Consider the following 103002-nt stretch of genomic DNA (forward strand, 5'->3'; position numbering starts at 1 on the left):
GCTTTCGCCTCCAGGTAAGTCAGGCGACCCAGAAACATTCCTCCAAGTTCCTCCCGAGTGAGTCGGGGATACAGCGAAGCGCCTCACGGCGCACACAGGCCGTAGACCGTCTCCCACGGGCCGTACCGCTCGGGCACGTCCCGCCAGGGAGCACCGGCGCGGGTGCGCCAGCGTATGCCGTCTATCAACTGCCGCTTGGCGTGCACCGGTGGTCGGCCAGGCTTCTTGCCGACCGGGAGCAAGGGCTCCAGCTTCGCCCACTGCGCATTCGTCAGATCATGCCGCCCCATGAAGTGGATCTTGACACATCAAGATCCACTTCTGAAACGCACCCTAGCCGGGCGGCCGCGACGCGCCCTTCAAGGAGATCGTCCGGACCATGGACCAGTGGAAAGTCAGTGCTCTGCCGGTCCTGGAGGGCGAAGGGCGCGTCATCGGTGTCGTTTCCGAGGCCGACCTGCTGCCCAAGGAGGAGTTCCACGAGAGGGCCATGAGCCTGTACGAGCAGCGACAGCGCCTGGCCGACGTTGCCAAGGCGGGAGCAGTGACCGCGGAGGAGCTCATGAGCAGCCCTGCCGTCACGGTCCACCCCGGCACCACCCTGGCCCAGGCCGCGCGGATCATGGCCGTGAAACATGTCAAGCGGCTCCCCGTGGTCGATGACGAGGACATGTTGCAGGGCATCGTCAGCCGCGCCGATCTGCTGAAGGTCTTTCTGCGCCCGGACGAGGAGATCGAGGAGGAAGTCCGCCGCACCGTAATCGCCTACCTCTTCCCAGCGTTCAGTCACTCGATCCACGTGAAGGTGCATGACGGGGTCGTCACCCTCCGCGGACAGATCCGTGACACCCAGCTCATCTCGGTTGCCGCGCGCCTTGTCCGCGCCGTGGAGGGCGTCGTGGACGTCGAGTCTCATCTCACCGGCGAGTCCTCCGCACCGACCGGACCAGCAGCCGTGCAGGAGCAGTAGCAGTATCGGGACGACGGACTCGTCGCCGACGAGCGGGATGGCGGACCTGCCAGGCCAGGACGAAGAAGGCGCGGCGCTCACCGGCGCCTTGGCCGGGTCACGGCTGGATGTCGAGCACTTCTTTCACCGGACGGCGGGGTGTGCTGGGTCCTTCGGGGCCGTATCCGAGGCGCAGCACGATCTGCGTGTAGCCCCTTCCCGACACCGGATCTCTCAGCGGCCAGCGCAGGTCGGCCCACTCCAGGGCCTGGGTGGCGAAGGAGCTGGACAAGCCCTCAAGAGTGGCCAGCAGCAAGACGCGTTCCATGGCCTGGCCGGCACGCAGCCAGTCCTCCGGGCGGTCGTCCGTCGTGCTGAGAAGGGCCAGTTGAGGGTGCTGCTCGAATTCGGCGGACCCACGGCCGGCCACCGGCCTGGTCCCGGCGAAGTCGCGCATGGGGGCCTTGCCACCGCGTTTGCGCGGCCCGAAGGCGTAGTCCGGGATCCCATCGGGAGCCGTGTTCACGGATGAGGCGTCGATCCGGGTCCATTGCGCCACGTCCTCGCCGCTGCCGCGGTCCGTGACGTTGCGCCGCTCGGCTTCCTCAACCAGGTCCAGCACCTCCTGCTGGTGCCATGGACCGGGGAAGGACAGCATGGCCACCTCGCGGTCGGCGGCATCGATCAGAGCCATTCGTACGGCCTCGGGAATCTCCGTCTCCTCGAACGGGAAGCGGCTGCTGTGTCGCCGGTGGATTGCCGGATACAGCGTGGCGAGGTCGCTCTCGCCGCTCTCGGTGTCGGTCAGCTGCACGGTCGCGAGCAGCGCAGGGTCGGCGGGGTCGGGAAGCAACCGGATGGCTGGGTACCAGCCATCGTGAACGATCGCGACCCGAAGGTTCAGCAGGGCGGCGCCGCAGCCGAGGTGGAGGGCGCGGGCGTCGGGGTCGGAGTGCGGCATGACGCGATCGAAATCAGCGCGCTCGTGGAAGGTGCGGCTGCCCTGGAAGTAGCGGAAGCGCCACGGCTGCGCATTGTGCATCGACGGGGCCGCGGCAGCGTCGTAGACCAGGGCCGTCACACGCTCTTCGGACGGTGCTTGCGGGATCACCGGAGCCTCCCTTCGCGAGTCGGCGGCCGAACCGGGCGGGAACGCCCTTCGGCTGCCGCAGCCCTTGTCGCGGAAGGCGTGCCGCAAGAGGCGGCGCTCCTTCGCTGCTCACTCATCGGCCGGAGTGATGCGGCGGCCGGTGAGGCGCTGGGGCTGGATCAACACCCACATCTCGCGTTCGCCGCCCGCCCATGGCCTGGTGTGGGCCTGATCGCCCAGCCGTCGCACCGCGTCGGGCTCCATAACAGCGCGCGCCGGGCCGACGACGAGAACGCTCCAGCCCTGGCTCGCGGCCTCGTCCAGATGGTCGATCTCGAAGGCGACGTCCGTACCGACGGCCGCAGCGGGCACGGAGTCCGGCGTGGTGCGGAAGGCGATCGCGTCGTCGATGACTTCGTAGTTCACCGGGACGACCGCCGGGCCGTCGGGGGTCGTCACTGCGATGCGGCCCACACCGTGGGTGGAGAGCAGGGCGCGGCATTCGTCCGTGCTGAGGTCCCGCAGCTGAGGGTGGAGGAGAGCCTGGCCTTGGCCGGGAGGCAGATCGATGCCGCCCCCGCGCAGGGCTTCGACGCTGGTTCCCAGCGCGTCGGCCAATCGGATGAGAGTCCCCAGGGTCGGGTCGGCCGCGCGCTCTTCGAGGTACGCCAGGTACTCCGGCGCCATTCGGGCGCGGATTGCCATCGCAGCCCGGGTGAGCCCCTGCCGCTTGCGCTCTGCGGCCACGCGTCGGCCGATGTCGCCCGGGTTGGGTGCCCTCTCGGATACGGCATCCGCTCTGTCCGTGCCCGGCCCGGAAGGAGTGTGGTTCGTCGCGGGCTCGTGCTCCACATGGCGTATGTGCGCATCGGGCCCGGGGAAGACCAGCGTCACCTCGTCCGTGTCCGACCAGCGCACGTCGTAGGGGGGTGTTCCATCCGTATGGTGGAGTCCGACTATCTCGCCGTCACGCCTGGTAGCGCCGGTCGTCGGGCTTTCGATGACCAGTTGATCGCCGAGGTGAGCTCGCATGATCGCCACCGTTTCCTCAGAATGCTGCTGTACCCAACGTGCCACGCACGGCGTGCCGCCGCACGGGCCGACAAGCCCTGACCCCGGGGCCGACCAGACCGGTCTCGGGACCAACGGCCCCTGGGCCTCGGCTACGCACGTGTGGGCCACTGGTTCCCGACACGCTCGACACGTGACCACGACTGGCTGTCACGGGCCTCGAAGGGAAGGGCGACATGCACCACCGCACGGTCGCAGAGCTCATGACCCGACAGGTCGTCCGGGCGCGGCGTGACCTGCCGTTCAAGGAGATCGTCAAGCTGTTGGCGGACAACGACGTCACCGCCGTACCCGTGGTGGACGAACTGGACCGGCCCATGGGTGTCGTGTCCGAGGCCGACTTGCTGCGCAAGTCCGCGGACCAGGCGGACCCGTCCGGCCGGACACCGATTCCTCATCTGGAGGCGTGGGAGCGGGCCAAGGCCGAAGGCACCAGCGCCGAGGAACTGATGTCGGCTCCCGCCGTGTGCGCACATCCGGAGTGGACCGTGGTCGAGGCGGCCCGCTTCATGGAGGTCCACGGCGTCAAACGGCTGCCCGTAGTGGATGAGACCGACAAGCTGCAAGGCATCGTCAGCCGCGGCGACCTGCTGCGGATCTTCCTGCGCCGGGACGACGCCATCCGCGAGGAGATCACCCGGGATGTGCTGCAGCAGACGCTGGGCCTTGCTCCCTCGGAGGTGACGGTCGAAGTACGCGAGGGGCAGGTCACCCTCGGCGGGTCCGTCGAGTACAAGAGCCTGATCCCCATCATCGAACGGTTGTGCCGGAGCGTCGACGGCGTGGTCTCTGTCACGGAGCACATCGCGTACCGGAATGACGAGACCAGGACTTCCGCAACAGGCACATGAACTTCCAGAGCCGGCAAGGCCCAGCTCCGCGCTGATGCGCTCGGTGTCCGAGTTCGGCGGCGGGCTGGTGCGGTAGTCGAACTGCCCGATGTGGCGGGTCTGCCATCGGACGACGCCGGTGCGTCCTCCTTGATCTCGCCGTGGACGACCTCGGAGTCGGTGGCCTCTATGGTGATCTGGTCCATGCTCACGCCGGACAGCTCCCGTCCCGCCAGGTACGCGCCTAACTTCTGGGGTTGCTCCTGTGCCGTATGGCGGGAGTCGGCGTCTCCTCCTCGATACGACGCCGAACACGGTCGGCGAGTGCGCTCAATCGCTCGGAGACCGTCGCCGAAGGCGCGACCGGGGCTCGGATCAGCCGGGCCTTCGGCGGCAGTTCGGCCAGGTCGGTCGCGAATCTCTCCCGGCACTCGCCGAGCGTCGTCCTCGCGCTCGTGCGCCGCCCGTTCCGCATCACCGTCTCCAACAACGGCCTGGCCCCGTCAGGTGGTTGCTCGTCCGCGAGGCCGATGACGTCGGCGTAGTCGGCGCGACGGAACACCTGCTTCGGGCCGGGTGCCGTCACTTTCGCCGTAGAGAGCTTCATCACCGGGCGGCCGTCGTACTCCACCATCTTGTACGCCGAGTCCAGATACGGGGCGTCGGCCGAGACCCCGACGCGGGTACCGACGGCGTACACGTCGATCGGCGCACCGGAGCGGACCAGTTCGTCCACCGCGTACTCATCAAGACTGCCGCTGGCGACGATCCGTACGTCCGGCAGTCCGGCGGCATCGAGGATGGCGCGCGCCCGTATCGCCAGGGCTCCCAGGTCGCCGCTGTCCAGCCGGATCGCCGAGCCGGGCCCGCGGTCCAGGTCCCGCAGTACGCGCGCCGCGATGTGGACACCTTCCTCGGTGTCGTAGGTGTCCACCAGCAACGTCACCGGACCGGGGTGGGACCGGGCGAAGGCACGGAACGCCTCCTCCTCCGTCGGAAACGCCTCGACGAACGAGTGGGCCATCGTGCCGATCGCAGGAACGCCTTCGGCCGTGGCCGCCGCCACGTTGCTGGTCCCTGCGAAGCCCACCATGGCGCCCAGCCGGGCGGCCTGGAATCCTGCCTGCGGACCATGGGTGCGCCGCAGAGAGAAGTCCACGACCGGGTGCCCGGCCGCGGCGAGCACGCACCGCGCGGCCTTCGAAGCGATCATCGTCTGATGGCTGAGCTGGTTGAGCACATACGTTTCGACCAACTGCGCCTGCGGAAGCGGAGCGGTCACCTCCAGCAGAGGCTCTCCCGCGAGCACGATCCGCCCCTCCGGCACCGCCCGTACCTGGCCGGTGAACTCCAGGCCGAGCAGCGGCTCCAGATCCCGCCGCGGCCGGTGCAGCACAGCGGCGAAGGCATCGATGTCCTCGGAGCCGACACGGAGGCCGGAGAGGAAATCCAGTGCTGACTCCAATCCCGCGGCGACCAGAAAGCCGCGGTCACGAGGCAGGTTGCGGACGAATAGGCTGAACGTCGCCGGGGCTGTCATCCCCTCCCGCAGATACGACATCGCCATCGTCACCTCGTACAGATCGGTGGTCGTCGCATCGGACATCACCTCACCTCCTCGGTGCCAGAACGGCCCTCCGGCCTGTCACTGATGGAAGCGTGCGGACCAGCCGGGCTCCACCAGACCCCACTCGGCGTCCCACTGCGCGTACCTTCTACGGTCCAGCACCAGACGCATCCCCACCCTCGCGGCGTAGACCCCCGTGCCCACAGCAACCGCCGTCATGGCACCCACCAGCCAACCAGTGGCCGTCGCGTTGTCCACGGTCATCGGCGGAGTCCTCAGCGTTCCCGCACGGTCCACCCACACCTGTACGGCCGCGCCCCGGGGCGTGCCCGCCTCCACCCGCGCGAGCCCGGACCTCTCCTTGCCATCCGTCCCGATCCAGCGGACCCGTGCCCGCTGCGCGGCGTCCCGCGCTCCATCTCCCTCGGCGGGCCCAACCACCCGAGCGGTGATCTCCTGCCGTTCTGCCGACTGGACCTGCACGATGCGCATCGAGGACTCGTAGGCCGCCAGCCCCGCACTCACCGAGGCCGCCGGCAGTCCGAGAGCGAGCACGAGCATCAGGAAGCGGAAGAACCAGGATTCGAAGCTGTCGGACGCACGCCTCAGGGGGTTTGCACCCTTGGACGAATGTTCCTGGTCCGAGGGGTGAGGACTTGATGCGTAGGGCGAACCCTGTGCACTCATGGCCTGTCCTCCAACTGTCGCTGGTCAGTTGCCCCACCACCGTCGAACGGCCGCGGTCCCCCGTCACTGGGCCGAAGGTCCCAGGTGGGCGGCCACCCGGACCTCACGGGCTGACGCTCCGTTCCCCGGGCGGTGAGCTTCATATCTGTGGAACGACCACGACCGGACACGGTGCGTGATGCAGTACTGCGTGGTTGACCAGGCCAAGCTGCAACCCCAGGTGCCCACGCCGCCTGCGTGCTCCGACGACGAGCAGGTCTGCGCCCGACGCGGCTTCCAGGAGCGCCTGGCGGGCCGGTCCCTCGACCACCCGTCGGCTCACTGACGTATTCCGGTACCGCTCTGAGGGGCCGCTCAGCGCGTCGTCGAGCACCTGCTTCGGCGGGCGCCGGTGGGTTTCGAGGGCGTACGCGGACGGGGGCGGCTCGGAGAGCGTCCCGTATGCGGCACTCCAGGCGTGCACCGCCACCAGCCGACAGCGCCGCACGTGGGCTTCGCGAAACGCGAACTGCACTGCCGTGCCACTTCCCTGCCCGTCCTCGACGCCGACGACGACGCTCCCGAACCGAGCGTTCCGGTACTCGGCCCCACCGCGCACGACGACGACCGGGCAGTCGGCGCGCGCCGCCACGGCCAGGCTGACCGACCCCAGGAGCAGTCCGGCGAGATCTCCGAGCCCTCTGGATCCGAGGACCAGGGCGAAGGCATTGCGCCCCTTGCTGAGCAGCGCGGACGCCGCGTCTTCTTGCAGCACCTCGCTCGACAGCCGCACCGTGGGAGCACTCTTCCCGGCTCGCTCCGAGGCAGCGGCGATCAGGTCGGGCACCTCGTGGCCCGGCGCGAACGCGTGCACGAGGTGGAGCGGCACGTTGTGGCGGACTGCCTCGTCGGCAGCCCAGTCCACCGCCTGCAGACTCGCCTCGGACCCGTCGATGCCGACCACCAGGGGAATCGCCACTGCCTTCACCTCCTCCCCCGCACCTCTCCGAGCCCTGCCACAGCGGGGTCCGCATGCGCAGCCGGATGCTTTGGGGTACTCCTCGAATCAGAAGGAGCCGTGCTTGGCGTGACCGCGCAGTCCGGGCAGGCGGACTCGTTCACCGTCATTCCAGCTTCTTACGAGACGGAGGCAGTCGCCATGGAGCCAGTGATCACCGTGGGTCTCGATGGCTCGCCGGAGAGCCTTGCCGCTGCCCATTGGGCCGCCGAGGAGGCCGAGCGGCGCAAGCTCACGCTGCGCCTGCTGCATGCGTGGCCCATGCTGGCTCCGGAACCGACCCGCGTCCCTGCGGAAGTGGATCAGAACTACTGGGCGAAGCGGCCCGCAGGCCGCGGCGTTCTTCCTCGCCCAGTACAGCGAATACTCGGGCGACCCCGCACCACCCTCTCTGTGGCACCACTATGTCGCCTACCGCGCCTTCCTCCGCGCCAAGGTCTCCCTCATTCAGGCACGCCAGGGCGCACCCGGCGCGGAGGGCGCGGCACGCCGACTGGTGACGGCGGCACTGCGCCACCTGCGCACATCCGCTGTCGGTCTGACGCTCGTCGGCGGCCTCCCGGGCAGCGGGAAGTCCACGCTCTCCGGCGCACTGGCCGACCGGTTGGGCGTCACGCTGCTCAGCAGCGACCGCCTCCGCAAGGAGCTGGCGGGCATACCGGCGGAGGAGTCCGCGGCTGCCGGCTACGGCGAGGGCCTGTACTCACGCGAGTGGACTGCCAAGACCTACGCGGCCCTCCTCGACCGCGCGTCCGCCCTCCTGTCCTCCGGGGAGTCCGTCGTCCTGGACGCCACCTGGTCCGATGCGGGACAGCGCGAAGCCGCCCTGCGCATGGCCGAACACACCAGCTCCGACCTGGTCGCCCTGCACTGTCAGGTACCGGGCGACGTGTCGGCGTCCCGCCTGAGCACCCGCGCACCCGGACCGTCCGACGCCGATCTTGACGTGGCCACCGCCATGGCGGCGGCAGAACCGCCGTGGACAGAAGCCGTCACGATCGACACCAGCGGCCCGCTGGAGTCCGCGGTTGTCCAGGCGCTGGCCGCCGTACGCCCGTGGGGCACCGGTCAGGCCCCGGTCTTCCGCCGCCCCTACATGGACCTGGGCTGACGGAGCGCAACAGGCCCGGTTTCCCCCAGCCTTCCGAGCGACGGTGGAGATGAGGTGGCAGGGAGTGAGTACCATGCGAGCACTCGTCTACACGGCCCAGAGCAGACCTCCTGGGACACGGTCACGGATCCCGTGATCGAGGAGGCAGCCGACGCGATCGTGCGCGTCGACGCGACCACCGTCTGCCGCAGCGATCTGCGCGTCCTGCGCGGAGACCTCCCCGAGGTGAAAGCGGGGACGGTCCTCGGCCACGAGGCCGTCGGCGAGGTGCGTGGCCAGCATCTACCGCGCACTCGGTCACACTCCTGGCGGTGGCCAGCCGGCCCTCCCCGCCAGGCCCAACGTCACTGGTCGCCGGAGCGGCGCGGTGCTGTCATGGGTAGGGAAGGACGAGCCAGCAGGGCCGCGGAGGCCGGCGCGCCGTGCGTCGTCCGCCCGGGCGGTCCGACCGCGGACGCCCCGTCGCACAGCGGAGGAGGCCGATGCCATGCTGCACCGCCGCACGGTCGGTGACGTGATGACCGAGGAGGTCGTCACCCTCCGCCCCACCACACCGATCCAGGAGGTCACCGCCCTGCTGGACGCGAACGACATCGTCGCGGCCCCGGTCGTCGACGACGACGGCGCCCCCATCGGCGTCGTGTCCGCGTCCGACGTGCTGCGACACGAGGCCGGCATGCCCGATCCGCGGGGGCAGGACGGGGACGACGAGCGCGCCTGGGGCAAGGCCCGGGCCCGGACCGCGGGCACGCTCATGAGCAGCCCCGTCTTCACCGCCCGCGCCGACTGGACCATCCCCCGGGCCGCGCGGGAACTCCGCAGGCGGCACGTCAAGCAGCTGCCGGTGGTCGGCGACGACGGGCTCCTCACCGGCATCGTCAGCCGCAGCGACCTGCTCGACGCCTTCATCCGCTCCGACGTCGAGATCCGCGACGAGGTCGAGCATGACGTCCTGGGACGCATCCTCGGCCTGGACGAGGGCACCGTCGCGGTCGAGGTCCGGGACGGGGTCATCACCCTGCGGGGTCACGTCCCGGAGCCGCGTCTCGTCCCGGTGGTCGTGGCCCTCTGCCAGGGCGTCGACGGCGTCGTCGCCGTGGACGCCCACTTCGCAGCCCCCCGCGCGGGCTAGCGCCCCGACACCATGCAGCGGGCACCGAGTCAGGGTGTTCCGGCCGCCCAACGACATGGAGGCGTTTTCCAGACTTCCGAGGTGTTGCCCGTTGGGGACCCTCTTCGTCGAAGCCCGGCGGCCGTCCGCTACGTGATCCGCCTGCGGGCGGCCTGGGCTCGAGAAGCACGCTCCAACCGGGCGCAGGTAGTCACTTGCTCGCATCTGCGCGCCGGGTCGTCAGCGCCGCCCGGCCCGCTTCGAGGCGCGCGACCGGGACGCGGAAGGGAGAGCAGGAGACGTAGTCGAGTCCGGCGTCATGGAAGAAGTGCACCGACGTGGGGTCTCCGCCGTGCTCCCCGCAGACGCCGATCTTGAGGTCCGGACGGGTCGCGCGGCCCTCGGCGACCGCAATCTGCACCAATCGCCCGACGCCTTCGCGGTCGAGGGTCTCGAACGGGGACGTGGCGAAGATGCCCTTGTCGAGATAGGCCGGGAAGAACGCCGCCTCGACGTCGTCGCGGGAGAAGCCCCAGGTGGTCTGCGTCAAGCCGTTCGTACCGAAGGAGAAGAACTGGGCTTCCCGCGCGATCCGGCCTGCGGTGAGGGCCGCCCTGGGCAGTTCGATCATGGTCCCGACCGGGCATTCGACGGTGATTCCGGTCTCCCGTGCGACCGTGGCCAGGACCTCGTCCACCTCTTCCCGCACGAGGTGCAGTTCCTCCGCCGCGTCGACGAGCGGGACCATGATCTCGGCCCGTGGGTCGCCGCCAGCCTGCTTGCGCGCGACCACGGCTTCGGCGATGGCACGCACCTGCATGGCCACGAGCCCGGGGACCACCAGGCCCAGCCGTACCCCGCGCAGGCCGAGCATGGGGTTCTCCTCGTGCATGCGATTGACGGCGGCCGGCAGAGCGGTGTCGTGGGTGTCCGGAGTTCTGCCGAGGGCTTCGTCCCGGGCGAGGCGCACGGCCAGCTCCGTACGGTCGGGAAGGAACTCGTGCAGGGGCGGGTCGAGCAGCCGGATGGTCACGGGCAGGCCGTCCATGGCTTCGAGGATGCCGGTGAAGTCGTCGCGTTGGAGAGGCAGAAGAGCGGCGAGCGCCTTGTCGCGCTCAGCATCCGTGTGAGCGAGGATCATGGCCTCCACCAATGGACGCCGGTCGCCGAGGAACATGTGCTCGGTACGGCACAGGCCGATTCCCTGCGCGCCGAACCGGCGGGCACGCGCCGCGTCCTGCGGGGTGTCGGCATTCGCCCGCACCTCCAGACGCCGGACGTTGTCGGCCTGTCGCATGAGCCGGTGCACCTCGCGCACGCCCTCCTGCGCCCTGTCATCGTCGGGCAGTTGTCCGCCGGCGTCGAAGTAGCGCATGACCGTGGAGTCGACCAGCGGAACGGCGCCGAGGCGGACCACCCCTTCGGAGCCGTCCACGGAGATCACGGTGCCTTCGGACACGGTCACGTCGCTGGCCGTGAAGAGGCGCGCCCTGGTGTTGACGTGAATACTCTCGGCTCCGCAGACGCATACCTTTCCCATGCCCCGTGCGACGACCGCTGCGTGGCTGGTCTTGCCTCCCCGGCTGGTGAGCACCGCCTGTGCGGCGACCATGCCGGGCAGGTCGTCGGAGGCCGTCTCCTGGCGTACGAGGACGACCTTTTCACCGGCGGCGGCCCTGCGGACCGCTTCCGCCGAGTCGAAGACGACCGCTCCCACGGCCGCGCCCGGCGACGCGGGGATGCCCCGTGCGATCACGCCGCTCGTACCGGCGGCGTCGAAGCGGGGGAACATCAGACGTGCGAGCGCATCGCCGTCGACGCGGGCCAGCGCCTCCTGCGGGGAGATGAGCCCTTCATCTGCCAGCTGGGAGCCAATGGTGAAGGCGGCCTGGGCGGTGCGCTTGCCGACGCGGGTCTGCAGCATCCACAGCGTGCCTCGCTCGATGGTGAACTCGATGTCGCAGAGGTCGCGGTAGTGCGCTTCCAACTGGCCCATGATGTCGCGCAGTTTGTGGAACGACCGCGGGTCGAGGGTGGCCAGTTCCTGGAGTGGCACCGTGTTGCGGATGCCCGCGACGACGTCCTCGCCCTGGGCATTGGGCAGATAGTCGCCGTAGATGCCGGGACGGCCCGTGGCCGGGTCGCGGGTGAAGGCGACGCCGCTTCCCGAGTCGGCGCCAAAATTGCCGAAGACCATGGTCTGGACGGTGACGGCCGTGCCGAGGTCGTCCGCGATGTGTTCGCGGCGCCGGTAGAGCCGGGCGCGCTCTCCGTTCCAGGAGGTGAAGACCGCGAGGATCGCTTGCCGCAGTTGCTCGGCCGGGTCCTGCGGGAACTCCTGGCCGGTCTGTTCGAGGATGAGGTCCTTGAAGGATTCGACGATCCGGATGAGGTCACAGGTGTCCAACTGTGTGTCGTCCGCCGCGTGGTGCTGATCCTCGATACGCCCGATCAGGCCTTCGAAGAGCGCGCTGTCCACACCCATCACCGTGCTGCCGAACATCTGCACAAGGCGCCGGTAGGAATCCCAGGCGAATCGGTCCCCCTCGGGCGTCTTGGCCAGTCCGAGGACCGAATAGTCGTTCAGGCCGATGTCGAGGATGGTCTCCATCATGCCCGGCATCGAGAACTTCGCCCCCGACCGCACTGAGAGCAGGAGCGGGTCGTACACCTGGCCAAGCTGCTTGCCAGCGGCTCGTTCCAGCGCCGAAAGGTGTTCACCGACCTGGCGGTCCGGGTCCGCCGGCGGCTTCCCCGTGGCCCGGAAGACACGGCAGGCCTCGGTGGTGACGGTGAAGCCGGGCGGGACCGGCAGGCCCATGCCGGCCATTTCCGCGAGGTTCGCGCCCTTGCCTCCGAGCAGATCGGCCATGTCCCGGCCGCCCTCGGCGAAGTCGTACACATAGGTGGTCATGACAGGTTGCCCGTTTCTCTTCCGTGTCTACCGTGTGCCGTCCGGGACGGCATCCCGGGGCTGCGGTTCGTCAGTCGTGCGGTACGACCGCGACGGGGGCCAGGGAGTGGTGCAGAACCCCACTGGTGACGGCACCGATGTGGGTGCCGATCCGTGCGCGGCGAGTCCGACGTCCGACCCCGACCAGCCGGGCGCCGCGGGATACCTCGACCAGATCCTGCGCCGGCCGTCCCTGCGTGCACTGCCGGACGACGGGTACGGCGGGGTACTTCTCCGGGCCGAAGAACTGCTGCGCGCCGGTCGCCGCCTGGCCCTGATCGCCGCCCACCACGACAACGACCGCGTCCGCGTCGTCTACCTCTTCGTTGCAGGGCCGCCTGATACCTGCACCGAACTACACGTACACTTGAATGCCGACGCACCCGAGGTGCCCACCCTGGCCCATCTGTCTTTCCCCGCAGGCCGCTTCGAGCGCGAAATGCGGGACCTGTTCGGCATCGTCCCCCTCGGCCACCCCCTGCCCCGCCGCCTGGTCCGCCACTTCCACTGGCCGCGCGGCTGGTACCCGATGCTCCCCGACGCCGGCCCACCGCCCCCGTTCGGCGAGCAGGAAGGCCCCTACCCCTTCCTGGAGGTCGAGGGCGACGGCGTCTACGAGATCCCGGTCCGGCCGGTGCACGTCGGTCTGATCGAACCGGGCCACTTCCGCTTCTCCGTCGTCGGCGAGACCATCCTCAAACTCAAAGCACGCCTCTGGTTCGTCCACAAGGGCATCGAGAAACTCTTCCAGGGCCGCTCGATCGCCGCCGGGCTGCCGCTCGCCGAGCGGATCAGCGGCGACACCACCGTCGGCCACGCCCTCGCCTACTGCCTCGCCGTCGAAGAAGCCACTGGCATGACCGTCCCGCCAGAGGCGCAGCGCGCCCGCGCCCTCCTGCTGGAACTGGAACGCCTCCACAACCACATCGCCGACATCGGCATGCTCTGCAACGGCGTCGACCATGGCATCCTCAACGCCCCCGCCCAACGCGTACGCGAACAACTCCTGCGCCTCAACGCCGAGATCACCGGACACCGGCTGCTACGCGGCGGCGTCGTCCCCGGCGGCGCAGCCCTGCACGCCCTGCCCGCCCCTCGGCGCCTGAAAGTGACCGGCAACGACATCCGCGAGATCGCCCACCTCGCACTCGGCCACTCCACCGTCCGCGACCGGTTCACCGGCACCGCCGTCCTCACCCCGAGCGCCGCACGCGACATCGGCTGCCTCGGCTACGTCGCCCGCGCCAGCGGCCTCACCGGAACCGACGCCCGCATCGGCCACCCCTTCACGGCATACGGCACACTGCTGGACATCCCCGTTCACGGCACGGGCGACGTACTCGCCCGCTTCCTCGTCCGCGCACAGGAGATCGACGTCTCCCTCACCCAGATCGACCACCTCGCCCAGGGCCTCACCCCGGGCGCCATCCTCGCGCACTCACCCGCCCCGGGTGCGGGCACTGGCACCGGAGTCGGCATCGTCGAAGGCTGGCGCGGCACCATCACCACCCGCATCGAACTCGCCGGACGGCACCCTGGCCAGGGTCAAGCCCGTCGACCCGTCCTTCTTCAACTGGCCCGCCCTGCCCGTCGCGCTCGCCGACACGATCGTCCCGGACTTCCCGCTCACCAATAAAAGCTTCAACCTCTCCTACGCCGGCAACGACCTATGACGCCGCCGGGCGCTCCAGGCGGAAGCCGGTGACGATCTCCGCCCGGATACGAACCACGTGCCCCATCTCCATGTCCACCCACGGGATGAGCATGTTCTGGTAGCGGGCGATGTCAGTCTGGTCCGACACACGGGTCGCGACGCCGGTAACGATCACGCTCCAGCCCGTGCGGGTGGCGGGGTCGAGCTCGTCGGCCTCGTACGCCACGACCTCGGACTCGATGGCGCTGCCAAGCAGCATGGACCCTTCATGCGTGCGGATCACGACGTCGCCGTCGTCCACGACATGATTGACCGGCCGGATGGCCGGCAGCGCCTCATCCCACCGACACACTGGCCAGCAGCTCGAGGGCGCCTTCCCGGCTCAGCTTCACCATGCGGGCACCAGGACCCGGATCGGACGTCACAGCCGGCCTCCGTCCCTGTGCATGCGCCCCGCACCCTCAGGCCGGAGCAGATCGACCTCGTCGATCCGGTACTGCAGGGTCTTCGGGGGCGTAGGCGTCTGCGTCTCACTCACCCGCCCCACAGTAGTGAGCGGAGGCGCATGCTCCGGATCAGGGGGTCGCCGTCGAGACGACATACACCTTGGGCGAGGACGGATCGGTCAGATCGGCCGTGATGTGCTGGGTCGGTCTGGGCTCCTTCTGCCGGTGCGTGGTGCCCGACCAGTAGGACTCGGGTCCGAAGTCCCATCCGACGGTGGAGGCGTCGCGCTCGTTGATGGTGACCTCGCCGGTGATCAGTGCGGAGCGGCTGGTGCCGGCCTTGGTCAGGAAGAGGTCCAGGCCCGCGGCGGTGGTCCGGAAGGTCACGTAGAGCCGGCTGGACTTCCAGTTGGAGGTCTCGTAGTAGGCGACCTCGGTGGACTTCGCCGGGATGGGCACCTCGAAGACGCGGCGCTTCATCTTGGACGGCCAGTTCTCGCGCAGTCCCGTGGCCGACGACTCCCGCTCCTTGTCCCGGCCGCTGTCGCGGCTCTGCTCCGCGGAGATCACCAGATAGCCGGCCGGGATGCCGATGAGCAGCACGATGACGATCGCGGTCAGCCAGCGGCGGCGGATCATGTGGCGCCGGTCCTCCGGCGGACGCGCGGTCTCGTCCGGGCGGACGGTCCCGGTGGTGCGGGTCGTCCCGTCCGGGCGGGTGGTCTGTCGGGGCAGGGTCATGAGGAGGGGTCCTGGGGGGTGGTGCGGGTGTTACCGGTGTCGCCGCTGTCGCCTTGGCTGCCGGTCTCGCCTTGGCCGCCGATGCGGCCGTTACTGCTGATGCTGCCGATGCCTCCGAGGCCGCCCGGGTTGCGGAGGGCCTGGGCGTACCGCTCGTATCTCTCGTGCCGCTCGACGCGGCGCCGGTTGGCGCGCCGGAAGCGCCGGGCGACCAGCCGCGCGAGGTCGGCGGCACCGACCATACCGGCCTCGGGACCGAGCTCGGCCTTGGCGATACGGGCCTCCGGCCGGTAGCCGCGCCCGGTCAGATGGCGGCGGAAGGCGTCCCGGGCAGGCCCGATCAGCAGATCGTCGGCGGCACTGACGCCGCCGCCGATGACGAAGCAGGAGGGGTCGAGGGCGGCGGCGAGGTTGGCGATGCCCACGCCCAGCCACTGGCCGATGTCCTCGAGCAGCTCGACGCACATCGCGTCGCCCTCGCGGGCCAGCTCGGTGATCAGCGGGCCGGTGATGTCCGGGACGTTGCCCTTGACCCGCTCGATGATGTTGTACGCGACCGGGGAGTCGGCCGCCGCCAGCTCGCGCGCCTCACGGACGAGGGCGTTGCCGGAGCTGTACTGCTCCCAGCAGCCGCGGTTGCCGCAGGGGCAGCGGTGCCCGCCGGGCACGACCTGCATATGGCCGAACTCGCCGGCGACGCCGTACTTGCCGCGCTTGACCTGCCCGCCCTCGAGGATCGCGCCGCCGATGCCCGTACCGAGCGTGATCATGACCAGATGGTCCTCGCCGCGGCCGGCGCCGAAGCGCCATTCGGCCCACGCGGCGGTGTTCGCGTCGTTGTCGACCATGACGGGGACGGCCAGGCGGTTCTGCAGCGCGTCGCGCAGCGGTTCGTTGCGCCAGGCGAGGTGGGGCGCGAAGAGCACCTTGGAACGGTCCGCGTCGACCCAGCCGGCCGCGCCGATGCCGACGGCGTGCACATCGTGCCGGTCGGAGAGGTCGAGGACCAGCTCGACGATGGTGTCCTCGACGACCTTGGGGCTCTTGGACTTGTCGGGGGTCTCGGTGCGGACCTTCTCCAGGATGACCCCGTCGGCGTCGACGACGCCGGCCATCACCTTCGTACCGCCGATGTCGATGCCGACGGTCGGGACACGGGGTGCGGTGAGGTGGGAGCGCCGCTCCCGCGTGCCGACGGTCCGCAGGGCGGTCGCGCGGGCGGAGCCTCGTTGTGCGAAGTCACGGTACGTGCTCACGGCGTCCCTGCGAGTGATGGTCGGCGGTCCGCTCTCGGCGGAGGCGGACGGCGCCCGCCGTGCCCGATTGTGCCATCCGGGCATCCCGGTGGGCCTGCGCGACGTCGGGGGGCGCGCACCGGACGCCCCTGCCCGCGCTCACACAGGGCCGTCGACGGCCCCGCCCCCGATGCCCTGGCGGTCGGGGGTCAGCGCGATCGCCAGCAGGACGGGGTCGGTGAACGAGCGCGCCACCGACTCGTCCAGGAGCTTCAGCTCCGCCCGTACGGCGGGCAGGTGCGGTTCGGGCAGCGCGGTGAGCAGGCCTTGCAGCAGGGCCCGGAGCCGCCGGCAGATCTGGGTGGAGGTCGCACCGTACTGGCGGATCTCGGTCACACCGAGCTGGAGGAAGTCCTCCCAGGCCCGGCCCGGGACCACCAGCCGGGTCCGGCCGTGGCTGTCGTGGAGGGTGTAGCTGCGGCTCAGCTCCGCCTTGCCGACGGTGTGCAGGAACGCCTCGATGTGGTTGAGGAGCTGAACGGCGGTCGTGGGGTCGTTCACGGCCGGTGAGAGAGCTCTGATCGCGATGTCGACGAGGATGCGCAGGGCGAAGGCGGGGTCCTGCTCGATGGTCCGCTCGACGCCCAGCGCGACGAGCCCGGTCAGCGCCCGGGCGTCGGGGGGCGACGCACCGTGGACCTCGAGCAGCGTGGCGCCGGGCGGTACGGAGTCGCCCACCCGGTGAGCGAGCACGACCACGCAGTCGTGACGCTCGGCGACGGCCCCCAGCCGCGCCGCGTTGATGCCCTGGATCGTGCCGCCCTGCTCGGTGGGGATCCGGCGCACGGGTCCGCCCGTCAGAGGTGCCGTCTGCTCCCCGGCGCGGATCGTCCCGCTCTCGGCCAGCATCCTCCCCCGGTCGATCAGCCGCCGTCCCGCCCCTGACACCAGGGCCGCAATGGCCACGGGTCTGAGGTTGTGGATGAATCGGTTGAGATAGATCAGCAGGAGCAGCAGACTCGCGGCGACGCCCGCTCCCGCCAGGGTGACACCGAGATCGGGCACGAAGTCCGTCTCGATGCGGCGCAGCAGCGAGAAGGCGAAGGCGAACGTTCCGGCGAAGGTGGCGAGCACGGCCTTCTGCAGCCGGTCCCGGTACCAGAGCCGCATGTACCGCGGTGACAGCGTTCCCGTGGCCTGCTGCACGACGAGGACCCCGATGGTCACGACGAAGCCGAGGAGCGCGACCATCGCGCCGACGATCGAACTGAGAACGCTGCTCGCGGTCGACGCCGAGTACTGCCAGTCCTTCGGCACCTCCACTCTGGCGTCGAGCCACACCGTGGCGTCCGCGAGGAGCACGCCGAGAACGATGCCGAGCAGCGGGACGATCCACAGGCTCGCCATGGCGTACTGCCGCAGCCGGAAGACCGTCGCCCAGGACATCATCGCTCGCGCCCCCGGGGTGTCAGCTGATGTTCTCTCTCCTCGATCCACGGTAGGGCCGCCACCCGATATGCACGAATCAACCCGAGAGTTCCGAAAGGCCCGAAATGCCATGACTGTCTAAGCTGATGGGGCGGCACGGGACTGCCTGGCCAGGGCGAAAGGGGTTCGCGATGAACGATTACCCGCTCGACTACCCCCTCATCGAGGACCACGGTCTCATCGGTGACCTGCAGACCGCAGCACTCGTGACCACGCACGGCACCATCGACTGGTTCTGCTGTCCGCGGTTCGATTCGCCGAGCATTTTCGGTGCGCTGCTGGACCGCACCGAGGGCGGGTACTTCAGAGTCGCACCGGCGGACAAGTCGTACACCAGCAAGCAGTTGTACCTTCCCGATACCGCGGTCCTCGTCACCCGCTTCATGACCGAGGCCGGAGCCGGGGAGGTCGTCGACTTCATGCCGGTGACGGGCAGGACGGCGACGACACGCCATCGCCTGGTCCGACTGCTGCGATGCGTCCGCGGCAGCATCACCTTCGAGGTCGACATCGTTCCGCGGTTCGACTACGGCCGCGCCCCGCACGAGCTGCATGTCACCGAGAGGGGGGCGGTGTTCGTCGCGGACGGCATGGAGCTGACCCTCCACGCCGTCCGCGAGCCCGAGGACGTGCGGCTCGTCACCGACGTCACCAGCGACCGTGACGTGCACGCCAGGCTGACCCTGCAGGCCGGTCAGGAGCGGGGAATCGTCATCGAGTCCTCCGCCGACGGCCCGCCGCGGGAGATCGGGCACGGCGAGTTCCAGCAGCTCTTCGACGACACGGTCGGGTACTGGCGCGGCTGGCTCAGCCAGTCCCGCTACTCCGGCCGCTGGCGGGAGGCGGTGGAGCGCTCGGCCATCACGCTGAAGCTGATGACGTACGCGCCGAGCGGCGCGCTCGTGGCGGCGCCGACCACCGGGCTGCCCGAGCAGCTGGGCGGCGAGCGGAACTGGGACTACCGGTTCACCTGGATCCGTGATGCCTCCTTCTCCGTCTACGCCTTGCTGGGGCTCGGGTTCACCGAGGAGGCGACCGCGTTCATGGTCTGGCTGCACGACCGGGTCCAGGAGACGGCGGGCAACTCCGGCGACACCGGGCCGCTCAACATCATGTACCGCGTCGACGGTTCCTCCGACCTCGTCGAGGAGACCCTGGGCCACTGGGAGGGCTATCAGGGTTCCAGCCCCGTACGCATCGGCAACGGCGCGGCCGACCAGCTCCAGCTCGACATCTACGGCGAGGCGATGGACAGCATCTTCTTCGCCCACGAACGCGGTCTTCAGGTGGGGTACCACGGGTGGAAGTCACTGCACACGATCGTCGACTGGCTCTGTGACAACTGGGACCAGGCCGAGGAGGGCCTGTGGGAGACCCGCGGCGGACGCCAGAACTTCACCTACGGCCGGGTGATGTCCTGGGTCGCCTTCGACCGGGCGCTGCGACTGGCCGCCGCGAGCGGCCGCCCGGCCGCGCTCGCACGCTGGAGCGGTGAGCGGGACAAGATCTACCAACAGGTCTACGAACGCGGCTGGGACGCCGGGCGGCGGGCGTTCGTGCAGCACTACGGCAGCGAGGTGCTCGACTCGTCGCTGCTGCGGATGTCCACCGTGGGCTTCATCACCCCGAGCGATCCGATGTGGACCTCGACCCTGAACGCGATGGACCGGGAGCTGGTGTCGGACAGCCTGGTCTACCGCTACAACCCGGAGGCCTCGCCCGACGGACTGCGAGGCTCCGAAGGCACTTTCTCCCTGTGCACGTTCATCTACGTCGACGCGCTCGCGCGGGCGGGCAGACTGGACCAGTCGCGACTCGTGCTGGAGAAGATGCTGACGTACGCCAATCATCTGGGGCTCTACTCCGAGGAGATCGACCTCACCGGACGCCAGCTCGGCAACTTCCCGCAGGCCTTCACCCATCTCGCCTTCATCGATACGGCCCTCACCCTGGACGCGGCCCTGAACCGGGCACGCGGAAAGACCTCGCCGGTTCCGCCGACCGACGCGGCGTGAGCTCCCGTCGGTTCACGGCTCACGTGTCGCGGCCTCCCCGGGGCCGAGGAGGACGGCCCTGTCACCCGTACCCGGGACGGGCGCCTCGGCCTCGGTGACGGGATCGAGGCGGCCGTCGGCCCGTACGACGAACAGCAGGTCGTGCCCCGGCGGCGGCGCGTCGCCCGGCGCCCCGAGCACGAAGCGCGCGCCCTGCTCGTAGCGGGCGGCCAGGGTGTGCCGGACCAGGTCCCGCCCGAAGAGGATGTCCCGGCCGGTGCGGGTGGCGACGGCACCGGGACTGTCCTCCGGGGGACCGACCCGGTACACCGGGCCGTCGACGCTGTCCCGCACCACGACCGAGATCAGAGCGTTGAAGTCGTCGTCGTCGGTGAGCAGCAGGAGCGCGGTGACGCCCTCGAGCCGCGCCCCGGGGTCGGTGGCCGTCGCCAGTAGTTCGCCCGGGGCCGGCTCGATGCCGGCCTCCCTGATCCGCTCGCGCTGTTCGTCGGACCCCGCCCACATCAGCACGTCGAGCCCGGCGGCCCGCAGACACCGCCCGAGGTCGATGACCCAGGGTTCACCGCCCACCAGAAGCGGCCTGGTGCGTGCCGACCGCATGACCCCGAGCCGCCCGGCGACCGGCCCCGCGGTCAGCCCGTACAGCAGGACCGTTCCGACGATGACCAGGAACGTGATCGGAAGGATCTCGGACGCGCCGGCCAGCCCCTCGTCGGCCAGGGTGGCGGAGAAGGTCGAGGCGGTGGCGGCGGCGACGATGCCGCGCGGGGCCATCCAGCCGATGAACGCCCGCTCCCCTCCGGACAGTCCCGCCCTGTGGGTGGAGAGCCAGGCGATGAGCGGCCGTACCGCCAGTACGAGCAGGGCGATGAGCCCGACGGCGGGCAGAAGCACCGGAGTCACGGACGACGGAGGGACGCCGGCCGAGATGGAGACGAACAGCAGACCGATGATCAGCTGGACCAGGGCCTCGAAGAAGGGCCGCCGGGCGGGTAGTTCGAGGCCCGGGAGGTTGGCGACCGCCATTCCGGCGACGATGGCGGCGATGAGACCCGTGTCGTCGCGCAGGGCGTCGCAGACGGCCGACACCGCTACGATCGTGGCCAGTTGGGCCAGTGTGCCCAGCGTCTCGCCGAGCCCGAGGACGCGCAGGGCGAACCACAGGAGCGCGGCCCCCACCACGCCGCCCGCAAGGCCGATGACCACGCTGAGCATGAACGCGCCGACCCGGAATCCGTGCCCGACCTGGAAGCCGCCGACCATGATCGAGTGGAAGACGAGCGCCCCGAGGATGCCGCCCACCGGGTCGATCAGCGATCCCTCCCAGACCAGGACCCGCCGCACCCGCGCGGAGGGCCGGACGTGGTCGAGCAGCGGACCCACGACCGTCGGTCCCGATACGACGAGGATCACGCCGAGCATCATGGCCGCGGCGAGCGGGACGCCGAACAGCGCGGGACCGGCGGCCATGACCGCCCCCGAGGTGATCAGCGCCCCCAGCAGCAGCAGTCGGAGCACCACCGATCGGGTACCGCCCCTGAGATGACGCAGATCGAGGTCGAGGCCCGCGTCGTAGAGGATCATCGCCACGGAGAGCGTGACCACGGAGGAGAAGTGCTCCGGGATCAGCATGTCCGGATGGACGACATCGGTCAGGGCGCCCGCGGTGAAGCCGGCCGGCAGGAGCACGATCAGGGCGGGGATGCGCAGCCGGCTCGCCAGGATCTGCGAGCCGACGGCGAGCAGCACGGTGAGGGCGATCCCCAGGAGGAACTCGTCGGTGCTCAGCACGGTCCGTCCCGTCAGTCTCCGTCGGCCCGGCGGCCCGTACCGCTCTGCAGGTCGGAGTCGGTCAGCGCCTCCAGTTCGCCGTGGGTGTCCAGCCAGTAGAGGAAGAACACGGCCGGGAAGACGAGGATCACCGCGACGAGGGTGACGAAGGCCAGCCACTTCAGCGTCGTGGGATCGCCCGCCGCTTCCTGCACGGTCAGGGACTTCGGAATCAGGTAAGGGCGCTGGGCGAACCCCCAGGCGAAGACGGCCGCGGCGACCATGCCGACCGCGGTGTAACGCGACCACCGCCCGCTTGCCCGCAGCAGCAGCCATCCCGTGCCGAGGGCGCACACGGCGGCCACCATCGCGAAGGCGAGGCCCGCACCGTGGGTGAGTCCGTGCCAGACATGGGGCGCGTCGCCACGGGTGACGGCGAACGCGGCCACACCGAGCAGGACCACGACGACGAGGGTGCCGAGCGCACGGCGGCGGAAGTAGCCGACGAGGTCGGGTGTGTCGAAGCGTTCGGCGTCGGCGGAGAGGAACACGGCGCCGAGGAACGCGGTCGCGGCGACGGTCAGCAGCCCGAAGAAGATGGACGTCGGGTTGGACCAGGCGTCCGCCGATGCCTCGGTGCCGGGTGCCACCCTGCCGGATGCGATGCCCCCGACGGCGGCGCCGAGGAAGAACGGGGTGAGCAGTGAGGCGATGGCGAACACCGCACCGTAGACCCGCCGTCGGGCCAGCCGCCGGGTGGGCTTGCGCAGCGCGAAACCCGCGCCGCGCAGGACCATGCCGACGGCGGCGAGCGCCAGCGGCAGCCACATCGCCGAGAAGACCGTCTGGAACATCACGGGGAAACCGGTCCACATGACGACGAAGATGAAGATCAGCCAGACGTTGTTGACCTCCCAGACCGGCGCCATGGCGTGGTCGATCAGCCACCGGGGCCGCTTCCCGCGCTCCGCGCCCCCGGCGAACAGGTCCCAGAAGCCGGCTCCGTAGTCCGTGCCACCGGCGCAGGCGTAGGCGGCGACCGCGAGCAGCAGGACGAAGGCGATGAGGCCCGCAAGGGTCATGACCGGCCGTCCTCACCCGGTGCGGGACCCGTGCCCTCGGCGGCGAGGGCACCGCCGTCCGGGGGCTTGGAGCGCGGACCGTACGGGGTGTCGGTCTCCGGCTCCTCCACCAGGTGGCCCTTGGCGCGCTCGGCGTCGGCGAGACGCCAGCGGGTCCGCATCTTGAGCAGCACGGTCAGGAACGCCCCGAAGAGGAGGACATACACGACGATCACCAGACCGAACATGATCCAGAGACTGGTGGACCGGGTGGCCGTCACCGCTTCGGCGACCCGCATGTTCTGGTAGACGATCCAGGGCTGCCGCCCCACCTCGGTCGTGATCCAGCCGCATTCGACGGCGACGACCGAGGCGACACCGGCGCATGCCGCACCGCGGTAGAACCAGCGGTTGGCGGGCATCCGGTGCCCCCTCAGCCGGTACCAGCCGTACCAGAGGGCGAGCAGCACCAGCAGCGAGCCGATCACGGCCATCAGGTCGAAGGCCCAGTGGACGATGGTGGCCTGGGTGGCGTTGGGCCGGTCGGACGCGGGGACGGAGGTCAGCCCGATCACCTTGGTCTTGGGGCTGAACCCGGCGAGGATGGAGTCGAGTTGGGGGATCTTGATGCCACCGGAAATGGTTCCGTCCGGGTGGAGCCGGCCGAACAGGTACTCCGGTACATGGGTGTCGGTCTCCCAGACGATCTCCATCGCGGCGAACTTCACGGGCTGCTTGTGGAAGACGGAGCGGGCGATCGAGTCGCCGAGCACGAACTGGATCGGGCTGACCACCGCCGCGAGCGTGAAGGGGACGGTGAACCCGAGCCGGTGGTAGTGGTCCCTGCGGCCCCTGAGCCAGCCGACCGCGTAGACGCCCGCGACGACGTACCCGGCCGTCACCAGCATGGCCCCGACGAAGTGCCAGTACTCCGGCCCGAACATCGGGGTGAAGATCGCTTTCCAGACGTCGACGTCGACGGGCTTGCCGTTGGAGTCGAGCGTGAAGCCCTGAGGGGTGTTCATCCACGAGTTGGCCGCGAGGATGCCGAACGCCCCGAGCAGCGCGGTCGCCGGCAGCGGCAGCCCGAGGAGGAAGTGGGTCCTCGGCTTCAACCGGCGCCAGCCGTAGAGATAGATGGCGATCAGGACCGATTCGAGGAAGAACGCCCAGCCCTCGATGCCGAATCCGATGCCGAAGACGTCGCCCCACGTACCCATGAGGCCCGGCCAGAGCAGCCCGAACTCGAAGGTGAGAACCGTGCCGGTCACGATGCCGACGGCGAACTGGACCGCCATGACCGCCGACCAGCGGCGGGCGAGCAGCAGCGCGACGGGGTCGTTCGCGCGCAGCCCCCGGTAATGCATGATCAGGGTGATCAGCGGAAGCGCCACCCCCATCGGCACCAGGATGATGTGGGAGGCCAGGGTGAAGGCCATGAGCTCCCTGGCCGGGAGCAGTTGGGCGGGTGCGTCCGACGCCAGCAGGTGGGCGTCCGCGAGGAGCTGGACGGAATGATGCATGCGTGCCTTCGGTGGTCGGGCCGTGCGGAACAGGCGCGCGTCATCCGCCCGTGGCGAATCCGGGGAAGAGGGTCATGCCACCGTCCACGAAGAGGGTGACGCCGACCACGTAGTCCATGAGGTCCGATGCGAGGGCGACGGCGGCCTGGGCGATGTCCTCCGGCTCGCCGACCCGGTCGTACGGAATGAGCCGCAGCAGGTCGCGCTCGGCCTCGGGCGTCGACCAGGCGCTCGTGTTGATCGGCGTCTTGATGGCGCCGGGGCCGATCGCGTTCACCCGGATCTTCTTCGGCGCCAGTTCCTGGGCCAGCGTCTCCATCATCATCTGTACGCCGCCCTTGGAGGAGGCGTAGTTGACGTGGCCCGCCCACGGGATGAGCTGGTGGACCGAGCTCATGCAGATGATCTTCCCCGCGGAGCGTGACACCTCGGGGACGACGCCGCGCCGCAGGAACTCCTTGGTGGCCTCCCGGGCGCACAGGAACTGGCCGGTGAGGTTGACGTCGATGACCTTCTGCCACTGGGCGAGCGTCATCTCGGTGAGCGGCGCGTCGCGCTGGAGGCCCGCGTTGGCCACCATGATGTCGATGGTCCCGAACTCCTGGACCATGCGGTCGACCATGGCGACGACCTGGTCCTCCTGGGAGACGTCGGCCTCGTAGGCGGCGGCATTGACTCCGAGGGACCGGATCTCCTCGACCACCTCGTCAGCGGCCTCCTGGCCGGCCACATAGTTCACGACCACATCGGCACCCGCCCGGCCCAGGCCGATCGCCGTCGCCCTGCCGATGCCGGAGTTCGCGCCGGTGACCAGCGCCTTCTGTCCCTTCAGCAGCGACGGGATCGGGTACGGCGCCGCACCGGCCTGGGTGTTCACAATGCCTCCTTGGTACGTGCCTCGGGTCCGTGCCCCGGATCCTGCGGGCCGTAGCGGTGAAACCGCGCGGGACCCGCGGGCCACCGAACCATCAGGAGGCCCCTGAGAGCGGCATTGCACGCTGCGCATTGGGCCGTTGGACGGTCGTTCTTCCCCCGGTCGGGTCAGCTGCTCAGCCCCTCAGCCCAGCCGCTCCACGATGTGGTCCCCGACGCGCAGGGCGTTCGCGATGGCCGTCAGTGACGGGTTGACCGCCCCGATGCTCGGGAAGAAGCTCGTGTCGACGACGTAGAGGTTGTCGAGGTCGTGGGCCTTGCAGTTGACGTCCAGGGCCGAGCTGCCCGGGTCGTCGCCGAAGCGCACGGTGCCGGCCTGGTGGGCTGTCGCGCCGATGGGCATGCCCTTGTGCAGATAGATGCTGTGCGACAGCAGATGGTGCTCGTGCATGCCCAGGTGGCCGAGCATGCCCTGCAGCTTGTGCCGCAGCCGGTTCAGGCCCTCGATGTTGTTCTTCTCGTCGAGGGCCAGATGGATGCCGCCGTCCTTGTCCAGGGTGACCCGGTTCTCGGGGGCGGGGAGGTCCTCCCCGCACAGCCAGAAGTCGACGGCGTGGTGGGCGAGCACCTCGAAGGGCATGTCCGGTGTCACGGCCCCGGCCCAGCGCGGGACCTCGCCGTGGATCTGCTCCGCGTCCGACTTGCCGAGCATCTGGATGCCGCCCAGCGGATAGTCCCAGTCGTCTGCTCCGAAGTACCAGTCGTGCAGGGCGAGGGTCTTCTGGAACTGGGTGTCGTTGGGCTCCTTGGACACGGCCATGAGCGCCAGGTTGTTGTGCCGCATGTAGTGCCGGCCCACCACGTCCGAGCTGTTGGCCAGCCCGTTGGGGTGCCGGTCGTCGGCCGATGCCAGCAGCAGGACCGCGGAGTTCACGGCGCCGCAGGCGACGACGACGACATCGGCGGAGAAGCGGGCCGGTGATCCCTCACCGTCACCGTCACCGCCACCGAGCCGGGCGACGACGGTGCTGACGCTGCGCCCCGTGGGGTCGGTCTCCAGGCGCACCACATGGGCGTTGGTGATCATCTCGACGTTGGGATGTTCCAGGGCGGGCTCGACGCAGATCACCTGCGCGTCGGACTTGCCGCGCACCAGACAGGGGAAACCGTCGACCCGGTTGCAGCGGATGCAGACGCTGGAGTGGACGGCCCGGCCGTTGGCGTCCTGCCTCAGGTTGACCCCGATGGGCAGATGGAAGGGGTGCAGCCCGCGCTTCTCGAGGTCGTCGCTCAGCTGCTGGATGCGCGGCTCGTGCTCGACGGGCGGGTACGCGTACTGCGCGCTCGCCGGCCCCTCACCGGGGTCCTCCCCGTGCCTGCCGTGCACGAGGTAGAGGTGCTCGGCCTGGGTGTAGTACGGCTCCAGGTCCTCGTAACGGATGGGCCATGCCGGGGAGATGCCTCCGTGGTGGCGCAGTTCGCCGAAGTCCTCGGGGCGCAGCCGGAAGAGGGCGGCCCCGTAGAACTTGGTGTTGCCGCCGACGTAGTAGTTGACCTCCGGGGGGAAGGAGTTGCCGTGCTTGTCGTACCAGAACTCGGGGGCCCGGTACTTGCCCTTGACGAAGACGGCCGTGGAGTCCCAGTTGTCCCGCTCCCGGGGGAGGTAGTCGCCGCGTTCGAGAATGAGGACGCGTTTCCCCGACGGGGCGAGGCGATGGGCGAGAGTGCCTCCGCCCGCGCCGGTGCCGATGATGATGACGTCGTAGTGAGAGAAGTCGTTCACAGCGGTCACCGTCCTCGCGGTTCTGGCCTGTAGATCGAACGTATCGGTGGATCGGGCAGGCGGCGACCGGGCGGGCCACGCGCTCGGCGAGGCCGCTGCGGTGCGGTCGGCGGTGCGGGCCGGAAGCGCAGGACGGCGGTCACAGGACGGCGATCGGATTCACGGGAGAACCGGTGGCCGACGGGAGCCGCAGGGGCGCGACCACGCACAGGAAGCTCCAGCGGCCCTCCTGTTCACAGGCCGGAGCCAGCTCCTCGAACTGCAGATAGTCCATGAGATGCAGCCCCATCGCATGGATGGTCAGGACATGGACGGGGAAGGCGACTCCTTCCACCGCGCTCGGAGCGGTGTCGTTGTTGCCGTCGCCGCCCAGCACGGACACGCGGCGTTCCGCCAGGAACTCCACCGCCGCCGGGTGGAGGCCCGCGCGGGCCTGTGCGGCGTCCCAGGCCCCGCGCTCCCGGCGCCGGCGGCGGTGGCCGACCCGTACGAGCAGCAGGTCCCCGGCGCCGACGCGGACACCCTGGGCGGTCTCGGCCGCGGCCAGGTCGTCCGCGGTGACGTGGTCGCCCGGCTCCAGCCAGGGCACGCCCCGCAGCCGGGGGATGTCCAGGAGCACCCCGCGCCCCACGATGCCGTCCCGGACCACGTCGACGGACAGGGCGGTGGCGCCGTCCGGTGTCACGCTGCCGGCCGGCACCCCGTTGTAGAGCTCGCCGTCGTACAGCACATGGCACAGCGCGTCGAGATGGCTGTCCGCGTCCCCGTGCACGTTCATGGTGAAGCGGTCGCGGGCGAAGTGCAGGCCGTCGGCGCCGATCTCCTCGGGTGCGGGGCCCGTCATCCGGTGGCCGGCGGGCTCCGGGTTGTCCGGGCCCGCCGCCGTCTCCACCGGTGCGGCAAGGGACACCGTGCGCCCGGACCTGACCTCACGTGCGGCCGCGGCGACCCGCTCCGGGGTGAGGTGCTTCAGCGCGCCACGCCCGTCGTCCCCGCCCTGCCGTGCCTCCTCGCGCAGCCGCTCGTACAGGGTCCGGAACGCCTCGGGCGTCATGCGCGCGCCCGCCGCGGTGCCGGCGTTCACGGGGCCTGCCTCTGCGGGGTACGGACCGCGGCGGGCCGGTCCGGCTCCCCCGCTGCCGGAATCCCGGGGCCGGGCGGCAGCAGCTCCGTGGTGATGAAGGAGACCACGGCCGCGATGATCACGACGGGGATCATGGCGCTGCTGCCGAGGAGCAGCACCACGAGCACCACGCTGCTCACCGGTAGCCGGAGCGCGGCGGCGGCCGCGGCCGCCATGCCGCCGGCCAGGCCGGGACCGACGCCGAGGCCCGGCAAGGGGGCCAGCAGGACGCCCGTCGCGGCTCCGATGAACAGGGCGGGGAAGATGGGACCGCCGCGCAGGCTGCCCAGACAGAGGGCGTACGCGGCGCTCTTGAACGCGAGGACGGCGATCAGCGCCCCGACGCTCCAGGCGTGCGGGTCCGCCGCCAACTGCTCCAGCGTGTCCTGGCCCGACGAGGCGACGTCCACGGGTGTGCGGCCGGTGACGGCGGTGTACAGGGCCGCGCAGGCACCGGCGGCCAGGGCGCAGGCGACCGTGGCGGCGAGCGGCCGCGCCGCCACGAAAGCGGCCGCCAGCCGTCCCCCGGCCAGGACCAGGTGCACGAGGGTGCCGATGACGACGGCCATGAGCAGCGTCCAGCCCACGTCGCCGAGGTCCAGGTGCGGGGGCGGCCCGGACGGCTTCACGCTGAGACTGCCGGTCTCCAGACCGGTCCAGCGGCCGAAGCCCGTGAACACCAGGGAGCCCACCCCGCTGGAGAGCAGTGCGGGGAGCATGACCGCGAACAGCTGCGGGCCGCCCACCCCGGCCACCTCCATCAGCAGTACGGCGCCGACCAGCGGGTTGCCGAAGATCGCGGAGATGGCCGCCGCGGCACCGGCCGCCCCGAGGAGCGCCGTGCTCTGCGGGGTCGCGGGCGCCCTGGTGAGCTCCCTGAACAGCAGGGCGAGACCACCACCGAGGGCGATCAGTGGCGCCTCGGGTCCCAGGGCCGCGCCGAGCGGCAGGCTCGCCACCGCGGCGATGATCACTCCGGGCAGCGCCTTCGACGTGGCTCCGCCCGAGTGCAGCCCGTACGCGGGGACATGGCCCCCGGCGCCGGGGAGACGGAGGACGACCAGGGCGACGACGGCTCCGGCCACCGGGAGCAGCACCAGCGGCCACCACCAGGGGGGTGTGGACATGCCGAGCTTCTCCGGCAGGGTCGCCCACATCAGGTGCTCCAGCTGGTGCAGGGCGACGAGGAACCAGAAAGCGGCGAGCGACACCGGAATGCCGATCAGGGCGCAGAAAACGAGCGCCTTGCGGTAAGCCGGGTTGCGCAGCATGTCGCGCAGCCGGTCCGCCTCCTCGGGCTGAGCTCCGACGCCTGCTGTGGCGGCCCGCGGCCTCGGCTCCGGCTGTGTCATGGGGGCGTCCCTTCACGGCCCCCCATGCGGTGCCGGCCGCAGGCCCGTGGCCGGCCTGCCCCGGGTCGTCGGCGACAGCCCGTCCGCCGGGCGGGCCGAGGACGGTCTCACTCCCCGCGGGCAGGCGACCGCGGGGCGGCTCTCCCGCCTGCGTGTGGCGATGGTTCTCCCGTGGGCCGTCCGGTCCGGGGCAGGCTCCTGCGTGGGCCGTCCCGATTCCCCCCGGCCGTGGTGCCGGCCGTCGGGGTCGGCCGAAGACCTCAGCCGAGGACCTTCTTCTTCTCGGCGGCGAACTCCTCTTCGCTCAGAATCCCCTGAGCCTTCAGCTCACCGAGCTCCTTCAGCTTGTCGATCTTGGCGTTCATCTCGTCGACGGGCGCGGTCGCCGGTCCCGGCGGCGGCGCGGCGGGCGGGGGGGTCGGGGGCGCGGACGGCTGCTGACTCGCCTGCGCTTGCTCGTCCTGTTGCGCCCAGCGGCCCGCCTGCCGGCGCGACACACGGTTGGACACGGCGGTGGCCGTTCCGGCCACGACGGCGGTACGGGCGACGCGGCGAATGAGGCGGGGCATGGTGACCTCCTGGGGTGTGAGGAGTGCGGAACGGCCGGGGCGTCCGGCCCGGCTCGCCCGGCTCAGGCCGCCGACGTTCCCTGGGGCTGTGAGCCCTCGACCTCGTCCAGCGAGGCGAGCAGGGCCTGCACCGGGATCCGCCCGCCCGCCACCATCTGGGCGCCACTGCGTCGCAGGGCCCTGGCCAGCGGGGCGGCCCAGGTGTTCTCGTACAGGAGGATCGCGGCGGAGTTGCCCGGTTCGACGGCCGCTCCGGCCTCATCGACGTCGTCCCGTCCGAGCAGGCCCGAGGACGCGCCTTCGAAGACTGTCAGGTCCAGTTCTCCGTCACCCGTCACATCGGACAGTTCGAGGACCGTGACGGTTCCGTCGGTGTCCTTGCGTACGAAGAGAAGATCGAGAATGCGGACGACGTGTCGGTCCACCAGGTCGAGGAGCAAGGGGAAGGCCTCGCCCGTCATACGGTTGCCGGGAAACTCCAGGACCAGGTAGTCGACAGGTCCCATCTCTTCGAAGTCATCGCTCATGACCACTCCTCGCGAGCGCATAGGCGGTCCGGGGCGGCTCGGTGGCCATGACGCGGCCTGTCATCGGGCGTGTGTCCTCGGGCGGCGGCCCCTGTAAGCCATTGCAGCACTCGGCGGAGTGCTTCGCACCTTTGGGCGATCCGTCCGCAGGAGGTCCGCCCGACCGGATCGCGAGCCGGGTGCCGGGTCAACTCGTCAGCTGGTAGATGCTGTTGCCGGTGAGCCACAGCCCCAGGATCAGGCAGCCGAAGACGATCGCCGGTTCCTCGTGCCGCTCCAGCCAGTCGCGCATGGCCCTCAGCCTGGCCCCCGCAGCCTCGGGTGCGAACACCATGTACAGCTCGGCCGCGAGCAGGCTGGCGGTGGCGAGCAGGCAGAAGCCGAACAGGGCCAGGTACGTCTCCACATGGGAGAGATCGGCGTGGAGGACGACCGTGGCGGCGGCGGCGACCAGACCCCAGGGCTGCAGGAAGACCGCGATGCCCGCCACCGACCACGGGGACGCCCGGTCCAACCGCTCGGCCATGGCCGATGTCTGGTCGTCGGGATGCTTGTCGGGTTGCTGATGGGGGTGCCGTGCGGCGTGCTGTGCCGGGTGCTGCGCGGCACGGTGCTTGTGGGCCGGCGCACCGTGCCGCCGTCGCCTGCGGGCACCGTAATAGACCAGGCCGACACCGATGGCCAGCCTGACCGCGAGTCCGGTGGTGGACGGCGGCGACCTGGGTGGTGGCGGCGTGCCCCCGGTGAACAGCAGGACCAGGGCGATCACCGTGACGAGGCAGGCGAGCCAGGCCAGGATGAAGACCAGCCCCTTCCAGATCCCCTTGCGCGCCGACAGGACCAGCACGAAGGCCATGATGGGCAGCGGGTCGAGGGTGATGCCGACGGCGATGAGGAGCAGGTCGAGGACCATGACGCTCCCTCTGCGAGGTTCCGTTCTGCAAGGGTCCGTCAATCGTCGCCCTGGATGACGAACCCCCGCAAACAGAGCGGCGTCGTCCGAGATGCCCCTGCGGACCCGGTCCCCCACCCTGGACGCAGGGAAGGAGCAACGCCATGAGGACTTCCGGACGGGCACCGTCGGCCGTGAGCGGCGCTTCGCATCCCCCAGGTGCCGTCCCGGTCCGCTGATGCAGCCCTCTCCCACCGGACCAGGACCCGGAGCCGCGCGGCGCCGCCCCGCGTTCCTCGGCGCGTCGTGGTGGAAGTCACGGTTCGCCGCACAACGGGCTGCCGTGGAGTCCCTGGCCACCCGCACCGAGGCGCGCTTCCCGGTCGTCACGCATCTGACGACCCATATGGTCACGGTGAACATCCTCGACTCCGCGACCCGGTTGGCCGCGCAGTGCTTCCTGACCGCCATCCCTCTCCTGTTCGTCGTCGGCTCCTTCGCCCCGACGGCAGTACAGGACCAGCTGATCAGCTCCCTGAAGGCGGTGTTCGGGCTGAGCGGCGCGGCCGAGGAGCAGTTGCAGCATGTGTACCGGTCCACCGAAGGCAATCTGCGGGAGACGACCGGCGTGGTCGGCGCGCTGATTGTGCTGCTGTCCGCGACCGCCGTCAGCCGGGCCATGCAGCGACTGTGCAAGCGGGCCTGGGGGATCCCGAGGTCCGGGGTCAAGATCGCTCCTTGGCGCTGGCTCGCCTGGATCGCCGTGTGGCTGACCGTGCTGATCGTGCAGGCGCCCGTACGCAACGGCTTCGGCGCCGGTCTGTGGCTGGCCGTACCGGTCACGGCCCTGATGCAGACACTGCTGTGGTGGTGGACCCAGCATCTGCTGCTCGGCGGCCTCCTCCCCTGGCTGCCGCTGCTGCCCGGCGCGGTGCTCACGGGTGCGGCCGTCACCGCGCTGTCGATCGGCAGCCGCTACTACATGCCCATCGCGCTCAACCGCAGCCTGGCCGAGTACGGGCCTCTCGGCTCGGTCTTCACGATCCTGTCCTGGCTGATCGTGACGTGCGCGGCGGTCGCCGTCGGCATCACGGCGGGCGCCGTTCTGGCCAAGGAACCCTGGCCGGCCCGCCGGCTCGGCACACCCTGAGCGCCTATGGTGCGTCCGGGGCGGAGGTCCAGCCTTGGCGGTGGAGTCGTTCGAAGCCGTCCAGGAGCAGGTCCAGCGCGAACTCGAACTCGAACTGGTCGTCGCAGCCCCCGCCGACGACCGAGCCCGTGTCGTGGGCGGCCGCCGCGGCGATCTCCGCGACGCGCGGGTACGCCCCGGCCGCGTCCGGTGCCGTCCCTCCTGCCGCGCCCGTCGGGGCCGTCGGGGCCGCGGCCCCGCCGCCGTCGAACAGTTCCTGGGAGAAGCCCAGCAGGCGGCTGCCCAACGCGTGCATCACATGGTGGGTGAGGTCCGCGGAGAGGCCGCCGTCCCGGAACGTGCCGATCACGGAGTCCAGGTACGCCAGCACGGCGGGCGTCGGCCCGGTCCGCGACTCGATCACGCGCGCCGCCCAACGATGGCGCAGCAGCACGCGTCGGGCGGAGAGGATCCGCTGCCGCACGGAGCTCTTCCAGTCCGCTCCTGCCGCCGGCGGATCGATCTCGCCGACGACCACGTCCACCATGCCGTCCAGGAGCTCTTCCTTGTTGGCCACGTGCTTGTAGAGCGCCATCGGGACCACCCCGAGCTCCTGGGCGAGCCTGCGCATGCTGAAGGCCTCTGCTCCGGTCTCGTCGGCCAGCGCGACGGCGGCGCGCAGTACCCGCTCCCTGCTCAGGGGGGCGCGGGCGCCGGCCCTCCGCTGCTGAGTCATCCGCCCTGCTTCCTTTCCCTCGTGATGGTTCGTGACGGCATCGCCTTGACGAGTGTACGCCGTACACCTAGGGTGGCCGTCGGAGTCGTGGTGTACGGCGTACACCTCGTGGGATGCGGGGAGAGGGGAAGTCCCGGTGGACTCGACGAGAAGGACCGCGGCGGTGACAGGGGCGCTGTTCCTGGTGACCGGGATCGCCGCGATGGCCGGTCTGGCGCTGTACCGCCCCGCCCTCGGCGGCGCGGATTACGTGGTCGGGCCCGGCGCTGACCATCGCGTGCTGCTGGGGGCGATGTGCGAGGTGGTGCTGCTCGCGGCGGTGGTCGGCACCGGGGTCGCGTTGTTCCCGGTCGTCAGGAGACGGCACGAGGCGCTGGCGCTCGGCTACGTGTGCGGCCGCCTGCTCGAAGCCGCCGTGATCACCGTCGGCATCGTCAGCCTGCTGGCGGTGGTGAGCCTGCGCCAGGACCTGGCGGGTGCCCCGGACGCCGGCACCGCCCCCTTCGAAGCCGCCGCCACGGCCCTGGCCGCGGTCCACGACTGGACCTTCCTGCTCGGCCCCAACATGGTCCTGGGCGCGAACACCCTGGTACTGGCGTACGCGATGCACCGCTCGAGGCTGGTGCCCCGGCCGATCGCCGTGCTGGGCCTGGTGGGCGGCGCGGTGATCTGCGCCTCGGCGGTCGCCGTGCTGTTCGGGCTCTACCCGCAGCTGTCCGCCGCCGGATCGGCCGCCGCGCTCCCGGTGTTCGCCTGGGAGGTGACCCTGGCCGTCCGGCTGCTGGCGCGCGGCTTCGAACCCGCCCCCGCCGTGAACGCGCCGGCGGGGGATTCGGTCGTTCAGGAGCCACAACCGCGCTGAGCACGCGTTCCGACGTTCCTCACGGTCCAGGGACCACGACGGCCGGACGGGTGCCTCCCGTTGCCCGGCATGATCGGCGCGATGCCCCCGGGGGCGCCTAGGTCCTGTCCTCCAGGTCGTGACCGCCGATGTGGCGGGGCGCCGGGGCCCGTTCCAGTTCGTGGCGCAGGTCGTCGAGTTCGCTGCCGCCGGCCATCTGGCGGGTGAGCTCGTCCAGGGTGATCTCGGACTTGGTGTGGCTGCCGGACATGCTGCCGCGCTTGAGCAGCACGAACCGGTCGCCGACGAGATAGGCGTGATGGGGATTGTGGGTGATGAGCACCACGCCGAGCCCCGCGTCGCGTGCGGCCGCCACGTACTTCAGGACGACGCCGGACTGCTTGACGCCGAGCGCCGCCGTGGGCTCGTCGAGGACCAGCACCTTGGCGCCGAAGTAGACGGCCCTGGCGATCGCGACGCACTGCCGCTCGCCACCGGACAGGGTGCCGATGGGCTGGTCGACATCGCGCAGGTCGATGCCCATGCGCAGCAGCTCGGAGCGGGTGGTCTCGCGCATCAGCGGGACGTCGAGGCGCTTGAAGGGGCCGCTGCCCCTCGTGGGCTCGGAGCCGAGGAAGAAGTTCCGCCAGACCGGCATGAGCGGTACGACGGCGAGGTCCTGGTAGACGGTGGCGATCCCCCGGTCGAGGGCTTCGCGGGGCGAGGAGAGCGCGACCTCCTCCCCCTCGATCGAGAAGGTGCCCGCGTCGTGCTGGTGGAGCCCCGCGATGATCTTGATGAGGGTGGACTTCCCCGCACCGTTGTCCCCGAGGACACAACTGATCTCGCCGGCGTGGACTTCGAGGGACACGCCTTCGAGCGCGCGGATGTTTCCGTAGTACTTGCTGACGTTGCCGAGCTCTACGAGAGCAGTCCTGTCGGTCACTGTGTCTCCCTGTTCTCCCCCAGAGCCTTCGGCCTGGGGGCACCCCCGTCTCCGCCCACGCGGCGCGGAGGTGCGGGCATCGTCGCTGTCTGCGGCCCGGCTGCCGCGCGTGCGTCGCTCACGACGTCGCCTCCGCGCGCTTGCGGACCCATGCGTTGAGCAGGGTGGCCAGGAGGAGCATCGCTCCGAGGAAGAACTTGAACCAGTCCGGGTTCCACTCCGCGTACACGATGCCCTTGCTCGTCATGCCGAAGATGAAGGCACCGACCGCGGACCCGATCGCCGAGCCGTAGCCGCCGGTGATCAGGCAGCCGCCGATGACGGCCGCGATGATGTAGATCAGCTCGTTGCCGACGCCCTCGCCGGACTGGACGACGTCGAACGAGAACAGCAGGTGCTGTCCCGAGATCCAGGCGCAGAACGCCACGCCCATGTACAGGCCGATCTTGGTCCTGGCCACCGGCACACCGACCGCGCGGGCGGCGTCGGCACCGCCGCCCGCCGCGAAGATCCAGTTGCCGAAGCGGGTGCGCAGCAGGATCCACGTGGCGAGGGCGACGAGCCCGATCCACCACAGGATGGTCACCTTGAGATCGACGTCGCCGATCGTGAGCTGCGAGGCGAAGAGGGCCTTGGCGGCCCCGAAGCCCTCCATGTCGGCGATGGTCTTGGTCGACACCGTGCCGCTGATCAGCTTGGTGAAGCCCAGATTGAGGCCGGTGAGCATCAGGAACGTGCCGAGCGTGATGATGAAGCTCGGCAGCTTCGTCCGTGTCAGCATCACGCCGTTGAAGGCGCCGATGGCGAGCGTCACCAGCAGGGACACCAGGACGCCGACCCAGACGTTCGCCGTCATCTGGTAGCTGAACATCGAGGAGATCAGCGCGGAGCTGGTCACCAGCACACCGGCGGAGAGGTCGAACTCGCCGCCGATCATCAGCAGGGCGACCGGGACGGCCATGATGCCGATCGTGGACGCCGCGTACAGGACCGTGCCGAGGCTGGACGCCTGCAGGAAGCTGTCGGCGACGATCGAGAAGAAGACGAAGACGGCCGCGGCACCGACGACGGACCCGAGCTCGGGCCGGCCGAGGACCTTCTTCAGCGGCGAGGTGCGCAGCAGCCGTTCGTCGGTCCCGTCCCTCTTGTCGTGCGCGGCTGGTGCGGTCGCGGTCATCGGGTCCCCCGCTCCGTGAAGTCCTGCAGTTCGGCGGCGTCCTTCTCGGTGATGATCTGCGGTCCGGTGAGGACGGGCCGCCCGCCGCCGAGCTCATCGGCGTTGTAGCGGTACAGCCACAGCAGATCGACGGCCTCGTAGCCCTGGAGATACGGCTGCTGGTCGACGGCGAAGCCGAGCTTCCCGGCCCGCAGCGACCCGGCCACCTTGGCGTTCAGGTCGAAGGTGTCGACCTCGGCCTTGCTCTCCGCGCTCTGCCTGGCCTGGACGGCGGCGTCCGCGAAGGGCGCGCCGAGGGTGACGACCGCGTCGATGGACCTGTCGGTCTGGAGCTTCGCCTCGATGGACGCCTGGACATCGGGCATGTTGGTGCCGTCGACGTACAGGTTCTCCATCGTCCCGTCGAAGGTCTTCTTCGCTCCGGCGCAGCGCTGCTCGTGGCCGACGTTGCCCTGCTCGTGCAGCACGCACAGGGCCTTCTTGCGGCCGCGCTTGTCGAGTTCGTCGCCGACGGCCTCGCCGGCGACGGTCTCGTCCTGGCCGATGTGGGTGAGCGCGCCGAAGGCCTTGGACTGCTCGCTGCCGGAGTTCACGGTGATCACCGGGATGCCGGCCCGGGTGGCCTTGGCGACGACGGCCTTCATCGCGTCGGGCTTGGCGAGCGTGACGATGAGCCCGTCGACCTTCTTGTCGATGTACGAGTCGACGAGCTGGGCCTGCTGCTGGCCCTCGTCGCTGTTGGCGTACAGGAAGTTGATGTTGTCCTTGGCGGCGGCCTGCTTCGCACCCGCCTGGACGATGTCCCAGAAGGTGTCGCCCGCGCCGGAGTGGGTGACCATGGCGAAGGTCCAGCGGGGCGTGGTGACGGCGGCGCGGCCCTCGGCGGCCGCCGCCTTACTGGCGTCCTCGGCGCGCTTGCCGCCGGTCGCGCTGCACCCCGCGAGGGAGGCGCCGAGCACCGCCGCCAGCACCGCGCCGATCGCACGTACTCCTGTCCGAACCCTTGCCACGACGCCGTGCCCCTCTTGCTCCGCTTGTTGAACTCCGGGGTAAGTATCCCTGAGCGCGACCGCGGGACCGATCGGCGGGTACGTCATGACGCAGGTCACCGGGTGCCGGCGTCGGTGAGCTTCTCGAGGGCGGGTACGTCCTTCTCGGTCACCAGGGCGGGTCCCGTGAGCACCGGCTTGCCGCCGCCGATGACGTTGCCGTTGGTCCTGTTGAGCCACAGCTCGTCGACGGCGAGGTAGCCCTGGAGGTAGGGCTGCTGGTCGACGGCGAAGCCGACCTCCTTGGCCTTGAGGCGCTTGACGACCTCGGCGTTGAGGTCGAAGGTGTTGATCTCCGCCGCGGAGCCGGCACCCTGCCTGGCCTGGACGGATGCGGCGGCGAACGGGGCGCCGAGCGTCACGATCGCGTCGATGTCCTTGGCGCTCTGCAGCTTCGCCTCGATGGAGGAGGTGGTGGCGGGCATGTTGGTGCCTTCGACGTTGAGGTTCTCGACGGTGCCCTCGAAGGTCTTCTTCACGCCCGCGCAGCGGTCCTCGAGCGAGACGTTGCCCTGCTCGTGGATGACGCAGACCGCCTTCTTCTTCCCGCGCTTGTTGAGCTCCTCGCCGACGGCCTCGCCGGCCACCGACTCGTCCTGGCCGATATGGCTGAGCGCGCCGACCTCGGCCGAGAACTGTCCGCCGGAGTTGATGGTGACGACGGGTATCCCGGCCGCGACCGCCTTCTTGACGACGTCCTTGACGGCCTCGGGCTTGGCGAGGGTGACGACGATGCCGTCGACCTCCTGGTCGATGTACGTCTGGACGAGCTGGGCCTGCTCCTTGCCCTCCTTGTTCGCGGCGTAGAGGAACTCCACGTTGTCCTTGGCCGCCGCGTCCTTGGCGCCGCGCTGGACGATGTCCCAGAAGGTGTCGCCCTCGCCGGAGTGGGTCACCATGGCGATCTTCAGCCGCTCGGTCGTGGCGGGCTTGCCGCCGCCTCCCCCGCTCTCGGGCTTCTCCTCGGAGTCCTTGCCGCCGGAGCTGCTGCATCCGGTCACGGCGAGTGCGAGTGCGGCGAGCAGGACTGCTGCCGTGCGGGGTGTACGCATGGTGGGTCCGCCTTCTCTCCCGGCCGCCCGATTGCGGCTGGGTGAGTTTTTACGTTGGCGGCGCGACCCCGTCAATACTTTGTCCGAACATTCTTACGCGGAAGCTCGCAGCGACCCTCGCCGCGGCCCTACGGCCGCACGAGGAGCTGGAACTCGAAGGCGTACCGCGACGCCCGGTAGACGTGCGATCCGAACTCGACGGCCCGCCCGGTGTCGTCGAAGGTGGTGCGCTGCATGGTCAGCAGCGGCGCGCCCGGCTCCTCGCCCAGCTGCTCGGCCTCGTCGGCGGTGGCGGCGCGCGCACCGACCGACTGCCGGGCGCTGTGCAGCGTGATGCCCGCGGCCCGCATCATCCGGTACAGCCCGGTGGATTCCAGTTGCTCGTCGTCCAGGGGCAGCAGTCCGGCGGGCAGATGGTTGCGCAGATGCGCCATCGGCTCGCCGTGCGCGTACCGCAGCCGCTCGACCAGGTGGACGTCGCCGCCCTCCGGCACCCCGAGCGCGGCGGCGACCTCCGCGGTCGCGGGCTCGACGGCGTTCCGCAGCACGCGGGTGGCCGGGCGCTGGCCCGCGGCCTCCAGGTCGTCGTAGAGGCTGCTCAGCTCGAGCGGCCGCTTGACCTGGCTGTGCACGACCTGGGTGCCCACGCCCCGGCGGCGCACCAGCAGCCCTTTGTCGACGAGCGACTGGATGGCCTGCCGGACGGTGGGCCGGGACAGGCCGAGCCGGCCGGCCAGCTCGATCTCGTTGCCGAGCAGGCTGCCCGGGGTGAGCGTGCCCTGCTCGATGGCCGCCTCCAGCTGCTGGGAGAGCTGGAAGTACAGCGGGACCGGGCTGGTGCGGTCCACGCCGAGCTGGAGCGAAACGGTGGCGTCCGGCGTGTCTCTCGTCGTGTCTCTGGGCTGCTTGGGCACGCTGCGAGCGTAGTCGCAGGGCCCTGTTGACCGGAAGTTGTGGCGTCCGATTGTCAGGACAAATGCTTGACATGGCCGTGGGGCGGACTCCACCTTGGGGCCATGCGCATCGGACTCATCGGAACCGGACGAATCGGCGCCTTTCACGCGGGCGTCCTCAGCCGCCACCGCGAGGTCGGCTCCCTGGTGGTCGCGGACACCGACGCCCAGCGGTCGCGCGAGGTCGCCGACCGTATCGGCGCCACCGCGGCACCCTCCGTCGACGAGGTCTTCACCTGGGGCGTCGACGCCGTCGTCATCGCCTCCGCCACCGCCGCACACGCCGACCTGATCGGCCGGGCCGCCCGCGCCGGGCTGCCCGCCTTCTGCGAGAAGCCGATCGCCCTCGACCTGCCCGGGACCCTGGGCGCCCTGCGCGAGGTCGACAGCGCGGGCACCGTCCTCCAGCTCGGCTTCATGCGCCGCTTCGACGCGGGGTACGGCGTGGCACGGGAGCTGGTGCGCTCCGGCCGCCTCGGCCGGCTCCACACCGTACGGTCCATCACCGCGGACCCGGCTCCGCCGCCCGCCGCCTATCTGCCGCTGTCCGGCGGTCTCTACCGCGACTGTCTGGTCCATGACTTCGACATCCTGCGCTGGATCACGGGCCGCGAGATCGTCGAGGTGTACGCCACCGGCTCGGACGCGGGGCCCGCCATGTTCCGGGAGGCGGGCGACGTCGACACCGCGGCGGCGGTGCTCACGCTGGACGACGGGACGCTGGCCTCCGCGACGGCGACGCGCTGCAACGGCGCGGGCTACGACGTGCGCATGGAGCTGTGCGGCGAGTCCGACACGGTCGCCGTCGGCCTCGACGACCGTACGCCGATCACCTCCACCGAACCGCAGGGCCCGCCCCCGTGCGACAAGCCCTGGCCCGGTTTCCTGGAGCGCTTCGCCCCGGCGTACGAGGCCGAGCTGGACGCCTTCATCCAGGTCGCCGCGGGTGAACTGGCCAACCCGTGCGACGGCCGCGAGGCGCTGGAGGCGCTGCGCGTGGCGGAGGCCTGCGAACTGTCCCGGCGGGAGCGCAGACTCGTACGGATCGAGGAGATCCCGGGGCTGTAGAGCTGGGAGCGCGCGCCGCGGCGGGGCGTCACCAGCTGACGGGCAGGTGGCGTACGCCGCGGATGAGCATGCCCGGCAGCCAGTCCAGTGGCCCGCCCTCGGGATCGAGAGCGAGGTCCGGGCAGCGCTCCAGCAGCGTCCGGATCGCGATACCCGCCTCCAGCCGCGCCAGCGGCGCCCCCAGGCAGTAGTGCATGCCGTGCCCGAAGGCGAGATGCCCCCGGTTCTCGCCGCGGATGTCGAAGCGGTCCGGCTCGGGGAAGCGGTCCGGGTCACGGTCGGCGGCGGCGAGGGCGACGAGCACCGCCTGGCCTGCCGGGATGACCGCGTCCCCGTAGGAGACCGCCTCGCGGGTGAAGCGCACGGTCGCGGTCTCGACCGGGCCGTCGTAGCGCAGCATCTCCTCGACCGCGCCGTCGAGGAGCCCGAAGTCGGCACGGAGCGCGGCCAGTTGGGCCGGGTGGGTGAGCAGGGCCCGTACCCCGTTGGAGAGGAGATTGACGGTGGTCTCATGGCCGGCGATGAGCAGCAGATAGGCCATGGCGCGCAGTTCGGCCGCGGAGAGCCGGTCGCCGTCCTCGACGGGGGTACCTCCCATGCCCGCAGGGCTGTGGGGGAGTGTGCGCAGCAGCGCCGACAGCAGGTCGTCGGCGGGGCGGGAGCACCGCTTGTCCTCGATGAGCTCGTCCAGATACGCGGCCAGTTCATGGACGGCGGTGCGCTCGGTCTCCGCGCTGGTCGGGGCGACGACTTCGGTGGACCAGGCGCGGAAGCGGCCGCGGTCGGCGGCCGGGACCCCGAGGAGTTCGCAGATGACGGTGATCGGCAGCGGAAAGGCGAACGCGTCGACGAGATCGGCGCGTCCGGCCGGGAGCATCGTGTCGATCAGCTCGTCGGCGATCTGCTGGACGCGGGGGCGCAGCGACTCGACCCTGCGCATGGTGAACTCGCGGGCGACGAGCTTGCGGAGCCTCGTGTGGTCCGGCGGGTCCAGGACCAGCAGATGCGGCCCGATGACCTGCTCGTCGAGCATGACCAGCCCCAGCGTCCCCGGCGACTTCGACAACCGCGGATCGGCGAGCGCGGAGCGGGCCTCCTCGTGGCCGACGACGAGCCACATGCGGTCGCCGTACGGGGTGACCACCTCGTGGACGGGGCCGGTGGCACGGAGCTTGGCGTAGAACGGGTACGGATCGGCGGTGAACTCCGGCCCGTACTCCCCCAGATCGATGACGGCCATCGGCCCAGCGTAAGCCTGCGCGGCGGATCATGTGAGCGTCCGGTGGTGTGCCCGGCGCCGGCGGGTGGGCGGGCCGGGGTGCCCGTCCTCAAACGCCGGACCGGCTGGAAATGCGCCCCGCGCCCGCAGGGCGTCGGGGCAGGGTCCGGGGCGGAGCCCCGCAGGCTTGCCCGCAGTTCGGGAAGGGGCGGGGTGGGGGCAGTGTCCGATATGCGGCTCCGCCGCGTGGCCCCCCGCAGGCGGCGCCCTACGGCGCCGCGTCCTCGTCGAGCAGGCCCGCGTCGTGGACCAGGAGGGCGATCTGGACGCGGTTGTTGAGGCCGAACTTCGCCAGGACCCGGGAGACGTGGGTCTTCACGGTCGGCACGCTCATGCAGAGCGCGGACGCGATCTCCGCGTTGGAGTGGCCGCGGCCGACCGCGACCTCGCGCTGGCGCTCGGCCAGACCGTCGATGCGGGCGCGCGCGCCCGCCCGGGGCGGTCGTCGGTTCGGTGGCCGCGAACCGGGTCATCAGCCGGCGGGTGACGGCCGGGGACAGCACCGGGTCCCCGGCCGCGACACGGCGCACGGCCGCGACGATGCCGGCGGGTGGGGTGTCCTTCAGCACGAATCCCGCGCCGCCCCGGCCCGCAGCGCCCGCCGTTCCGGTCGGCGGTCCCGGTCAGCCGTCCGCGAGCTGTGCGGCGGCACTGCCGATGAGCATGCCGAGCGCCGCCGGATAGGCGCTGACGTTCATCTCCGCCGTGAGGTACGGGGCCGCCGGCGCGATGTGGGGATGCGTGTCGGCCGGCAGCCGGGCGTAGGTGGCCTGCCATACGGACTCGTCCGCCCGGCGGGCCTCCTCGGGCAGCGCGAGCGCGGCCGCGTCCAGCGCGGCGAACGCCAGTGTCTGGTCGATGAAGCAGTGGTAGATCCGCACGGCCGCGGGGGTGGGAAAGCCCGCTCGGTGCAGGACGCCGAGGATGATCTCGTCCGCCTCGATCTCATGGGCGCGCCCGGAGACCCGGCTCGCCGTCAGCACGGCCGCCTGCGGATGCGCGAGATAGGCACCGTGGATGCGCAGGCCCAGCTCACGCAGGTCCGCCTGCCAGTCGTCCGTGGGGGACCAGCCCCGCAGGGCACGGCCGATCAGTTCGTCGCCCACAGCCAGAGTCAGCTCGTCCATCCCGCGGAAGTAGCGGTACAGCGTGCTGGGGTCGGCCCCCAGGGCGGCGCCCAGCCGCCGCGCGGTGAGTCCCGCGCTGCCGTGCTCACGCAGCATCCGCAGCGCGGTCGCCACGATCAGCTCTTCCGAGATCACCACGCCCTGTTTGGTGGGGCGGCGGCGTCGCCGCCGGTGTTCCGGCACCACCTGTTTCGGCATCGGCCCGTCCTGCCCTCCGCACCCCTCGCGCCCCGGGCGCGCTTATGCCAACGCCATTGACCCTATCAACGGCCCCCGCGTTTCATCGAGGCACGGGGCGCCGCCTCGGGTAGACCTCGGGCTGAGGGAAAGGACCTGGTTGTGCGGATTTTGCTGATCGGCGCCGGTGGGGTGGGGACGGCGATCACCCGGATCGCCGCCCGCCGTGGCTTCTTCGAGCGGATGGTCGTCGCCGACCACGACGCGTCGCGTGCCGAGGCGGCTGTCGCGGACCTCGCCACGGCCGGGGCGGGCGCCGGCCCCCAGCGGGAGGGCCGGTTCGCCGCCGCCCGGATCGACGCCTCGGACGAGTCGGCGGTCACGGACCTGCTCGTACGGGAGCGTTGTGACGTCCTGGTCAACGCGACCGATCCACGCTTCGTCATGCCGCTCTTCCGCGCGGCGCTCGCCGCCGGTGCCCACTACCTGGACATGGCGATGTCCCTGTCGCGGCCGCATGCGGAGCGTCCGTACGAGGAGTGCGGGGTCAAGCTCGGGGACGAGCAGTTCCTGCTGGCGGACGACTGGGAGAAGTCGGGCAGGCTGGCGCTCGTCGGAATGGGCCTGGAGCCCGGACTGTCGGATGTGTTCGCCCGGTACGCCGCCGACGAACTCTTCGACTCCATCGAGGAGATCGGGGTCCGCGACGGTGCCGACCTGACCGTGGACGGCTACGACTTCGCGCCCTCGTTCAACATCTGGACCACGATCGAGGAGTGCCTCAACCCGCCGGTGGTCTACGAGAAGGACCGCGGCTGGTTCACGACGCCGCCCTTCACCGAGCCGGAGGTCTTCGACTTCCCGGAGGGCATCGGACCGGTCGAGTGCGTCAACGTCGAGCACGAGGAGGTCCTGCTGATCCCCCGCTGGGTCGACGCCGGCCGCGTCACCTTCAAGTACGGCCTCGGTGGGGACTTCATCAACACGCTGCGGGTCCTGCATCAGGTGGGCCTGGACCGGACGGCACCCGTCACGGTGCCCGGGCCCGAGGGGCCGGTGCAGGTTTCGCCCCGTGACGTCGTCGCGGCGTGTCTGCCCGACCCGGCCACGCTCGGCGACCGGATGCGTGGCAAGACCTGCGCGGGCACGTGGGTCAAGGGGCTCAGGGACGGCCGGCCGCGCGAGGTGTACCTGTACCACGTGGTCGACAACGAGTGGTCCATGAAGGAGTACGGGTCCCAGGCCGTGGTCTGGCAGACGGCCGTCAATCCCGTCGTCGCCCTGGAGCTCGTGGCGAACGGCGCGTGGACGGGCGCGGGGGTCCTGGGACCGGAGGCCTTCGCCCCCGGGCCGTTCCTCGACCTCCTCAAGGAGTACGGCTCACCGTGGGGCCTGCGCGAGGAGTAGTCCGCACGCCTCGCGCACGGGTCAGCCGTCGGTCGTCCGGTCCGCCGCCCGGCGCCCCCACCACGTTCCCGCGAGCACGAGAGCCGCACCCACGAGGCCCGGCACGCCGAGGTGTTCGTGGGCGACGAGGATGCCGGCCGCGGCGGCCCACAGGGGTTCGGTGCCGAGGAGGAGGCTGACGCGGGAGGGGGAGGTGCGGCGGACCGCCCACATCTGCTGTGTTAACTGCACCTTGTTTGGCTCGTTGGACGGGGCGACACGCTGTCTCTCCAAGGAGTCCTTCTTGTCTCAGGATCTTCACCGCCAGCTGATCGAGGGACGAGCCGATGTCCCCCGCCTGGGCTCGGTAATCGAGCTCACCACCCTCCATCCGCCGTACGCCGTCGTTGACGCGTCCGGTGAAGTGGTCGAGCCCGTCATGCCGTACCTGCGGGAGCTCGCCCTCGATGACAACAGTCCGCTGACGTGCCGCAGCTACGCCTACGATCTGCTTCGCTGGTTCCGGCTGCTGTGGCTGCTCTCGGTGCCGTGGGACCGGGCCACCCAAGCCGAGGTGGCCGCCCTGGTCGGCTGGCTGCGCGTCGCGGCCAACCCTCAGCGGCGGCGGAGCAATCCGGCCACCCCTCCACCTGGCTCGGTGAACCCGCGGACCGGCAAGCAGTACCTCAAGGCCGGATACGCCCCGTCCACAATCAACCACGCGCTCACCGTCGTCAGCAGCTTTTACGCCTTCCACCGGCACCACAACCGTGGTCCGCTGGTCAATCCAGTTCCCGAGTCGCTCGCCCGCAGGCGGGCTCTGGCCCATGGCAACCCGACGGAGCCAGTCCCGACGTTCCGCCGCGCCCGACTGCGGCAGCGGGTCCCGCAGACCGATCCGCGCGCCATCCCCGATGTGATGTGGGACGAGTTCTTCAACGCCATGACGCACGACCGAGACCGGGCCGCCGTCCTGCTCTACGTCTCCAGCGGCTCGCGAGCCAGTGAACTGCTGGGGGTCACGCCGGGAGACATCGACTGGCCCCGCCAGACGATCTACGTGGTGTCCAAGGGCACAACGGAACGCGAACCCGTGCCCGCCAGCCCGCAGGCTCTGGCTGTGCTTGCCGCCTACCTGGACGAGGTCGGCCTGCCACCCGCCCACGAGCCGGTGCTGCGGACCCGCCGAGGTCCGGACAAGCCGCTGAGCTACTGGGCGATGCGCCGCATCGTCCAGCGCGCCAACGACAAGCTCGCCACCAACTGGACACTCCACGACCTGCGTCACACGGCCGCGAAGCGCATGGCCAACGACCCCAGCCTCACTCTGGCCGAGGTACGGGCGATCATGCGGCACTCCGACCTGGCCACCACCGGCCGCTACCTCAACTCCCGGGTCGAAGATCTCTTCGACGCCCTGCAGCAGCACTACAACCGGCCTCGCGTCGAGCGGAGCTTCGCACCCGGCTACGACCCCGACGACTTCAAGGCGGTGTTCGGTGGTTAGCCGAGGAACCCTCGCCGACACCTACACCAGCCGCAACCGGCGAACCATCGTGCGCGAGGCCGAGGCCCCACATCCGACCCGGTTCGCCAGCGCCCACCTCAAGGCCGCCCCGGCGCCCAGGCCCGAGAACCCGCCGGCCCCGCTCGGCGACCTGTCCAAGGCCCCGATCACCGAGCTCTGCCGGCTGTCCTCGGAGACCTTGAACGGCAGAACCCGCTCCCTGGGCGAGAAGCGCCGACGCGGCATCCGTATGCTCTTCGGCCACCTGGAGTCGCTGCCCGGCACCACTTGGCAGGAACGCTGGGAAGCCAGCGGCTTCAACGACGAACAGGCCCCCTCGGTCAACATCCTGGGCCGTCCTGACGGCCGCGACCGCAGCGACCTGATCTCGGCCGTGAAGTGGGCGTTCTGCAGCCGTGTCATCCAGCCCTCCCTGTCGGGCTTCCGCGCGAACAAGTTCGTCGAGTACGGAGAAGCCTTCCGCGAACTGCAGAACGACCCCCAACTGGACGCCTACTTCGCCGCCGTGGATGCCGAGCCCCGGCTCGACCCCCGACACCGCATCCGCGCCAAGTTCGATCTGACCTGTGCACTGACCACACAGGGCATCGCCATAGAGCACCTGACGCCATCGGCCCTGCTGCACTACTCACTGGAGAACCGACGCCTCGGGCTGACCTACGGGGCGAACAACACGATCAACAAGAAGACGCGATTCGCGGCTCTCGGCACCTGGGAGATCCTCCACAAGATGGGGCACTTCCCGCCGGGCACCGCTCCGACACTGCGGACGTTCATCTACAACGGCCAGTACACCGTCGAGGAGCTCGTCGACCGCTACGGCATCAAGCACCAGGGCGTCCGACAACTGCTGATCGACTACCTCACCCGTCGTCGGGCGGACACCGACTACATCACCGCGGAGGCACTGGCCCGCAACCTGGCCGGGCTCTTCTGGGCCAAGATCGAGGAGATCAATCCCGACCAGGCCGACCTCGCGCTCAGCCAGCACGTCTACGACCAGTGGCGGGCCGACCTGCAGTACTGGACCAGAGACAAAACCAAGATCCGCAAGGACACGGCGTCCATCCTCCTCGCGGTCCGCGGTCTCTACGTCGACCTGCACAGCTGGGCCGTCGAGGAGCCCGAGCGATGGGGCCAGTGGGTGGCCCCGTGCCCGATCCTGCCCCGCGACTTCACCGGGTTCGGCAAACGGCGCCGCGAGATCAACCGGCGCATGGCCGACCGCACCCGGACCCGTCAGCCCCTACTGCCCGTCCTGGTCCAGCACCTCGAAGCACGCCATGAGCGGCTTGCCGGCCTGCTCGAGGCCGGCAGCCAGGTCCCCCTGGGAGGCGAGTTCGTGCACGCCGGACGGCACTACCGGCGCTCTCAATCCCGAGAAGACCAGCGCCGGGCCAAGGTGGGCCTGAGCCTGACCGTCCGGGTCGTCGACACCGCCACCGGAGAGCTCATCAATGTGACGCTCGCCGAGGACGCGGCCTTCTGGGAGTGGGCCGCGGTCGAGGTGCTGCGCCACAGCGGCGTCAGGATCGAGGAGCTCAGCGAGCTCACCCACCTGAGCATTCGCCAGTACCAGCGACCCAACGGAGAGGTGATCGCCCTCCTCATCGTCGCCCCGTCCAAGAGCGAACGCGAACGCGTCATCCCCATGTCCGCCGACCTCTTTCACGCCGTCGCCCAGGTCATCCGCCGGCACACTCGCGACGGGCTCGCCATCCCGCTCGTCTCCCGCTACGACAGTCACGAAAAGACCTGGTCAGAACCGATGCCGTTCCTCTTCCAACGGCAGAACGGCACCGTCCGGACAGTCCTCGCTCCCGGCACTGTGCTCAACATGCTCGCCCGCACCTGCGAAGAGATCGGCCGGACCAACGAGGCTTTCGCCGGATCGAAGTTCACACCCCACGACTTCCGCCGTCTCTTCGCCACCGAGATCGTCAACGGCGGGCTGCCCATCCACATCGGAGCCGCCCTGCTCGGACACCTGAATCTCCAGACGACTCAGGGATATGTCGCCGTCTTCGCGGAGGACATCGTCCGCCACTACCAGGAGTTCCTCAACCATCGCCGATCCCTGCGGCCGCAGGGCGAGTACGGCCAGGTCACCCCGGAGGAGTGGGCTGAGTTCGAGGAGCACTTCGACAAGCGCAAGGTCGAGCTGGGCAACTGCGCTCGCCCCTACGGCACCCCCTGCCAGCACGAACACGCCTGCATCCGCTGCCCCATGCTCCAGGTCAATCCCAAGATGCTGTCCCGACTCGCGGAGCTTGAAAAGGATCTCCTGGTCCGCCGCAAGCGTGCCGAGGAAGAGCAGTGGCTGGGCGAGATCGACGGCATCGACATGACGCTGACGTTCCTGCGCGCCAAGCAAGCTGAAGCAGCCCGCCTCACGCGCAGGCCAGCCGTCGACCTCGGCCTGCCCCGACCCCGTTCCGAAGGAGACTGAAACTCCCCATCACGCGTGGCGACTGGCCTTCCAAGGCCACCAGTTGAAGCGACAAGCAATCACTGCAGGATGACTTGAATGCCCTGCTCCTGGAAGATCTCCAGGAGCAGGTCGAACTGGGGTGCCTCGCCTTCGCCGGTGGCCCTGAGTTCCGCCAGCCGTGCCCTGGCCACAGCCGAGTGCTGCCACTGCAGGGTGAACGGGGAGGTTGCACCCCAGCCGCCTCTCGAGCAGTCGACGAGAGCATCCAGATTCCATCCGAAGTATCCACCGGGTCCATTGATGGCTTCACCGAGCGCGCAGTAGAAGCTGTCCACATCGACGCAGTGTCGGCCGTCCAGGGTGAAGACCTGACCTGCGGGAGCGTCGAGCTTCCCCCGACGCTGGTACTCCCGCGACCAGAGCGCGACCGACAACCAGGCGTGCCTATCCACGGGATCGAGAACCTGCCACATGCCCGTGCGGTTCAGGCGACCCGTGCGGATCAGGTCCCATATCTCGCCTGCTCCAGGCAGGGCTTGATCACACCAGAGAGTCACCGTGACGTCTACGAGGCCGGCTCCGCGGGCGGAGGGCCGGACGTCAACGACAGTGACGTCGTTAACGAAGTAGGACCCCATGGTGGCGCCCTCGGCGTCGAGGATCTCGATCCAGGCATTCCCTACCAGGGCGCGACGACTGCCAACGTGGTCCAGGCTGTTCAACAGGCCGCCCTGCGGCAGGCAACCTACGAGGTGCACTCGGCGTGCTCCCTCTTCTTCCTGAAGGGGCGTGAACAACCCCTCGGCCTCGTGAGAAAAGCCCCAGAAGTCGGGGTCGTCCTCGTCTGGGGTCAGAGCGTACTTCTGCCCCTCGCTGCCCCGGCCTGGTGTTCGCATCGCTCTCCCCATGAGAGCGCTGATCCTACTCGTGAGGGTGAAGTGCAGAGAAGCACGAAGAAGGCGAAGAGCGTGCAGAAGACGGAGAGGAACAGCAGCCCGGCCCACTCGCGCGGTCCGAAGTCCGCGGCCACTGCCCACGGCGCGGCCCCGGTCCCCGGGGCGGCGGAAAGGACCGCGAAGACCAGGACCGCGCTGCCCAGTTGGACCGTGGTCAGCGACAGGGAGCCGGCGGACCGGACGGCCCTGATCCGGGACATGGCCAGCACGTGGACGGTACGGGCGGCGGCGGCGAGCAGCATCAGCAGATCGCCGGCCGACGGGGCGGTGAAGCCCCCGCCCTGGGTGAGCAGCACCACGCCCACGACGGAGAGCGCGGCGGCGGCCAGGAAGGACCGGGGAGGCCGGGTCCTGGTCACCGCCGACTCCGCGAGCGGGGTGAAGATCATGGTGAGGCTGATGATGAGCCCGGCGTTGGTGGCCGAGGTGTGGACGACGCCGTACGTCTCCAGCAGGAAGATCCCGCTCAGGACGAGCCCCAGCAGCCCGGCACCGCGCCACTGGCCCGCCGTGAGCCGGCGAAGATCGCGCCGCGCGGCCACGGCCAGCACCGGCAGCACGACCGCGAAGCGAAGCACCAGGACGGCGACGACCGTGTGCGCCGTGGTGATGCCCTTGGCGGCGAGATAGCTCGCGCCCCAGACGACGGCGACCAGCAGCACCGGCAGATCGGTGAGCCACATGCGGCGTGGCGCGAGGGCGGGTGCGGACGCGGATACGGCGTACGACGACACGGGCCTGGTCTCCAGCAGCTCGGACGGGGTGGAGACTTCGGCGGCTCGCACGCGGAGCGATCAACGTACCGGGGCAGGCCCGTGAGTGCTACATGTTTCAGTCCGTCTCGTACGTTCCGTACTCGGGCCGCCCCGCCAGTTCGTACGTGTGGATGGCGACCCCCGCGCCGGTGGTCCTGGCGTCGGCGTGCCGGAACGCGGTGGGCTCGGCGCCGTCGGCGAACAGGCGGCGGCCCCTGCCGAGGACGACGGGGAAGACGAGCAGATGGAGCGTGTCGATCAGGTCGTGCGCCATCAGGGACCGGGCGAGGCCGCCGCTGCCGTGCATCTGCAGCTCACCGTCCGTGCGCTCCTTCAGCGCGGTGACCTCCTTGACCACGTCGCCGCCGAGGATGGTGGTTCCCGCCCAGTCGGCCTTGCCGAGCGTGGTCGACGCGACGTACTTCGGCAGTGAGTTGAGCTTCGAGGCGACCGGGTCGGCGGGGTCGGTCATCCCGGGCCAGTAGCCGGCGAAGATCTCGTAGGTGCGGCGGCCGAGCAGAAAGGCGGCGGGCCGGTCGAAGACCTCGGTGATGAACCGGCCGAAGTCCTCGTCCCAGTACGGCACGGTCCAGCCGCCCAGGTCGAACCCGTCGCTGGTGTCCTCGTCCGGTCCGCCGGGCGCCTGGCAGACGCCGTCGAGTGTCAGGAACTGGGTGAGGCTGAGCTTTCCCATGGCGGATGCCCTTCGGTGCCGTCGGTGCATGTGTCATGAGCTCTGACCCCAGGGGAGCACGGAACTCATCGCCATGTCCGATCGCCGCCAGCATGCGGGTGGCCGGACGGCTGTCATTGAAGCCGCAACCACTTATGCGGATGTTGGAGGCTTCGATGAACGGCAAGGTGGCACTGGTGACCGGCGGCAGCCGCGGGATCGGCGCGGCGACCGCGCTCCGGCTCGCGGCCGGCGGGGCGGATGTCGCGATCACGTACGTGCAGGGGAAGGAGGCGGCCGACGAGGTCGTGCGCGGGATCGAGGCGGCCGGGCGGCGCGGCCTCGCCCTCCGGGCCGATGCGGGGGACGCCATCGAGGCCGCGGACGCGGTGGAGCGCGCCGCGGCGGAGCTCGGGCGGCTCGATGTGCTGGTCAACAACGCGGGCGTGGGCCTGCTCGGCCCGCTGGAGTCGCTGTCCCCCGCGGATGTCGACCGCGTACTCGGCATCAACGTGCGCGGTGTCTTCCTCGCCTCGCAGGCGGCGGCCGCGCGCATGGAGCGCGGCGGGCGGATCATCACCATCGGTACGTGCATGACGCAGCGCGTGCCGGGCCCCGGCGGCACGCTCTACGCCATGAGCAAGTCCGCGCTGATCGGCCTGACCAAGGCCCTGGCACGGGATCTGGGCGGGCGTGGCATCACCGCGAACATCGTCCACCCCGGACCGGTCGACACGGACCTGAACCCGGCGGACGGCCCGTACGCCGGGGCCCAGAGCGCGCTCACCGCCCTCGGCCGCTTCGGCGTTCCGGACGAGGTGGCGTCGATGGTCGCCTACCTCGCGGGCGACGAGGCGGCCTACATCACCGGGGCCGAGTTCTCGGTGGACGGCGGCCACGCGGCCTGACAAAGGTGCGTGGGGCGCACCGGTGCTGTCGTTCCGGTGCGCCCCACGGGTGGGGCCCCTCCCACGCCGAAGGCTGTGGGGGAGGGTGTCGTCAGCCGCCCAGCTCCCGGTGGCGGGCGGTCAGGGCCGCCTCGCCCTGCTCCGTGAGGGAGCCGAAGAGACGGAGGCGGGAGAAGCCGCCGTCCGGGAAGATGTCGATGCGGACGTGCGTACCGACCGCCGGGGTGTCCAGCACGAAGCGGTGGTTCGTGTCGGGCTGCAGGCGGGTGCGCGGCAGGAACTCGGTCCACTCGCCGTCCTCGCCGGTCCTGATGGACAGGGAGGCCCAGCCCGCCGAGTTGCCCTTGAGGTAGGCGGTGTCGATCTCGACGGCGCGGATCGCGGACTCGGCGACCAGCTGGTAGCGGATCCAGTCGTTGCCCTGGTCCCGGCGGCGGGCGGTCTCCCAGCCGTCGTCCATCTTGCGGGAGCGGCCCGGGTTGATGGTGTTGGTGGGCGGCGAGTAGAAGCGGTTGGACGCGTCCCGGACCGAGCCGCCGTTCTCCAGGGCCACCACGTCGAAGGTGCCGAGCGTGGCGAGCCACTTCGGGTCCGGGACGACCTCGCCGTACACCCGCAGCCGGGCGATGCCGCCGTCGGGGTGCTGGTTGACGCGCAGGTGCGTGAAGCGCTGCTCGGCGGAGACCTCGAAGCCGTTGGCCGCGTGGCCGCCGACCGGGGTGCGCGGGACGAGGGTCGTCCACTTCACACCGTCGGAGAGCAACTCCTCCGGCGTGGGGGCGCCTTCGACGGAGGTTCCCTCGATGGACACGGCCTGCGGCATGTTGCCGCGGAAGTGGGCGGTGTCGACGACGATGCCGCGAATCACGCCGGGGGCGCCGAGACGGATCAGCGCCCAGTCGTGGTCGTCGGCCGTCGGCCACGGGTGCTCGGCCGAGACACCACGGCGGCGGCGGGTCTCCCAGCCGTCCATGATCTTGCCCTTGTGGCCGAAGTGCTCGGGGTCGAACTCGGCGGCCTCGGGGACCAGCAGGTTCTCGCGCTGGGCGAAGAACTCGTCGTTCGCGGCGATCACACCCGCGCCGAGCCTCCGGTCGGCGAGGTTGGCGTAACCGGCGAACGGGAAGTCCGCGGTGCGGTAGTCGGCGTACGGGTCGCCGCCGCCGTACGGGTTCGCGTTGCCGGTGAAGGACGGTATCGCCACGGTTTCAGTTGTTCCTTTCGAGCAGCCGGCCGGTCGGCTCGGCGAGGGTGCCGTTCTCCACGATCCGCGTGCCGCGCAGCCATGTCGACCTCACGACGCCGTGCAGGGTCTTTCCGGCGTAGGCCGTGACCTGGTTGCGGTGGTGGAGCTCGGCGGGGTCGACGGTGAACGTCTCGTCGGGGGCGAGGACCGCGAAGTCGGCGTCGCGGCCGGCCTCGATGGCCCCCTTCCGGGTCAGGCCCGCGAGCTGCGCCGGCGCGGACGACATCCAGCGGACGACGTCCTCCAGGGTGTGCCCGCGCCTGCGCGCCTCGGTCCAGATGGCCGGGAGGCCCAGCTGGAGCGAGGAGATGCCGCCCCAGGCGGACGCGAAGTCGGGCGTCTTGAGGTCGGTGGTGCAGGGTGAGTGGTCGGAGACGACGCAGTCGATCGTCCCGTCGGCGAGGCCCTGCCACAGGGCGTCCTGGTTCTCCGCCTCACGGATCGGCGGACAGCACTTGAACTCGGTCGCCCCGTCCGGGACCTCCTCGGCGGTGAGGGTGAGGAAGTGCGGGCAGGACTCGACGGTGATCTTCACGCCCTCCGCCTTCGCCGCCGCGATCAGGGGCAGTGCGTCGCTGGACGACAGGTGCAGTACATGGACGCGGGCGTCCAGCCGCCTGGCCTGGGCGATGAGGTTCTCGATCGCGGTGTTCTCCGCGTCGCGCGGGCGGGACGCGAGGAAGTCGGCGTACTTCGGGCCGGACCGCTGGGGCGCGGCCGCCAGATGGTGCGGGTCCTCGGCGTGCACGATCAGCAGGCCGCCGAAGCCGGCGATCTCGGCCATGGAGCGGGCGAGCTGCTCCTGGTCGAGCTCGGGGAACTCCTCGACGCCCGACGGGGACAGGAAGCACTTGAAGCCGAAGACGCCGGCGTCGTACAGGGGACGCAGATCCTTGGCGTTGTCCGGGATCGCACCGCCCCAGAAGCCGGTGTCCACGTGCGCCTTCGGCCTGGCCACCTCCTGCTTGGTGCGGAGGTTGTCGACCGTGGTCGTCGGCGGGAGCGAGTTGAGGGGCATGTCGAGCAGCGTGGTGATGCCGCCGGCCGCCGCCGCGCGGGTGGCGGTCCAGAAGCCCTCCCACTCGGTGCGGCCGGGGTCGTTCACATGGACATGGGTGTCGACGAGGCCGGGGAGGACGACGTCGTCACCGACGTCCTCGAGCCGGGCCCCGGCGGGCACCTCGGCGTCGTACGGCAGTACGGCCGCGATCTTTCCGGCGGCGACGGCGACGGATGCGGCGCGCGTCCCCTCGGGGGTGATGACCCGGGTCGAGCGCAGTACCAGGTTCACGTCCGTGTCGGACACCCTGCCCCTCACTTCCGTACAGCGAAATTCAACGAACTGTTGAAGGAGTCTTCACCCCGAACCCGGGCCAGTCAAGACCCACTCGTGTTCACCTCGCGGCCAGGGGTCGCGCTTAGACTTTTCCACAAAGTGGAATTAAGATTTCGATGGACAGAAGGTGGCTATGCACAGGGAGAACGAGGCGAGACCATCGAAGGTGTCCGCAAACACCTGGACAACCGCGCCCTGACCGGCCAAGACGCCCCGACCGGAGCGATGTGCCCCGCGAGGCCGCCCGGTAGGCTGACAACTTGCCCGCCCGCCTGAAAGGACCGTTGACGTGCCGACGTCCAGCGCCAGCGCCTCGGTGACCACCGACGCCGCCAAGCCCGCCGCGAACAGCGGTGGCGTCCAGTCCCTCGAGCGCGCCTTCGATCTGCTCGAGCGGATGGCCGACGCCGGCGGCGAGGTCGGGCTGAGCGAACTCTCCGCGAGCAGCGGGCTCCCGCTGCCCACCATCCACCGCCTGATGCGCACCCTGGTCGCCTGCGGCTACGTGCGCCAGCAGTCGAACCGGCGCTACGCCCTCGGGCCCCGGCTGATCCGCCTCGGCGAGTCCGCGTCCCGGCTGGTCGGCACCTGGGCCCGCCCGTACCTGGCCCGGCTGGTCGAGGAGACCGGCGAGACGGCGAACATGGCGCTGCTCGACGGCGACGAGATCGTCTACGTGGCGCAGGTGCCGTCGAAGCACTCGATGCGCATGTTCACCGAGGTCGGCCGCCGGGTCCTGCCGCACTCCACGGGCGTGGGCAAGGCACTCCTCGCGCACACCCCGCCGGAGGAGGTACGGGCCCTGCTCGCCCGCACCGGCATGCCGGCCGCCACCGAGAAGACGATCACCACTCCCGAGGGCTTCCTCGACGCCCTGGAGCAGGTCCGCCACGCCGGCTACGCGGTGGACGACAACGAGCAGGAGATCGGTGTCCGCTGCCTCGCGGTCCCGGTGCCCAACTCCCCGACGGCCGCGGCGATCTCGATCTCGGGCCCGGCCGGCCGCGTGACCGAGGCGGCGACGGAGAAGATCGTCCCGATCCTCCAGACGGTGGCGAAGGAGCTCTCCGAAGCCCTGGCGAACACATCGGCTCCGCAGGTCTGAGGGGTACGGGTCCGGGCCCGCACCCGGCCTGTCAGCACAGCGTCCCGTCGAGCATCGTCACCACCCGGTCCGCCCGCCCCAAGTGCGCCCGGTCGTGCGTGACCAGCACCGTCGCCGTCCCCCGCTCCCGGGTGAGCCCGGCCAGCAGGTCGAGCACCGCCGCGCCCCGCTCGTGGTCGAGCGCGCTCGTCGGCTCGTCGACCAGCAGCACCGAGGGCTCGTTCATCAGCGCGCGGGCGATGTTGACACGCTGACGCTGTCCCCCGGAGAGCTGGTGCGGGCGGCGGTGCGTCTCGCCGTCGAGTCCGACCGCCGCGAGCAGCTCGCGCGCCCGGTCCCGTACCTCACGGGCACGGCGCCCCGACAGATGGGCCATCACCTGGAGCTGCTCCAGAGCGGTCAGCGAGGGCAGCAGACTGGGCTGCTGGAAGACGATCCCGATCCGCTCGCGGCGCAGCGCGGACTTCTCGCCCCGGCTCAGCCCGCCCGTGTCCGTACCGGCCACGGCCACCCGCCCGGAGTCCGGCGTGACCAGGGTCGCCGCCACCGCGAGCAGGCTGGACTTGCCCGAGCCCGAGGGTCCGACGACGGCCGTGAGCGAGCCGGCGGTGACCTCCAGGGAGACCGTGTCGAGCGCGGTCAGCCGCCCGTCGCCGTCCGGGTAGGTGAGGGTGACATGGTCGAGCAGCAGTGTCATCGGGCGCTCCCCAGCGCGGTGAGGGGGTCGACGGCGGTGATCCGCCGGATGGACAGGGCGGCGCCGAGGACCCCGAGGACGATCATCACGGCGGCCGGCACGAGGACGGTCAGCGGCTCCAGCACGAACGGCACGTCCCCGCCGCCGATCAGCGCTCCGATCCCGGCAGCGAGAGCGGTCCCGAGCAGCGTGCCCGCGCCCAGCATCAGCACCGCCTGCCCGAGGGCGTCCTTCAGCAGATACGGGGTGGCGGCGCCGAGCGCCTTCAGCACGGCGACGTCGGCGCTCCGCTGGATCGTCCAGACGGTGAAGAAGGCGCCGATGACGAGGGCGGAGATGGCGAAGAGGAAGCCGCGCATCAGCTGCAGCGAACCGTTCTCCGCCTGGTAGGACCCGATGGCGCCCAGCGCCTCGTCCACGGTCAGGGTCCGGGTCCCCGCGGCCTCGTCGCCCGCCGCGAGTCCGGCGTCGTCCACGCTGCCGTCCGTGCGCAGCGCGATGACGGTGGCCCGATCCTCAGGGCTCGTACCCGTGTGCCCGAGCCTTTGCCAGTCGTCGAGGGAGAGCCACACGACAGGGGTGTGGCTGTACGAGGCGTCACCGGCGACGGCGGCCACGGCGGCGTCGAGCGGCCCGATCCGTACGGAGTCACCGGCAGCCGCACCGAGTTCCTCAGCGGCCCGGGCGGAGAGCACGACCTGCCCCGGCCCGGCCTTCCCCGGCGCGATCCCGGAGTCCGGTGCGACGCCGAAGGCCGATACCGCCGCCGTGCGGTCCCCCGCCGTGGCGTTGAGCGTGCGGATGCCGACCGGCTCGGCGGATGCCACGCCCGGCCACCGCGCCCAGGCCCGCCACGCGCTCTCCGGGACGGACGAGTCGGTGAAGGACACCGACCGGCCCGACGGCGGCGCACCGAAGGCCAGACGGTCGGCGGGCAACCCGGTGACGGCCGAGACGTTCTCCCGCGCCAGCCCGGCCGTCAGCCCGGACAACAACCCGACGAGCAGCGTGATCAGCACGATCACACTGCCCATGAGCGTGAACCGCCCCTTGGCGAATCTCAGGTCTCTCCATGCCACGAACATGCCGACCAGCGTGCGGCCCGCCGCGCCCCGCGCACATCGCGCCGCGGATGGCCCCGCGATCAACCTTTCGGTTGAGGGCGGGCCCGCACGCCCGGCCTACGCTGGACAGATCATGGATCCCCGTTCGCTCACCCCCGCCCTGCGTGCCCTGCGCGTCTGCCTGCATCTGCTGATGGCGGGGCTGCTGGCGCTCGCCGCGGTACGGGCGGTGGCGGACCATGACCCGGACGCACCCGCCGTCGTCGCGGCGGCGGTGCTGATGGGTGCCGTGTACGCGGCGGGGAGCTTCGTCCCGTCCGTACGGTCCACGCGGGCCGGCGCGGCGCTCTGGCTCGGCGCCCTGTGCACGGCTTGGCTCGTGCTGCTGGGGCTCACCCCGGACGGCCTGTGGGCGGCCTTCCCGCTGTACTTCCTGCAGCTCCATCTGCTGCCCGTGCGCTGGTCCCTGCCCGCCGTCGCCGCGACGGCCGGCGTCGCGATCCTGTCGTACGTGGGCCATGGCGGGCCGGTCGGGCCCGGCGCGGTCATCGGCCCGCTGCTGGGTGCGGCCGTCGCCGTGGCCACCGTCCTCGGCTACCAGGCGCTGTACCGGGAGAGCGAGCGCCGCCGCAGGCTCATCGAGGAGCTGATCTCGACGCGCGCGGAGCTGGCGGCGGCCGAGCGGCACGCGGGCACGCTGGCCGAGCGGGAGCGGCTCGCCCGCGAGATCCACGACACCCTCGCGCAGGGGCTGTCCTCCATCCAGCTCCTGCTGCGGGCCGCGGAGCGCTCACTTCCGGCCGGTGCCCCCGCCGCGGAGCACATTGCGCGGGCCCGGCAGGCGGCACAGGACAATCTCGCGGAGGCACGGCGTTTCGTACGGGCGCTGTCACCGCCGGATCTGGAGCACGGCTCGCTGGCGGGTGCCCTGGAGCGGCTCGCACGGCAGGGCGGCCCGGGTCCGCGAATGCACTTCTCGGTCAGCGGTACGCCGGTGCCGCTGCCGACGCCGTACGAGGTGGCCCTGCTGCGGATCGCCCAGTCGGCGCTGGCGAACACGGTGCGTCACGCGGGCGCCGGACGCGCAGAGATCACCCTGACGTTCATGGACGCGTCGGTGACGCTCGACGTGGTCGACGACGGGAAGGGCTTCGAGCCGTCGGCGGCCCCGGCCAGGAGCGGGGAGCACGGTTTCGGCCTGCCCGCGATGCGGGCCCGGGCGGAGTCCCTGGGCGGCACCTTCACCGTCGAGTCGGCGCCGGGCCAGGGCACGGCCGTCGCCGCGACCCTGCCGTTGCCCGACGAGGAACCCGTGGGAGAGCTCGAGGGGGAGAGCGCATGACCGACGGCGGTGCGGCCGTCCGGCTGCTGCTCGCCGACGACCATCCCGTCGTGCGGGCGGGGCTCCGGGCGGTCCTCGAGACCGAGCCCGACGTCACCGTCGTCGCCGAGGCCGCCACGGCCGAGCGTGCGGTCGAACTGGCCGCGGCCGGCGGCGTGGACGTCGTCCTGATGGACCTTCAGTTCGGCGCCGGGATGCACGGATCCGAGGCCACCGCCGCGATCACCGCCCGGCCCGGCGCCCCGCGCGTGCTCGTCCTCACCACGTACGACACGGACGCGGACATCCTCGCGGCGGTCGAGGCGGGCGCGGCGGGCTATCTGCTCAAGGACGCGCCGCCGGAGGAGCTGGCGGCGGCGGTGCGGACCGCGGCGGCCGGCCGGTCGGCGCTGGCTCCCGCGGTCGCGCACCGGCTGATGGACCGGATGCGGACGCCCGCCGATGCGCTCACCAAGCGGGAGCTGGAGGTGCTGCAGCTGGTGGCCGAGGGACTGTCCAACCAGCAGATCAGCAAGCGGCTGTTCCTCAGCCAGGCGACGGTCAAGTCCCATCTGGTGCACGTCTACGCCAAGTTGGGCGTCGACTCGCGTACGGCGGCGCTGGCGGCGGCGCGGGAGCGGCGCCTCATCCGGCGCTGATCCCGCCCTGATCCTTTCGCGCCCCGGGCGGATCCGCTTCAGGCCGCCTTGCGCGCCACGAGGAGCGCGGCGCGCGGGCTCCCGTCGCGCCGGCGCCCCAGCTCCGTGAGCGGAAGCAGCTCCACCGTGAACCCGGCCCGCTCAAGTTCGGGGTACACCTCGGTGAGCGGGAACGTGCGGTAGTACATGACGAAGGGTGGCCGCCAGAACGTGTTGCGCACCCGCATGGCCACGTCGAAGCCGAGCATCGCCCAGTACGGCCAGGAGCCGAGGCGCGGCGGCGCACCGACGGGGAAGGCGAAGACGCCGCCGGGCCGGAGCACCGCGTGCACCTGGGCGAAGAGCCCGGGCCGTTCCTCGGGCAGGAAATGCCCGAACGCGCCGAAACTCACCGCCAGATCGAAGACGGGCGCGAAGGGCAGGGCGCGCGCGTCGGCCCGTACCCAGTGCGCCTTCTCGTGCGCGCCCCGCGCCACGTCGAGCATGCCCGCGCTGAAGTCCACGCCGACGGCACGGTCGCGGCAGATCTCCCCCAGGGCGCGCGTGCCCGCGCCGGTGCCGCAGCAGACGTCGAGCCCGGCGCTGAAGGGGCCGAGCGGCCGGAGGGTGCGCACGACCACGTCGAGGATCCGCTCCGGCGTACGGAAGGGGGTCGCGTCGAACTTCGGCGCGAGCAGGTCGTAACCGTGCTCGACCGAGGAGAGCGCCTGGACGGTGAGCTCGCGGAGTGTGGGACCTTCGTTGGTGAACATCACTTCTCAGCGTAGCCAGGTCGGGCGTACGCCAGGACCCTCGTCCGCCAGGACCCTCGTCCGCCAGGACCCTCGTCCGCCAGGACCCTCGTCCGCCAGGACCCTCGTCCGCCAGGACCCTCGTCCGCACGCCCGCGGTCCGGGTCAGAGCCGCGGCTCACCGTTCGTACCGCTCGTCGGCTCGCCACTCGGCTCGCCGAAGAGCTCCACGGCGTTCCGCACGTTCGTCAAACCGGGGCCGAGCGCGCTCACCGAGCCGATCGACCCGGCGATCAGGAGCAGCGAGCGGCGCAGGCGCCGGATCTCCGGCACCCCGCTCACCGCCATCGCGTCCATCGCCGCGAGCTCGTCCTCCGCTATCCCGCGGTCGGTGAACTCGGCAGGGTAGCCCGCCAGTTCGCGGCGGAGCCGGGAGACGGCGGAGCGCAGCTCCGCCACCCTCGGGTCCTCACCGCTCCGTGTCACCCGCGTCTGCCCCACGCTCTGCAACAAAGCTCCCCCCTCGCACGTCGTTGTGCCCGGCTCGTTGTACGACCCGCCGGACGATGGTCAGACGCCTGGGGTCGCGGGCAAGTTAACGCCATTCTGTGCGGACTCCGCCACTCCGCGGTACGAAATTCAGCTCGACGTGTCTACTTCCAGCGCCTTGCGCCAGACCGTCAGGTCGAGCTTGATGTAGCTGCTGGGATCCGATTCGGGGCTGAAGCCCTTCACGGTGAGGAGCCCGACGTTGCCCGAGCTCGTCAGCAGGCAGAGCTGGGCACCCGCGGAGATCTTCTCCCGGGAGATGTACTGCGTGTAGCGCGTCTCGCTCCTGCAGGTCTCCAGCGAGCCCTGCTGCCCGCCCTGGAGCAGGATGAGGCTCGCACCGTTGCTCGTGGACAGTGCGCCGGTGTCGTACTCCAGCTCACCGTCCGACTGGCGGGGCCTGACCGGATCGTCGGCGAGGGACAGCAGGTAGTCCTCGGTCAGGTCGATGCCGTTGTACTCGACGGGCGGGTCGGCCTTGGGGGTCCGCGCGCCGCCCGACGGGGCGCCGGTCCCGGTCGAACCGCCCGTTCCGGACCCGCCGCTGCTCGTGCTCCCCTGCCCCTGGCTGCCCTTGGTGTTGTCCCCCAGCGTCGCGATCAGCGCGGTGCAGCTGGCGAGGAGGCCGAAGACCAGCACACCGACGATGGCGAGGGCGACCTTCTTACCGGTCCGGTCGGACGGTCCCTGGCCGCCCTGCGGGCCGGGCACGAAGGGCTGCGGCGGCTGGGGCGGCACGGGTGCGTAGCCGGTCTGCGTGGGTGCGTACGCGTGGGCCGGGGGCGGGGTCTGGTGAACCGGGGGCGGGGTCCGGTATCCGGGCGGCGGGGTCTGGTACGCGGAGGCCGGGGACTGCTGCGGCGGGGCGGGCGTCTGGTGCGGCGCGGCGGGGGCGGGCCCGAAGCCGGGGGGCGGTGTGGACGGTGGGACCGGCGTGGTCGGGGAGTACGCGGCCGGCGGGGCGCTCGGCACCGGGGGCGCGCCCCCGGTCACCGACGCGGGTGCGGGCGCCGCGGCCCGTCCCGTGATGTCCGCGGCGACCGCGCCCGGCAGCCAGTCCTCGGGCCGGCGCAGCACGGTCTCGGCGTTCGCCGCCTGGCAGATCCTGATGATCTCGGCGATGGAGGGCCTCGCCTCCGGATCCTTGGCCAGACAGCGGGTGACGAGCTCCCGAAGCCGCTCCGGCACGCCGCTGAGGTCGGGCTCCTCGTGGACGATGCGGTAGAGCACGCCGTGCGAGGTGCCCTCGCCGAAGGCGGGCGCCCCCGTCGACGCGTACGCCGCGACCTGGCCGAGCGCGAAGATGTCGGTCGCCGGGGTCACCCGCGACCCGGCGGCCTGCTCCGGCGCCATGAACGACGGCGTGCCGATGGTGACTCCGCTGCTGGTGAGCGAGGTGGCGTCGGCGGCGCGCGCGATACCGAAGTCGATGACGCGGGGCCCGTCGGCGGCGAGCAGGACGTTCGACGGCTTGAGGTCGCGGTGCACGATGCCCGCGCCGTGGATCACGTGCAGGGCCTCGGCGATCCCCGCGACCAGCAGCAGGATCGCCTCGACGGGCAGCGCACCGTGCGCGACGACGGCTTCGGCGAGCGAGGGGCCGGGGACGTACGCGGTCGCGAGCCACGGCTGCGCGCCGTCCGTGTCGGCGTCGATGACGGGGGCGGTGTAGAGCCCCTGCACGCGCTGCGCGGCCTGCACCTCCTGCGCGAACCGCCGCCGGAACTCGGGATCCTCGCTGAAGTCGGGCCGGATCACCTTGATGGCGACGGGCCGTCCACCCGGGGTGTACGACAGGTACACCTTGCCCATGCCGCCGGCACCGAGGCGCGCGGCGAGCCGGTACCCGGCGACGGTCTGCGGATCGTCGGGCTCCAACGGCTTGAACACGCCGTTCCCGCCCGGTTGCTGACTGCTCATCTGCTCAGGTCCCCCGTGGTGAACTCCGGTATCGGAACGGCACCCTATCCAAGGTCGTGGAGGCATACGGCCACTCGATGAGGTAAGCAGGGTGCATGGCTCACACTTCAGACAAACCGCAGGTCGCGGGTCTGGTTCTGGCGGCGGGCGGCGGGCGCAGACTGGGCGGCCGCCCGAAGGCCCTGCTGGAGCACCGGGGCCGCCCCCTGGTCGAGAACGCGGTACGGGTGCTGCGGGCCGGCGGCTGCCGTTCGGTGCACGTGGTCCTGGGTGCGGCGGCGGAGCAGGTGCTGCGGAAGGCCGATCTGTCGGGCTGTGTCGTCACGGTCAACCCGGACTGGGAGGAGGGCATGGGCTCCTCGCTCCGCGCCGGCCTCGCGTCCCTGTCCACCGCGGGCGGGGACCCGGACGCGGTCCTGGTCTCGCTGGTGGACCAGCCCGGTATCGGCGCTGCGGCGGTGGCCCGGGTGGTGGCCGCGTGCGAGACGCCGTCCGCGCTCGTGTCCGCGGCGTACGAGGGGCGGCGCGGCCATCCGGTGCTGTTCGGCGTCGCCCGCTGGAAGGCGGTCGCGGAGCGCGCGTCGGGCGATCGCGGGGCCCGGGACTACCTGAAGGAGCACGAGAAGGAGATCACCCTGGTCGAGTGCGGGGACGTCGCGGACGCGTACGACATCGACACGCCGGAGGATCTGGCGCACCTTGAGTAAGAGGCGTGGCACTGAGCGCCACGGTATGTCGACCCGGAGAATCTCGATATCAACAAACCATTGAACTTCCACCATGCGGTAACTAGTATCCACTGTTCAGAAGCGCCCAACACCTCGGACGGCGTCGACGACCGCACCTTCGGAGCTCTGGCACTGAGTGCCACATTCACGCCCCCCGCGGCCGCCAGGCACTGCCCGTGAAGCTCGCTGAAGGAAGTGACAGCTCATGTCCGCACCAGCGCCGTCGCCGCTGGCCATCGTCGACGCCCAGCCACTGCCCCGGCAGGAGGAGGTGCTGACCGACGCGGCACTCGCCTTCGTCGCCGAGCTGCACCGGCGGTTCACGCCCCGGCGTGACGAGCTCCTGGCCCGCCGCGCGAAGCGCCGCGCCGAGATCGCCCGCACCAGCACCCTCGACTTCCTCCCGGAGACCGCACAGATCCGCGAGGACGAGAGCTGGAAGGTCGCGCCGGCCCCGGCCGCGCTGAACGACCGCCGCGTCGAGATCACCGGCCCGACCGACCGCAAGATGACCATCAACGCCCTGAACTCGGGCGCGAAGGTCTGGCTCGCCGACTTCGAGGACGCCTCCGCCCCCACGTGGGAGAACGTCGTCCTCGGCCAGCTCAACCTGATCGACGCCTACGAGCGCCGTATCGGCTTCACCGACGCCCGCACGAACAAGTCGTACGCCCTCCGGCCGGCGGAGGAGCTCGCCACGGTCGTCATGCGCCCCCGCGGCTGGCACCTCGAGGAGCGTCACCTCCGCTTCGACGGCCGCCCGGTGCCGGGCGCGCTCGTCGACTTCGGTCTGTACTTCTTCCACAACGCGAAGCGCCTGATCGACCTGGGCAAGGGTCCGTACTTCTACCTCCCGAAGACCGAGTCCCACCTGGAGGCGCGCCTCTGGAACGACATCTTCGTCTTCGCCCAGGACTACGTCGGCATCCCGCAGGGCACGGTCCGCGCCACCGTCCTGATCGAGACGATCACGGCGGCGTACGAGATGGAGGAGATCCTCTACGAGCTCCGCGACCACGCCGCCGGGCTGAACGCCGGCCGCTGGGACTACCTCTTCTCGATCGTCAAGAACTTCCGTGACGGCGGCGCCAAGTTCGTCCTCCCGGACCGCAACGCGGTCACCATGACGGCCCCGTTCATGCGCGCGTACACCGAGCTCCTGGTCCGCACCTGCCACAAACGCGGCGCCCACGCCATCGGCGGCATGGCGGCCTTCATCCCGTCCCGGCGCGATGCGGAGGTCAACAAGGTCGCCTTCGAGAAGGTCAAGGCCGACAAGGACCGCGAGGCGGCCGACGGCTTCGACGGCTCCTGGGTGGCCCACCCCGACCTGGTCCCGATCGCCATGGCCTCGTTCGACGCGGTCCTGGGCGACAAGCCCAACCAGAAGGACCGCCTCCGCGAGGACGTGCACGTCACGGCTCCCGAACTCATCGACATCGCCTCGCTGCACGCCCACCCCACCTACGAGGGCCTGCGCAACGCGGTCCAGGTCGGCATCCGCTACATCGAGGCCTGGCTGCGCGGCCTCGGCGCCGTCGCCATCTTCAACCTGATGGAGGACGCCGCCACCGCCGAGATCTCCCGCTCCCAGATCTGGCAGTGGATCAACGCGGGCGTGGAATTCGAGCACGCCGGAAAGACCGTGACGGCCACCCCGGAGCTGGCCCGCGAGGTCGCGGCCGAGGAACTCGCCGCGATCCGCGAGGAGATCGGCGAGGAGGCCTTCGCGGCCGGCAAGTGGCAGCAGGCCCACGACCTGCTGCTGCACGTCTCGCTGGACGCGGACTACGCGGACTTCCTGACGCTGCCGGCGTACGAACAGCTGGTCGGCTGACCTCGTTCCTTCCGTGGTACTGCTGCCGCCCCCTGGTATCGCACAGCACCAGGGGGCGGCAGCACTACGAGGTGTTGGCGAGCCAGATCGCCATGTTGAGGGCCGCGGCAAAGGCGACCCGCCGACATCGGCGACAGGGGTGACGACACCTTCGACGTACGGGTCGGAGCCACACATCGCAGCGCCCTCGCTCTCCTGGTCGACCTGGGCATCGACTGGGACCGCTTCGACGGCTGACCTGGACGCCCTGCTCACAGGCGCCCCTGACCTCACCGCCTCAGCCGACCACCACCGTGCGCTGTGCCGAGAAGTCCCCCCAGTTCCCGTCCGGGAGCTTCGCCCGGAGCTTGACCGAGTAGCGCGTACCCGGCTCGTCGGTGACCGTGAAGGTGTAACGGACCTGGCCGGGCGGGGGCTGGGCTCCCCAGACGATGGTGGTGACCAATTTGCCGTTGAGGAAGAGCTGGTGCTCCTTGACCGGGGCGCCCGTCGTCGGCGGGATCCAGGTCAGGTCGACGGCGCCCTTGCGGGCCGTGGCCTTCAGGCCGGTGGGGGCCGTGCTCGGGCCGGCGCCCGGGGCGGATGCGGTCGTGAGGTCGAGGGTCGCGCTGTCCGGGGACGAGTTGTCCGCCGCGTCGCGGGCGCGGACCGTGAAGGTGTAGACGGTGCCGGGGCGCAGGCCGGTGATGCGGGCGGTGGTCGTGGTGCCGGGGACGGTGTGGATGCGGGAGTCGGCCTGGTAGATGTCGTACGACGTCACGGCCGTGTCGTCGCCCGACGCGCCCCAGCTCAGGGTCACCGAGCGGGCTCCCTCGGCCCGGCCCTTCGGGGGGCCGGGGGTGCTCGGTGGGCGGCTGTCCTGGGCCGCCGGGGCGAGGGTCGTCACGGGGACCGAGACGCTGTGCGGTGAGGCGTTCCCCGCGGCGTCGAGGGCCCGGACGGTGAAGGTGTACGCGGACGACGGGGTCAGGCCTTCGACGTCGATCATGTGCTTGGTGGCGGGGACGGACTTCACCCGCGTACCGGCGCGGAAGACCTCGTACGTGGTGACGCCGCGGTCGTCGGCGGACCGTTCCCACATGACGTGCACGGACGTGGCGCTGCCGGCCTGGGCGGTGACGCCGCTCGGTGCGGACGGGCTGCGGGTGTCCCCGGCATCCTGCCCACCGCAGGCGGTGAGCATTGCGGCGGCGGTGCACATCAGCGCGGTCAACGCGGCGGATCCCAAGGCGCGTTGCACAGGACTGCCTCCGTCCGACGGAGCAATGGTCCAGACCTGTATGGCACAGTAGGCCACGCCCTGCAAGAGCCTGGCGTGCCCGGCCCGGCCGGATCGCGCGCTGCCCATCGGGCGAGTCGGTGACCGTACCGAGGACGACCCGGCGGACGTCGGCCCGGCTCAGGGCGATCGCTCGGGAAACCGCGCGGCTATGTCCCGCAGCCGGACCAGTTCACGGTTCGCGGCCGCCACCTGGCCCAGATCGAGGGCCATCCACCCGCGGGCGTACACGTAGTCGATGTCCTGACGCGTCGCCGGATCGATGTCGCAGCGGCCGCGCAGGCGCCTGAACTCACAGCGCAGGAACAGGCTGACGTGGTCGAGCCGGTCGCGCTCCGCCAGGGAGAGCGCCTCGGGGAGGAGGTCCTTCACGTAGTCGCGCACCTGTGCATCGGCCTCCTCGGGGCGCGGTGCCGAAGGGGCGTACGTCAGACCGTACTCACCTGCGTCATCGACCAGTCGGCGCGAGAGGTCCTCCGCGGAGTCCAGGTCGCCGGCGGCGAAAGCCGTGCGCGCCGAGGCGAGAACGCCCTCCAGCTCGCGGCGTCCCGTGGCACCTTCGTCCACGCGTGAGCCCAGGTAGCTCGACCAGATGTCAAGCCGCTTGCTCAGCTCCGCCCGTCGCCAGACGTCGTACATGCCGGTCAATCGCTGCCTCTCCCGTTCGGACCATTCGGACCGTTCGAGCCCGGTCCGGCACGATACGGGACGGGTGGGGTTCCGGCCTGTGGTTTTCCGGCGCCCCCGCGACCTGGGGACGGCTCGGGTCTCACTGGCTTCGCGACGCGCGCCGCCTCTCGGAGGGCATGGAGGACATGGCGGTCTTGACGGTGTGCGTCGCCGCGTCCCTCACCGCCCGCTCCGGGTGGCGGTCGCGCAGTTCGTGCAGGAGACGCAGGGAGGTGGACGGGTCCGCCTCGGCCAGCGCGCGGACGAGGGCCGTGGCGCCGCCCGGCCATCCGGCCGCCGCCGCGTCGAACGCGTCGAGGAGCGCCGTCGGGACCGGGTCGGGTTCGCGGTTCTCGGCGGCGGCCGTGACGAAGGCGCGCATGTCCTCCGTCCAGAGGCGGTCCAGGTCCTCGAGGAGCAGGGTCGCGCGGGCGGTGAGGGGGACGAGTTCTTCGGCGGCGGGCTCGTGGCGGGCGGTCAGGAGGCGGTGTGCGTAGGCGCCGGTGACGGGGTCGGTCAGGGCCGTACGCAGCGCACTCGACGGGACGCCGGCGGCGTCGAGGTGGGCGAACAGCGACGGTGTGGCCGTGCGCGGGAAGTCGGCGGACTTGGCGGCGGCGACGGCCGTCAGCAGCTCGGTCCAGGCCGCGTCCGTGCCGCCGCGGGCCGTGGTCCAGGCGGTCAGGGTGGCGGCGGCGATGGCCGGGGGCCAGTTCTGGACGGCGGCGACGGTCTGGGCGGCGTCCCAGGCGGCGACGTCCTCCCGGCCGGGGGCGGCGACGTCGCCCGCGGTCAGGATGTGGCGCATGACGGCGCTGCCGAGCGGGGTGAGGCCGTACGCGTCACCGGTGCGGAAGACACAGCCGGTCTCGGCGAGTTGGTCGACGAGGTCCGCCAGGGCGCGGGCGTGGGCGTCGAGTTCGGTGCGGTCGTCGTCGGTCAGGCCGGGGAGGGCCAGGAGGCCGGCGAGCTCGGCCGTCGTGGGGGTCGCGTACGAGGCAGTGGCCGAGTCCGGGACGGGGACCGGGAGCTCCTCCAGCCCGGGTGCGACCTTCCAGCCGGCGATGTCGGCGGCCTTGCGCGCCACCGAGTCCGGGGTGCTGCCGCGCTCGTAGAGGGCGTAGAGGATGTGCGCCGCGTCGAGGGCGTACTCCTGCTCGGGTTCGGCGGCCGAGGGGATGCGCTCGACGAGCGCGGCGAGGATGTCGGCGCCGAGCTCGGTCAGCTCCTCCGGCGTGCCCTCGGTCCAGACCGTGTCTGCCGGGCCGGGGAAGCCGCACCGTTCGGCGAGTTCACGCAGGTCGTCGCCTGCCGTTCCCGCCGCGAGGGCGGCGGGGAGCGGGGCCGCGTGCAGCAGCGCCCGGATCTCGTCCCGGGCCGGCGACGAGGGCGGCGGAGGCAGCGGGATGCCGGCGTCGGCGAAGTAGTCGAGGTGCTCGTCGAGCATGCGGTCCGCGAGGGCGAGGTGCGGAAGGTCTTCCGGACCGGGCGCGAGCTCGGCGTACGGACCGGCGAGCGCGTCGCTGAGGCCGGACGCGGTCCAGCGGTCGGTCAGCTCGGCCGCGAGACGCTCCAGCTGGTCCGGACCGGAGGCGGGGTCCTGGACGAGCAGGGCCTCGGTCAGAACGGCCCGGGCCGCGAGCGTACGGGCCACGACGGCGGAGCGGTGCAGTGGTGACGGGAGGCGCGGGCGGTCCGCGTGGGGCGTCTCCGCGTACGCCGCGAGCCAGGTCCGGACGGCAGCGTCGTCGTCCGCGTCGACCCCGTCCGCCCGCAGCAGGGACGCGTACCAGCGGGGCCAGGTCAGGTTCCGCGGATCGGTCATCGCCCGCTCGAACTCCGGCATCGTCTCCTGCACGGCATCGAGCAGACGGGCATGACGCTTGGCGTTGAGCCGGTTCCCCGCCCTGACCCGGTCGGCGAGTGCCGTGAGCAGATCGGGCATGGCGGCGCGTTCCTCCGGCGTCGCCCACAGCAGCGCCGGCAGGTCCTCGAGCAGGACACGGCTCAGCAGCTGCGGCGTCGGCTCGGGCACCCCCGCCCTGCTGTCCGCGCCGCGCAGGGCGAGGAAGGTGAGCACGGCGTCGGCGGGACGCACGGGCGGAGCGGCAGCCCGCTCCGTCTCGGCCCAGGCGAGGAAATCGTCGAGGCCGGTGTCCAGGGCAGCGATAGGGGTGGTACGGGTCACCTCGGGAGCGTATGGGTGCCATGTGCGACTCGTCCCTCCTGCCACGTGCGGATGGCCCGATCGGGTGATCACCCGGGGCGTACGCGTCACCGCCGCGGAGTCGGCGTCCCGCTGGACGGACGACGGCAGGTCGGTCAGGCGATGAGTTTCCGTGCGCGGAGAGGTCTGCCCTGCATGGAGACGAACCACGTGAACCTCGGACCGGTCGCCGCGGACATGGCGCGGCTGGCCAAAGGCATCGACGACGCGCAGCTCGGGAACCCCACCCCGTGTCCCGCGTACGCCGTACGGGAGCTGCTCGCCCATGTCGTCGGGCTGTGCACGGCCTTCCGGGACGCTGCCCGCAAGGACTTCGGGCCGACGACCGGCACCGATCCCGGCACGGTCGAGTGGGTCCTGGCGGACGACTGGAGTACGGAACTCCCCCGCCTCCTGGACGAGCTGGTGACGGCGTGGCGCGCCCCGGGCGCCGGGGACGGCGACACACAGGCCGGCGGCGTCACGTTCCCGGCCGCGATCGCGGGGCGCGTCGCGCTCAACGAGCTCCTCGTCCACGGCTGGGACCTGGCCCGCGCCACCGGCCAGGACTACGACCCGGACGAGGCGAGCCTGGCCGTGTCGTACGGGCTGATGAAGCCGGCCGGGGACGACCCGGGTCGCGACGGCATGTTCGGTCCGGTCGTGCCGGTCCCGGACGACGCACCGCTGCTCGACCGGGTCGTCGGGCTGAGTGGGCGGAGCCCTGACTGGACCGCGGAGGACGCCAAGCGCTGAGGAGGCGTTGAGGACAGGGGACCGCCCCGCATCGATGACGGTCGCCCCGACGGCGGAGCTGCCTTGCTCCCGCCGCAGGAAGAGATCCGGAGTGTCAAGAGATCCGGCGTGTCGCAGGAGTACGAGATCTTCAGTACGAGATCTTCGATCACTCGGTGCACACGGTGGCGGACCTCTCGGGCATCTTCGTCTTCGCCGTCACCGGGGCTCTGGTCGCCGTCGGCAAGAAGTCCGACGTCTCCGGCATCGCGGCCCTCGCCGAGATCACCGCGCTGGGCGGCGGGTTCTTCCGCTACCTCGTCATCGGCGACATCCCGCCCGCCGCCTTCCGGGACATGGGCTACTTCTTCACCCCGCTCGTCGCCGCCGCCGTGGTCTTCTTCCCGCACCCGGCGATCAACCGCATCGGTGGTGCCGTCCAGGTCTTCGACGCGGCGGGGCTCGGGATGTTCTGCACTGGCTGCCGGCACTGCGCTACGGTCGGCGCGGCCCCCTCGCCCGGAAGAGCGAGGCTGCTCCCGCTCCCCGGCCGGCCGGCCGGGCAACGGACCCGGAGGCTGACGAGGATGGGGTACGCGAGCCGCGCGACCGGGGTGGTGCTCCCCCGCTTCCCCGTCGCGATTCCGGCGGAGACGAAACCCGGTGGCCCGCGGTCCCCCGTCCTGCCAGGCTTCCCCCATGTCTTCGTCCGCCCCGCCGCCGTCCCCACGTACGTCGTCCTCCTCGCGTACGTCGTCACGCCGCGTGAAGCCGAGCCTCTACATCTCCGTCGACATCGAGGCCGACGGGCCGATCCCGGGCCCGTACTCGATGATCAGCCTCGGTGCGGCGGTGGCGGGGCGGCAGGACGCCGACGGGTACGTCCCGGCCGAGGACCCAGAGGCGCACACCTTCTACCGTGAGCTGCGGCCGATCAGCGAGGAGTTCGTCCCCGAGGCGCTCGCGGTGAGCGGGCTCGACCGGGAGCGGCTGATCGAGAGCGGCAGCGAACCGGCCGCCGCCATGGCCGCGTTCACCGACTGGGTCCGCGAGGTGAGCACGGGAGCCCAGCCGGTGATGTGCGGTTATCCGGCCTCGTACGACTGGACGTTCCTGTACTGGTACCTGATCCGGTTCACCGGCGCGAGCCCGTTCGGCCACTCGGGGTGTCTGGACATGAAGACCCTGTACGCGACGAAGGCCCGGCTGCCGCTGCGTGCCGTCGCCAAGGGAGCGATGCCGCGCGAGCTGCTCTCGCGGCGACGGCACACTCATCACGCGCTGGACGACGCGGTCGAGCAGGCGGAGCTGTTCAGCAACCTCATGCGGTGGGATCCGGATCGGTAGCCGGGGCCTCGCCCGGGCCGGCCTCCGGGGCCGGGATCGGGCCGTCCCCCAGCGGGTTGAGCTGGTCCGCCTCGCCGTCGAAGGCGAAGAGGAGCAGGTCGGCCATGGTGAAGGCGTCGCGGCGCGCGGCGGGCAGGGTGGGACGCCAGTCGGGATGCCGGACGATCGAGGTGCGGCTGCCCTCCATGGCCCGGTGGAAGACCTCGGCGACGAGACGGCCGCCGACTCCGGTGAGACGGCCGGGGTGGCGCGGGTTCGTCTCCGCCTCGCGCAGGACGTAGAACCAGAGCGGGGTGTGGGCGACCAGTTCGGCGCGCTCGTCGTCGGTCAGTGCGGACAGGTCCGCGCCGCTGCCCGCCCCCTCCAGGATCTGGTCGGCGGTGAGGGGCTGGATGCCTATCTCGGCGGCCAGTTGGGGGCCGGTGGCGAGTTCCACCATGTCGGCGCGGGCGAGGTTGCGGAAGGCCAGGTTGCGGTGGATCGCCGGCGGGGCCGGCTGCCCGCGGCCCGCGAAGGTGCCGGTCGGGAGGAGGGTGAGCGGGTCGACGAGCCGGGTGTCGATGCGCTTGGCGAGGTTGAACTCGGCCGCCGGTACGGCGAGATCGTCGCGGCCCGCCTCCGTGAAGTCGAAGAGCCTGCGGAAGTCGGCGATCCAGTTGCTCGGCAGGCGCAGGTTCTCGCCGGACTGCGGGTCGTCGAGGTCGCTGAGGTCTTCCGGGTTCCCGGTCGGCGGAGTGAGGTTTCCGGACGTGCCGCTGAAGCGGAAGAGCAGGGCGAGCGACGCGGTGCCGCCCGGTCCGTCCGTACGGAAGACCCGGTTCCACTGGTAGGCCGCGCGGATCATGCTGTGGCCGAGACGGTACGCGGCGACGGAGAACTCCAGTGGCATCGTGGGCCGTGCGCCCGGCCGGTACTCCCCCGGTGCGTCGACGTGGCGGCGTCCGTACGTGAAGACGCGCGAGACGATCTCCGGGTCGACGATCCGCGGCAGGAAGTCGGTGCGGAGCATCCACTGGTAGTGCTTGACGACGGCGTCGCGGGTGGCCCGGAACAGCAGCGGCTCGGGCACGCCGCTCGTGGCCAGGTGTGCGTGGACCTGGTTGTGGAAGCGGATGAAGGCGAGGTGGAGCTGGCCGACGACCAGGTTCTCGTCGTTGCGGGCGTCGGGGATGAGCGCGGCGCGCTGGTCGGCGCGGGTGCCGCCGGCGCTCTCGCCTGCCCGCGGCAGGTCGAAGCCCTTGAGGTCCGTGTTGGCGGGCGGAAAGTCGGGCGGGAACGGAACGCCGAGCGAGGTGCCTGTCCTGAGCCTTCCGTCGGGCTCGTAGAAGTGGGCGCTCGCGCGGTGGTCGGGGCCGAGGCCGTAGACCGAGTCGAGGTCGAGGGCGGGTGAGCGGCCCTGGCGCAGGTCCTCGTCCGAGACCGTTTCGCCGAGCGCGGCGCGCGTGTTGTCGAGGGTCAGGTCGTGGTCGACGAACTGACCGAGATAGGTGAATCCGGCCGGGATCCCGGGCGCGCCGTCCGCGTCGGAGTCGGGGTCCGGTCCTGCCGCGGCGGTGGTCATCGCCTCGGCCAGCTTGGTCTGCAGCTCCTCGCTGATCCGCACGCCGCGCTGCTTGCTGATCCGCGAGAAGCGGAAGGCGCGCCGCGCCTCCTCGGCGGTGGGTGCGCGCGAGGAACCGTGCTCTCCCCCCTGCTGCGGCTCGAGGACGCGGCCCTCGCGCTCCTCGCGGTCCCCGCGGTCCTCGTTGCCGTCCCGGCCCTCGTTGCCGTCCCGGCCCTCGTTGACGACGTAGTAGCTCTCACGATGGTGACGGTGCATGTACTGCCCCCGGTTCTGTCCCCCGTACCGCGCGGGATTCGTCCCGCACGGCGGTCATGCGTCCCTGTCTGCCCTGTACGACGTCATACGCCCGGGACCGGTTGTGTCGTCCGTCGGATGCGGCCGAATACCGCCGTACGTGAGGGATGTCAGCCCGACGTCCTGCATCAGGGTTGGCGACGGGCGGTGACACCTGTCGGCTGACCAGGCAGGACACGGAGCCCGGGTGGCGGCGCACACGCGCGGGCGCCCGGCCCTCCGGCACACCAGCAAACGATCAATTCGCTCAACTCTGCTGGATTACTTGAGCACTTGACCAGATCGGTGCTAGAAACCGATCGCTTCGCAACGCCATCCCCCGGCTCCGGAGACCCGATGATGACTCCCTGGACCCGTCGCGACGTCCTGCGCGCGACCGGCTGCACCGCCCTGGTCCTGGCCGTCCCCGGCCAGGCGTACGCCGCCGAAACCGCAGAAACCGCAGACGCCTACGACACACTCCGCACCATCTGGCGCGATCTGATCCTCGGTACGGGCTTCAGCCCCACCGCCGAACCGTTCAGGACGAAACTCGCGGAGCTCGGCACCGCCGCCGCCGGATGGCGGGATTCCATGGCCCCGGCGAACGGCTCGCTCTGGCCGGATCTGGTCTTCGCCGACCCGGAGCCGGACACCGACCAGGAGTCGTTCGGCTACTCCGCGAAGATCGTGGACAGTTACTCCCGGCTGCGGACCATGGCCGAGGCGTACGTGCGCCAGGGCACCGGCCTCACCGGCAACAGCGCCCTCGCGGCCGACGTCCTCACCGGCCTCGACCACCTCTACGCCCAGGTCTACTACGAGAACCGGACGCGGTACGGCAACTGGTGGAGCTGGCAGATCGGCGCTCCGCAGCTCCTGCTCGACACCTGCGTGCTCATGTACGACCAGCTGTCGGCCACTCAGATCGCCGGCTACTGCGCGGCCGTCGACCACTTCCTACCGGACTCGGCGGTCGCGAGCTACACCGGCACCAGCACCGGCGCCAACCGCGTCGACCTGTGCCGCGTCCTGGCCGTACGCGGCGTCGTCGGCAAGAGCTCCGCGAAGCTCACCCTCGCCCGGAACGCGCTCTCGCCCGTCTTCCCGTACGTCACGTCGGGCGACGGGCTCTACGCCGACGGATCGTTCATCCAGCACACCTATGTGCCGTACACCGGCTCGTACGGGGCGGTCATGCTCGGCGGCATCGGCATGCTGATGGCCCTGCTGAGCGGCTCCGGCTGGGCCGTCACCGACCCGAATCGGCAGATCGTCCTCGACGCGGTCGAGGGGGCCTGGGCGCCGTTCCTCTACAACGGCCTGATGATGGACGGCGTTTCGGGCCGGGCACCCAGCCGCGGTCTCCAGGCCGGCGACTCCCGGCAGATCCAGCAGGACGACCACACCCGGGGCCATGGCATCCTCGCCGCGATCGTGCTGCTCGGGCAGGGCGCGAGCAGCACCGAGAACGCCCGCTGGCGCGGTCTGGTCAAGGGCTGGATGCAGCGCGGCTACTACAGCCCGGCGACGAGCGACGCCTCGCTGGGCCTGGCCCCGCTCGCCCGGCTCACCGCCGTGCAGAACGACACCTCGGTCACCGCGATCGCCGAGCCCACGGGACCCCGGCTGTTCGCGGCCATGGACCGGGCCACCCACCGCAGACCCGGCTGGGCCGCGTCGATCAGCATGGCCTCCAAGCGCATCACGTACTACGAGACCGGCAACGGCGAGAACCTGCGCGGCTGGCACACCGGCAACGGAATGCTCTACTGGTGGGGCGACACCTACGGCAACGGGCAGTACTCGGACGCCTTCTGGCCCACGGTCGATCCGTACCGGCTGCCGGGCATCACCGTCTCCAGGAAGCCGCTGGCCGACGCGGCGGGCGGCGACTGGGGGGCGTCCCGGCCGGACGTCAACTGGGTGGGCGGCGCGACGGACGGACGGCATGCGGCCGTCGGCCAGTACCTGAAGGGGCTCTCCAGCACGCTGGTCGCCAAGAAGTCCTGGTTCTGTCTCGACGACACGATCGTCTGCCTCGGCGCCGGCATCGGATGTACGGACGGCGCGGCCGTCGAGACGATCGTCGACAACCGCAATCTCGGGGCGGCGGGGAACCACACCCTGACCGTCGACGGCACGGTCCAGCCGGCCACTCTCCCCTGGTCCGCGACCCTGACCGCCACCGACTGGGCGCACATCAGCGGCTTCGGGGGCTACGTCCTCCCCGGCGGCGCGACGCTGAAGGCCCTGCGGGAGCAGCGCACCGGCCGGTGGAGCGACATCAACAAGGGCGGCTCGACCACGGCGGTCTCCCGCCGCTATCTCACGCTGTACGTCGACCACGGCACCGCCCCGGCGGACGCGACGTACGGGTACCAGCTGATGCCGGGGGCGAGCACCGCGCAGACAGCGGCGCGCGCGGCCGACACCGGCTGGCTGCGGATCCTCGCCAACACCGATGACCAGCAGGGCGTACGGGTGGACTCCCTCGGGTTCACCGGCGTCAACTTCTGGTTCGGCGGGACCGCGGGCGACCTGGTGGCGAGCGCTCCGTGCGCCGTGATGATCCGGGAGCAGAGCGACGGCACGGCGGTGATCTGCGTGTCCGACCCGATGCGGATGCAGACGTCGCTGACGCTCACCTGGAACCGTGCCGTCGCCTCCGTGATCTCCAAGCCGGGCACGGTCACCGGCGCGACCACCGGCTCCTCGCTGAAGCTCACCTTCGGCGACCTCAGCGGCACTTCGGGTGCCAGCCAGAAGATCACCGTCAGGCTCGGCTGAATCGAAGGGAAACCCACCACACCGGACGTGCAAGCGTATCGATCAGGTGCGATCCATACGCTTGCACGTCCGGATTCGCCGTCACGGGCGGCGGACCGGAGGACCGGGGACCGGCGGACCGGCGACCGGCGACCGGCGACCGGCGCATCGGTGAACCCGCGCGTCAGTGGACCGCGACGCTCTCCCTCTCGCTCGCGGTGACCGCTTCCTGCTCCGGACCCGGCTTACTGCCCAGGTGGTTGAAGGCCAGGTTCAGCACGATCGCCACGACACATCCGGTCGAGATGCCCGAGTCGAGCACCACCAGCAGGTCCTTCGGGAACGCGTGGTAGAACTCCGGCGCCGCGATCGGGATCAGCCCGACCCCCACGGCGGCCGCCACGATCAGCGCGTTCTCGCCCTTCTCCAGCGCTGCCGCGGCCAGGGTCTGGATGCCGCTCGCGGCCACCGAGCCGAAGAGGACGATGCCCGCGCCGCCGAGCACCGGCAGCGGCACCAGGGCGATGACGGACGCCGCGACCGGGCACAGGCCCAGCAGGACGAGGATGCCGCCGCCGGCCGCGACCACGTAGCGGCTGCGCACCTTGGTCATGGCGACCAGTCCGATGTTCTGGGCGAAGGCGCTGCACATGAAGCCGTTGAAGAGCGGGCTGACGGCGCTGCCCAGGGTGTCGGCGCGCAGGCCGCCCTCGATGATCCGCTCGTCGGCGGGCCGGTCCACGATCTTGCCGAGGGCGAGCATGTCGGCCGTGGACTCGGTCATGCAGACCAGCATCACGATGCACATGGAGACGATCGCGGCGATCTCGAACTGCGGGGCACCGAAGTGGAACGGCGTCGGGAAGCCGACCGGATCGGCGTTCCGCAGCGCGTCGAAGTCGGTCATCCCCATGGGGACGGCGAGGACCGTACCGGCGACCAGACCGAGCAGGATGGCGATCTGCTGCAGGAAGCCGCGCAGCAGTTTCCGCAGCGCGAGCACGATGACGAACGTCAGCGCGGCCATGACGATGTTCTTCGTCGAGCCGAAGTCGGGTGCGGCGGAGTTGCCGCCCTGGGCCCAGCGGAAGGCCACCGGGAGCAGGGACACACCGATCAGGGTGATGACGGTGCCGGTGACGACGGGTGGGAAGAACCTGACGAGCCGGGAGAAGTACGGCGTGAGGACGAAACCGAGCACGCTGGCGACGATGATCGCGCCGAAGATGACGGCCATGCCGTCGTAGCCACGGTCCTTGCCGATGGCGATCATCGGGGTCACTCCGGCGAAGGACACGCCGTTGACGAAGGGGAGGCGGGCTCCGACCCGCCAGAAGCCGAGGGTCTGGAGCAGGGTCGCTATGCCCGCGGTGAAGAGACTGGCGCCCATCAGGAACGCGGTGTCCTTGGCGCTGAGGCCCACGGCGGGACCCACGATCATCGGCGGGGCCACGACACCCGCGTACATGGCGGCCACGTGCTGCAGGCCGCTGGTGAACATCTTGAACGGCGGGAGCGTCTCGTCGACCGGGTGCTTCCGGTCGTCGGGGGCGGCGCCTGCATCGGGTGCATCGGGCTGAAACCTGGGCTTTGCGGCCACGGGCGGTTCCTCCGGTCGGTTGACACGTCGGCGGTGACGTGGGTGTCAGGGAGGTGGTGCTGAGTGGTGCGAAGTACTGCAGGTGGTGCGTCGGTGATGTGGTGCGCCCAAGACAAAGCCGTGCCGATGGGGTGGCGACACGAGTCACCATCCCCGGGAGGTGCGTACCTTTGGCGCACGCACCCCCCGGTGACGGCTGCCATGGACCCCGCTCGGGTCCACGGCCGCCGGCCGAGGGCCGTCCCCCTCGGCCGGACTACCAGGGGGTCAGGCCTGCGCGGCGATCCGCGCGAGGCGCTGGGCCTCGTCCCGCGTGGAGCGGGCGATGGCGTCCTCGTCGACGTGCAGCAGCCGGCTGTTCTCGACGACCGGCTTTCCGTTGACAAGGGAGAGGCTCACCGGGGCCGCCGCGCCGAAGACGAGGGCGGTCACCGGGTCGGCGATCGAGGAGTGGGCCAGCGTGTCCAGCTTCCAGAGCACCAGGTCGGCGAGCTTGCCGGGCTCCAGCGAGCCGATCTGCGAGGCGCGGCCGAGGACCTGGGCGCCGCCGTACGTACCGAGGCGCAGGGCCTGGCGCGCGTTGAGGGCGCGCTCTCGGTGCTCGGTGTTCAGACGGTTGATGAGCAGGGCGTTGCGCAGCTCGGTGTGCAGCTCGCCCGACTCGTTGGAGGCGGTGCCGTCGACGCCCAGGCCGACCGGGACGCCGGCGGCGAGCATGTCCGGCACGCGGGCGATGCCGGCGGCGAGACGGGCGTTGGAGGAAGGGCAGTGGGCGACGCCGGTCTTCGTGCGGGCGAAGGCCTCGATGTCGGAGTCGTTCATGTGGACGCAGTGGGCCATCCACACGTCCTCGCCGAGCCAGCCGGTCGACTCGAAGTAGTCGGTCGGGCCCATGCCGAAGAGCTCGTGGCAGAACTTCTCCTCCTCCACGGTCTCCGAGCCGTGGGTGTGCAGCCGCACGCCGAGCCGGCGGGCGAGTTCGGCGCCCTGCTTCAGCAGTTCGGTCGAGACGGAGAAGGGGGAGCACGGGGCGACGGCGACCTGGGTCATCGCGTCGAAGGAGGCGTCGTGGTGCTTCTTGACGGTCTCCTCGGTGGCGGCGAGCGCACCTTCGAGGGTCTCGACGGCGAAGTCCGGCGGCAGGCCGCCGTCCTTCTCGCTGCGGTCCATGGAGCCACGGGCGAGGGTGAAGCGGACACCCATCTCGGACGCGGCACGGATGATCGCGCCGGAGAGGTCGCCGGAGCCCTGCGGGTAGACGTAGTGGTGGTCCATCGCCGTGGTGACACCGCCACGGGCCATCATCGCCAGCGAGCCCTGCGCGGCGGAGTACGCCATCTGCTCGTCGATGCGCGCCCACGTCGGGTAGAGCGCGACCAGCCAGTTGAAGAGGTTGTGGTCCGTGGCGAGGCCCCGGGTGATCCACTGGTAGAAGTGGTGGTGCGTGTTCACCAGGCCCGGGGTGACGAGGTGGCCGGTGCCGTCCACGCGGCGGACCACGTTCTCCAGGTTCTCGGGTGCCTTCCCCGCGCCGATCGACTCGATCCGGTTGCCGGCGACGACGACGTAACCGGAGGCGTACTCGGTGTCGTTGGCGTCTACGGTCGCGATCGCACAGTTCTCGATGACGATGCGCGGGGCTGCTGCCGATGCTGCCATGGCGGTGCGTCCTTTGTCTTGCAGTGGCGGTGAGGGCACGGCAGGACCCTAGGGGGATTTGAGTGCCACGGCCGTGACCGTGGGTGCCGAGGGAGGTGAAGAGGTGGTGGGGGTCCGGTACGGGTACGCCGCCGCGGACAGGTGCGGCGTACACGTGTCAAGCAAACCACGCTGCCGGCGCCCGGCCCCGCACCCGGACGGGCGGGGATCCGCGCGCCGGCCACGCGTCAGAGGTTGGTCATGTCGACGGGTATCCGCGGCTCGACGCCGTCCCGCAGGATCGTGGCCTCGATCAGGCCGTACGGGCGGTCGGCCGCGAAGTAGACCTCGTTGTCGTTCTTGAGCCCGAAGGGCTCCAGGTCGACGAGGAAGTGGTGCTTGTTCGGCAGGGAGAAGCGGACCTCGTCGATCTCCGAGCGGTGATTGATGATCCGCGCACCCATCTGGTACAGCGTCTGCTGCAGGGAGAGGGAGTAGGTCTCCGCGAAGGCCTGGAGCATGTGCTTCTTCACCTGCTCGTAGGACTTCTCCCAGTTCGGCATCCGCTGCTCGTCGTCGGTCCAGTTGAACCGCCAGCGGCCGGAGACCTGGGTGGCCAGGATGCGGTCGTACGCCTCCTGGAGGGTCGTGTACTTGTCCTTGACGTAGCCCCAGAACTCGGAGTTCGTCGAGTTCATCACGACCAGGTCCTTGAGGCCGGAGATGACCTCCCACTGCTCGCCGTCGTAGGTGATCTGGGTGACCCGGGTCTCCTGGCCCTTGCGGACGAAGGAGTGCTTCACCTCGTCCGCGCCGATGAACTTGGAGTTGGCGTCGGAGGTCTCGATGCGCTCCCAGGCGTACTCCTCGATACGGATGCGCGCCTGGTGGATCGGCTCCTGCGAGGTCACGAAGTGACGGGCGAGGTGGATGCCGAACTGCTCGGCGGACTCGATGCCGTACTCCTTGGCGAAGGCGTACACCGTGTTCTTGGTGGTGTCCGTCGGCAGGACGTTCGCGTTCGAGCCGGAGTAGTGCACGTCGTCCATGTCGCCGGAGAGGGCGACCGAGACGTTCAGGTCCTTGATGTGGTGCGTGTCGCCGTCACGCGTGATCTTGACGACGCGGTTCTCGGCCTTGCCGTACTGGTTCTGTCCCAGAATCGTGGGCATGTCTGCTAGCTCCCTCGGTAAACGGAGTAGCCGAACGGGTTGAGCAGCAGCGGTACGTGGTAGTGCTCGCCCGGTACGACGGCGAACGTGATCGCCACCTCCGGGAAGAACACTCCGGCGGCTCCGCTGTCCCGACTCGCGGGGACGTCCTGCTGGGCTTCGGCTTGCTTCTTCGAGCTGTGCTCATTCAAGAAATACGGCTCGGTCTCGAAGTCGAGCCGTACGTGGGTGGTGCCCGCCGGCAGTGCCGGCAGGTCCTTGCAACGTCCGTCCGCGTCGGTCGCGGATCCGCCGAGCGCGGCCCACTCCGCGTCGGACCCGGAGCGGGCCGACAGGGAGATGGCGACACCCTCGGCGGGTCGGCCGATGCTGGTGTCCAGGATGTGGGTGGACACGGAACTCTGCGGCGATGCCGCGGTCTCGGTGTTCATCGGTTCTCTTCCTCCACGAGACGGGCCAGCCGGATGCGGTTGATCTTGCCCAGCTCGGTCCGGACGATCTCCCGCTCCATTTCGGGCGAGTTGTCGATCCGCTCGCGGACGGCGTCCCTCATCTGCTCACCGGTCCTGCCGGTGGCGCAGATCAGGAAGACGTGGCCGAACTTGTCCTGGTAGGCCAGGTTGAGTTCGAGCATCTCGGCCTTGAGCCCGTCGGAGGCACCGGCCATTCCGCTCTGCTCGCGGGAGGAGGTCGGGTCCCCGGGCTTCGGGCGCCCGATCGGCGGGTGCCCCGCCATCGCTTCGGCCAGGTCCTCGGCGGTCAGCTCGGCCATGGCGGCGTCGCTGGCGGCGAAGAGGGCTTCCACGGCGGCGTAAGGGCGCTGGGCGAGCAGTTTGCTCCCCCACGCCGAGCTGGCACACACCTCGTGGAGCGCGGCCTGGGCCGCACTGTCGGGCGAGGTGTTGAACCGGGCGAGGCCCGGTACGGAAGTCGAAGACACGGGAGCCTCCGTGGCTGTTCTGCACTGTCGGACGGGCTGCGGATAGCTAACGCCCTCCACCAACACCCCGTCAACACTTTGTTGAAACTTCCGGGACACAAAAGCCGCCGTCCCGACATCTGGACGGCGGCTGTGCACATGGAGTCACACTCTATTCACTCTTCGCGGCATTTTCCCTGTTCAGGTAGTTGTACACGGTGAAGCGGCTGACGCCGAGGGCACTCGCCACCGTCTCCACTCCGTGCCGCACCGAGAAGGCACCGCGTGCCTCCAGGAGCCGGACGACCGACTGCTTGGTCTTGCGGTCCAGCGCGGACAGCGGCATGCCGTGGCGGCGCTCCAGCGCGGCGAGGATGTGGTCCAGCGACTCGGACAGCTGCGGCAGCCGTACGGCGACGACGTCGACGCCCTCCCAGGCCAGGACGACGTCGTCGCGCCCCGCCTGCTCGGGCAGCAGCAACTCCGCGCCCATGGCGTCCACCAGCGGCTTCACCGCGATGACCAGCGGGTGGTCGGCCGGCTCGGTCACTTCTCGCCCTCCCCGATCACATTGACCTGGAGCGAGACCCGGGTGGCGCCGGCTCCCAGGGCCTTGCGCAGCAGCGAGTCGACGGCGGTGAGCACCTCGTCCGCGCTGCCTTCCGCCGTGTTGCCGAACGGCCCGACGTCCACGGCGTCGAGATCTGCCGCCTGGATGACCTCCCGTGCCACGAGCGCGTGGGCGGGGGCCTCCTCCAGGTCGAACGGTTCGGTCGTGAACTCCACTCTCAGTCGCACCATGCCCCCCACGTTAAGCCTGCCCGCGCCGGCGTCTGCCGCCCGGCCCGGAAATTGCGCCGGTTCCGCGCGACGGAACCCGGTACGCCCAGCGTAGAGCCGGTGAGGGAAGCCGTACCGGCCCTCATCTCCGGTGCGGCCTCAGGACAGGGAGGGGTCTGCGGGATGGCAGGGCACATGGGCAGAGGCATCAGAGGTGTCAGAGGTGTCAGGGGTACGGCGGTGGCGGCTGCGGCCATGGCGGCCCTGACCGCTTCCCAGGCGCCGGGGGCACAGGCATCCCCCACTGGCGGCGAAGCGGCGCCCGCCGCACCCGAGCGGCCGGGCGTGGCAGGCGTGGCGGGCGACGGCGCGTACCGCACGGAGCTGCCGCCGCTGCGGGCACGGGGCGGGAGCGGCACGGACCGCGTGCCGGACGGAAACGGGGCCGCCGCGGGGGCGGCCGGGGACCTGCCGGCCACGGTCCTCGCCGCGTACCGCCGGGCGGAGACGTCGCTCGCGACCGAGACCGCCGGCTGCGGTCTGCGCTGGCAGCTGCTGGCCGCGATCGGCCAGGTCGAGTCCGGGCATGCGTACGGCGGCCGGGTGGGCCCGGACGGCACGGCTCTCGCGCCGATTCTGGGACCGCGGCTGGACGGCAACGGGTTCGCCGCGATCCGGGACACGGACGGCGGCAGGTACGACGGGGACGTCCTGTACGACCGCGCGGTCGGCCCCATGCAGTTCATCCCGTCGACCTGGGCCGTCTGGGGCGCCGACGGCAACGGGGACGGAACGGCCGACCCGCAGAACGTCCACGACGCGGCTCTCGCGGCAGGCCGCTATCTGTGCGCGGGCGGACGGGACCTCGCCGACCCGTACGGCCTGGACCGCGCGATCCTCGCCTACAACCACTCGACGGCCTACCTCCGTACGGTCAGGGCCTGGTTCGCGTACTACCTCGACGGCCACCGCGTCGTGCCGGACCGGCACGGCGGAGCAGCCGGGGCCCGGCCCAGCTCCCCCGAGTCCTCCCGCCCGGCGCGGCCGCAGTCACCACCCCCTGCCGCGCCGTCGTCCCCCGCTCCCGCTGCCTCGCCCTCGGCACCCTCCGGGACCCATCCCGCGGGCGGTCAGGGGGAGCAGCAGCAGACGCCCGTAATCCCCCTCCCGGGAACGGGAGTTGAGTTGCCCGGTGACGGGGCGCTGCCGAGCACGACTCCGCTGGTCGGCAACGGTACGGATTCGATGGCCGCCACCCCCTCCACAAGCCTGGATACCCAGCGGTAATGTCGCGTTCGCCGGGCGGCAGGGACCGGCGGTGAGCGCGAAGGGGCCCTCATGGCGGAAACGTCTCAGGACCGGTGGCAGCGCGCGTGGAGCCACCGTGAGCAACTGCTCAAGGTGGCCCGCCGCAGATCCATGAGCATCGAGGATGCCGAGGACGCCGTGCACGAGGCGATGCTGCGTGCCGCGGAGCATCCGCACCTCGACGACGAGCGGCTGGGCGCCTGGCTGACGACGGTGACCATGCGGCTGTGCGTCGACCGGTACCGGCAGGTCAACCGCGAGGCCGAGGTGCGCAGCAGCCCGACGCTCATCGCGCCGAGCCAGGCGCCCGTCGACGAGGTCGTGTGCGACCGGGCCGAGGCGAAGTGGCTGGCGGTACGGAGCGGGGAGCTGCCCGCCCGGCAGGCGGAGGCGCTCTGGCTGAAGTCCGAGGACCTCGACGTCGGTCAGGTCGCCGTGAAGATGGGGCTGAGCTACCGCACCGTCGAGTCGCTGCTGGCGCGGGCCCGCCGGACGCTGCGCAATTCGCTGGCCGCCACGCTGGGGCTCGCCGTGTGGCTCTGCGACCGCTGCCGGCCGCGGGCCGTGGGCAGCAACGCGCAGGCGGTGGCCGTGGCGACGACGGCGGCGGCCACACTGGTCGTCGCGGGCTTCGTCCTGCCCTACGGCCAGGGTGGGAACGGGCCCGTCCCCTCACCCGCCACGTCGGACACCGCGGAGGTCCGCGTGGCGGAAGCCGACGCAGTGAGCCCACCGGCGGCCGACCCCGCCGCGCCCCCGACGACGTCACCCACGGCGCCGGGCACCGAGCCACCTGCCCGGCCGTCGCTGCTGCCCCAACTGCCGTCGCTGCCAGTTCCGGACGTCCCGAAGGTACGGGCCGCCATCCCGGACGCCTCACTGCCACCGCTCCCGCTGCCCAGCGTGGGCGTCCCGCCCGTCCCGACCGCACCCGGCGCGGCGACTGCGCCGGAGCTTTCCACGCCGCCGGTCCCGTCGGTGCCTACGGCCGCACCGGCCGTCCCGGTGGACGCGCCCACGCCCTGATGGCACTTGATGACCCGGTGCCGTCCCAGATCGCGGGGATCCACAGGGGTGTGCCAGTGCCATGACCTCTCGCGCCTCGGAATAAGAAAGCTGGGCCTCACCGGGCAACCCTGAGGAGAACGAAGACGGGAATCGAACCCGCGGTCTTTGAGCTTGGGAATCACCGGAGCCGCTGTGCGGGATTGTGGCAATGGCCTGCCTGAACCTGAAGGACTGCAGAGCGATGGTGAGGGCGGTGGGGATCCACCGGCACTGCCCGTGGCTCCGCCCCCTGTTTCGGCACATCGCCTATCGGGTCCGCTGCCATCCGTCAAGTCACGTGTTCTCCTGCCACGCAATCCAGGGGCATGACGCGATTTCGATTGCCGGGGCCTAATTGCGCTACGGCTCATGCAGAGCGCGTGGCCCGCCCGCATCGTCCGGAACAGCCCTGGCAATGCGATTCACGGGACACATTTCCCATCCCCATGCAAGAAAGGATGTGGCAGCAATGTTTCCCGCTTCCGCCCATCCCCTGCTCGTCGAAGCAACACTGGATCCCCGGCTCACCCGATGGAAGTGGCTGGTGAAGTGGATCCTCGCCATCCCGCACTACATCGTCGGCGGACCGTCCCGCGAGCATGTGGCCGCGCCGCATGCTCGGTCAGTCGGCGATGTCGACGCCGTAGCCGCGAGCGAGGGTGGCCAGATCGTGGTCGTAGCCCTGGCCGACAGCGCGCAGACGCCAGAGCGGGCCGCGGCGGTAGATCTCGGCGAGGAGCATGGTGCGCTCGGTGGTGGCGGCGTCCAGCGTGGCCTGTACGAGAGGAGCCGCGCCGGTGCCGAGGCCGGAGCCGATCTGGATGGCGCCGACATCACCGAACGTGGGTGTGCCGTCGATGGCGGCCACGACGACGACCTTACGGGCCGAGGGCGGCAGCGTGGCGAGGTCGATGCTGATGGTCTGCTCGGTCGGCCCGTCACTGAGGAGCTGCACGGTTCCGCCCGGGTTCTCCGGGGCGCCGTAGAAGACGAAGTCCTCGTCGAAGGAGACCTGTTGTTCGTCCTCGTCGACCACGAAAGCCACCACGTCGATGTCGCACGCAGTCTGCTGCGCCCAGGTGGCGGTGACGGTGACGGTCCGCCGGGGAGAGCCGGTCCGGGTACGGCAGGTCGACGACACCGCCGCGCGGCAGCACGTGAACGGCCTCGCGTAGGTGGGCGGCGTGCGGCTGCGGGAGGGTGACCGGGGCGTCGAGCCAGGCGGCGTCGTGGGTGGGAAGGACGAGGGAGTTGATCCGGTGCATGCGGCGGTCGGCGTCGCCGCCGTGAAGGAGGACGACGTCGGTGACGCTGGCGGACAGGTTGATGGCGGCAGCTCCGCCGAGCTCGACGATGCGCGTCCGGGCAGCCACCGCTTCTGGGTGCGTGCCCCCGAGAACGAGCACACGCCGCCCGGCCAGCAGACGGTTCTGCTCCTCAGGGCGCCCGACGGGCTTCGGCTTGCGGCTCGGTTCGACCGGTTCGGGCCGTACCGCCGGGGCGGGTAGCGCGGGTTCGGGGCTTACCGCTTCGGCCTGGCGCGGGGTACGAGCCGCGGGCACAGGCACCGTTACGGAAGAGGGCGTGGAAGCCGCGGGGGCGGCTGCGGTCGCCGGCGCCGCTCCTTCGTGCGGCGTCCCGGGCCGGACGTCGCCCAGCAGGCCCAGGAAGGTGTGCTCGTCGATGACCGGCACGCCTTCGGCCCAGCGCCCGCCGGGCCTTGGCGGAGCCCGACGAGGAGTCGTTGGTGACCAAGGCGCTGGTGTGCCGGCTGACGGAGGTCATCAGGTTGAGCCCGGCGGCCACGGCCCGCCCCACCAGCTCGGCACGCGAGGTCTGGGTCTCCCCGGTAATGGCGATCTTCATACCCTGCACCAGCGGCCCGCCCACCGCGAGCCGCCCTGGGTGCGGAAGGCGCACGGTGTCTTGGGCGGACTGGGCGCGAACTGCGGGTCCTGTCGAGGAGGACAGGCCACCAGGGGCAGCGGCAGATCGAGTCGCCCCGCCTCGTGCAGCGAGGCACGCAGGATTCCGGCAAGTACCCGGGTGTCGTCGAGAGCGTCGTGCGCCTTCGCCTGCGGGACGCCGTAGTGGGCGGCTAGCGTGCCCAGCTTCAGGTCGTCGGTGGGCGGATCGACGCGACGGTTCAGTGCCAGCGTGCACTGCCGTTGGGTGACCGGCAGCCACATCCGGGCCCGGGCGAACTCGTACGCAAGGAAGTCGTAGTCGAACTGGGCGTTGTGCGCGACCAGCACCCGTTCCTGCAGCATCGCGCCGATCCGCCCGGCCACCTGGTCGAAGGTCGGCGCACCGCGCAGCCGCTCGGCCGTCAACCCGTGCACGTGCACCGGCCCCGGATCGCAGCCGGGGTTCAGCAGCGTCGAGAACTCCCCGGTCTGCTCGCCGTCCGGGCCCAGCGTCACCACGGCCACGGAGAGCACCCGGTCGCGGCGCGGAATCAGCCCGGAGGTCTCCACGTCGACCAGCGCCCAGTCGAAGGCGTAGTCACGCAGGCCGGACAGGTCGAGGGCGGGGGACGCGAAAGACATGGCGGCAAGGATGATGCGATATCCGCATCCCCTTCAACCCAGATGCCTATTCATCCCCATATGCACCTTCCATACGGCAGAGAGTGTTGTGCGACATGTCGCTCCAGAGCCTGCTGTTCGAGGGGTCGCGCGCTGCGAGCTGCAAGAAACCGATCCGCGACGCAACAGCCACCCGCACACCCACGCCCGCACACCCACGTTCGCGCCCCGTTGCGCGCTCGTAAAAAAATTCGGAATTCGTCGCGACGGACACCCCGCCCCTCCCCGTAGAGCAGATGTCGGAGCTGCTCCACGGCTGAAGGGTGTACCGGATGGGTGTCGAGATCTGTGTGGAAGGGCTGACGAAGTCCTTCGGCCACCAGGTCATCTGGCAGGACGTCTCGCTGACGCTGCCCGCCGGAGAGATCTCGGTCATGCTCGGGCCCTCGGGCACCGGCAAGTCGGTCTTCCTGAAGACGCTCGTCGGGCTGCTCAAGCCAGACTGCGGGTCGGTCCGGGTCGCGGACCAGGACATCACCAGGCTCCGCGAGCACGACCTCTACGAGGTGCGGAAGCTGTTCGGCGTCCTGTTCCAGGACGGCGCCCTCTTCGGGTCGATGAACCTCTACGACAACATCGCCTTCCCGCTGCGCGAGCACACCCGCAAGCCGGAGAGCGAGATCAGACGCATCGTCCTCGAGAAGATGGACATGGTCGGGCTGATCGGCGCGGAGGAGAAGCTGCCCGGCGAGATATCCGGCGGTATGCGCAAGCGGGCCGGGCTGGCGCGGGCGCTCGTGCTCGATCCGGAGATCATCCTCTTCGACGAGCCGGACTCAGGGCTCGACCCGGTGCGGGTGGCCTACCTCAACCAGCTGATCGTGGATCTCAACGCACAGATTGACGCCACCTTCCTGATCGTCACCCACGACATCGCGTCGGCCCGCCAGGTCCCCGACAACATCGGGCTGCTGTTCCGCCGGGAGCTGGTGATGTTCGGGCCCCGCGAACGGCTGCTGACCAGCGACGAGCCCGTCGTACGGCAGTTCCTGAACGGACGGATGCAGGGGCCGATCGGCATGGCGGAGGAGAAGGACGCCGCCCAGGTCGAGCAGGAGCTGGCCCAGATCGACGAGAGCACCGGCGGCAAGGACCTGGACCTGACGCCCCGTCTGCTGCCGAGCCCCGGTATTTCCCGGCCGCCCCGCTGGGAGGCCATCGCAAAGCGGGAGGCGGTGGCGGGCGCATGAGCCTCTCCCCCGTCGGCGCGCTGCGCCACTCCGGCAGTCTGTTCGCGATGGCCCTGGACGTCATCAGGACGCTGCCCCGACGGCCCTTCCAGGTGAGGGAGTTCATTCAGCAGGCCTGGTTCATCGCGAGCGTCACGATCCTGCCGACCGCGCTGGTCTCCATCCCCTTCGGTGCGGTCATCGCCCTGCAGATCGGCAGCCTGACCCGGCAGCTCGGCGCCCAGTCGTTCTCGGGCGCGGCCTCGGTGCTGGCGGTGCTGCGCGAGGCCTCGCCGATCGTCACCGCGCTACTGATCGCCGGGGCGGGCGGCACCGCGATCTGCGCGGACCTCGGGGCGCGCAAGATCCGTGAGGAGATCGACGCGATGCAGGTGCTGGGCATCGACCCGATCCACCGGCTGGTCGTGCCGCGGGTGCTGGCCTCGATGGTGGTCGCGGTGCTGCTCAACGGGCTGGTGTCCGTCGTCGGCGTGGCCGGCGGCTACTTCTTCAACGTCGTCCTGCAGAACGGCACCCCCGGCGCCTATCTGGCCTCCTTCACCACCCTCGCCCAGCTGTCCGATCTGTGGGCGGCCGAGCTGAAGGCCCTCGTCTTCGGCGCGATCGCCGCGATCGTCGCCTCGTACAAGGGGCTGACGGCGAAGGGCGGGCCGAAGGGCGTCGGCGACGCGGTCAACCAGTCGGTGGTGATCACCTTCATGTTGCTGTTCGTGACGAACTTCGTGATGACCGCCGTGTACTTCCAGATCGTTCCGCAGAGGGGTTGAGGAATGGCGCTCATCAACCGGTTCGTGGGTCGTCCGCTCCGTTCCCTGGAGGAGCTGGGCAGCCAACTGTCCTTCTACGGGCGCTCGCTGGCCTGGACCGGCCGCACCCTGCGCCGCTACAAGAAGGAGATCCTGCGGCTGCTCGCCGAGGTGAGCTTCGGCCGGGGCGCACTCGCCGTCGTCGGCGGCACCGTCGGCGTCATCGCCTTCCTGTCGTTCTTCACCGGCACCGAGGTGGGCCTCCAGGGATACGCGGCGCTCAACCAGCTCGGCACGTCCAACTTCGTTGCGTTCCTGTCGGCGTACTTCAACACCCGGGAGATCGCACCGCTGGTGGCGGGGCTCGCGCTGTCCGCGACGGTCGGCGCCGGGTTCACCGCGCAGCTCGGTGCGATGCGGATCAGCGAGGAGACCGACGCCCTGGAGGTGATGGGCGTTCCCTCGCTGCCGTTCCTGGTGACCACCCGGATGATCGCCGGTTTCGTCGCCGTGATCCCGCTGTACGTGATCGGGCTCCTGTCGTCGTACTTCGCCGCCCGGACGATCACGACCGGCTACTACGGGCAGTCCGCGGGCACGTACGACCACTACTTCCAGCAGTATCTGCCGCCGGTCGACGTGCTCTGGTCCTTCGGCAAGGTGATCGTCTTCGCCGTCGTGATCATCCTGGTGCACTGCTACTACGGCTACTACGCGAGCGGCGGTCCGGCCGGCGTGGGGGTCGCGGTGGGCCGTGCGGTGCGTACCTCGATCGTCGCCATCAACGTCCTGGACTTCTTCCTCAGCCTGGCGATCTGGGGCGCCAACACGACCGTACGGATTGCGGGGTAGGGCCGATGCGGACACGGATCGTCAGACTGAGGGTGTACGGCATCGTCTTCATCGCGGTCATCGCGCTGCTGCTGTCGCTGTCGATCGCCGTCTACCAGCAGGTGTTCGTCTCCGTCGTACGGATCACGCTGGAGGCCGACACGCTCGGCAACCAGCTGGAGCCGCGGGCCGACGTCAAGCTTCGCGGGCTGCTGGTCGGTGAGGTCCGCGCGGTGCGGGCCGACGGCGAGAAGGCGACGCTCGACATCGCCCTCAAGCCGGAGCACGTCTCCCGCATTCCGTCGGACGTACAGGCCCGGCTGCTGCCCAAGACGCTGTTCGGCGAGAAGTACGTCGACCTGGTGGCTCCCCGGGAGCCGTTCGGGCGGCACATCAGGGCCGGGGACGTCATCACCCAGGACCGCACCAAGGTCGGCATCGAGGTTCAGCAGCTGATGAACGACCTGCTGCCGCTGCTGCGTACGGTACGGCCCGCCGAGCTCAACGCCACACTGTCGGCGTTCGCCACCGCCCTCGAAGGCCGCGGCGACCGGATCGGCGACAACCTCACCCGCGTCGAGGGCTATCTGGCCCGCCTCAACCCCCATATGCCGTCGATCAAGGAGGACATCTCGCGGTTCGCCGATGTTGCCGAGGTGTACGGCGACGCCGCGCCCGACCTGATGAGGATCCTGCGGAACACCATCACCACGAGCCGCACGATCGTCGAGAAGCGGGACCAGCTGGCCACCCTGTTCACCTCCACCGCCACCGTCGCCGGAACGGCGGACGGGTTCCTGGACGAGAACGCCGAGCGGCTCATCACCCTGGGCCGGGTCTCCCGTCCCACGCTCGCGCTGTTCGCCCGCTACGCACCGGAGTACCCCTGCCTCCTCGACGGTCTGGTACGGCAGGAGAAGGCAGCAGAAGAGACCTTCAGAGGCGGAAAGATGCGCATCACCCTGGAAATCGTCCGGCCTCAGGGGGCGTACCAGCCCGGCGAGGAACCGCGCTGGGGAGAGCACTCGGGACCCGACTGCCATGGAATGCCCCATCCGCGGGTCCCGGCACCGGATACCAAGCTCGACGACGGTACGCGCGGTACGTCGGGTGCGCCCCAGGCGGGCACGGTGTCCGCAACCGCTGTCGAGCAGCGTGCCGTGAGCTCGCTCGTCGCGCCCGTCATGGGCGTGCCGGCCGATGAAGTGCCCGCGGTGGCCACGCTGCTGTTCGGTCCGATGGCCCGGGGAACGGCGGTGAGCGTCGCATGAGGTTCCTCCGCGTCAAGCGCGCCAGGGAGACTGCGGCGCCGCTGATCAAGTTCAGTCTCTTCGCGGTGGTGACGGTGCTCGCGACCACGCTGCTCGCGGCCACCATCGTCAACATCTCCTTCACTCCCGAGCACACGTACCGGGCGGTGTTCAGCGATGTCACGGGCCTGGAGGAGGGCGACGACATCCGGGTCGCAGGGGTGCGCGTCGGTGAGGTGCAGGACATTCGCATCAAGGACCGGACGATGGCGGAGGTCACCTTCTCCGTGGCCCAGGACCGTCCGCTGCTCACCAGCACCGGCGCGGTCATCCGCTACCGCAACCTGCTCGGCTCACGGTACGTCGCGCTGACGGAGGGCGCCGGCGACGGCAGCCGGCTCGCGCCCGGAGGACGGATCCCGCTGTCCCGTACGCAGCCCGCGCTCGATCTCAACGCGCTCCTCAACGGGTTCAAGCCGCTGTTCGCGGCGCTGAGTCCCGAGGACGTCAACCAGCTCGCCACCGAGATCATCAAGACGCTTCAGGGCGAGGGCGGGACGGTGAACAGTCTGCTCGCGCACACCGCCTCGCTCACCACCACGCTCGCCGACCGGGACAAGCTGATCGGCTCCGTCATCGACAACCTCAACACGGTGCTGGCGACCCTGGACAAGCGCGGCGCCCGCTTCTCCGGGCTGATCGAGCAGCTCCAGCGAGTGGTCTCCGGGCTCTCCGCAGACCGCAAGCCCATCGGGGACTCCCTGGTGAACATCGCCGATCTGACGGAGGCCACCTCGGGCCTGCTCGAGGACGCCCGGCCTCCGCTGCGCGACGACATCGCCGGGCTGCGGGACCTCACCGGAACCCTGAACAAGAACGAGAAGACCGTGGAGGGCGTGCTGAAGCGGCTGCCGAACAAGCTCAACGAGCTGACGGGGACCGCCTCGTACGGCTCCTGGTTCAACTTCTACCTCTGCGACTTCGACGGCCGGATCGTGCTGCCGAAGACCCGGGAGGTGCTCACTCCCGAGCTCCACGTCGCCCGTGCGAGGTGCGCATGAAAGCGCGCATGATGCCGTTCCGCGACCGGAATCCGGTCGTGATCGGCGCGGTCGGCCTCACCACCCTCGGACTGCTGAGCGTCGCCGCGTTCAACGCCGACAGCCTTCCGCTCATCGGCAACGGCGAGACGTACAGCGCGGCGTTCTCGGAGGCGGGCGGGCTCAAGCCCGGCGACGAGGTCCGTATCGCCGGGGTGAAGGTCGGCAAGGTCGACGAGGTGGACCTGGACGGGGACCACGTCAAGGTGGTCTTCCGGATCAAGGGCGACCCCGGCTTCGGCACCAGGACGGGCGCGGCCATCCGCGTCAAGACGATCCTGGGCGCGAAGTACCTGGCGCTGGAGCCCAAGGGGCCGGGGCAGCTGAAGCCGGGCAGCGAGATCCCGCTGAACCGGACGACTCCCGCGTACGACGTCGTGGCGGCCTTCAGCGATCTGACCACCACGACGGAGAAGGTCGACACGGAGCGGCTGGCGACGGCGCTGGACACCATCTCCACCACCTTCGAGGACTCCCCCGCCGAGGTGAAGGCGTCCATCAAGGGCCTGTCGAGGATCTCCCGTACGGTCGCGTCCCGCGACGAGGCGCTGCGGGAACTTCTCGACCATGCGAGCGGGGTCAGCAAGGTGCTCGCCGAGCGTTCCGGAGAGTTCTCCACGCTGGTCAAGGACGGCGACGCACTGTTCAAGGAAATCTCACGGCGGCGGGCGGCGATCCACGCGCTGCTCAAGAGCTCGGCCGCGCTGGGGATCCAGCTGTCCGGGCTGGTCAAGGACAACGAAGCGGAGATCGGTCCGGCGCTCAAGGGCCTGAACGCCGTGGTGGCGATGCTCGAACGTAATCAGGCGAGCCTCGACCGCAGCATCAAGCTGATGGCGCCCTATGTGCGGGTCTTCACCAACACCCTCGGCAACGGCCGCTGGTTCGACAGCTACATCCAGAACATGGTCGCCACTCCGGTGGTCCCGCGGACGGGAGGTTCGTGATGAACAGGCGTCTGCTGCGCCGGGCGGCGCTGGTCACGGCGTTGGCGGTCATCGCCGCGGCTGTCGTGTCGCTGTGGCCGCAGCCGGACCCGGTCCGGGTCACGGCGTACTTCCCGCGCACGGTCGGCATCTATCCCGGCTCCGACGTACGGGTGCTGGGCGTGCGGATCGGCGAGGTCAAGGAGATCACCCCGGAGGGTGAACGGGTGCGGGTGACGCTGGAGTACGACGCCGGGCGGAAGGTCCCGGCCGATGCCAAGGCGGCGATCATCAACTCCTCGGTGGTCAGCGACCGTTACGTCCAGCTGCTGCCGGTCTACCGGGGCGGCCCGGCGATGCACAGCGGCGATGTCATCCCGGAGCGGCGGACGGCCGTGCCGGTCGAGCTGGACCGCGTCTTCGAGAGTCTGCACACCACGTCGGAGGCGCTGGGCCCGCGCGGCGCGAACAAGGACGGTTCGCTGGCACGGCTTCTCGGCGTGAGCGCGGACAATCTCGAAGGACAGGGCGAGAACCTGCACCGGACGGTGGAGGACCTCTCGCTGGCCGTGACCACGCTGTCCGACGGCAAGGAGGACCTGTTCGGCACTCTGCGCAATCTGCAGGTGTTCACCGCCGCGCTGGCCGCCGACGACAAGAACGTCCGCTCCTTCAACGACAGCCTGGAGCAGGTGGCCGGACAGCTCGCCGGGGAGCGCAAGGACCTCGCGGCCGCGCTGCGGCACCTGGGGGTGGCGCTCGCCGACGTGTCCGACTTCGTACGGAAGAACAAGAAGTCGCTGACCGCGAACGTGGAGGGGCTGAGCAAGGTCACCAAGGTGCTGGTCACCCAGCGGGCCGCGCTCGCGGAGCTGCTGGAGGTCGCCCCGACCGGGCTGTCGAACCTGCAGAACGCCTACAACGCGGGGGCGGGAACGCTCGACACGCGCAACAACCCCGACCAGCCCCAGGACCCGGCCGCGCTGCTGTGCTCCCTGCTCAGCACGACCGGTGAGGCGAAGGCGGCGGACTGCCGGGACCTGGAGAAACTGTTCGACTCCCTGCCGGAGCTCGGGCCGGGCGACGCCCTGCCCGTCTCCGGGACCGGCCCGGTCGACCGGACGCTGGGCGGAATCCTGGAGGCCGGCGCATGAGCGATCCGCGGAGGAAGCAGCTGCGCAGGGAAGTGCTGCGCACGAGCGCGGCAGTGTGGGCGGCGACCGGTTCACTGCTGCTGACGGGCTGCGAGTTCAACGGTCTGTACGACGTCGGCCTGCCCGGTGGCGCGGCCGCCGACGGCGACGCCTACCGGGTCACGGTCGAGTTCCGGGACGTCCTCGACCTGGTGCCGCAGTCCGCGGTGAAGGTCAACAACGTCACCGTGGGCGCGGTCGAGAAGGTGGAGCTGAAGGGCTGGCACGCCCGCGTGCGGCTGCGTATCTCGGACGAGGTGAAGCTGCCCGGCAACGCGATCGCCGAGCTGCGGCAGACCAGCATGCTCGGCGAGAAGTACGTGGCGCTGTCCGCGCCGGTGGATGCCGCACCCGTCGGCAGGCTCACCGACGGGGCCCGCATCCCGCTGTCCCGCAGTGGCCGCAACCCCGAGATCGAAGAGGTGCTGTCCGCGCTGTCGGCGCTGCTCAACGGCGGCGGGGTGGCCCAGCTCAAGACGATCACCACGGAGCTCAACAAGGCCCTCGAAGGACGGGAGAACCGGGTCAAGTCCCTGCTGACGGAGCTGGACACCTTCGTCGGCGGCCTCGACGAGCAGCGCAAGGAGATCGTCCGCGCGCTGAACGGCATCGACCGGCTGGCCGAGCGGCTCGGCCAGGAGAAGAAGACGATCGCCCAGGCCGTCGACACCATGCCGCCCGCGCTGAAGGTGCTGGCCGACCAGCGGCGCAAGCTGACGTCGATGCTCACCGCGCTGTCGGAGTTCGGCAGGACCGGCACCAAGGTGATCAACGCGTCCCGGGACGACGTGATCGCCAATCTGCGGAGTCTGCGCCCGATCCTGGAGCAGCTGAACAAGGCGGGCGACGATCTGCCGAACGCCCTGGAGCTGTTGACGACCTATCCGTTCCCGCGCAACGCGGTGGACGCCGTCAAGGGCGACTACGTCAATCTCAAGATCACCGCCGATCTCGACCTCGCGGGCATCTACGGCAACCTCTCGGACAAGCCCGACAAGCCGGCAACCCCGGGGAAGCCGGGGCTCCCCGAGGTACCCGAGGTGCCCGGACTGCCGGGGGTCCCGGGGGTCCCCGGAGTTCCCCGGCCGACGGCTCTGCCTGAGGCTCCCGGTGTTCCGGACGCGCCCGGCAGCCCCTCGGCCCCCTCGGACGACGGGGATGCGCTCTGCCCGCCGGTGTGCACCGGCAGTTACGCCTCGTACGGGAACGGGAGCGGGGACGAGGACGGCTTCCCGTCCGGGGTCGATCCCGCCCTCGCCGAGCTCATGCTGAAGGGGATGCTGTCGTGATCACACGTACGGTCAAAGCCCAGTTGCTCGCCTTCGCCACGGTCACCGCCGTCGGCGTCTCGTACGTCGGCGCCCGGTACACGGGGCTGGCGGACGCCCTCTTCGACGACGGCTACACCGTGCGGGCCGACTTCGCCGACTCCGGGGGCATCTTCCCCGGCGCCGAGGTCACCTATCGCGGGGTCCCGGTCGGCCGCGTCGGGGAACTGCGGCTGACCGGCCGGGACGGGGTGTCGGTGGCGCTGGACATCGAGGGCGACGGGCCGCGGATCCCGGCGGACACCGTGGCGGTGGTCGCGAACCGCTCGGCGGTCGGCGAGCAGTACGTCGACCTCCAGCCACGGGCCGCCGACGGCCCCTATCTGCACGACCGCAGCACGATCGCCCGCGGCGACACCCGGGGGCCGCTGCCCACCACGCAGATCATCGGCAGCCTGGACAGGCTCGTGAACTCCGTCGGCAAGGAGGATCTGCGGATCACCGTCGACGAGCTGGGCAAGGCCTTCGCAGGCACGGGACCGGAGCTGAGCCGCCTGGTCGACTCGGGCAACAGCCTGGTCGAGTCGGCGTCCGCCTCGCTCCCGCAGACGGTCGCCCTGATCGAGGACTCACGGAAGGTCCTCAAGACGCAGGCCGACAAGGGCTCGGCCATCAGATCGTTCTCCCGCGATCTGGCGGCCCTCACGGCCGAGTTGAAGTCCAGTGACGGCGACATCCGCAGGCTGATCGGCGCCGGTGCCCCCGCCGCGCAGGAGGTCAACTCGCTGCTCACGGCGACCCGGCCGCATGTGCCGGTCCTGCTGGGCAATCTGATCAGCGGCGGGCAGATCACGGTGGCGCGGCTGCCCGGTGTGGAGCAGGCCCTGGTCACGTTCCCCGTGGTGGTCGCGGGCAGCTACACCGTGATCCCGGGCGACGGCACCACCCACTTCGGTCTGGTGGTGAACGCCGACGAGCCGCCGCCGTGCCGGCAGGGGTACGGGACGCAGCGGCGCGACCCGGCCGACACGAGCGAACGGCCGGCGAACACCGGCGCCCAATGTGCGGCCCCGCGCGGCGGCCCCACCTCGGTCCGCGGTGCCCGGAACGCCCCCGGTGCCTCGGGGCGCTCCGGGTCCGGCAGCGCCGACCCGGCCGCGTACATCACCCCGTACGACCCGGAGACCGGCACCGCGACCGGCCCGGACGGAACGCCCGTCGAGATCGGCTCGACCGGCGGTGAAATGAGCACGTTCGGAAAGGACTCGTGGCAATGGCTGCTCGTCGGACCGATGGCATGAGCGAGGAGACGACGTCCCGGGGCCGCCCCGCGGAGCGCGTGACACGGCCGCTGCGGCACCTCTGGAGACGGCTGGCCGAGGCCGCCCGGCGGGGCAGGGCGATGCCCGCGTCCCTGGCGGTGGCGACCGTCCTGACGACGGCCCTGTCCGGCTGGCTGGCCCACCAGGTGTACGAGCAGCGCGCCGAGGAGCAGCGGCACCAGGACATCCTGGCCGCGGCCCGCCAGTCCGCGCTGAACTTCACCTCGCTCGACCACCGGCACTACGCGCGGGACAGCGCGAACGTGCTGAAGGGTGCCACCGGCGACTTCAAGAAGCAGTTCGCGGCACAGACCGCCGAGCTGACCGAGCTGGTCGCCGCGAACAAGTCGGTCTCCCAGGGGCAGGTCCTCGAAGCGGGCATCACCCGGGCCGACGAGCGGACCGCCCGGGTCCTGGTGGTCGCTGACAGCAAGGTGACCAACGTCGCCGCGCCCGAGGGGCAGGCCCGCACCTACCGGCTGCAGCTGGACCTCGTGCTGGAGAACGGGCGCTGGCTGACGTCCGGCGTCGAGTTCGTGGGCTGACATCGCCCCCCGTACCCCCTGTACACCCTGTACCCCCACCACCCGTACTCCGTACCTCCAGAGAGGAGAACCCCCGTGGCGAACACGAGCACCCGAGGTCGCGGCGTCAGCTCTCCCGCCCGCCGGTCCATGACCGCTGCCGCCCGGGCGGCGGCCAAGCGCGCCCAGCATCCAGGACCCGGCGAGGACGGGCCGGACGAGGCCACGGTGGTGGCCGGACGTACCCTGCGCGCGGAGGAGCCGGAGCCGGGCGCGAAAGAGGCGGAGCCGGACTGGGAGGCGCCGGACTGGGAGGAGCCCGACCCGGAAGAGCCGGACCCGGAGGAGCCGCCGTCGCGTGGGAGGCGGCGTCGCGGGTTGCTGTCCGCCGTGCTCGCCTTCCTGACCGTGGCGGTCATGATCGCGGCCGTCGTGCTCGCACGGGAGTACTGGGACGGGCGGCAGACGGACCAGGCGCGGCGGGAGGCGCTCTCCGCCGCGCAGAAGGCGGCGCCGGTCGTCCTGTCGTACGACTACCGGCATCTGGACCGGGACTTCGCCGCGGCGCGCGGCCACCTGGCCGGGGCCTTCCGTGACGAGTACGGGAGGACGACGGCGAAGGTGGTGGCACCGACCGCGAAGAAGTACCAGGGGGTCGTCGAGGCGACGGTGGCGACGCCCCCGGGTGGTGGCGCGCCCGCGGCCTCGGTGGTGTCGGCGTCGCCCGACAGGGCCGTCGTCCTGTTGTTCGTCAACCAGGTGACCCGGAGCACCCAGGTCTCGGGGCCCCGCGTCGATCTGAGCCGGGTGCGGATGACCCTCACCCGCACCTCAGAGGGCTGGAAGGTGAGTGCCGTCGACGCGTTGTAGCCGCTCGCCGACCCATACCCCTGTCGTACCCCTGCTGAGGCGCCCCCTGGGTGCCTCAGCAGGGGTCTCTTTATGGCCGCTCGTCGTGCTCACTCCGTGGTCGCTTTCGTGGCCGCTCTTGACAGCTCTCCCCCGCTCCAGGCAATCTTCCATTAAGCAGAAACGAACTTCCGCAATACGGAAGGAGCGCATACCCCTCATGGGATACACGGACCAGCGCTTCGATGTGAACCTGTCGATCCTCTTCACGGAACTCCCGCTCCTGGAGCGCCCCGCGGCCGCTGCCGCGGCAGGCTTCACCGCGGTCGAGCTGTGGTGGCCCTGGATCGAGACCCCCACGCCCGACCAGAGCGAGCTGGACGCCCTGAAGAAGGCGCTGGAGGATGCCGGCACCCGGCTGGTGGGCCTGAACTTCTACGCCGGGCAGCTGCCGGGACCCGACCGCGGCGCCCTCTCCGTGCCCGGTGAGGAGTCGGACCGCTTCCGCGCGAACATCGACGCCGCCGCGGACTTCGCCGCCTCGGTGGGCTGCAAGGCGCTGAACGCGCTGTACGGCAACCGCGTCGAGGGCGTCGACCCGGAGGTCCAGGACGAGCTAGCCCTGGAGAACCTGATCACGGCAGCCCGTGCGGCAGACCGGGTCGGGGCGATCCTTCTGGTCGAGACCCTGAACAAGCCGGAGTCCCCGCTCTACCCGCTGGTGAGCGCGCCGTCCGCGATAGAGGTCGTGGACAGGGTGAACGCGGCGACGGGCCTCGGGAACGCGAAGTTCCTGCTCGACATCTACCACCTGTCGATGAACGGCGAGGACGTCAGCCAGGTCATCGCGGAGTACGCCGACAGGACCGGCCACGTCCAGATCGCCGACAACCCGGGCCGCGGCGCGCCGGGCACCGGCTCGCTCCCGCTGGAGCAGCTCCTCGACGAGCTGAAGAAGGCCGGTTACGACGGCTGGGTCGGCCTGGAGTACAAGGCCGGCGACCGCCCGAGCGCCGACTCCTTCGACTGGCTGCCCGCAAACGCCCGCGCGGCGCGCTGACTTCCTTCCCGTACCACCGTTTTCGAGAGGCACCCTCACCATGACCACTCTCCCCAAGATCGCATGGATCGGCCTCGGCATCATGGGCTCCCCCATGTCCGAGAACCTGATCAAGGCCGGCTACGCGGTCACCGGCTACACGCTGGAGCAGGACAAGCTGGACCGGCTGACCGCCGCCGGTGGCACCGCCGCGGGCTCGATCGCCGAGGCCGTCGAGGACGCCGACGTCGTCATCACGATGGTGCCGGCCTCCCCGCAGGTCGAGGCCATCTCCTACGGCCCCGAGGGCATCCTGGAGAACGCGAAGCAGGGCGCGCTGCTGATCGACATGTCGTCGATCACCCCGCAGACCTCGGTCGACCTGGCGAAGAACGCCGCCGAGAAGGGCATCCGCGTCCTGGACGCCCCGGTGTCCGGCGGCGAGGCCGGCGCCATCGAGGCCGTCCTGTCGATCATGGTGGGTGGCGGGCAGGAGGCCTTCGACGAGGCTCTCCCGATCCTCGAGGCCCTGGGCAAGACCATCGTCCTGTGCGGCCCGCACGGCTCCGGCCAGACGGTCAAGGCCGCCAACCAGCTGATCGTGGCGGTCAACATCCAGGCCTGCGCCGAGGCCGTCGTCTTCCTCGAGAAGTCCGGCGTGAACCTCCAGGCCGCCCTGGATGTCCTCAACGGCGGTCTGGCCGGCTCCACCGTCCTGACCCGCAAGAAGGACAACTTCCTGAACCGGGACTTCAAGCCGGGCTTCCGCATCGACCTGCACCACAAGGACATGGGCATCGTCACCGACGCCGCCCGCAACGTCGGTGCCGCGCTGCCGGTCGGCGCCGTGGTCGCGCAGCTGGTCGCCTCCCTGCGTGCGCAGGGCGACGGCGGCCTGGACCACTCGGCCCTGCTGCGCGCCGTCCAGCGCCTCTCGGGCCAGTCGGTGGCCTGAGCCTGAAGAGGGCCCGAAAGGGCTCCTCCCGAGGGCCTGACGGCCCTACCCCCGACTTCCGGGCCGTGGCTGCGCTGACACCTGTCCTGTCGCGCCCAGGTGCAGCCACGGCCCGGATTCACATCCTGGATTTCAACAAACTGTTGACGTTGTTGGAGGAGCGAATTTACGCTCCTGACACGCTCAGCAGCCCCTGCACGGAAGGTCATCCCGCCACCAATGACGCAGCGCGTTCTTACGACCGAGTCCGGCGCCCCGGTCGCCGACAACCAGAACTCCGCCACCGCCGGCGTCGGTGGCCCGCTCCTCCTCCAGGACCAGCACCTGCTGGAGAAGCTCGCCCGCTTCAACCGTGAGCGCATCCCGGAGCGCGTCGTCCACGCGCGCGGCTCCGGCGCCTACGGCTACTTCGAGGTGACCGACGACGTCACCGGCTTCACCAAGGCCGCCTTCCTCTCCGAGGCCGGCAAGCGGACCGAGACGTTCATCCGCTTCTCGACCGTCGCCGACTCGCTCGGCGGCGCGGACGCGGTCCGCGACCCGCGCGGCTTCGCGCTGAAGTTCTACACCGAAGAGGGCAACTACGACCTCGTCGGCAACAACACCCCGGTGTTCTTCATCAAGGACCCGATCAAGTTCCCCGACTTCATCCACTCCCAGAAGCGCGACCCGTTCACGGGCAAGCAGGAGCCGGACAACGTCTGGGACTTCTGGGCCCACGCCCCCGAGGCCACGCACCAGATCACCTGGCTGATGGGCGACCGCGGCATCCCGGCCTCGTACCGCCATATGAACGGCTACGGCTCCCACACCTACCAGTGGACCAACGCCGAGGGCGAGGCCTTCTTCGTCAAGTACCACTTCAAGACGAACCAGGGCATCCGCTGCCTGTCGTCCGAGCAGGCCGCCGAGGTCGTCGGCAAGGACGCCAACAGCCACCAGACCGACCTGCTGCAGGCCATCGAGCGCGGTGTGAACCCGTCCTGGACCCTGTACGTGCAGATCATGCCGGCGGCCGAGGCGGCGGACTACCGCTTCAACCCGTTCGACCTGACCAAGGTGTGGCCGCACAGCGACTACCCGCTGCAGCGCGTCGGCCGTCTGGTCCTCGACTGGAACCCGGACAACGTCTTCGCCGAGGTCGAGCAGGCCGCGTTCTCCCCGAACAACTTCGTTCCGGGCATCGGCCCTTCGCCGGACAAGATGCTCCAGGGCCGGCTGTTCGCGTACGCGGACGCCCACCGCTACCGCCTCGGTGTGAACCACACCCAGCTGCCGGTGAACGCCCCCAGGGCGACCGCGGCCGACAACTACGGCCGCGACGGCTTCATGGCCACCCGCAACGGCTCGCGCCACGACAAGAACTACGAGCCCAACTCGTACGCCGGTCCGGCCCAGACGGACGCCGCGCTGTCGGCCCCGCTGGCCATCCACGGCTGGACGGGCACGCACGCCGCCCCGCAGCACACCAAGGACGACGACTTCTTCCAGGCCGGTGAGCTCTACCGGCTGATGTCGGAGGAGGAGAAGCAGCGTCTGGTCGCGAACATCGCCGGCGGCCTGTCCCAGGTCACGCGCGACGACGTGATCGAGCAGAACCTGGCCCACTTCCACGCCGCCGACCCGGACTACGGCAAGCGCGTCGAGGAGGCGGTCCGCGCCCTGCGCGAGGACTGAGCGGCTCACTCGGAACACCGAGACCGCGTACGGGAGCCGACTGGGAGGTCTCCCTCCCGTACGCCGTCCGCACCGCCGGCCCGGATGAGGGGTGGCTTGCGGTGAGGACAGCGCGAGGACCGCGGCGGCGAGCGAGCCAGTGCGGTGGTACGGGCCGCCCGGCCCCCTTCCTGACCTGAAGGAAGGCCAGGCCGGAGACCCATCGCCCCGCCGCGGTCCCAGCAGCACCCCAGAGACTCCGCCCGGCGGCGCGAACGACCGATTCCCCACGCCGCCCTCGCACTGCTGGCCCCCGGGGGGCCTCACAGGCTTCGGACGGCTGCGCCGGACTCCGTCCGTCGGCTCCGAGGCCGGGGAACAACCAGAGACTCCGCCCGGCGGCGCGAACGTCCTGTCGCGCCAGCCTCGCACCGTCGGGCGGCAACAACGTCACTGCCCCACAGCCTGACGGCTCCAACAGCCAGGGCTCACAGTGCGGTTTACGGTCCCGCACTGCGTTCCCGAGCGATCAGCCGGTGACCTGCGCACAGAGGTCACCGGCTGATCGTGTTTCCGGTTTTGGGAGCATGCCGTTCGTGAAGTGGGCCCGCGGTCGATGGCGACGGTGACGGCGCCGACCACGCCTCCCGGCACTCCGCGGGGGACCTTACATGACTTGGACGACTTCCTGACATACCCTCAGCTCCCTGGCCCCTGTTCCGGCGGCCCCGCCGCGCAGTGAACCCGCCCGATGCTGCCGGGAACCGGCATGCGTGGGCGCCGTCAACTTTCTCCAGTCTGGCCGCCGACGAAAGGGCCGGGATGAACGGCACTCCGCTCAACTTCTGGATCGCACTCGCTGTGTCGACGGCGATCATGCTGCCGCTGCCGGTGGCGATGCTGTCCGGCTGGACACCGCCGTGGATGCGGAAACGACAGGCAGGGATGCGGCTTCGCGCCTACGGCTTCCTGTGCATCTACGCCCTGATGCCCCTCAACGGCATCCCCCGGATCGCCGGCGCCTCCAACGAGACGGTTACGGCCTGTATGACCGTGGGCTTCGGCTGCCCCGCCATCGCCGCAGTCCTGTTCCTGCTCGCGGAACGCAAGGACTCGGGCGCCCGGACCGCCGGCCACACCGAACCCCGCGAAGGCTGAGACCGCGTGCCGGCACCCGCCGCGTCCCTGCCGGAAGGTGTCGATCCCGTGCTCTGTACGCCAGGAAGCCGTCATCAGCGCATCACGACGTCGGGGGAGCACGCGGCGGGGCAGGTTCGTTCGGCCGCTAGGAGCGTGTCCCGGTAATCGGCAACCCGCTTGCGGTTCGTGATCTTTCATGGGGGATGATCTCGGTATGCGTGATCGGGATGGGCTGTTCGAGATCGAGCCGGGTGAGAAGAAGCAGCCGCAGGGTCGTCCGGCGGCGGTGGACAAGACGTTCCGGGCGTTCGACCCGCACCAGGTCCTGCTGCTGCCG

Annotated in this window: 86 protein-coding genes and 8 pseudogenes; 41 read left to right on the forward strand and 53 right to left on the reverse strand. The window is 70.7% G+C overall.

What is annotated here, in order from left to right:
• Positions 1 to 101: 101 nt before the first annotated feature.
• Positions 102 to 290 (reverse strand): annotated as a pseudogene (locus ACFV9O_RS18625) (transposase); the annotation flags it as partial.
• 53 nt (positions 291 to 343) lie between these two features.
• Between ACFV9O_RS18625 and ACFV9O_RS18630 the strand changes: the two are divergent.
• Positions 344 to 970, forward strand: a pseudogene (locus ACFV9O_RS18630) (CBS domain-containing protein); the annotation flags it as partial.
• Positions 971 to 1067: 97 nt separating this feature from the next.
• Here the strand turns inward: ACFV9O_RS18630 and ACFV9O_RS18635 are convergent.
• Entirely contained in the window at positions 1068 to 2060 is a 993-nt protein-coding gene (locus ACFV9O_RS18635; RefSeq protein ID WP_385419019.1) for an Acg family FMN-binding oxidoreductase, read from the reverse strand.
• 108 nt (positions 2061 to 2168) lie between these two features.
• Positions 2169 to 3071, reverse strand: a complete 903-nt coding sequence (locus ACFV9O_RS18640) for a DUF1918 domain-containing protein (RefSeq protein ID WP_385419022.1) — start codon at positions 3069 to 3071, stop codon at positions 2169 to 2171.
• A gap of 215 nt (positions 3072 to 3286) precedes the next feature.
• Here ACFV9O_RS18640 and ACFV9O_RS18645 point away from each other — a divergent pair, with 215 nt between their 5' ends.
• Entirely contained in the window at positions 3287 to 3961 is a 675-nt protein-coding gene (locus tag ACFV9O_RS18645) for a CBS domain-containing protein (RefSeq protein WP_385419025.1), read from the forward strand.
• A gap of 223 nt (positions 3962 to 4184) precedes the next feature.
• Here ACFV9O_RS18645 and ACFV9O_RS18650 read toward each other — a convergent pair whose 3' ends face one another.
• The 3 genes from ACFV9O_RS18650 to ACFV9O_RS18660 all read right to left on the reverse strand — a co-directional run bounded on the left by ACFV9O_RS18650 (position 4185) and on the right by ACFV9O_RS18660 (position 7152).
• Positions 4185 to 5546, reverse strand: a complete 1362-nt coding sequence (locus ACFV9O_RS18650) for a nicotinate phosphoribosyltransferase (RefSeq protein WP_385419027.1) — start codon at positions 5544 to 5546, stop codon at positions 4185 to 4187.
• Positions 5547 to 5585: 39 nt separating this feature from the next.
• Entirely contained in the window at positions 5586 to 6194 is a 609-nt protein-coding gene (locus ACFV9O_RS18655) for a hypothetical protein (protein WP_385419028.1), read from the reverse strand.
• A gap of 139 nt (positions 6195 to 6333) precedes the next feature.
• Complete coding sequence (locus ACFV9O_RS18660) at positions 6334 to 7152, reverse strand: universal stress protein (RefSeq protein WP_385419030.1); 819 nt, start codon at positions 7150 to 7152, stop codon at positions 6334 to 6336.
• Positions 7153 to 7332: 180 nt separating this feature from the next.
• On the opposite strand from ACFV9O_RS18660, the pseudogene ACFV9O_RS18665 reads away from it, so the two are divergent.
• From ACFV9O_RS18665 to ACFV9O_RS18680, 4 genes and pseudogenes are all read left to right on the forward strand, one after another.
• A pseudogene (locus ACFV9O_RS18665) lies at positions 7333 to 7515 on the forward strand (universal stress protein); the annotation flags it as partial.
• Position 7516: 1 nt separating this feature from the next.
• A pseudogene (locus ACFV9O_RS18670) lies at positions 7517 to 8302 on the forward strand (AAA family ATPase); the annotation flags it as partial.
• A gap of 73 nt (positions 8303 to 8375) precedes the next feature.
• Positions 8376 to 8572, forward strand: a pseudogene (locus ACFV9O_RS18675) (alcohol dehydrogenase catalytic domain-containing protein); the annotation flags it as partial.
• Positions 8573 to 8789: 217 nt separating this feature from the next.
• Positions 8790 to 9434 carry a CBS domain-containing protein gene (locus tag ACFV9O_RS18680; RefSeq protein WP_385419033.1) on the forward strand — a complete coding sequence of 215 codons (645 nt, stop codon included), beginning with the start codon at positions 8790 to 8792 and terminating at the stop codon, positions 9432 to 9434.
• Between the two features lie 190 nt (positions 9435 to 9624).
• Here the strand turns inward: ACFV9O_RS18680 and ppdK are convergent, their stop codons facing one another.
• Positions 9625 to 12327, reverse strand: coding sequence for a pyruvate, phosphate dikinase (gene ppdK / locus ACFV9O_RS18685; RefSeq protein ID WP_385419035.1), 2703 nt, complete (start codon positions 12325 to 12327; stop codon positions 9625 to 9627).
• A gap of 109 nt (positions 12328 to 12436) precedes the next feature.
• On the opposite strand from ppdK, the gene ACFV9O_RS18690 reads away from it, so the two are divergent.
• Positions 12437 to 14002 carry an NADH-quinone oxidoreductase subunit C gene (locus tag ACFV9O_RS18690; RefSeq protein ID WP_385419037.1) on the forward strand — a complete coding sequence of 522 codons (1566 nt, stop codon included), beginning with the start codon at positions 12437 to 12439 and terminating at the stop codon, positions 14000 to 14002.
• A gap of 31 nt (positions 14003 to 14033) precedes the next feature.
• On the opposite strand, the gene ACFV9O_RS18695 is transcribed toward ACFV9O_RS18690, so the two are convergent.
• From ACFV9O_RS18695 to ACFV9O_RS18710, 4 genes are all read right to left on the reverse strand, one after another.
• Complete coding sequence (locus ACFV9O_RS18695; protein ID WP_385419040.1) at positions 14034 to 14321, reverse strand: pyridoxamine 5'-phosphate oxidase family protein; 288 nt, start codon at positions 14319 to 14321, stop codon at positions 14034 to 14036.
• 274 nt (positions 14322 to 14595) lie between these two features.
• Positions 14596 to 15207, reverse strand: a complete 612-nt coding sequence (locus tag ACFV9O_RS18700) for a hypothetical protein (RefSeq protein WP_385419042.1) — start codon at positions 15205 to 15207, stop codon at positions 14596 to 14598.
• On the reverse strand, positions 15204 to 16463 hold the full coding sequence (locus ACFV9O_RS18705; protein ID WP_385419044.1) for an ROK family glucokinase: 1260 nt from the start codon (positions 16461 to 16463) through the stop codon (positions 15204 to 15206). The genes ACFV9O_RS18700 and ACFV9O_RS18705 overlap by 4 nt, the downstream gene beginning before the upstream one ends.
• A 138-nt stretch (positions 16464 to 16601) precedes the next feature.
• Positions 16602 to 17891, reverse strand: coding sequence for a DUF2254 domain-containing protein (locus ACFV9O_RS18710; RefSeq protein WP_385419046.1), 1290 nt, complete (start codon positions 17889 to 17891; stop codon positions 16602 to 16604).
• Positions 17892 to 18061: 170 nt separating this feature from the next.
• Here ACFV9O_RS18710 and ACFV9O_RS18715 point away from each other — a divergent pair, with 170 nt between their 5' ends.
• Entirely contained in the window at positions 18062 to 19945 is a 1884-nt protein-coding gene (locus tag ACFV9O_RS18715; protein WP_385419048.1) for a glycoside hydrolase family 15 protein, read from the forward strand.
• A gap of 12 nt (positions 19946 to 19957) precedes the next feature.
• Here ACFV9O_RS18715 and ACFV9O_RS18720 read toward each other — a convergent pair whose 3' ends face one another.
• From ACFV9O_RS18720 to ACFV9O_RS18765, 10 genes are all read right to left on the reverse strand, one after another.
• Positions 19958 to 21733, reverse strand: coding sequence for a cation:proton antiporter (locus tag ACFV9O_RS18720; RefSeq protein ID WP_385419215.1), 1776 nt, complete (start codon positions 21731 to 21733; stop codon positions 19958 to 19960).
• A gap of 14 nt (positions 21734 to 21747) precedes the next feature.
• On the reverse strand, positions 21748 to 22797 hold the full coding sequence (locus ACFV9O_RS18725; protein ID WP_385419050.1) for a cytochrome d ubiquinol oxidase subunit II: 1050 nt from the start codon (positions 22795 to 22797) through the stop codon (positions 21748 to 21750).
• Positions 22794 to 24299, reverse strand: a complete 1506-nt coding sequence (locus ACFV9O_RS18730) for a cytochrome ubiquinol oxidase subunit I (RefSeq protein ID WP_385419053.1) — start codon at positions 24297 to 24299, stop codon at positions 22794 to 22796. The genes ACFV9O_RS18725 and ACFV9O_RS18730 overlap by 4 nt, the downstream gene beginning before the upstream one ends.
• 40 nt (positions 24300 to 24339) lie before the next feature.
• Entirely contained in the window at positions 24340 to 25176 is an 837-nt protein-coding gene (locus ACFV9O_RS18735) for an SDR family oxidoreductase (RefSeq protein WP_385419056.1), read from the reverse strand.
• 180 nt (positions 25177 to 25356) lie between these two features.
• A complete protein-coding gene (locus ACFV9O_RS18740) occupies positions 25357 to 26955 on the reverse strand; it encodes a GMC oxidoreductase (protein WP_385419058.1) in 1599 nt (532 codons plus the stop codon).
• A gap of 139 nt (positions 26956 to 27094) precedes the next feature.
• On the reverse strand, positions 27095 to 28009 hold the full coding sequence (locus ACFV9O_RS18745; protein ID WP_385419218.1) for a cyclase family protein: 915 nt from the start codon (positions 28007 to 28009) through the stop codon (positions 27095 to 27097).
• A 26-nt stretch (positions 28010 to 28035) separates the two neighbouring features.
• Positions 28036 to 29430: a chloride channel protein gene (locus ACFV9O_RS18750; RefSeq protein ID WP_385419062.1), complete on the reverse strand. Its 1395-nt coding sequence runs from the start codon at positions 29428 to 29430 to the stop codon at positions 28036 to 28038.
• Between the two features lie 260 nt (positions 29431 to 29690).
• The gene (locus ACFV9O_RS18755; protein WP_385419065.1) at positions 29691 to 29999 is read right to left on the reverse strand and encodes an SHOCT domain-containing protein; all 309 of its coding nucleotides are present in this window, start codon (positions 29997 to 29999) and stop codon (positions 29691 to 29693) included.
• 62 nt (positions 30000 to 30061) lie between these two features.
• Positions 30062 to 30526, reverse strand: a complete 465-nt coding sequence (locus ACFV9O_RS18760; RefSeq protein WP_385419067.1) for a DUF6325 family protein — start codon at positions 30524 to 30526, stop codon at positions 30062 to 30064.
• 187 nt (positions 30527 to 30713) lie between these two features.
• Positions 30714 to 31439 carry a GAP family protein gene (locus ACFV9O_RS18765; protein ID WP_385419070.1) on the reverse strand — a complete coding sequence of 242 codons (726 nt, stop codon included), beginning with the start codon at positions 31437 to 31439 and terminating at the stop codon, positions 30714 to 30716.
• A gap of 217 nt (positions 31440 to 31656) precedes the next feature.
• Here ACFV9O_RS18765 and ACFV9O_RS18770 point away from each other — a divergent pair, with 217 nt between their 5' ends.
• Positions 31657 to 32568 carry a YhjD/YihY/BrkB family envelope integrity protein gene (locus ACFV9O_RS18770; RefSeq protein ID WP_385419073.1) on the forward strand — a complete coding sequence of 304 codons (912 nt, stop codon included), beginning with the start codon at positions 31657 to 31659 and terminating at the stop codon, positions 32566 to 32568.
• A 4-nt stretch (positions 32569 to 32572) separates the two neighbouring features.
• Here ACFV9O_RS18770 and ACFV9O_RS18775 read toward each other — a convergent pair whose 3' ends face one another.
• Positions 32573 to 33283 (reverse strand): TetR/AcrR family transcriptional regulator C-terminal domain-containing protein, encoded by a 711-nt coding sequence (locus ACFV9O_RS18775; protein WP_385419076.1) that lies wholly within the window; start codon positions 33281 to 33283, stop codon positions 32573 to 32575.
• Positions 33284 to 33446: 163 nt separating this feature from the next.
• Between ACFV9O_RS18775 and ACFV9O_RS18780 the strand changes: the two genes are divergently transcribed.
• Positions 33447 to 34145 (forward strand): DUF4386 domain-containing protein, encoded by a 699-nt coding sequence (locus tag ACFV9O_RS18780; protein WP_385419079.1) that lies wholly within the window; start codon positions 33447 to 33449, stop codon positions 34143 to 34145.
• A 97-nt stretch (positions 34146 to 34242) separates the two neighbouring features.
• On the opposite strand, the gene ACFV9O_RS18785 is transcribed toward ACFV9O_RS18780, so the two are convergent.
• The 5 genes from ACFV9O_RS18785 to ACFV9O_RS18805 form a co-directional block, all read right to left on the reverse strand.
• Complete coding sequence (locus ACFV9O_RS18785; protein WP_385419081.1) at positions 34243 to 35070, reverse strand: ATP-binding cassette domain-containing protein; 828 nt, start codon at positions 35068 to 35070, stop codon at positions 34243 to 34245.
• Between the two features lie 118 nt (positions 35071 to 35188).
• Positions 35189 to 36247 carry an ABC transporter permease gene (locus ACFV9O_RS18790; RefSeq protein WP_385419083.1) on the reverse strand — a complete coding sequence of 353 codons (1059 nt, stop codon included), beginning with the start codon at positions 36245 to 36247 and terminating at the stop codon, positions 35189 to 35191.
• A complete protein-coding gene (locus tag ACFV9O_RS18795) occupies positions 36244 to 37257 on the reverse strand; it encodes a substrate-binding domain-containing protein (protein ID WP_385419086.1) in 1014 nt (337 codons plus the stop codon). Before ACFV9O_RS18795 ends, ACFV9O_RS18790 begins: the two co-directional genes overlap by 4 nt.
• A 95-nt stretch (positions 37258 to 37352) precedes the next feature.
• Complete coding sequence (locus ACFV9O_RS18800) at positions 37353 to 38348, reverse strand: sugar ABC transporter substrate-binding protein (protein ID WP_385419088.1); 996 nt, start codon at positions 38346 to 38348, stop codon at positions 37353 to 37355.
• 128 nt (positions 38349 to 38476) lie between these two features.
• Positions 38477 to 39196 carry a GntR family transcriptional regulator gene (locus ACFV9O_RS18805; RefSeq protein ID WP_385419220.1) on the reverse strand — a complete coding sequence of 240 codons (720 nt, stop codon included), beginning with the start codon at positions 39194 to 39196 and terminating at the stop codon, positions 38477 to 38479.
• 168 nt (positions 39197 to 39364) lie between these two features.
• On the opposite strand from ACFV9O_RS18805, the gene ACFV9O_RS18810 reads away from it, so the two are divergent.
• Positions 39365 to 40369: a Gfo/Idh/MocA family oxidoreductase gene (locus tag ACFV9O_RS18810; protein WP_385419091.1), complete on the forward strand. Its 1005-nt coding sequence runs from the start codon at positions 39365 to 39367 to the stop codon at positions 40367 to 40369.
• A gap of 28 nt (positions 40370 to 40397) precedes the next feature.
• On the opposite strand, the gene ACFV9O_RS18815 is transcribed toward ACFV9O_RS18810, so the two are convergent.
• The 3 genes and pseudogenes from ACFV9O_RS18815 to ACFV9O_RS18825 all read right to left on the reverse strand — a co-directional run bounded on the left by ACFV9O_RS18815 (position 40398) and on the right by ACFV9O_RS18825 (position 42973).
• Entirely contained in the window at positions 40398 to 41609 is a 1212-nt protein-coding gene (locus ACFV9O_RS18815) for a cytochrome P450 (RefSeq protein WP_385419093.1), read from the reverse strand.
• A gap of 247 nt (positions 41610 to 41856) precedes the next feature.
• Positions 41857 to 42249 (reverse strand): annotated as a pseudogene (locus tag ACFV9O_RS18820) (LuxR C-terminal-related transcriptional regulator); the annotation flags it as partial.
• 22 nt (positions 42250 to 42271) lie between these two features.
• Entirely contained in the window at positions 42272 to 42973 is a 702-nt protein-coding gene (locus ACFV9O_RS18825; protein WP_385419096.1) for a TetR/AcrR family transcriptional regulator, read from the reverse strand.
• A gap of 141 nt (positions 42974 to 43114) precedes the next feature.
• On the opposite strand from ACFV9O_RS18825, the gene ACFV9O_RS18830 reads away from it, so the two are divergent.
• On the forward strand, positions 43115 to 44359 hold the full coding sequence (locus tag ACFV9O_RS18830) for a saccharopine dehydrogenase C-terminal domain-containing protein (protein ID WP_385419098.1): 1245 nt from the start codon (positions 43115 to 43117) through the stop codon (positions 44357 to 44359).
• 21 nt (positions 44360 to 44380) lie between these two features.
• Here ACFV9O_RS18830 and ACFV9O_RS18835 read toward each other — a convergent pair.
• Positions 44381 to 44575 (reverse strand): annotated as a pseudogene (locus tag ACFV9O_RS18835) (EamA family transporter); the annotation flags it as partial.
• A gap of 67 nt (positions 44576 to 44642) precedes the next feature.
• Here ACFV9O_RS18835 and ACFV9O_RS18840 point away from each other — a divergent pair.
• Both ACFV9O_RS18840 and ACFV9O_RS18845 read left to right on the forward strand, forming a co-directional pair.
• Positions 44643 to 45845 carry a tyrosine-type recombinase/integrase gene (locus tag ACFV9O_RS18840; RefSeq protein ID WP_385419101.1) on the forward strand — a complete coding sequence of 401 codons (1203 nt, stop codon included), beginning with the start codon at positions 44643 to 44645 and terminating at the stop codon, positions 45843 to 45845.
• Positions 45838 to 48315, forward strand: a complete 2478-nt coding sequence (locus tag ACFV9O_RS18845) for a tyrosine-type recombinase/integrase (protein ID WP_385419103.1) — start codon at positions 45838 to 45840, stop codon at positions 48313 to 48315. The genes ACFV9O_RS18840 and ACFV9O_RS18845 overlap by 8 nt, the downstream gene beginning before the upstream one ends.
• A 59-nt stretch (positions 48316 to 48374) precedes the next feature.
• Here ACFV9O_RS18845 and ACFV9O_RS18850 read toward each other — a convergent pair whose 3' ends face one another.
• The 3 genes from ACFV9O_RS18850 to ACFV9O_RS18860 form a co-directional block, all read right to left on the reverse strand.
• On the reverse strand, positions 48375 to 49193 hold the full coding sequence (locus ACFV9O_RS18850; protein ID WP_385419106.1) for a barstar family protein: 819 nt from the start codon (positions 49191 to 49193) through the stop codon (positions 48375 to 48377).
• A complete protein-coding gene (locus tag ACFV9O_RS18855; RefSeq protein ID WP_385419222.1) occupies positions 49148 to 49936 on the reverse strand; it encodes a DMT family transporter in 789 nt (262 codons plus the stop codon). Before ACFV9O_RS18855 ends, ACFV9O_RS18850 begins: the two co-directional genes overlap by 46 nt.
• A 148-nt stretch (positions 49937 to 50084) precedes the next feature.
• The gene (locus ACFV9O_RS18860; RefSeq protein WP_385419107.1) at positions 50085 to 50702 is read right to left on the reverse strand and encodes a dihydrofolate reductase family protein; all 618 of its coding nucleotides are present in this window, start codon (positions 50700 to 50702) and stop codon (positions 50085 to 50087) included.
• 155 nt (positions 50703 to 50857) lie between these two features.
• Between ACFV9O_RS18860 and ACFV9O_RS18865 the strand changes: the two genes are divergently transcribed.
• Positions 50858 to 51589 carry an SDR family oxidoreductase gene (locus tag ACFV9O_RS18865; RefSeq protein WP_385419109.1) on the forward strand — a complete coding sequence of 244 codons (732 nt, stop codon included), beginning with the start codon at positions 50858 to 50860 and terminating at the stop codon, positions 51587 to 51589.
• 91 nt (positions 51590 to 51680) lie between these two features.
• On the opposite strand, the gene alc is transcribed toward ACFV9O_RS18865, so the two are convergent.
• Positions 51681 to 52793, reverse strand: a complete 1113-nt coding sequence (alc, locus tag ACFV9O_RS18870) for an allantoicase (protein WP_385419112.1) — start codon at positions 52791 to 52793, stop codon at positions 51681 to 51683.
• Positions 52794 to 52797: 4 nt separating this feature from the next.
• Positions 52798 to 54141 (reverse strand): allantoinase AllB, encoded by a 1344-nt coding sequence (allB, locus tag ACFV9O_RS18875; protein WP_385419115.1) that lies wholly within the window; start codon positions 54139 to 54141, stop codon positions 52798 to 52800.
• A gap of 319 nt (positions 54142 to 54460) precedes the next feature.
• Here allB and ACFV9O_RS18880 point away from each other — a divergent pair, with 319 nt between their 5' ends.
• A complete protein-coding gene (locus ACFV9O_RS18880) occupies positions 54461 to 55276 on the forward strand; it encodes an IclR family transcriptional regulator (RefSeq protein WP_385419118.1) in 816 nt (271 codons plus the stop codon).
• Positions 55277 to 55307: 31 nt separating this feature from the next.
• On the opposite strand, the gene ACFV9O_RS18885 is transcribed toward ACFV9O_RS18880, so the two are convergent.
• The gene (locus tag ACFV9O_RS18885; RefSeq protein ID WP_385419120.1) at positions 55308 to 55973 is read right to left on the reverse strand and encodes an ABC transporter ATP-binding protein; all 666 of its coding nucleotides are present in this window, start codon (positions 55971 to 55973) and stop codon (positions 55308 to 55310) included.
• Entirely contained in the window at positions 55970 to 57058 is a 1089-nt protein-coding gene (locus ACFV9O_RS18890) for an ABC transporter permease (protein ID WP_385419122.1), read from the reverse strand. Before ACFV9O_RS18890 ends, ACFV9O_RS18885 begins: the two co-directional genes overlap by 4 nt.
• A 112-nt stretch (positions 57059 to 57170) precedes the next feature.
• Between ACFV9O_RS18890 and ACFV9O_RS18895 the strand changes: the two genes are divergently transcribed.
• A complete protein-coding gene (locus ACFV9O_RS18895; protein ID WP_385419125.1) occupies positions 57171 to 58379 on the forward strand; it encodes a sensor histidine kinase in 1209 nt (402 codons plus the stop codon).
• A complete protein-coding gene (locus tag ACFV9O_RS18900; RefSeq protein WP_385419127.1) occupies positions 58376 to 59017 on the forward strand; it encodes a response regulator in 642 nt (213 codons plus the stop codon). The genes ACFV9O_RS18895 and ACFV9O_RS18900 overlap by 4 nt, the downstream gene beginning before the upstream one ends.
• 38 nt (positions 59018 to 59055) lie before the next feature.
• Here the strand turns inward: ACFV9O_RS18900 and ACFV9O_RS18905 are convergent, their stop codons facing one another.
• The 3 genes from ACFV9O_RS18905 to ACFV9O_RS18915 all read right to left on the reverse strand — a co-directional run bounded on the left by ACFV9O_RS18905 (position 59056) and on the right by ACFV9O_RS18915 (position 62217).
• Positions 59056 to 59769: a class I SAM-dependent methyltransferase gene (locus tag ACFV9O_RS18905; RefSeq protein ID WP_385419130.1), complete on the reverse strand. Its 714-nt coding sequence runs from the start codon at positions 59767 to 59769 to the stop codon at positions 59056 to 59058.
• A gap of 144 nt (positions 59770 to 59913) precedes the next feature.
• Positions 59914 to 60261 carry a DUF5955 family protein gene (locus ACFV9O_RS18910; protein ID WP_385419133.1) on the reverse strand — a complete coding sequence of 116 codons (348 nt, stop codon included), beginning with the start codon at positions 60259 to 60261 and terminating at the stop codon, positions 59914 to 59916.
• A gap of 126 nt (positions 60262 to 60387) precedes the next feature.
• Complete coding sequence (locus tag ACFV9O_RS18915) at positions 60388 to 62217, reverse strand: serine/threonine-protein kinase (RefSeq protein WP_385419136.1); 1830 nt, start codon at positions 62215 to 62217, stop codon at positions 60388 to 60390.
• Positions 62218 to 62312: 95 nt separating this feature from the next.
• Between ACFV9O_RS18915 and ACFV9O_RS18920 the strand changes: the two genes are divergently transcribed.
• Positions 62313 to 62924: an NTP transferase domain-containing protein gene (locus tag ACFV9O_RS18920; RefSeq protein ID WP_385419138.1), complete on the forward strand. Its 612-nt coding sequence runs from the start codon at positions 62313 to 62315 to the stop codon at positions 62922 to 62924.
• A gap of 226 nt (positions 62925 to 63150) precedes the next feature.
• The gene (gene aceB, locus ACFV9O_RS18925; protein WP_385419142.1) at positions 63151 to 64782 is read left to right on the forward strand and encodes a malate synthase A; all 1632 of its coding nucleotides are present in this window, start codon (positions 63151 to 63153) and stop codon (positions 64780 to 64782) included.
• Between the two features lie 277 nt (positions 64783 to 65059).
• On the opposite strand, the gene ACFV9O_RS18930 is transcribed toward aceB, so the two are convergent.
• The 3 genes from ACFV9O_RS18930 to ACFV9O_RS18940 all read right to left on the reverse strand — a co-directional run bounded on the left by ACFV9O_RS18930 (position 65060) and on the right by ACFV9O_RS18940 (position 68918).
• Entirely contained in the window at positions 65060 to 65983 is a 924-nt protein-coding gene (locus ACFV9O_RS18930) for a fibronectin type III domain-containing protein (protein ID WP_385419225.1), read from the reverse strand.
• Between the two features lie 198 nt (positions 65984 to 66181).
• Complete coding sequence (locus ACFV9O_RS18935; protein ID WP_385419145.1) at positions 66182 to 66709, reverse strand: hypothetical protein; 528 nt, start codon at positions 66707 to 66709, stop codon at positions 66182 to 66184.
• Positions 66710 to 66830: 121 nt separating this feature from the next.
• Positions 66831 to 68918 (reverse strand): hypothetical protein, encoded by a 2088-nt coding sequence (locus tag ACFV9O_RS18940; protein ID WP_385419148.1) that lies wholly within the window; start codon positions 68916 to 68918, stop codon positions 66831 to 66833.
• Positions 68919 to 69092: 174 nt separating this feature from the next.
• Between ACFV9O_RS18940 and ACFV9O_RS18945 the strand changes: the two genes are divergently transcribed.
• From ACFV9O_RS18945 to ACFV9O_RS18955, 3 genes are all read left to right on the forward strand, one after another.
• Positions 69093 to 69692: a TIGR03086 family metal-binding protein gene (locus ACFV9O_RS18945; protein WP_385419150.1), complete on the forward strand. Its 600-nt coding sequence runs from the start codon at positions 69093 to 69095 to the stop codon at positions 69690 to 69692.
• Between the two features lie 155 nt (positions 69693 to 69847).
• On the forward strand, positions 69848 to 70594 hold the full coding sequence (locus ACFV9O_RS18950; protein ID WP_385419153.1) for a trimeric intracellular cation channel family protein: 747 nt from the start codon (positions 69848 to 69850) through the stop codon (positions 70592 to 70594).
• Positions 70485 to 71018, forward strand: coding sequence for a 3'-5' exoribonuclease domain-containing protein (locus ACFV9O_RS18955; RefSeq protein WP_385419228.1), 534 nt, complete (start codon positions 70485 to 70487; stop codon positions 71016 to 71018). The genes ACFV9O_RS18950 and ACFV9O_RS18955 overlap by 110 nt, the downstream gene beginning before the upstream one ends.
• Here the strand turns inward: ACFV9O_RS18955 and ACFV9O_RS18960 are convergent.
• A complete protein-coding gene (locus ACFV9O_RS18960; protein WP_385419155.1) occupies positions 70993 to 72837 on the reverse strand; it encodes a heme peroxidase family protein in 1845 nt (614 codons plus the stop codon). The genes ACFV9O_RS18955 and ACFV9O_RS18960 overlap by 26 nt on opposite strands.
• 375 nt (positions 72838 to 73212) lie before the next feature.
• Between ACFV9O_RS18960 and ACFV9O_RS18965 the strand changes: the two genes are divergently transcribed.
• Positions 73213 to 75645: a polysaccharide lyase 8 family protein gene (locus ACFV9O_RS18965; protein WP_385419158.1), complete on the forward strand. Its 2433-nt coding sequence runs from the start codon at positions 73213 to 73215 to the stop codon at positions 75643 to 75645.
• A gap of 163 nt (positions 75646 to 75808) precedes the next feature.
• Here the strand turns inward: ACFV9O_RS18965 and ACFV9O_RS18970 are convergent, their stop codons facing one another.
• From ACFV9O_RS18970 to ACFV9O_RS19000, 7 genes are all read right to left on the reverse strand, one after another.
• Positions 75809 to 77224 (reverse strand): nucleobase:cation symporter-2 family protein, encoded by a 1416-nt coding sequence (locus ACFV9O_RS18970; protein WP_385419161.1) that lies wholly within the window; start codon positions 77222 to 77224, stop codon positions 75809 to 75811.
• Positions 77225 to 77491: 267 nt separating this feature from the next.
• Positions 77492 to 78883, reverse strand: coding sequence for an 8-oxoguanine deaminase (locus ACFV9O_RS18975; RefSeq protein WP_385419163.1), 1392 nt, complete (start codon positions 78881 to 78883; stop codon positions 77492 to 77494).
• Positions 78884 to 79110: 227 nt separating this feature from the next.
• A complete protein-coding gene (gene pucL / locus ACFV9O_RS18980; RefSeq protein ID WP_385419165.1) occupies positions 79111 to 80034 on the reverse strand; it encodes a factor-independent urate hydroxylase in 924 nt (307 codons plus the stop codon).
• A 5-nt stretch (positions 80035 to 80039) separates the two neighbouring features.
• Positions 80040 to 80465 carry a hydroxyisourate hydrolase gene (gene uraH / locus ACFV9O_RS18985; protein WP_385419167.1) on the reverse strand — a complete coding sequence of 142 codons (426 nt, stop codon included), beginning with the start codon at positions 80463 to 80465 and terminating at the stop codon, positions 80040 to 80042.
• Positions 80462 to 80974 (reverse strand): 2-oxo-4-hydroxy-4-carboxy-5-ureidoimidazoline decarboxylase, encoded by a 513-nt coding sequence (gene uraD, locus ACFV9O_RS18990; RefSeq protein WP_385419170.1) that lies wholly within the window; start codon positions 80972 to 80974, stop codon positions 80462 to 80464. The genes uraH and uraD overlap by 4 nt, the downstream gene beginning before the upstream one ends.
• Positions 80975 to 81125: 151 nt before the next feature.
• Positions 81126 to 81503, reverse strand: a complete 378-nt coding sequence (locus ACFV9O_RS18995; RefSeq protein ID WP_385419173.1) for a helix-turn-helix domain-containing protein — start codon at positions 81501 to 81503, stop codon at positions 81126 to 81128.
• A complete protein-coding gene (locus tag ACFV9O_RS19000) occupies positions 81500 to 81751 on the reverse strand; it encodes a thiamine-binding protein (protein ID WP_385419230.1) in 252 nt (83 codons plus the stop codon). The genes ACFV9O_RS18995 and ACFV9O_RS19000 overlap by 4 nt, the downstream gene beginning before the upstream one ends.
• A 222-nt stretch (positions 81752 to 81973) precedes the next feature.
• Between ACFV9O_RS19000 and ACFV9O_RS19005 the strand changes: the two genes are divergently transcribed.
• Positions 81974 to 83020: a lytic transglycosylase domain-containing protein gene (locus ACFV9O_RS19005; RefSeq protein ID WP_385419175.1), complete on the forward strand. Its 1047-nt coding sequence runs from the start codon at positions 81974 to 81976 to the stop codon at positions 83018 to 83020.
• Between the two features lie 51 nt (positions 83021 to 83071).
• Entirely contained in the window at positions 83072 to 84067 is a 996-nt protein-coding gene (locus ACFV9O_RS19010; RefSeq protein ID WP_385419178.1) for a sigma-70 family RNA polymerase sigma factor, read from the forward strand.
• Between the two features lie 643 nt (positions 84068 to 84710).
• Here the strand turns inward: ACFV9O_RS19010 and ACFV9O_RS19015 are convergent.
• Positions 84711 to 86637: pseudogene (locus ACFV9O_RS19015) on the reverse strand (TerD family protein).
• Positions 86638 to 86948: 311 nt separating this feature from the next.
• Between ACFV9O_RS19015 and ACFV9O_RS19020 the strand changes: the two are divergent.
• From ACFV9O_RS19020 to ACFV9O_RS19090, 15 genes are all read left to right on the forward strand, one after another.
• Positions 86949 to 87866 carry an ABC transporter ATP-binding protein gene (locus ACFV9O_RS19020; protein WP_385419181.1) on the forward strand — a complete coding sequence of 306 codons (918 nt, stop codon included), beginning with the start codon at positions 86949 to 86951 and terminating at the stop codon, positions 87864 to 87866.
• Positions 87863 to 88633, forward strand: a complete 771-nt coding sequence (locus tag ACFV9O_RS19025) for an MlaE family ABC transporter permease (protein ID WP_385419184.1) — start codon at positions 87863 to 87865, stop codon at positions 88631 to 88633. Before ACFV9O_RS19020 ends, ACFV9O_RS19025 begins: the two co-directional genes overlap by 4 nt.
• 3 nt (positions 88634 to 88636) lie before the next feature.
• Complete coding sequence (locus tag ACFV9O_RS19030; protein WP_385419186.1) at positions 88637 to 89464, forward strand: MlaE family ABC transporter permease; 828 nt, start codon at positions 88637 to 88639, stop codon at positions 89462 to 89464.
• 5 nt (positions 89465 to 89469) lie between these two features.
• Positions 89470 to 90714 carry an MCE family protein gene (locus ACFV9O_RS19035; protein ID WP_385419189.1) on the forward strand — a complete coding sequence of 415 codons (1245 nt, stop codon included), beginning with the start codon at positions 89470 to 89472 and terminating at the stop codon, positions 90712 to 90714.
• Positions 90711 to 91754 carry an MCE family protein gene (locus ACFV9O_RS19040; RefSeq protein WP_385419191.1) on the forward strand — a complete coding sequence of 348 codons (1044 nt, stop codon included), beginning with the start codon at positions 90711 to 90713 and terminating at the stop codon, positions 91752 to 91754. The genes ACFV9O_RS19035 and ACFV9O_RS19040 overlap by 4 nt, the downstream gene beginning before the upstream one ends.
• 8 nt (positions 91755 to 91762) lie before the next feature.
• The gene (locus tag ACFV9O_RS19045) at positions 91763 to 92740 is read left to right on the forward strand and encodes an MCE family protein (protein WP_385419232.1); all 978 of its coding nucleotides are present in this window, start codon (positions 91763 to 91765) and stop codon (positions 92738 to 92740) included.
• Entirely contained in the window at positions 92740 to 93873 is a 1134-nt protein-coding gene (locus ACFV9O_RS19050; RefSeq protein WP_385419193.1) for an MCE family protein, read from the forward strand. The genes ACFV9O_RS19045 and ACFV9O_RS19050 overlap by 1 nt, the downstream gene beginning before the upstream one ends.
• Positions 93870 to 95201 (forward strand): MCE family protein, encoded by a 1332-nt coding sequence (locus tag ACFV9O_RS19055; protein WP_385419196.1) that lies wholly within the window; start codon positions 93870 to 93872, stop codon positions 95199 to 95201. The genes ACFV9O_RS19050 and ACFV9O_RS19055 overlap by 4 nt, the downstream gene beginning before the upstream one ends.
• Complete coding sequence (locus tag ACFV9O_RS19060; protein ID WP_385419199.1) at positions 95198 to 96481, forward strand: MCE family protein; 1284 nt, start codon at positions 95198 to 95200, stop codon at positions 96479 to 96481. Before ACFV9O_RS19055 ends, ACFV9O_RS19060 begins: the two co-directional genes overlap by 4 nt.
• A gap of 101 nt (positions 96482 to 96582) precedes the next feature.
• The gene (locus ACFV9O_RS19065) at positions 96583 to 97047 is read left to right on the forward strand and encodes a hypothetical protein (RefSeq protein ID WP_385419235.1); all 465 of its coding nucleotides are present in this window, start codon (positions 96583 to 96585) and stop codon (positions 97045 to 97047) included.
• 75 nt (positions 97048 to 97122) lie between these two features.
• Positions 97123 to 97896, forward strand: coding sequence for a hypothetical protein (locus tag ACFV9O_RS19070; protein ID WP_385419201.1), 774 nt, complete (start codon positions 97123 to 97125; stop codon positions 97894 to 97896).
• Between the two features lie 199 nt (positions 97897 to 98095).
• The gene (locus tag ACFV9O_RS19075) at positions 98096 to 98935 is read left to right on the forward strand and encodes a TIM barrel protein (protein ID WP_385419204.1); all 840 of its coding nucleotides are present in this window, start codon (positions 98096 to 98098) and stop codon (positions 98933 to 98935) included.
• Positions 98936 to 98975: 40 nt separating this feature from the next.
• On the forward strand, positions 98976 to 99869 hold the full coding sequence (locus ACFV9O_RS19080; RefSeq protein ID WP_385419207.1) for a 2-hydroxy-3-oxopropionate reductase: 894 nt from the start codon (positions 98976 to 98978) through the stop codon (positions 99867 to 99869).
• 219 nt (positions 99870 to 100088) lie between these two features.
• Positions 100089 to 101546 (forward strand): catalase, encoded by a 1458-nt coding sequence (locus ACFV9O_RS19085; RefSeq protein ID WP_385419210.1) that lies wholly within the window; start codon positions 100089 to 100091, stop codon positions 101544 to 101546.
• A gap of 801 nt (positions 101547 to 102347) precedes the next feature.
• Entirely contained in the window at positions 102348 to 102683 is a 336-nt protein-coding gene (locus ACFV9O_RS19090) for a hypothetical protein (protein ID WP_385419212.1), read from the forward strand.
• Positions 102684 to 103002 lie beyond the last annotated feature (319 nt).

This window comes from Streptomyces sp. NPDC059909, assembly GCF_042730885.1.
Taxonomy (GTDB): Bacteria; Actinomycetota; Actinomycetes; order Streptomycetales; family Streptomycetaceae; genus Streptomyces.

Excerpts from the sequence above, each read along its gene's own strand:
- ACFV9O_RS19045 (WP_385419232.1), top strand. The coding sequence starts at position 91,763 with ATGATGCCGTTCCGCGACCGGAATCCGGTCGTGATCGGCGCGGTCGGC.
- ACFV9O_RS19090 (WP_385419212.1), top strand. The coding sequence starts at position 102,348 with ATGAACGGCACTCCGCTCAACTTCTGGATCGCACTCGCTGTGTCGACG.
- ACFV9O_RS18900 (WP_385419127.1), top strand. The coding sequence starts at position 58,376 with ATGACCGACGGCGGTGCGGCCGTCCGGCTGCTGCTCGCCGACGACCAT.
- ACFV9O_RS18745 (WP_385419218.1), bottom strand. The coding sequence starts at position 28,009 with ATGACGCCCGAGGCGTTCCGGACCCTGTACGAGCGGCTGCGCGAGGAG.
- ACFV9O_RS18865 (WP_385419109.1), top strand. The coding sequence starts at position 50,858 with ATGAACGGCAAGGTGGCACTGGTGACCGGCGGCAGCCGCGGGATCGGC.
- ACFV9O_RS18960 (WP_385419155.1), bottom strand. The coding sequence starts at position 72,837 with ATGCACCGTCACCATCGTGAGAGCTACTACGTCGTCAACGAGGGCCGG.
- ACFV9O_RS19080 (WP_385419207.1), top strand. The coding sequence starts at position 98,976 with ATGACCACTCTCCCCAAGATCGCATGGATCGGCCTCGGCATCATGGGC.
- ACFV9O_RS18650 (WP_385419027.1), bottom strand. The coding sequence starts at position 5,546 with ATGTCCGATGCGACGACCACCGATCTGTACGAGGTGACGATGGCGATG.
- ACFV9O_RS19020 (WP_385419181.1), top strand. The coding sequence starts at position 86,949 with ATGGGTGTCGAGATCTGTGTGGAAGGGCTGACGAAGTCCTTCGGCCAC.
- ACFV9O_RS18965 (WP_385419158.1), top strand. The coding sequence starts at position 73,213 with ATGATGACTCCCTGGACCCGTCGCGACGTCCTGCGCGCGACCGGCTGC.
- ACFV9O_RS18750 (WP_385419062.1), bottom strand. The coding sequence starts at position 29,430 with ATGACACAGCCGGAGCCGAGGCCGCGGGCCGCCACAGCAGGCGTCGGA.
- ACFV9O_RS18855 (WP_385419222.1), bottom strand. The coding sequence starts at position 49,936 with ATGTGGCTCACCGATCTGCCGGTGCTGCTGGTCGCCGTCGTCTGGGGC.
- ACFV9O_RS18860 (WP_385419107.1), bottom strand. The coding sequence starts at position 50,702 with ATGGGAAAGCTCAGCCTCACCCAGTTCCTGACACTCGACGGCGTCTGC.
- ACFV9O_RS19025 (WP_385419184.1), top strand. The coding sequence starts at position 87,863 with ATGAGCCTCTCCCCCGTCGGCGCGCTGCGCCACTCCGGCAGTCTGTTC.
- ACFV9O_RS18810 (WP_385419091.1), top strand. The coding sequence starts at position 39,365 with ATGCGCATCGGACTCATCGGAACCGGACGAATCGGCGCCTTTCACGCG.
- ACFV9O_RS18790 (WP_385419083.1), bottom strand. The coding sequence starts at position 36,247 with ATGACCGCGACCGCACCAGCCGCGCACGACAAGAGGGACGGGACCGAC.
- ACFV9O_RS18825 (WP_385419096.1), bottom strand. The coding sequence starts at position 42,973 with ATGCCGAAACAGGTGGTGCCGGAACACCGGCGGCGACGCCGCCGCCCC.
- ACFV9O_RS18850 (WP_385419106.1), bottom strand. The coding sequence starts at position 49,193 with ATGCGAACACCAGGCCGGGGCAGCGAGGGGCAGAAGTACGCTCTGACC.
- ACFV9O_RS18765 (WP_385419070.1), bottom strand. The coding sequence starts at position 31,439 with ATGGTCCTCGACCTGCTCCTCATCGCCGTCGGCATCACCCTCGACCCG.
- aceB (WP_385419142.1), top strand. The coding sequence starts at position 63,151 with ATGTCCGCACCAGCGCCGTCGCCGCTGGCCATCGTCGACGCCCAGCCA.
- ACFV9O_RS19055 (WP_385419196.1), top strand. The coding sequence starts at position 93,870 with ATGAGCGATCCGCGGAGGAAGCAGCTGCGCAGGGAAGTGCTGCGCACG.
- ppdK (WP_385419035.1), bottom strand. The coding sequence starts at position 12,327 with ATGACCACCTATGTGTACGACTTCGCCGAGGGCGGCCGGGACATGGCC.
- ACFV9O_RS18945 (WP_385419150.1), top strand. The coding sequence starts at position 69,093 with ATGGAGACGAACCACGTGAACCTCGGACCGGTCGCCGCGGACATGGCG.
- ACFV9O_RS18975 (WP_385419163.1), bottom strand. The coding sequence starts at position 78,883 with ATGGCAGCATCGGCAGCAGCCCCGCGCATCGTCATCGAGAACTGTGCG.
- ACFV9O_RS19035 (WP_385419189.1), top strand. The coding sequence starts at position 89,470 with ATGCGGACACGGATCGTCAGACTGAGGGTGTACGGCATCGTCTTCATC.
- ACFV9O_RS18895 (WP_385419125.1), top strand. The coding sequence starts at position 57,171 with ATGGATCCCCGTTCGCTCACCCCCGCCCTGCGTGCCCTGCGCGTCTGC.
- ACFV9O_RS18770 (WP_385419073.1), top strand. The coding sequence starts at position 31,657 with ATGCAGCCCTCTCCCACCGGACCAGGACCCGGAGCCGCGCGGCGCCGC.
- ACFV9O_RS18775 (WP_385419076.1), bottom strand. The coding sequence starts at position 33,283 with ATGACTCAGCAGCGGAGGGCCGGCGCCCGCGCCCCCCTGAGCAGGGAG.
- ACFV9O_RS18760 (WP_385419067.1), bottom strand. The coding sequence starts at position 30,526 with ATGAGCGATGACTTCGAAGAGATGGGACCTGTCGACTACCTGGTCCTG.
- ACFV9O_RS18930 (WP_385419225.1), bottom strand. The coding sequence starts at position 65,983 with ATGTGCACCGCCGCCGCAATGCTCACCGCCTGCGGTGGGCAGGATGCC.
- ACFV9O_RS18645 (WP_385419025.1), top strand. The coding sequence starts at position 3,287 with ATGCACCACCGCACGGTCGCAGAGCTCATGACCCGACAGGTCGTCCGG.
- pucL (WP_385419165.1), bottom strand. The coding sequence starts at position 80,034 with ATGCCCACGATTCTGGGACAGAACCAGTACGGCAAGGCCGAGAACCGC.
- ACFV9O_RS18715 (WP_385419048.1), top strand. The coding sequence starts at position 18,062 with ATGAACGATTACCCGCTCGACTACCCCCTCATCGAGGACCACGGTCTC.
- uraH (WP_385419167.1), bottom strand. The coding sequence starts at position 80,465 with ATGAACACCGAGACCGCGGCATCGCCGCAGAGTTCCGTGTCCACCCAC.
- ACFV9O_RS18815 (WP_385419093.1), bottom strand. The coding sequence starts at position 41,609 with ATGGCCGTCATCGATCTGGGGGAGTACGGGCCGGAGTTCACCGCCGAT.
- ACFV9O_RS19065 (WP_385419235.1), top strand. The coding sequence starts at position 96,583 with ATGCCCGCGTCCCTGGCGGTGGCGACCGTCCTGACGACGGCCCTGTCC.
- ACFV9O_RS19010 (WP_385419178.1), top strand. The coding sequence starts at position 83,072 with ATGGCGGAAACGTCTCAGGACCGGTGGCAGCGCGCGTGGAGCCACCGT.
- ACFV9O_RS19085 (WP_385419210.1), top strand. The coding sequence starts at position 100,089 with ATGACGCAGCGCGTTCTTACGACCGAGTCCGGCGCCCCGGTCGCCGAC.
- ACFV9O_RS18885 (WP_385419120.1), bottom strand. The coding sequence starts at position 55,973 with ATGACACTGCTGCTCGACCATGTCACCCTCACCTACCCGGACGGCGAC.
- ACFV9O_RS18680 (WP_385419033.1), top strand. The coding sequence starts at position 8,790 with ATGCTGCACCGCCGCACGGTCGGTGACGTGATGACCGAGGAGGTCGTC.
- ACFV9O_RS18920 (WP_385419138.1), top strand. The coding sequence starts at position 62,313 with ATGGCTCACACTTCAGACAAACCGCAGGTCGCGGGTCTGGTTCTGGCG.
- ACFV9O_RS18655 (WP_385419028.1), bottom strand. The coding sequence starts at position 6,194 with ATGAGTGCACAGGGTTCGCCCTACGCATCAAGTCCTCACCCCTCGGAC.
- ACFV9O_RS18905 (WP_385419130.1), bottom strand. The coding sequence starts at position 59,769 with ATGTTCACCAACGAAGGTCCCACACTCCGCGAGCTCACCGTCCAGGCG.
- ACFV9O_RS19030 (WP_385419186.1), top strand. The coding sequence starts at position 88,637 with ATGGCGCTCATCAACCGGTTCGTGGGTCGTCCGCTCCGTTCCCTGGAG.
- ACFV9O_RS18800 (WP_385419088.1), bottom strand. The coding sequence starts at position 38,348 with ATGCGTACACCCCGCACGGCAGCAGTCCTGCTCGCCGCACTCGCACTC.
- ACFV9O_RS19075 (WP_385419204.1), top strand. The coding sequence starts at position 98,096 with ATGGGATACACGGACCAGCGCTTCGATGTGAACCTGTCGATCCTCTTC.
- ACFV9O_RS18700 (WP_385419042.1), bottom strand. The coding sequence starts at position 15,207 with ATGACCCTGCCCCGACAGACCACCCGCCCGGACGGGACGACCCGCACC.
- ACFV9O_RS18755 (WP_385419065.1), bottom strand. The coding sequence starts at position 29,999 with ATGCCCCGCCTCATTCGCCGCGTCGCCCGTACCGCCGTCGTGGCCGGA.
- ACFV9O_RS19040 (WP_385419191.1), top strand. The coding sequence starts at position 90,711 with ATGAGGTTCCTCCGCGTCAAGCGCGCCAGGGAGACTGCGGCGCCGCTG.
- ACFV9O_RS18730 (WP_385419053.1), bottom strand. The coding sequence starts at position 24,299 with ATGCATCATTCCGTCCAGCTCCTCGCGGACGCCCACCTGCTGGCGTCG.
- ACFV9O_RS19050 (WP_385419193.1), top strand. The coding sequence starts at position 92,740 with ATGAACAGGCGTCTGCTGCGCCGGGCGGCGCTGGTCACGGCGTTGGCG.
- ACFV9O_RS18890 (WP_385419122.1), bottom strand. The coding sequence starts at position 57,058 with ATGTTCGTGGCATGGAGAGACCTGAGATTCGCCAAGGGGCGGTTCACG.
- ACFV9O_RS18710 (WP_385419046.1), bottom strand. The coding sequence starts at position 17,891 with ATGATGTCCTGGGCGACGGTCTTCCGGCTGCGGCAGTACGCCATGGCG.
- ACFV9O_RS18725 (WP_385419050.1), bottom strand. The coding sequence starts at position 22,797 with ATGACCCTTGCGGGCCTCATCGCCTTCGTCCTGCTGCTCGCGGTCGCC.
- ACFV9O_RS18915 (WP_385419136.1), bottom strand. The coding sequence starts at position 62,217 with ATGAGCAGTCAGCAACCGGGCGGGAACGGCGTGTTCAAGCCGTTGGAG.
- ACFV9O_RS18640 (WP_385419022.1), bottom strand. The coding sequence starts at position 3,071 with ATGCGAGCTCACCTCGGCGATCAACTGGTCATCGAAAGCCCGACGACC.